We start from the raw sequence: 115,343 nt of genomic DNA on the forward strand, positions 1-115,343 counted from the left end.
GGCCGACCCATCGATGTCGATGGTAATCAATCACGCCGCAGCCGGCGAACACCGGAGTGGATCCATAGCGTGCGCCGCTAGCCTTCCGCTTTCGATTTGCGATCGCATTGCCAGGCCGTCTTGCACTGCCGAGTGAAGCTCGTCCGGGGACAAGAAAACCAAGCCGACGACGTTCTCAATCAGCGTTGCTGAAGATGACTCGTAACGGCAGGCTGTGCCCGCGCGAGGCATTCCGGAGCGAATTGCTGATGTTGCGAGGGCCTAGTCTGGCGCGCCTTCAAGGAGGCCGTCATAGACTTGCATGAGCGCGTTGGTGATAGCCTGTCCAAGAGCATTACCTGTTTCGCGGACTGCATCTTCGGTTCCATCACGCGCGGCCTTGGCCAGATCAAAACCCTGTTCACCGACAATCTGCTTGGCAACCTCAATAGCCCAGATGCCAAAGTCACCCCGGTTGTCGATCCTGATGCTTTCTTCCATTCTTCGTCCCGTCCATTTATGCAAGAGCGCTTTACGCGTCCATTCCCGAAATGGCCAGCACTGCTGACCAATCGCCATCCAGCACTATGATGATTCGAATTAAGTGCGAGCGATTTTTCTCATGTTCACAATGCAAGCGACTTCCAGTCCTGGCGCATTGAGTTCAACAAGAGTTTAAGAGTCGCGCTTATGGGATGCAACCCATTCATCGCTTGGATGCACCGCATCCAAATAATCGATTTTACGAATTGTGCGCTATGATCCATTAAAGGAACATCGCTTGATCGCTATCAAATACATTGATGGCTGTCGCAAGCGGTTCGCGAATGGACAGGTATTTGGTTGCAAAGCCCCACAGTCAGGAACCCAGCGCCACGAGCGATCCTATAGGCATGAGGGCTACAGTCGGCGGCAGACGAATGCCTTTTAGGCGTCCTCAACCCGGTGACTTTCATCGCATAGCTGCTTTTAAAAAACACTCGGAAGAGGAGATTTTTGCATGTGCTCTCAAATGCGGTGGAGACTATGCTGGGAAAGCGAGCTGGAACTCGCCGATCATGTGGAACTCGCCAACTTCTTTCGAACGACCTACGGGCCAACCGGGGCCTTTAATGCAAAACCATTCGAGGGCAGTCAAAGCTGGGCCGGAGCAAGACCCGAGCTTCGCCTCATCGGTTATGACGCTCACGGGATCGCCGCTCATCTGGGACTGCTACGTCGCTTCATTAAAGTTGATGGAATTGACCTGCCGGTAGCTGAGTTGGGATTGTACGGGATACGCACCGATCGCGAAAGACTCGGAATGAGCCATTCAATCCGAGCCATGCTTCCAACCCTTCAGGATCTCGCCGTTCCGTTTGCTTTCGGCACGGTTCGGCCAGAGTTGCAAAGGCATATCGAGAGGTTCGGCCGTTACGGTCCTGTGACGGTTTTTTCGGACGTTCGCGTGCGGTCCACCTTACAAGAGCCGCGTCTCGATAAGCCGCCCACACGCATCGATGACGCACTTGTCGTCGTTCTGCCGATTGGACGATCAATGTCCGATTGGCCTGCTGGCTCGATGATCGATCGCAATGGACCGGAGCTATGACGCACCTGGCCTGCCAATGCGCCGTATATGTCGAGTGCACCTAGGGCCGCAGCGCGCTCATGAAGTCAGAACCGATCCAGCGCTGGCTTGCTTGGGCAGCCTACTAAACAGTCACCTTTCGGCCAAGTCATCGGTCAATCCCATCAATTGAGAATTACATCAGGTCCTACCGATGCCGCGAGAATTTCGAGCCGATATCCAAGCCCTACGAGGGCTCGCTGTTTTGCTGGTTGTTCTCTATCATGCCCATATTGGGCCGTTCGCAGCTGGTTATCTTGGCGTTGATGTTTTTTTCGTAATTTCGGGCTTTCTGATCACCGATCTGATCAGTAGGCAACTGGAGCAGTCGCGGTTCAGCTTCTTGGAATTCTACTATAGACGTGCGAAGCGTCTGTTGCCGGCCGCCTACGTCGTTATTGCGCTTACGACGATCGCTGCGCCTCTTTTTCTGTCGGACGTGGGGCTGCGGGAGTTCCGCAATCAGGTGATAGGGGCCCTCACATTTTCCGCCAACATCGTTCTTTGGTTGCAGGCGGACTATTTCGGCCCTGTCGCCGAACGGATGCCCCTCCTGCATTTTTGGTCGCTCTCGATCGAAGAACAATATTACCTGCTGCTGCCTCTCTTCTTGGTTTCGGTTCCTAGGAGATGGTGGCTCGTTGGAATTGCCATGCTCCTTGTCGCCAGCCTGACCCTGTGTGTTTGTCTGGTCACCTGGAACCCCTCGGCTGTCTTTTATCTTCTGCCGACCCGATCTTGGGAAATGGCCATGGGTTCACTCGGGGCTTTGCTTCCCATCAGGCCCTTGGTGTCTGCCGCGCTTGCGAAGTTACGTTTCCCAGCACTCGCGCTTCTCCTCCTTGCCCCAATGGGTTTTGCTCATCCTGTCGTCAATGCCGCTTTGGTTTGCTTGGCCACTCTCGCTCTCCTACGCGCGCCTAACTGGGACAACGCGGTCGTGCGTGGCATGAGGAGGATCGGTGACCTCTCTTACTCGCTTTATCTCATCCATTGGCCCGTGCTCGTCTATGTGAGAGCTGTGTGGTTGGCGGAACCTCCAGCGCTTGCGATCTATGCGGCCGTTGCTTTTTCAATGGTTGGGAGCTGGGCGCTTTCCAGGTTCGTGGAGGAGCCATTCCGACGCGGATACGCCATGTCGCGCGTCCGGCTGGTCTCGGGATTGGCTGCAACGTCGGTTCTACTCGCCTCCTCGCCCTCCCTTGCCATTGCCGCGACCGAGAGCAAGTCTGATTTCGCCACCATCCGGCGGATCAACTACGGCCTGGGAAGAGCATGTGATTTCAGCCTGGGATCGCCTCCCCAGGAAATCCCCAAGAGCTGCCAGACGGCAAGCAGGCCCGAGCTATTGGTCTGGGGCGATTCTTTTGCAATGGCACTTGTTCCGGGCCTGGCCAAAACAGTTGGCGAAGGCGGCCTTGCCCAGCTCACGATGAGCGGGTGTCTCCCCGCCATTGGCGTTGCTGCTGTCTCGAGGGAATTAGCGTCACCCTTTTCCCTTGCCTTTGCCCAGGATTGCATTGCCTTCAACGACCGCGTTTTGGCCATTTTGAAAAACCGACCGGAGATAAGCACAGTTGTTATTTCAAGCCCTTTCGACACGCCTGTATCGGGTGAATTTATCCTGCTCAAGAGAAATGGTGAGACTTTCACTGAGGGCGAGCTCTCGCTCTATGCAGCCGTTGAAGGGATCAAGGCTCTCGTCGAAGCCGTTCGGGCAACGGGCAAGCGCGTCGTTGTGGTTGCTCCTCCGCCAGTCGGAAACTTCGACATCGGCGATTGCCTGGAGCGGAAGGCGAGGGGGAGCATTATGCTTGGGCGCTACAGCGACTGCAAAATAGATGTGAGTGAATATCGCCGCAGACGCGCCCGCACCCTGGAGCTGTTAAACGAAGCAGCGCTAAAGGCCGACGTAGAAGTCGTTTCCTACCACGACTTTCTCTGCGACGGCACAAAATGCAAAACCGAGATCGACGGCAAATTCCTTTACCGAGATAGTGGTCACCTTTCCTATGAAGGATCTGAGATCATTGCTCGCCAGACAAATCTTGCTGAGAGGCTGATCAGGGCCGCTCGCTAGAGCATTTTTGGCCAATGAAATCCTTCCATTTCGAGGGAGGGGACACGTTCCTGGTGCCACCTGTGCGTCGTAGGAAAAATCGAGAGGAGACAATATGGCAGATCAAATCGCAGATAACGTCATCGCCATGATCAAGAAAAACGCTGCTGCGTATGGCACCGACAGAGATCCCTCCTTGAGCGACGCCGAAATAACGACTGAGACCGAGCTGACCTCGCTCGGTATCGATTCGATAGGACTGGCGGATATCCTCTGGGATCTGGAGCAAGCCTATGACATCGGCATCGAGTTTAACACCGCAGACGCCTGGGCAAATCTTAAAACTGTCGGTGATCTCATTGAAGCCGTCCGCGCTTTGAGAGTAAGGGAGGCTTGAATGGACAGGCGCGTCGTTATCACTGGAATGGGCGGCCTATGCGGACTGGGAACCAACCACACCTCCATCTGGGAAGCAATGCGCGAAGGACGTTCCGCTATCGGCCCAATCGCCAATTCAGACCTTCACGAGTTGAAGGGCATGATCGGCGCCGAGATCAAGGCGCTACCGGAGCATGGCCTAAATTCCAAGCAAACCAATTCAATGGACCGCTTCAGCTTGCTTGCCGTGATTGCCGCACGCGAAGCTGCAAGACATGCCGAACTCTCCATTGACGAAGGAAACACCTATCGCATCGGTGCGATGGTGGGTGTTGGCGTGTGCGGCTGGGAAGCGATCGAAGGAAACTATCGCGCTCTTCTTTTAGATGGCGCTCGGCGGGCTGCCATCCTTACTGCACCCAAGGTTATGCCGAGTGCTGCCGCCGCTCAGGTCAGCATGAGCCTTGGCTTGCGCGGTCCGGTTTTCGGCGTCACATCCGCCTGTGCCTCGGCCAACCATGCCATCGCCTCGGCAGTGGATCAGATCAGGCTCGGCCGCGCCGACGTGATGCTGGCCGGCGGCAGCGAAGCCCCGCTTGTGTGGGGCGTGCTGAAGTCTTGGGAAGCGCTGCGCATACTCGCGCCCGATACCTGCCGACCCTTCTCCGCCGACAGAAAAGGCGTGGTATTAGGCGAGGGCGCGGCAATGGCGGTATTGGAAAGCTATCAGCATGCGGCACGGCGGGGTGCGACGATACTTGCCGAAATCGCCGGCGCTGGTCTTTCCGCCGACGCATTCGACATCGTTGCACCTGCCGTCGAAGGGCCGGTGGCCGCGATGCGCGCCTGCCTTTCTGATGCTGAGCTGAATGCTGAGGACGTGGATTATCTAAATGCGCATGGCACTGGTACCAGAGCCAACGATCAGATCGAAACAGCAGCGATCAAACGTGTCTTCCGACATCATGCCAACTCGATGTCCGTCTCCTCAACCAAATCCGTGCACGCGCATTGCCTCGGTGCGTCGAGCGCGCTCGAGATGATCGCCTGTGTGATGGCTCTGCGCGAAGGCGTCGTGCCGCCGACCGCCAACTACCGCGAGCCGGATCCTGCTTGCGATCTCGATTTTACTCCCAATGTGCCGCGCGAGCGGAAATTGCACGTAGCACTGAGCAACGCCTTCGCCATGGGCGGCACGAATGCCGTTGTGGCATTCAAGCGGGTATAGACCAGGCGTTTTCCTCGCCTTGCCTGTCAATGATGCCGTGCTGAATGTCGGATTTTAGTCGTCTGGCGCGAGCTGTGCCAGTGGCTATCTGACTTGGATGATGTTGTCTGCTGGCGCCCGTGAGCTTTGGCCGATCATCAGCCCGTCGATCATAAACGACGAGAGGTACTCAATGAATATAGCACCACGGAACTCCGTAGATTCGCATCGAAAAGAGGATGATCATCTTGCACGTCACCTTTCCAACCGGCATCTCCAGCTTATAGCCATCGGAGGCGCAATTGGCACCGGTCTTTTCATGGGATCCGGAAAGACCATTTCGCTCGCCGGGCCTTCGATCTTGCTCGTCTACGCGATCATTGGCTTCATGCTTTTCTTTGTCATGCGTGCGCTCGGAGAAATCCTGCTATCCAGTTTGGAATATCGTTCGTTTGCGGATTTCGCCGGGGACTATCTCGGGCCCTGGGCGCAGTTTTTCAGCGGCTGGACCTACTGGCTTTCCTGGATTGTGACCGGGGTGGCCGACGTTGTCGCCGTTTCCAGCTACGTGTCATTTTGGCTCCCAGACATTGCGCTCTGGGTCCCAGCGCTTGGTCTGATATTCACGCTTCTCGCCCTCAACCTGCCGACGGTGCGCAATTTCGGTGAAATCGAATTCTGGTTTGCGCTCATCAAGATTGTCACTATCGTGTCACTCATCCTTGCCGGTGTTTACATGCTTTCCAAAGGCTTCACACTGCCCAATGGAAGCACGGCATCGGTCTCGCATCTGTGGCTGCATGGCGGCTTCTTTCCGAATGGTTTCCACGGTTTCGTTGCCGGTTTCCAAATTGCTGTGTTTGCCTTTGCAGGTGTCGAACTCGTTGGAATGACCGCCGCAGAGACCAAAGACTCGGCCCGCAACCTGCCAAAGGCAATCAACTCGATTCCGGTGCGCGTGGCACTCTTCTATCTCGGTGCCCTGTTCGTCATCCTTACGGTCATCCCATGGAATGAAGTCGATCCGAATTCGAGCCCGTTTGTCGCTATGTTTTCGCTTGCTGGACTTGGTATTGCCGCCCATGTGGTGAATTTCGTCGTATTGACCTCGGCGACATCAAGTGCCAACTCAGGCATATATTCAACATCGCGCATGGTCTACGGACTTGCGACCCTCCGGCTGGCCCCGAGCCTGTTCGGCAAGTTGAACCGAAGGAAAGTGCCGGTAAATGCACTGTTCTTCTCGTGCGTCTTTCTGCTGGCGGGCATCGGACTGCTTTACTCCGGTGATAATATTATCGAGGCTTTCACGATCGTCACGGCGGTTTCTGCGGTGCTTATCATCTTTATTTGGTCGATCATCCTTGCATCTTACCTGCAATATCGCCGCAAGCGGCCGGACTTGCACGAAAAATCCAGCTTCAAACTGCCCGGCGGACGTGCGGCTGTCGCAATGGTCTTCGGTTTCTTCATCTTCATCCTGTGGGCCTTGGCGCAGAAGCCGGACACGGCTATCGCCTTGAAGGTTACGCCGCTGTGGTTCGTATTGCTCGCAATCGCCTATGTGGTAGTCAAAAAGGCACGACGCTCACGATTATCCGTCGAGGGTGGAAATGGTCTCGATCGAATATGACGAAGATTTTCCGTCGGATAAGATGCAGCAAGGCGTCGGTGCGCCCCGCTGGCGCTCAGTTTCTCTGCCTGGTCGCCTTTTCCGAAGACCTGCTTGATCCCTGTAACTCAAGAAAGTGGCAGATGGATCCGACATAGCGTTTCCGGTTCGAATGGCGAGTTTGTAGGAAGAACCACGGATTGTCAGAAACCCGACACGGCCGGCCGCCAATCAAGCAGCGAAGCTCTTCCTTCGCTATCGCGCCCAGAAACGCAGGAAGCGTCGCTCTGCAAACGGACGACAAGCCGGCCTAAGCAATGCGAAGTGCAGCGCGCGTTTTCAAATCCAGATGCGACGGTCGCTCCTTTTAAGCCGGGCAGCGCGGACGCACCAAAAATCTCAGGAGAAACAGGCAAGCTTCTTTAAATCATAATTTGCGTGGCGGTTGATTAAAGGCATAAAGTCCGGATGGCCGAGAATGTCTTCGCCCATCCGCTGCTCGGCAGTCCCCTGCGACTTATCCTGTCGGTTCCGCGGTCTCGGCGGTCAATCGCTTGAAGATCGGCACCAACCGCGGATGACGGCCTGCGGGTGGATGCTGAATATCAACCGTGCGCCCCACTTTCTTCTGCCGCTTAAGCCAATCGCGTAAGGTCTCTGCGCAGGTATGGTCGACATAGTGCAAATCGCTGCTGGCGATCCGGACCGTGCAACCAGCTGGAAGCGATTCCAAAGTATTAAGGAGCGCGGGAACATCCCTGCAAGTCGCAACGCCTCCAAGCGTCAGATGAACCGTCTCAGCATCTTCCATTCGATCGATAGCAAGCTTGCGCCGTAGATAAGGAAGGACCTCGAAAATCGAGAGCGTCAAACCTAGAGCCACGCCCACGAGCAAGTCCTGCAAGACGACCATGGCAACGGTCGCAACCCAGATGCCCACGGGCACCCAACCATGATGATCGAAGAGATCGCGCACGTGATGAAGGCTGATCAGCCGCCAACCCGTCACGAGCAGTATTGCGGCGAGCGCCGTCAGCGGCACCGTGGAAAGCAATTGCGGCAGCAATACCGTAAGCCCAAGAATCCAGACGCCATGCAGGACGGCCGATGCCCGTGTCTGCGCCCCGGCTTGGATATTTGCCGAGGAGCGTACGATAACACCAGTGATCGGTAGACCACCGAGCAGTCCGCAGAACCCATTGCCAATACCTTGTGCGAAAAGCTCCTTGTTGAAGCGTGTGCTGGCGCCGTCATGCATCCGGTCGACAGCCGCAGACGACAGCAATGATTCCGCACTGGCGATGACCGCAATTACGAGCGTTGTGATGACGATTCCAGGCTGAGCCATATTCGCGAAACTTTCCACTGTCGGCAATGAAATGCTGTTTGCTAGAGATGCAGGAACCTCGACCCTGGCAATCGGTAGCCGCATTGCAGCCGTTAATGTGGTTCCGGTGGCAACGCCTACCAGCGCACCCGGGACCAGCCTCAGCCGGTTCGGCCTGAATTTTTCCCAGCCGATCATCGCGAGCAAGGAAATCAGCCCTACAAGCAGGTCGACGGATTCGCTCGTCAAACCGGCCCCCCAAAGATGTCCGAATGTTCGCTCCATCGCCACGACGTTTTCAATGCCACCCGCAGCCGGTTTAGCCCCCATCAGAACGTGTATTTGTCCGAGGATGATCAGAATGCCGATACCGGCCAGCATACCGTGAACGACAGCGGGCGAGATTGCCCGAAACCATGAACCGATCTTCAGGAACGCGGCAAGGATCTGCAAAAGCCCGGCAACGATCAGGACCGGCCCGAGCATGGCCACTCCATATTGTTCGACAAAGCCGAAGACAACGACCGCCAGACCAGCGGCAGGGCCTGACACTTGCAGGGGCGAACCCGCCAGCAAGCCCACCACAATCCCGCCGACGATGCCTGATATAAGGCCCATGGCAACAGGCACGCCCGAGGCAACTGCAATTCCAAGGCAAAGCGGGATAGCAACGAAAAAGACGACAAGCGACGAGGAGAAATCGCGCGAAAAAGCGAAGTTGTTATTGGTCATGGCCCTACTCCGCTGCAACTGCGGCTGCGACTTGCGGCCGATCACGACCGGTAACGGCAACCGGTAACGGCCCGTCCTCGCGTATCTTTGTGAAGCGAGCGGCCGACCCGTCGTAAACCTCCACCTCGCCGGTTTCGATATCGAAAAACCACCCGTGCAGCGTTATGTCATTGGTCGCAAGTTTGGCTGCGACGGACGGATGTGTGCGCAGGTGGTCAAGCTGAACAATGACGTTCTCCATGGCGATAGCGCGGACCTTCTGACGTTCGGAAAGGTCGGCCGGATAGGCTTGGCAAACGATCGAATGCGCAGCGCAACCATGCTTCAGCCAAGCGGCGACGTTCGGCATGGATTTTAGCAATTCGGGACGGCAGAGGCCTTTCATCGCGCCACAATCGGAATGGCCACAAACGATGATGTCTCGAACCGCGAGAGCTACGACGGCATATTCTATTGCGGACGAAACGCCACCGTTTGCGGTGGAAAATGGTGGAACGATATTTCCGGCATTGCGGCATACGAACAGCTCGCCTGGTCCTGATTGCGTGATGGTTTCTGGCAGGACTCGACTGTCGGCGCACGAAATCATCAAGGCGTGCGGCTGCTGTCCCTCTTGCGCAAGCTTGCGGTAAAGTGCCTGGTAGTTCGGGAACACGGCACCGCGGAAATTCGAGATTCCTTTTAGTAGATCACCCATAGCAAGTCCTCATTGTGGGGGTGGATGGAAGCAGGGCGCGCGCCTGCCTCGGCGGAAATCATTTCGCAACTGCGAGATGGAAGTGTGATAAGCAAAGAGGATGCCAAGGCGTCGATCGCGTTATTCTATATTGTAATAATATGGGTGTGCTCAGTCCTTGATCACGGCTTGTCGCCATATCTGCCCGGAAAAGCCCGGTGGACGTCCGCGAGACCGCAATTGCCGGAGCAGGCATCGATTAAAGTTGGTAGTAGGTCCTCAACGGGATGCTGCGATGCGGAATTTTAAGCAACTACGAAGTTTTCCGTCCTGCTCGATGGAGGCGCAGTGCTGAGATTCGGCGCAATGGCTCCACGAACGCTCGTAAGAACCACATCGAGCAGGTGGACGCGATCACCTGCCGCAGCGCACCATCAATGCGAGCTTCTGACCGATAAGATGGCCGTGGCCAAAGCTATCGCAGCCAGGCCGGCTGCCCCGATCGGCAGCACCGACACGTCATAATTTGCAATAAGCTTGCCGCCGACTACGGCGCCGCCGGCAACGCCTATGTGCATTGCGGTGACATTCGCACCGATGATAATGTCGCTCGGGCTTCGGCCGAGATCCGCAATATAGCTTTGGACGATCGGCGAGATCGACCAGCTCGCGCATCCCCACATTGACAGGCTCGCGAAAAAAAAGATGCTGCTTTCTGACATGCATAACAGCAACGTTGTGACGAGATAGATTGCAGGGCTGGCGACCAGCGCGAGCCGACGACCTGCGACGTCAGAGAGAATACCGGCAAGCATGCCGCCCGCCATGCCCGACGACCCGAAAACCGCGTAAAGAAAGGCCTCCCAATGTGGCCCGAAGAACCCCTTGCTTGCGGCGTAAGAGGTCAAATAACTGAAGAGGGTGAAATGACCTGCAATGAACAAAATGGAAACACACTGCGCCATCATCTGATTGCGATCTCGGAAATGAGCTAGGCTGTGGTGACGATTTAACTATTTGATCCATAGCATGATGCTTGCAAGCTTGATGAAGCCGAGGAAGTGGGCGGCGAGCTTGTCGTAGCGTGTTGCGATGCGCCGCCATTGTTTGAGCTTGGAAAAGAAGCTCTCGATACCCCATCGTTGCTTGTAGGCGAGGCGATCGTAAGCATGCTGATGCTTGCGGTGACGGCGAGGTGGAATGACCGGTTCGCCGCCATGGTCGAGGATGATGTCATGCAGGCTGTCGGCGTCGTAGGCACGATCCGCAAGCACCTGCTTGGCTGGCAGCCCTCGAATGAGGTCGCAGGCGGGTGCCATGTCGTTTTGTTGTCCGGGACCGAGTCGGAAGCGAACCGGCAATCCCAGCGCATCGACTACAGCATGGATTTTGCTCCCAAATCCGCCTCGGGAACGGCCGAGAGCCTGGGTTTGCGCTCCCCCCTTTTTCGACGTCCACCAGCGGCCTGTGCCTGCGCCCGGATGACTGTGGCGTCGATGGACAGCCATTCCATGTCCGGATCGGCAGCCACAGTATCAAAGATCTGGTCGAATACGCCCTGTTCGATCCAGCGATAGTAGCGCCGCTTGACAGTCTGATAAGGACCGAAACGATCTTCGGGTAGATCGCGCCAGCGTGCACCAGAGCGGGCAAGCCACAACACCGCATCGAAGAATCGGCGACCGTCGCTACGAGGACCACGCCGGCCCTTACGGCCACCCGGTACAAACGGTTTCAGCCGCTCCCACTGATCGTCTCGAAGTGTCTCGCCATCCATCGCTAACCTCCAAAAGCTAGCGTTGAATCTGATTTGAGCCTCAGATGGAATCCAAAACGTTAATTTGTCACCACACCCTAGATACAATTTGCCAAAAAGCGAGCGCTTGCTCCTCGACCGGACATTCGGTAGTCGGACGATTACAAGCCATATAGTGACGACAGATAGCCCGATCATCGCAAGGCCTACGGCGCGCCAACCACCCAGATGTGTAATCCAAATGCCCAGAGGCACCCCCAAAAAAAGTGAGCCGCCTATTCCAAGGTACACGGCGGCTATGGCACGAGCTCGGTCTCTTTCCGAGACGATCTGAACTGCAGAACCGACGGCGCACACCGATATCTGCGCGCAAGCCATTGCCGTGATGATCCTTGGGCGCTTATCACGAGCAGCCCCGATCCACCGATCACGACCGCCACATTGCTTCCTGCAAAGATCGATATCGCTGCGACGAGCGTCGGTTGGATCGAAACGATAGGAAATCAGTGCAGCGATCGGCGCGAAGAAGGCATAGGTGATCGAGAAAACTGAAATGACGCTACTTGCTTCGGACTCGCTTACTCCAAGGCTGCCGGCCATATCCGGCAGCACCCCGATGAAAACGTTCTCGGCCAGTCCTGTGATAAACACAGCAATAGTGAGTACGAGAATTCGACTATCCATGCCGCCAACCGTGCTGGATTGGCGGCTTCTTGCGCGGTCTCTTTTCCACCAGCTCTGCCCCCATGCTCTCAGCAGTCCTCATATGCCCTGGTTTCATTTTGTGTTTTGCGAGCCGAGATGGGCTCCTGCCTCAAACCCGTTTGACGTCCCCGGGACCGTTTGCAACGAGATCGGCTGCGTAAAGTACTCGTACTTGGCCGTCAGCACGCCTTGCGTGAACTGAAGCGCATGCTTGCCAAAGAACCACTCTTCAACAGCATAGCCGCGTGTCAGTTCCGTCGGCGAGGTAAGGTTCACTCCGGGCATTTCGATCCGATTGACCGTCGTCGGTCGGACGCATAACAGGCTGACGTCCGCAACATGCATCCCGAGCGGGATCTTTTCGAACAAGTCGCAAGACAGCTCGTCGCTGTTCGACAGGTCGACTTTGGTGAATGGCAAAGGGCCGTCGGGCACTGCCTTTCTGGACACAAATTTTTCTACTGCGTGGACATGCGTCGCAATCCCGGGATGGGAATCCCATTTTGCATAGAAATCAGAGCGTAGTACCTGCCAATCTGCATATAATGATTCAAGATCGCCCCGATCGAATGAATTGGAGTGCCGGCACTCGTACGGAACGGGATACCGGGAAGTCCCGATGATTGTTGTAAAATTGTGAAATCCGCCCTCGTTGGTCCGTTGTCTCAACTCATTGACCAACGGAACCCACACATCCTTGCTCACAAAATGCAACGAAGAGTGCGCGAGAGCCAGGTCGTACCTCTGATCAGGCACGAAATCCTCAATTCTCCCTTCGATCACATTGATATTCAACGAATGCTTGGCGGTAACCGATCTCAGCTTTCTGACCGCGCTCGATGACGATTCCAATGCGGTCACCGTGTGCCCCCTGAACGCAAGGAAGAGAGCGTTCCTGCCTTCGCCGCACCCTAGGTCGACGACCGTTGCGTTTCTTGGCAGTTGCTGTTCTACCTCATAGACTTCGATGCTTGGCCCGCCCATTGTCCAGACGTTGGGATCCGAATAACCTCGTTCCCAAAACCGCTCACTGTCATTCATTTCGGGACGTACCTTTCTTCACGGATCTTCACATGGTCCGAGAAGAGGTGATGGGCTATCAGTTTGCTGTATTTGTAACCTTTCCGGGTCAGGCGGATGGCCCCATCGGACCGCAAATCGATGCAGCCTTCGACTTCCAGAGCATCTATCACTTCCAAAAAATCGGCTCGGAGATGCCGTTTGAAGCGCCGTGAATAATCCGATTCTGAAAGCTGGTTGAGGGTAAGATTGAGTAGAAAATATCTCAAACGTTCTTCGGATTCGTCTAGTATCACTCCATATTTCAGCAAATTCCGGCCAGTGAGTTCGAGGTTTACGTGATCGTCTATGACTTTGCCGACGTTCTTCAGCGCGACAGCATAGTCGAGGCTGTAGTGGTATTTCCCGTTATAACTTCGCGCGCCTGCTCCTATGCCTATCGTCGGAATGCCGAGAAAGTCAGACGTTTCCTGGCTGTAGGCGCTGGTGCCTTCGGGAAGACAGGTAAAACGGGTGAAGGATTCCTGCCGATACGCATTATCCTGCATAAAATCGACATTGCTGTCGTAGATCGCATATTTGACATGGTCTTCCACATATTCCCCAGGTTGCGATCGCTGCTGCTTTTGCACAGCAGTGAGTGGCCGGGTGACCGCCGGGTAGAGCGAAACGGTTGTTGGCCGAAAGGACAAAACCCGCTCCAGCGAGCGTTTCCAACTTTCCTGTGTTTGACGGAAGAGACCGTAGATCAAGTCGAGGTTGAAATTATCAAAACGCGTCCGAATGGCTTCGATGGCGGAAATTGACACAGAAACCGGATATGGGCGTCCGGACGCTCTCAGTTCGACGGAATCCATCGTTTGGATTCCCATGCTGATCCGGTTCACGCCCTGGTTCTTCAAAAAATCTAGCAGTTCCCCGGACAGAGTGTCGGGAGAGCCTTCCACGCACAGCTCGGTTGAACGGTCGATATTTGGGAAGCCATTTCGAATGGAGGAGAAAATTTGGGCAAGCTGATCCATGGGCAGGAGAGTCGGGGTTCCGCCGCCGATATAGAGCGATGCCACAGGTCTGTGCCCCGCAAATGTTGCATAAAGGCGTATCTGCCAGCAGATCTTTTGGACATAACGTCGAATAAGACCCTCCGTGTGCCGCGTGGTCAAAAAGAGCGTACAATAGGTGCACCTATATCGGCAAAATGGCACATGTATATATAACGATACCGGCGCCTGGTCGTTTGAATCGTATGCGTACGAGCTGAGCCGCCTGCCGTAAGGCTGTCCGATATGGCAGGCACTGTCTTTATTGACGTCAATAAGGACAGAGCGGAATGGAACGACTTGAGATCGTCGATATTGGGCGGCGACGGCGCTTCAGCAGAGAGATGAAGCTGCAGATTGTCGCGGAAAGCTACTCTGAGCCCGGTCAGTGTGCGACAACAGCGCGACGTCATGGAATATCGCGATCGCAGTTATATGAGTGGCGTCGCCTGGCGCGGGCGTGGCAACTCGATATTGCTGCTCCTTTCAGCGGCTTCGTCCCGGCCGTTGTAGCTCCTGAGCCAGGTGCGGCGGCAAGCTCAACACCAGGAGCTGGCCGGATCGAAGTTGTCGCGGCGAACGGCCGTCGTTTGATCGTGGACGGCAGCGTCGATGTTGAGGTCCTGGTTCAGATCGTGCGAGGCCTGGAGACGCTGCGATGATCACGTTGCCCTCCGGTCAGAATGTGCGGGTCTGGATAGCGACGGGCCATACGGATATGCGGTGCGGGTTCGCCGCTTTGGCGTTGCGGGTGCAGGAAGTGTTGAAGCTGAGGCCGCTGGACGGCAATCTTTTTGTGTTTCGCGGTCGCAGCGGATCACTGATAAAGGTAATCTGGAGTGACGGCCAGGGAAGCTGCCTTTTTACAAAAAGGCTCGACCGTGGGAGGTTCATCTGGCCGACTACGGAAGGCGGCGCGGTTGCGATCTCACCTGCGCAGCTCAGTTATCTTCTGTCTGGAATTGACTGGCGCAACCCGCAGGAAACCTTTCGTCCGACGCGGGTCGGATAGCATTAATTCATTGAATAAATTGAATGAATCTGATTGAATAGCTTCATGATGTCGAAGCCATCATGATCTTCCTGCGGACCTTGCGAGCGCCTATCTGGCGCTGCTTTCGCAGCACGATACGGTCGTCGCCGAACGGGACATCGCGGTGGCGCACGCTGCCAATGCGCAGGCCATGCTGTCAGATAGCGAGGCGCTGATCGCCAGACTGGAACTGGCGATCGAAAAGCTGAAGCGCGAACTCAAGGGCCAGAGATCGGAGCGCACGGCGCGTCTGATCGACCAGATGGAGTTGCAGCTCGAGGAAGTCGTGATGGCAGCGACGGAGGACGAGGTGGCGGCCCAGGCGGCTGCCGCCAGAACGTCGAGCGTGCGGTCGTTCACCCGCAAGCGACGGTCAAGCAAACCCTGGCCGGAGGATGTCGTGCGTGAGCGCGTGGTCATCGACCCTCCGACCGTCTGTGCATTCTGCGGCGGGCCGCGTCTGTCGAAGCTGGGCGAGGATGTTAACGAGACGCTCGAGGAGATACCGCGCCGCTTCAAGGTGATCGAGACGGTTCGCGAGAAATTTACCTGCCGCGATTGCGAGGCGATCAGCCAGGCTCCGGCACCATTCCATGCCACGCCGCGCGGCTTCATTGGCCCGCATCTGCTGGCGACGATCGTCTTCGACAAGTTCGGGATGCACAGCCCGCTGAACGGCAGAGCACACGATTCAAATGCGAAGGGATAGACCTGTCGACCTCGACGCTGGCCGATCAGGTCGGCTTTGGGACGGCGGCCCTCATGCCGGTCTACGACCTAATCGAGAAGCATGTCTTCGCGGCCGAACGTCTTCACGGTGACGACACCACCATTCCGATCCAGGCCAAGGGCAAATGCGTGACCGGGCGAATATGGAGCTACGTCCGGGACGACCAGCCATTCGGGGGTACGGATGCGCCGGCGGCGATCTATTATGCGTCGAGTGACCGGCGTGGTGAACATCCGCAGAAGCACCTGGCCGAGTATGGCGGCATTCTGCAGACGGATTGCTACAACGGGTTCGAGCCGGACATCGTTGCCAGGACGAAGAAGGTGCCGATCACCTTTGCATTCTGCCATGCCCATTCGCGTCGGAAATTCTTCGTACTGGCCGATATCGAGAAGAATGCCAGGGATCAGAAGCGCAATGGCAAGCCGATCTCGCCGATCGCTCTGGAGGCCGTCAGGCGTTATGACGAACTGTTCGAGATCGAGCGGCAGATCAACGGACTGAGCGCCGAAGAACGGCGGGCGGTGCGCCAGGAAAGGAGCAAGCCGCTGTTCGACGACATGCACGCGTGGCTGATAAAGGAACGCGCCACGCTCAGCAAATCGTCCGACGTCATCGAACCGATCGACTACATGCTCAAGCGCTGGGAGGGATTTGCCCTGTTCCTCGAAGACGGAAGGGTTTGTCTCACCAACAACGCCGCGGAGCGCTCGCTCAGAGGCCTTGCATTGGGCAGACGAAACTGGACCTTCGCCGGTTCCCAGCGCGGCGCCGACCGCGCTGCCGTCATACTCACCGCCATCACCACATGCCGCCTCAGCGAGGTCGATCCAAAAGCCTGGCTTGCCGACGTGTTCGCCCGCATCGCCGATCTTCCCGTCTCCCGCTTGCACGAGCTGCTCCCCTGGGAATGGAAGAGGCTGCGGGAGGCCGAGAAGGCCCCGGTTCAGCCCAACGCCTGAACATCAGCCCCATCATACGTCAGCAACCGTTCACGCGCGCGAGGAAATTCCGCGGTCCACGGCGTATGGATACTTTGAATCCCACACATTGCTCAAACTAACGTTTTCAAGCTCTTTATATGTCCGTTTTGGGGGGTAGCTATAGACATACGCCTTAAGGTCGCCTTGCCCGATTGCTTCCCGCAGGGAATTTGCAAATGATTGCATGCTCCTTTCTCCTGCGGCCGGCATTATTCGGCAATCTGCGCGAGGTCAGCGTCAAGGCGCTTGCGCACGAGGTTTGGAACGGTTGCAGTCTTAATGGCATCGAGATTGGTCGGGTGGTCGCCAACCTGAACGAGCGCCACCATGCCCATGCCGGCATGTGGCGTGCATTTCACCACATAGGCGCCGGGTATATCGAATTTTGCCCGATATTCTTCGTTTGCTTTGGATTTGAACTCCGGTGCGCCTTTTGGGATCAAACCCTTGAACGTTTCGACATTGTGTCCCTTATCAACCGGAATAAACGTGACCGTGTCGCCTGGTGCTATTTTCGTGAAACCTGGCTCGAAGACCATTGCGCCGTCCGTGCCCTTGTTCACCATCCGAATCTGGTAGTCCGCGGCCAACGGTGGCGTCGCTGATGTGGCCAGCGCCGCCGTTGCGACGATCGTATAGATTTTCAAACGCATTTCTGATCTCCTTCGCGATAGCCCGATTAACCGGCCCGAAGTTTTAGGCGCGGACCGGCCGACATTCCTTGAGATCGAGCAATCTTTGATCAAATTCTGCGAAATCATGCGTGGCTGGTGTCCATCCGCGCGCGGAGAGGTCGCTGCGGCAACCACGCGTTCCGGCTCACGTTCTCAATGAGAACACTCCCAACGCGCCTCATCCTCGGGTGATTCAAAGCGCAATGGGATGCAATCAGGTGGGTCATCAAACAAAAATCGCAGCGATCGTTGAGAGAGATCAAGGACTGAGTGCCCCTCACGTGCGAATAGTTCCCCAACTGGCGAGAAAGACGGCCGCCTGTGGCGCGGTCGTCTGCGCTTCGGGAACCATGACATGAATTACACCGCTGAAACCGTGCTGGTTGCGGTCGGGGCTTTCTTGGCACTGGTCGGCGCGGGGGCCTCTCATGATCAGCTTTTTGCAACCCAGATGGGGATCCTGTTTTTCTGTCTGCTTGCGGGCACCGTGCTGCTTTTGCGGCGGATTGATTTTTCCCCCGAGACAGTGAGCGCCAAATCCAAAAACGGAGCCTATTTTGACGAGGTCATCCGCTATGGATTGATTGCGACCGTCTTTTGGGGGGTGATTGGCTTCCTGATCGGTGTCGTGATCGCCCTCCAGCTTGCCTATCCGGATCTGAACATCGCGCCGTATTTCAACTTTGGCCGGCTCCGCCCACTTCATACCTCCGCGGTCATCTTCGCCTTCGGCGGCAACGGGTTGATAATGACCTCCTTCTACGTCGTCCAGCGCACCTGCCGAGCCCGGCTCTTCGGCGGCAATCTCGGTTGGTTCGTGTTCTGGGGATATCAACTCTTTATCGTCATGGCCGCGACCGGCTATGTTCTCGGGATCACACAGGCCCGCGAATATGCCGAGCCCGAATGGTATGTCGACATCTGGCTCACCATTGTCTGGGTCGCTTATCTTGCCACCTATCTGGGAACGATCCTGAAGCGCAAGGAGCCGCACATCTATGTGGCGAACTGGTTCTATCTGAGCTTTATCGTCACCATCGCCATGCTGCACGTCGTCAACAATCTGTCTGTGCCGGTGTCTTTCCTCGGCTCGAAGAGCTATTCGCTATTTTCGGGCGTGCAGGGTGCCCTGACACAATGGTGGTACGGCCACAACGCCGTCGGCTTTTTCCTGACGGCAGGCTTCCTTGGCATGATGTACTATTTCGTGCCGAAGCAGGCGAACCGCCCAGTCTATTCCTACCGCCTGTCGATCATCCATTTCTGGGCCCTGATCTTCATGTACATTTGGGCTGGTCCACATCACCTGCATTACACGGCATTGCCCGACTGGGCGCAGACGCTGGGCATGGTCTTCTCGGTGATGCTGTGGATGCCTTCCTGGGGCGGCATGATCAACGGCCTGATGACGCTTTCGGGCGCCTGGGACAAGATCCGCACCGACCCGATCATCCGCATGATGATCGTCGCGATCGCCTTCTATGGCATGTCGACCTTCGAAGGCCCGATGATGTCGGTCAAGACGGTCAACTCGCTCAGTCACTATACCGAATGGACCATCGGTCACGTTCATTCCGGCGCGCTCGGCTGGGTCGGCATGATCACGTTCGGCGCCATCTACTACCTGACGCCAAAGCTCTGGGGACGTGAGCGGCTTTACAGCCTCCGCATGGTCAACTGGCATTTCTGGCTCGCCACGCTGGGCATCGTTATCTACGCGGCGGTGCTGTGGGTCGCCGGCATTCAACAAGGCCTGATGTGGCGCGAATACAATAGCCAGGGCTTCCTCGTCTATTCCTTCGCAGAGACCGTGGCTGCGATGTTTCCCTACTACCTCCTGCGCGCCGTCGGCGGTGCTCTCTATCTGGCGGGGGGAGTGATCATGGCCTGGAACGTCGCAATGACCATCCGGGGGCGCCAGCGCGACGAAGCCGCGATCCCAAGCGCTTTCATCGCCAAGGCCGCCGAGTGAGATAAACATGTCAATACTCGCCAAACACCAGATCCTCGAGAAAAATGCCACCCTGCTGCTCGTCGGATCGCTATTGGTGGTCAGCATTGGCGGCATCGTCGAAATCGCGCCGCTGTTCTATCTCCAGAACACGATCGAGAAGGTGGAAGGCATGCGCCCATATACGCCTCTCGAGCTGGCAGGGCGCAATATCTACATCCGCGAAGGCTGCTACCTCTGCCATAGCCAGATGATCCGCCCGTTCCGAGACGAAGTGGAGCGTTACGGCCATTATTCGCTCGCCGCCGAGTCCATGTATGACCATCCGTTCCAGTGGGGCTCGAAGCGCACGGGACCGGATCTGGCGCGTGTCGGCGGTCGCTATTCCAACGAATGGCACGTCCAGCATCTGTCCAACCCGCGCGAGGTCGTGCCGGAGTCGATCATGCCCACTTATGCCTTCCTCAAAGAGAGGGACGTCACGGTTAAGGATATCGGCATGGATCTCAAGGCTAACGAGGATGTCGGCGTGCCCTATAGCAAAGACATGCTGGCGAATGCGGAAGCCGACATGCGGGCGCAAGCCGATCCGAACGCAAATACGACCGATCTGCTGGCGCGATATCCGAAAGCGAAGGTTGGCGATTTCGACGGCGACCCCACCAGGCTGACTGAGATGGACGCGCTCGTCGCGTATCTGCAGATGCTCGGAACACTGGTCGATTTCTCGACCTATGACGATGCCACCGGTTATCGCTGAGGTGCCACCATGGAAACATATACTGCAATGCGTCACTTCGCCGACAGTTGGGGGCTTCTCGCAATGGCCTTGTTTTTCGTAGGGGCTATCGCCTTCACGCTCCGGCCAGGTAGCCAAAAGATCGCCAACGAAGCCGCTGACATACCTCTGAAGGATGATTGAGATGTCGGACAAACATATAGACGAACTCAGCGGCGTCGAAACAACGGGCCATGAATGGGACGGCATCCGTGAACTCAACAATCCCATGCCGCGATGGTGGGTGTGGACATTCTATGCCACGATCCTCTGGGCCATCGGCTATGCCATCGCCTATCCCTCCATACCCCTGATCAGGGATACCACCAAAGGACTGCTCGGCTTTTCGAGCCGCGCGGAACTGCAGCAGCAAGTGGAAGAGGCCAAGGTCGCACAAACTCGGTTTCACGATCTCATCGCCGCGAAAACCGTCAGAGAAATCGATGCCGATCCGACGCTGCGCGAGTTTGCCATCGCTGGCGGCGCCTCTGCCTTCAAGGTCAACTGCGCGCCGTGTCATGGCTCCGGTGCCACCGGCGCTCCGGGGTTTCCCAATCTGAACGACGACGATTGGTTATGGGGCGGCAGTCTTCCCGCCATTCAACAAACCATCGCTCACGGCATCCGCTTCGAGGCAGATCCCGAGACGCACGTCTCTGAGATGCCTGCCTTCGGTGATGTGCTCGAACGCGCGCAGATACGCCAGGTAGCCGCTTACGTTTGGGGCTTGACCGACACAGCTTTCGATCCGACGGCGGCCGACGCCGGCAAGCAGGTTTTCCTCGATAATTGTGCTGCCTGCCATGGTGAAGACGACAGGGGCAAACAGGAGATTGGAGCCCCAAATCTCGCTGACGCGATCTGGCTCAAGGGGAAAGGGGAGCAGGCGATTATCCGCCAGGTGACCCTGCCGAAACACGGCGTTATGCCGGCTTGGTCGGCCCGGCTGGGCGAAACCACCGTGAAGGAGCTGACCGTATTTGTTCATTCCCTGGGCGGCGGAAAATAGAAAAGAAAAATCACGAACTCACGTGCATCACAATCCTCATGGCCGGACGGACGACACGGTCAGCAGTCGATCACAATCTTGTCCATTTAAGCAAGGCGGTTGCGTTCGGGGCAGCCAGAAAACTTGCGCGTCGAACTGAAAAAGTTGGCAGGATTTTGATTTCACTCAACGATTGCAAGCGAGCAAGCTGCTATTCTCCGGCACTGGAGGACGTCCCTTCGTGCTTCGGCTCGTAGTTCCTCCGAGCCACACCCCTCGCGGAGTGTGGCTCTCCTTTTGATTGAGCCGATGGGCTCACTTTTCTCTCCCAGACTTGTGTCAAGAACGCTTGGCTCGTCAAATGCGGGATGAGGATCATCAACAGGATGGCATGCGATGAGCCTCAACATAGCTCCAACGAGAGTTGACGATCGCATCGAACGCTCAGACGTCGACGACGTTGGTGTCCTGCGCAACCGTCAGCCACTCTATGCTGCACGAAAGAAGGTGTTTCCAAAGCGGGCGCAGGGTCGGTTCCGGCGATTCAAATGGATCGTGATGCTGATCACGCTCGGCATCTACTATCTTTCTCCCTGGATTCGCTGGGACCGAGGTCCATATGCGCCCGATCAGGCGATTCTCATCGACTTGGCCTCTCGTCGCTTCTTCTTCTTTTTCATCGAGATATGGCCCCAGGAGTTCTTCTATGTGGCCGGTCTGCTTGTCATGGCCGGCTTTGGCCTGTTTCTGGTAACCTCGGCGGTGGGACGGGCATGGTGTGGTTATGCCTGTCCACAGACGGTCTGGGTCGATCTCTTCCTTGTCGTGGAACGCGCGATCGAAGGTGATCGCAACGCGCGCATGAAACTCGATGCTGGTCCCTGGACGCCGGACAAGGTTGCAAAGCGGGTCGCCAAACACAGCATATGGGTCCTCATCGGCGTCCTCACCGGTGGCGTATGGATATTCTATTTCGCGGATGCGCCATCCCTGGCCGTTGCCTTAATCAAGGGCCAAGCGCCGGCGGTCGCCTATGCCACGGTCGCCATTCTCACCTCGACCACTTACGTTCTTGGTGGGCTGATGAGGGAACAGGTCTGCACCTACATGTGTCCGTGGCCCCGCATCCAGGGCGCTATGCTGGACGAAAATTCCCTGGTCGTCACCTATAATGACTGGCGCGGTGAGCCTCGCTCCCGCCATGCCAAAAAAGCTCAGGCAGCGGGCCAGCCGGTCGGCGATTGCGTCGATTGCAATGCCTGTGTGGCGGTCTGTCCGATGGGCATAGACATCCGCGATGGTCAGCAGATGGAGTGCATCACCTGCGCCCTATGTATCGACGCCTGCGACGGCGTGATGGACAAGCTCGATAAGCCGCGCGGCCTGATCTCCTATGCGACGCTGAGCGAGTACGCCGCCAACATGAGCCTGGCGACCAACGGCGGCACGGTCGCCGTGCAGCCGAACCTCGTGCGAAACCCTGACGGCAGCTTCATCGAGGGCATTCGGCACTTCAATTGGCGGGTGATCTTCAGGCCGCGCGTTCTTTTTTATGCCGCTGTATGGGCAGCGGTCGGGGTGGCGATGCTCGTGCATCTGGCGCTCAGGGAGCGGCTGGAGCTGAACGTGCTCCACGATCGCAATCCGCAATATGTGCTGGAATCGGATGGATCGATCCGCAACGGTTATACGCTTCGCGTTCTCAACATGGTCCCGGCGCCGAGGAAAATCGATATCCGACTGGAGGGCGCAGTAGGAGCGACGATGAAGATCCCCGAACTCTCGAAGGAGGAAGGCCGGCACTTCACTGTCGCTGCCGATCCGGACGCGGCCACCTCGCTCAAAGTGTTCGTAACGCAACAGGCCAAGGCGGAGACGATCAAGGAATTCCTGTTCGTCATAGAGGACGAAAATCACGCGGATCGGGCGACGTACCGGGCCGCCTTCAACACACCTCGGGGATATAAATGCATCGATACGGCGGAGTTTGGCCAATGACTTGCTGCACCATGGACGCCGAAAGCACATTGGCACTATCGAGCAGCCGTTCTTTCAGTGCTGAAGAGATCACTCTTGCGAGCCATCCGTTGGGGAACGGTTTGCGTCAACTGGACCTGAGCGTCCCCGATATGCACTGTGGCGCTTGCATCTCGACCATTGAGGGAGCTTTGCTGAAACTTCCCTATGTAACGCGCGCCCGGGTCAATCTGACCGCCCGGCGAGTCAGTTGCATCTATGTCGAGCGACTGGAGGACACGCCGGTCGATCCGACCGGTATTTTGTCGGCGATTATGGGCACAGGCTATCGCGTCCACGTCTTCTCGCCCAACTCGCTATCGGAACAGACGGATAGCCTGCGCAATCAATTGCTCCTGGCCGTTGGTGTCTGCGGCTTTGCCGCAGCGAATATCATGCTGCTCTCGGTATCGGTCTGGTCCGGCGCAGATGCGGCAACCCGCGACCTGTTCCATTGGATCTCCGCGATGATCGCCGCGCCGGCCCTTATCTACGGCGGCCGTTTCTTTTTTCGCTCGGCGTGGAATGCCTTGAAGCACGGGCGGACCAACATGGATGTGCCCATTTCTCTCGCTGTCACGCTCTCCTATGCCGTATCATTATGGGAGACGATCCATCACGGAGAGCACGCCTGGTTCGATGCCTCCGTTTCGCTGCTATTCTTCCTGCTGATCGGTCGCGCGCTCGACCATATCATGCGCGAGAAAGCGCGAGCCGCGGTCAATGGTCTTGCGAGGCTCGCACCCCGCGGTGCCTTGTTGATAACGGCCGACGGCAGCAGGCGATATGTTTCGGTAGAGGACATAGGCATTGGCGACCATATCTTTATCGCCGCCGGCGAGCGCGTCCCCGCCGATGGCGTCGTGATCGCCGGCACGAGCGAACTCGATCTCTCCATCGTCACAGGCGAGAGCGTGCCGGTCGCAGTCGGGAATGGCACGGAGGTTCGGTCGGGTTCGATGAACCTCATGGCCTCGTTGACCATTCGCGTCACGAAGACCGCGGAGAACTCTCTGCTCGCCGAGATTATCAGCCTCATGGAAGCTGCCGAAGGGGGCAGGGCGCGCTATCGCAGGATCGCGGACCGAGCTGCAAGCCTTTACTCACCGGCAGTCCACCTGCTTGCGCTGGTTTCGTTTCTTGCCTGGGGTTTCATCGGTGGGGATTGGAAGCATGCGATGCTGGTGGCGGTTGCCGTGCTCATCATCACCTGCCCGTGCGCGCTTGGTCTTGCCGTACCGGTCGTCCAGGTCGTCGCCGCCGGGAAACTGTTTCGCAGCGGCATCATGATCAAGGATGGTTCTGCTCTGGAACGTCTCGCCGAGGTCGATGCCGTCGTGTTCGATAAGACCGGCACTTTGACGATGGGCCAGCCATGTCTCATCGAGATGGTGGGCGCGGGGCCGGAGGAAAGGGCGATTGCGGCCGGTCTTGCCGCGCATTCCCGGCATCCACTCTCCCAGGCGTTGCTGCGGAGTGCCGGCGGCAACGGGCAACGGTTCGACAGCGTTGTCGAGATTCCGGGCGCGGGCCTGGAAGTCCAAACGAGCGACGGCCTATATCGTCTCGGCAATATGCAGTTCGCTTGTTCGAGCCCGCCCCGCGAAGAAAAAGAAGCGGGTGACTCGCTCTCCGAGGTCGTTCTGTCGAGGAACGGTATCGCACTTGCCCGATTCTATTTCGAAGACACGCTTCGTCCCGGAGTAGCCGTAGCCATTCGTCAGCTCAGTCTTGCGGGGCTGCATACAATGATCCTGTCCGGCGATCGGCGAGCAGTCGTCGAGGCGACGGCACGGGCATTGCATGTGGATCGCTGGATTGCGGAATTGGATCCGAAGCAGAAAGTCGAAGAGTGCGCACGCTTAGCCGCAGTAGGCAACAAGGTCATGATGGTTGGTGACGGTATCAACGACGCGCCGGCGCTTACGGCAGCGCATGTGTCGATGGCTCCCGCGACCGCCTCCGATATTGGCCGACAGGCGGCCGACCTCGTCTTCCTGAATGACCGCCTCGACGCGGTTCCGGAGGCCATCGGCGTCGCGCGTCGCGCGGCAGCTTTGATCCGCCAGAACTTCGCCCTTGCCATCGGTTACAATGTGCTGGCTGTTCCGATCGCCATCGCGGGCTATGCGACACCGCTTATCGCCGCTGTCGCCATGTCCACGTCTTCGCTGATCGTCGTGACGAATGCATTGCGGCTCGGGTGGAATCGACGGGAGCAACTTAGGCATGCGGGCAAATATGCAGCCTCAGTAGGGAGTTCTACCTCATGAATATGCTGATCTACCTGATCCCGCTGGCATTGTTCATGGGTACGCTCGGCCTGGGAGGCTTTCTGTGGTCGCTAAAGAGCGGACAGTATGATGATTTGGAAGGAGCTTCGTGGCGCATCTTAGTGAATGAGGATAATGCGCCCGACGGGGAGCAACAAACGACAGGCGCCGGCGCAGATGACCCGACGAAACTGCTAAATTCCCAAGTGCCTGGAAGCCACAGACGGTCTAACACGAAGAGCCTTTTCCGAAATGACGATTCGAAAGCATGTTGAATTGCGCAAGGCTTCCTGTCCAGGTAGTCGTAAGGGCCAAACGCGAATGATCCAAAGCTGCAGCAAAGGCCTTTTCCAATGATGCCGTTGTTATTCCATTTCGCTTTTGCGGCAAGCGTCATTCAAGTGCCCGAACGTTGCGAAATTGCCACACAAGGCTAGGGTTTGTCTGCGACAGGCAGTGCAATTTTCTTTAGTTGAGCCGCCTCAAATCCTGACGTGCCAGCCGATGTTATTGCTCCTCGATTGACGAATATCAGATCGAAGGAGACAAGGATGACTTCCAACGACATCGTACGGGTCATTATCGCTAGTGCAATATTGGGTACCGTGAGCACCGCGGAGGCTGCCGATCTGACGACACCACCAAGTAGGGCTCCCATTCCCGCGGCAGCGAACAGAAACCCATGGCAGATACGGCTGCGGGCGCTTGGCGTGATCACCACTGACTCTGGGCGCGTCGACGGATTGTCGGGTTCGGATCTTTCCTTCTCGGACACGGTCGTGCCGGAATTCGATATCTCGTATTTCTTCACCGAGAATATAGCCGCCGAACTCATCCTGGCCACAACCTACGCCAAGGTCCATGGCGGAGGCTCGATTTCAGCGCTCGGCGAGGTCGGCAAGACTTGGCTGCTGCCGCCAACGCTCACCCTACAATACCATTTCACCGACTTTGGCGCTTTTCGGCCTTATGTCGGCGCCGGCATCAACTATACGCTGTTCTACAACCAGTCAGGAAAAAGTGCTCGTAGCCTTGATGTCAAAAACACCTTCGGTGTCGCGCTCCAGGCGGGCTTTGACTATATGATCGACGACCACTGGGGTGTGAACTTCGATGCAAAAAAGATCTTCGTGAGGCCTGATTTCGATGCCAACGTCGGCGGCGCCGCTGTCAGCGGCAAGGCCAGGCTCGATCCGTGGCTGCTTGGCGCGGGCGTAACCTATCGTTTCTAGGCCGTAGACTCATCAAAATTCCTTGGTGTTTTAGCGAGTTGTGTCATTCAAGGCTCGAGAAGCGTTTGGATGACATTGGCAGCCAGTGATGCCGGGTACGAGCGTGCCAACTTGGTCGTCAAACTAATGAGAAGATCAAAGTCGGACTCGAAGTGGACTAGCTTGAGAAATGGAACAAAGCCGCGACAAGTCACAGCATAGTTGAGTTCGCAAAGAGTTCACTTGACCCATCGTATCCGGGTGCGGCGCGATATTCTGGTCGTACGAATATCGCACGACATTGACGCCGATGCCTAAACGGAGGGCCTGGATGCGATGGCGGCGAAATGCCGTAAGGGCGGCGATCTCTATATGCCTATGGGAGCATGACATTGCGAATTCTCGTTAAGGGCGCCGGTATTGCCGGCCTAACAGCAGCACGTGAACTTTGCGCGCGGGGGGCTCAGGTCACAGTCTTCGACCCGCATCCAGGATTCGGGCGCGCTGCGTCCTGGCTCGCCGGCGGCATGCTGGCGCCGTGGTGCGAACGGGAAAACGCCGACGAGAGAGTGATGACATTGGGGAAAATGGCCGTGGAATGGTGGGATGCGGTCGTGCCTGGCCAAGTCGTCCGCAAAGGGACACTGGTCGTCGCACCTCAAAGGGATTCGGGCGAACTCGCCCGCTTTGCGGCCCGTACGTCTGGGTATGAATGGTTGGACGAAAACGGTGTAGCCGAGCTTGATCCCGCCCTTGCGCGGCGTTTTCGCAAGGGCCTGTTCTTTCAGCGTGAAGCTCATCTGAACCCTCGTCAGGCGCTGCGCGCGTTGAAAGAGCTGCTGTCAGCAGAGGTCGCCTTTACCGACGAAGATGTGAGCGAAGACGATTTCTCCGATATCGTTGATTGCACAGGTGCTGCCCGCATTGGGCAAAGTCGCGATCTGCGGGGCGTACGTGGCGAAATGCTCTATCTTCATACGAAGGAGGTTACGCTCGCCAGACCCATCCGCCTGCTGCATCCGCGCTTTCCCGTCTATATCGTCCCTCGCGGCGAGGGCCTGTTTATGGTCGGCGCGACGATGATCGAGACCGAATTCGACGGCCCGATCACCGCGCGCTCAATGATGGAGCTGCTGAACGCAGCCTATACACTGCATCCGGCCTTTGCGGACGCCACCGTCGTCGAAACCGGGGAGGCATCCGCCCGGCCTTCGCCGACAATTTTCCGCGCGTGATGCGGGACGGCAAAGTCATCCACGTCAACGGTCTTTATCGCCACGGTTTTTTGCTGGCGCCGACAATGGCGGCCGAAGCCGCCGATCTCGTCTTTTCCGAACGGACGCAAAGGAGTTTCCAATGCACCTGATCATTAATGGCGAAGCGCAGTCGATCGCCGCTACGACGCTTTCGTAGCTTTTGGCCGCCCTCGACTACGAAGGCGACTGGCTGGCAACCGCCGTCAACGGCGAACTCGTTCATCGCGAGGATCGAGAGGGGCGGACAGTGCTGCAGTGGTGACGAATATTGTCTTGAATGCGGATGCTGAAAACCAAGGCAATGGATCGCAGCAACGAGGCCTGCCCTGAACACCATCGAGCATTTGGAGCTGAAGCGCCGCGACACTGCACCCATGCCTAAAACCAAAAAATGTTGAACCAGCAAACAAAAATGGACGCTGCGGCAAAATTCGGGATGCCTGGCTAACGACACGCCGCGGTTAATATTTTAGAAAATAAGCATAGTCGCAGTGCAGTTAAGACAGAAATGCAGGACAAAATCTACAACTAGTCAACCTTCAGAGGGACGTCTCATGGAACCTAACCGACCCACAACAATACAGATCGGCGCCCCTCAACATGACGCGAATAATCCATATCGCGTCATCGAGGGCGAGGAGGTGCTTTCCGTGGCATTCCGCGAATTCGTGCTGACGGCCGTCGCTGCCGGTTGGAAGGAGCCGGAGGTCGCTTTGACCTTGGCCGATATCGCAGATGACTACGTTATGGCGCTCGCTCGAAGAGCTGCGGCAAATTAGCATTGAGTTCCATCTGCGTTCGTCTGTGGCATGCGCAAGATGGCTGTTAACAACTCTTCATCCAGCCGGCCGGCAAGTCGCTTAAGGCGAGATGGCTTGCCGGCGGTATACCGACGTGCCGCAGGGCTCCCGTTGCTTTGTTGCAAAGAGAAACCTCAGGCCGTCTTGCTATAACGGCGCGCAGGACCCCTCACATAGGCATCGAAAGCGGCTGCAACGGCGCGGATCAAAAAGCGCCCTTCTTCTAGCAAACGAATGATGCCGCCCGCGTTTTCGATTATTCCGTCGCTCTCGAGCACCGCGAGCCTGGTGTTGCCGTCGAGAAGCGCGCGTGGCTCAAAACCGTATGTGACGGCCAACGCCGGGACGTCGACCTGAAAGTCGCACATCAGGCGCTCGATGATGCTTGCCCGCAGGCGATCCTCGGCCGACAAGCGCCAGCCTTTCGTTGTGGCCAAACGTCCGGATGCGATCCGCTTGGCGTAACGATTGGGAAGCACCTCGTTTTGAACATAGCCGCCTGGCGTGCGGCCAATCGCTGACGAACCCAAGCCGATAAGCGTCTCACAGGCATCGGTCGTGTAGCCCTGAAAGTTGCGATGCAATTGCCCGTTTGTCTGCGCGGCTGCCAAGCTGTCGTGCGGCCTCGCAAAATGATCGATCCCGATGCGGCGGTAGCCGGCCGCAACAAGGTGTTCCGAAATTGCCTTTGCCTGGGAAATACGGCTTTGCGCATTGGCGAGAGCGGCTTCGTCGATCAGCTGTTGATGCTTCTTGAAGGACGGTACATGCGCATAACCGAAGACTGCGAAACGGTCAGGCTCCATCTCGATCGCTGCCTTGGTCGTCTCGATGCAGGATTGAACCGTCTGGTTTGGCAGGCCATACATAAGATCGAAATTGATGCTGGCGATGCGCGCCCGGCGCAGCTGAAAAACCGCCTTCATTGTCTGTTCTTTGCTTTGGATGCGGTTGATCGCCCTCTGGACCGTCGCATCAAAGGTCTGTACCCCGATACTAGCGCGGTGCACCCCTGCTTCCCCGAGAACCATCGCCATCTCTTGATCTAGCGTCCTCGGATCGATCTCCAACGCGATTTGGGTCGAACCTGTGAACTCGAAGTGCTTGTGCAGAAGCTCAACAAGCTCAAACATTTTCTTCGGCCCCATGATCGTTGGCGTTCCTCCACCAAAATGCAGATGGTCGATCCTGACCGGTGCCCCGGTCTTTGCGGACACAAGGCGTACTTCCTCGCGCAGCATTCTGAGATAGTCGACGATCGGGCGGCTGCCGCGCGCGTTCGTGGTGTGACATCCGCAATACCAGCATATCGATGGACAAAACGGTATGTGCACGTAAAGCGATGCCGCTTTCTCCAGCGCGCCAGCGGTAAGCCAATTCTCATAAGTGTTATCGTCGACGTTGGTGGAGAAACACGGCGAGGTCGGATAGCTGGTGTAGCGGGGCAGGCGCTCATCGCCGTATTTTTCAACAAGTGCCGATCGCATGCGAAATCCTTCTACGGAGTGCGGCCTAGAATGCGGGCATTCTAGGCACACGCTTTGCATAGCTCTTTGATCGACAACAAAGAGCGCGTCGGATTTCTTTGAATTATTTTCAAAATCGTGGCGTCGACGCAAAAGGAGGCGCAGCATAGTCGATGACGAGAATGCAGCTTATTTTTGATCTGCCAGCGAGGGGTGCGGCATGATGACAATACCTTATCCCCTGGTAGACCACGAAATGCATTCACGAGGCGCTGGCGGGCTCGCTTGGATGTTCGTCCGGTGGCGGGGCAGACCGATCGTCGCCTATAGTATCGTTGCCGCTGCTCCATTAGGCGTTCTCGCACTGAGACTGGCCCTGTCGCAGTTCACTAGCGACGATCTTAACCTATTGCCGTTCATCCCTGCTATTCTCATAGTTGCAATCGTCGGCGGCGTAAAGCCGATTGCCCTCGCGGCCGGCATGTCGCTTGGTGCTGATGTCCTTGTTCAGCGGCTGCACGATGGGGCTGATCCGACGGTCTTTGAACTGGTTTCCTTTGGCGTCGCAGTGCTTCTGATTGCTTGTCTCGGAGAGGCGTTGCAGGCGACAAGACACGCCATCATCGAGAGGGAGATTGCCCCCACAGCCTGCACTGCGCATCTGACATCGATATTGGACAAAATGCCAGATGCGACGGTGATCACTACCCGCGATGGTGCAATTGTTTTCTTCAACACAGCCGTCTTGCGGCAGTTCGGGTATGCCGCACAAGAACTCGTTGGCGCGAACCTGCGACTGCTGATTTCTGACCCTTATCGTGCCGACCACGGTAACCATCTGCAATGGCAACTTGGAACCGGCGAAAAGTGCGTTTTCGAAGATCAAGTGGTTGTCGGACGCAGGAAGAACGGATCGACGTTTTCCCTCAAATTTACCGTGAGCCGGCTGGAATCGGGTGGTGACTTATTTTTCATCGCCTTCCTAAGAGACCTTACGGAGCGGGAAGAAGCTGCTGCTCACCAGCAGCGAATCGAGGCGGAATTGGCAAGATTGGCCCGCCTGAGCGAGATGGGCGAAATGGCATCCGCCCTTGCGCATGAGCTGAACGAACCGCTGTCGGCGATCGCAAATTATGCTTGCGGGTGTACGAAGCTCTTGAGCGACATGAACAACAGTGTCCCAACGGGCATGAGAAACGCTTTGGAGGAGATTGAAAGTCAGTCCCTTAGAGCGGCAAAAATTATCAGACATCTCAGAGAGTTCGTAACGACAGGTGAAACGGAAAAGGCCCTCGAAAACATTCGCACGCTGGTGGAGGAGGCAGGCGTTCTTGCGCTTGTCGGTTCCCGAGAAAACGGCATCAGGACTGTATTCGAATATGTGCCCGGCGCTGAGATGGTGATGGTCGATCGTGTTCAGGTCGAACAGGTCATCATCAATTTGATGCGAAACGCCATAGAAGCTATGCGCCACGTCGAGCATCGTGAGCTTACAATCCGCACGATGCCCACGCAGGAGGGTGAAGTCGCCGTTATTGTGGAAGACACCGGCGATGGCATTCCGGAGGAAATTGCCGCGGAGCTCTTCGAGCCATTCGTCACGACAAAACCAACTGGAATGGGTGTAGGCCTTGCGATCTCGAAACGTATTGTCGAGGCCCATGGAGGTGAAATGACAGTCTCGAAAAACGCGGCTGGCGGAGCTACTTTCCAGTTCACGCTTCCCGCCTATGCGGAAGGACAAACGTATGAAAACAACTGACTATACGATCCATATTGTCGATGACGAAGAGCCGGTGCGCAAATCGTTTGCCTTCATGCTGGCCACGAACGGCTATGCCGTCAAGGTGCATCAATCGGGCGCCTTATTTCTTTCCTTTGCCCCGAGCATCCACAACGGAATTCTTGTTACGGATCTCAGAATGCCTGAGATGTCGGGTATCGATCTCATCCGTCAGCTTAGTGTGAAAAAGATCTCGATTCCGTCAATCGTAATCAGCGGACATGGCAATGTGCCCATGGCAGTTGAGGCGATGAAAGCCGGTGCAGTCGACTTCATAGAGAAACCCTGCCAGGATGCCGTTATCATCGAGGCGATCGAACGAGCGTCGGACCATTTACATGTTTTTGACACTAACGCCGACGAGATCCTCGCCATTCAAGCGCGCGTCCAAACCTTGAGCGAGAGGGAGCGCCAAGTGCTTCTTGCCGTCGTGGCCGGCCTTCCGAACAAGTCGATCGCACATGATCTGAATATTAGCCGCCGCACGGTGGAGGTTCATCGCGCCCGCGTCATGGCGAAAATGAGAGCGAAAAGCCTCCCGCATCTCGTCCGTATGGCTGTTGCGGTAGCGGATGGACCCTTCTAGTTTCGTGGCGTTGATCTCGCCGTATTCGGCGTCCTGCCGGAATCCTCCGAACGGAAAAGGTCGCGTCATGGCATCCGTTTTTCCAGAAACTCTGTATTTGGTCGTCATCGCCGAGTTCCTTAGCCTTCGCGGGTTGAAGGATATGCGCCCAAGTTCCGCAATGTCTTGGGCTGAAACCAAAAAACGCTCTCTACCAGCGAAGACGGAACCACAAAAGCGGTAACTTCGGTAGCGTTTCCGCGGACTTCGCAGGGAGCGCCCTCCTGCGCGTCGAATCGAAATCTTTACCGAATAACTGGCCGTATGGTCCTTCTGACCCGGCGATACGATTCTTATGAGGACGACGAGCCGCTGCCTCTTGTGATGAATACCCGTCGAAAGGGATCGGAATAAAGCGCCGGCGAACCGTACGAGATGCCGTTTAAGTGTTTACCCTTAGTGATGAAACCGAATTTATCGCTCCCATAAGAACCGGCAATCTTGCCCTGGAACATGGGGAATACGAGATGCATCCCAAATTAATGCCTGCAGCACAGACTTCGATCACGCCGGCGAAAATTGTGGGGCCGCAAATTCCGGGAGCGCACCTCGTCGTGACATATGAGCGCGGCCAAGAGATATACGCCCAGGGCGGGAACGTCGAAAAGTGCTATCAGGTTTCTGCCGGAGCTGTTCGGATATGTCGTATCCTTCCCAACGGGGGGAGGCAGGTCGTTTCCTTCCATGTCGCGGGGGAAATGTTCGGCTTGGAAGCCGGCGCTCAGCATCGCTATTTTGCCGAAGCGCTCGCCCTGACAAGGATAGTCGCGTTTGAACAGGGCCCTGCCCAGCATCATTTGCCGGAACTCCTTGCGTTTGCTCTTGAAGCTATGGAACGCGCTCAGGAACACCTTCTGCTTATCGGACGGCAGTCTGCGATTGAACGGGTCGCAGTATTTTTGCTGGATCTCTGCGAGCGCCTGGGAGGCACACGACAGTTTAGATTGGCCATGTCGCGGCAGGACATTGCAGACTATCTCGCCTTGACCATCGAGACGGTATCGCGTGCCATGAGCGAGTTGAAGGAGCAAAGCATAATCAGCCTGCGACATGCGCGAATGGTCGACATTAGGAAGCCCGAGGCACTTCGTTCGCTCTCGGGCCATGTTGCCCGACTATCTTAGTTTGACGCGACCTGTGCAATGCAGGACGTTGCAGCCTTCGGGCTGAAAAATCGCCATTGCGCTCGCGCATCTCATTTGTGGGACATGGTGTGGCGGGCCCACGTCAGCTTGTTTCCGGTCCTTGCCTGGAACTTATGGCGCGACCGTAGGACGACGGCCACCTTCCGTGCTGTCAGCAGGAGTTTTGCGGATATCAATGCCGATGCTGTCGGCAACGATGTCGAACATTCGGGCATTCGCCTGAGGCGGCACGACCGTCCCGCATCATCATCAGGAAATCCTCCGCCACCGTGCCCGGAGCGAAGAGCCAGGTGCTGCCGCCAGCCGGAATGGAGATCAGATCGTAGCGGCTGTCGTCCACGGCGAGATCCACGTCGAGAATGGCCTTCTTCCTATTGCCTGACGGCGCCAACACGACGGCGCCGATAGTAGCCGCTGAGCGTCTCGGCATAGTCAACGCCGTGGCGCGGGGATGCCGGTCCGGCGCTCGATTGAGCCGGGTCCTAGGCCGAGCCCGATTCAATCCCGGCATTTTCCGGCACGGCATGGCCGATACCAACCAGAGAAGACGAGCGCCTCCCCCATAGCCGCCCAGCCCCAAGAAAGCCCTCAGTAAGCCTTTCGCTTTGACGCTCTGCGAGCTTTTACGATGCGCTGGCCGACCGGTTTCGTCCTTTGAAGACACGCGCTGTCCCGTCCGCTTCGCGCGAGCAAGCCGGCCATCAGAAATGGCTTGGTTTCACGCAACAACCGGAGAGGGATAATCGATAAGGCTCTCTGGGGAAAACCATCACCACGGTACCATCCTGCTTTTCCTCATAACCAAATGGGATATAAGCGGACGCGAAGATGCGTCGACCGTTGGCTCGGCCGTTCACATCGGAACCAATGACGATTGCCGCTGGTTCCATTGAGGAGCTTCAGGGTGTATTCGCGAATTTTGGCTGCATTTCAAGGTGATCGTGATGGCTTGAAGATTGTCGCAGCGAGTAATCGTTTGTCGCTGATTTGATCTGACCGCCGATCTCACAGCCGTGATTTGACTTCAGCGTGCATCGGATTATTGAAGCAAATTGGCTAAACTCTTTAAAGTTGTTATAACCTGATATCTCCTTTCGGAAGGGACAGAAGACGACCGCAAAGTGGCAAAGGCAAGCAGTTCAAGTCCGTTCAAGGTGATCCACCCTGACCGGCGATTGTTGAAAAAATAGGGACAGGCGGTGACGCAAGATCTAGAAAGTTACAAAAGTTCGAGAGGCCTGGTGGATACCACCGATCCGGAAGTCGACAAGCCGATCTACCGCAAGCCCGGTTTTGACGGGAACGTTGCGACATTAGGGAATATGGAAGAACTGATCAGCGCATTTTTAAAAAAAACGCGCGAGGCCGAAGGCCTCTCTCGCGCGGATCTTGCGCCAATGCTCGGCCTGTCGACACCCGTTTACGGACGTTACGAGCGGGCGTTTTCAAAAATGACGGTCACCCGAATGATCCATCTCTGTGAGATTCTCGGTTTCATGCCCATAGACATGCTCTATGAAGCGGCACCTCATCTTTGGGGGCGCACGCCTGAGGAAGCCGAGGATCGTCTCACTCTGGATCGAATTATCAGAACCCTTCCGAGCGACGCAACGCGCGATCTCGTTCGGCTGTTGAAGCGTATTATGCCCCAAGATAGCGGGAGCTGATGAGACATTAATCGCGGGTATGTTCGACTTGTTTAATGGGCACCCCGCCAACGGCCAGCGTCGGTCTTCACCGACGATCTCGCCGCAGATGTAGTTTCCATGATCATCTTTCTGAGGGAACCAGGCGACGTAAACATAGAAGCGTGGATCCTTCACTTACTCGTTTTCCGGTTGGACGCCGCATGCGCCGATATCGTCGATCGCTTTGATCGTGGCGCATGAACAGTGTCGACTAGAACGCTGCACCTCTTAAAAGCGTGACCCACCAGTTAAGTTTGCCCGGCGATTCGAGTGCTTTCCTCAAGGTCGCGGCGAGCCGCCAGACCGAAGACCGAGCGGGTAAGATGTAATCGGCCCGCGGCTGCGCGCTCGGCCATTGCGCGCAGATATCCCCCAGGCGAACTGACCTCCCTCCGATTTGCTTTTTCAAGAGTAACTGCCACCGCCACTGCTGCTTGTCTTTCGCCCATTGTCGCGACGGCGCCGCGACGGGCATCCTCTGAGATCCCGGCGAAACGGCACAACATCGGAGTCAGACGAACAAGCTCCTGGAAGTTTTTTGGGGTGCATCCAAGCTCCCCGAGCGCCGGTGTCGCCCGCAAGATATCCTTAAGCGCAAGTAGAGCCTGCCGCTGAGGCTCCCGCTCACTGACTGAGCCTGGTCGACGCGTCGCGGTATGTGCAAAAGCCGATCTGCTGGCGGCGTCGGCTTTTGGAAAACTGTGTTGTCCGACATGAGCCCAACCCTCTCGAACATTACTACGTTCTGATTGATAGGGAAGTGTAGTCTGTTTCTGCATGTCGTTTTCGACACGTAAGCATGTCGTTTTAACTGCCCCCAGTTGGTCTTGAGGTCGCGGGTCAAGGTGCATCAGTCGGTCCATAGACCATTCAAGAAGGAAAGTCGCACGACGCAGCATCCGGTTGGACGCTTTGGCCGCAATTCCGATATAATTACTGATGCGCTCGACGCGGTCGGCGACGCGTTGGCGCACCGTCGCACTTACATCACCGGCAACGGCGAGGGCATAACGGATATTGCGCAACGCGCCGCGATATCGTCGCAACGCGGCTTCGGTCGCCTTCTTCTCCGCTCGGATATCTTTTACGAGGCGATTAAGGTCGCCATATCGCAGGATCAGTATTCGAAGGTCGACCCCGCATCCGTCTGTTATGTCGCCATCACTGTTTCTGATAGGATATCGCTTATAGTTTCCACTGTCCTGCATCGTGATCAAACCCAGATCGAAAAGCCTGGAGAGCATTCGACTGACCCGACCGACTGAACGCCCGACCTCAAACGCCAATTGTCGGTTCGATTTGAACACTATTGGCCGCCCCGACTTTTCGAAAGCATCGGCGGGGGCGGTGTTGATCAATATCAGCAACAGATGGCTTTCCGTTCCATTTATCAGGCCTGTGCAGGTCAGGTTTTGAGCAAGCACCGCCAATTGGGCACGTGTCACCATTCCGATTTCTGCCGATTTTGCCAAGCGGCGGAATTCGGCCCTTTGAGGCGTGATCTTACGGCCGACCGGCCGCTGGCAGGTGGTTATATCTTCCATGTCCTCGTCTCCATTCGGGACCAGGCAAAGCTCCGCCGTTCACCAAATTGGTGTTTTTTGTTGACAAGGAAGGAAGGGTCTGCGAGAAAGGTTTTGGCTAATTTATTCTCTTACAGACCCGCTTCCGGATTTCTTCGGGAGCGGTTTTCTTTTTCTGGCCGGTTTTGTCTCTCCATTTCAAACCCGACCCACTCGTCGGGATGTTTGCGGTCAATACGAGAAAAAGCATATCTCAACAAATCAATTTGGCGCAAGATATGTACGAATTTGAGCTGCTACTTGAGGTCGCAGCCGGACAATCTGTAAATTAAGTATTTGATATCGATAGATATAATAAAATCAGAGCGCAATTTCGATGCAGTTTCGGCCGATCCTATTTGGTTCGCCTTGTGGACAAGAGTTCGAAAATTTGCCGGGTGCTCAGACATTGAGCCAAGACGCGTGACCGAAAACGCAATGCTGCTGCGGCACTTGCCGTTGAGGATCAGAGTGCGAAATGTGGATGGTTGGATGAATAGCGATGGCCCGCTTTCCCGACTGGTCATTATCGACCCCGGGGGCTATCAGAAGAGGCGGGACGATTGTGCCGTCCGCGGTCGACGTAAACTCCATCCCCCGTTGGGTTTTGAGATCTAATCTCCTGGAGCGATGATTACCTGAGGTGCGTGGGGTCGCGATCTCAGACCTGCGAACGGTGTGCGCGTTTTGCGGAGCCCCCTGAGATCTCTCAGCATGTTGAGCTGAAGCGCCACCGCAGCAGGTTCATCAAGGGATTGCCGCTTTGTGAGTCAGTTGAAACCGAGTACTTAAGCCTTTGCCGCCACGCCCGCGCGAACGTTCGTGAGCGTGGCGGTCGGATTTATTGTATCAAGCCGCGGTTTTCGCAAGTTGCGCTCTCTTCGAGCATAGGAGAGCGACGATCAATGCGGACTTGCAAGCTTGCCAGTGCCCCGGCAAGTATAAGGCCCTTTGGCGTCATATCGTCAGCCGTGACAAAGACTGGATCGAGCACCGGCCGGCAACATTGGAAACGTGCGGCCGCATCTGCAATCGTGATCAATGGGGAACGATAAGGCTGTCCGCCGTCGCCTCCCACAAGGACAATTTTCCCCGCCAGAGGCTTTGGATAGCCGTCAAAGATCGTAAAGGCGGTTAGCCCATCACGCAACGCTTCTTCGTCTAAGAACAGCGAGTGCATATCGTCAAAGCGGATCATCTCGATCAGCCTGCTACCAATCAAGTCATAGATCGGAGCAATGCTGCATCCGTCCTGAAGCTCAACCGCCCGAAAAAGGGCGGTGTCCGACTCTAACACGTACGCGATATTTTTCATTTGTTTGGCCTTCTATTTGAAGCGATCTCGTGCCCACAGAGATGAGCGAGAAGAGAGGGTCATTGACACCAACCCTAGATAGCGGCGACGCGGCGCAATATGCTGATTTCAAAAGGCGCTGTAAATGCCGTCTGCGCCAATTTGGCACGCGTTTCGTAATCTGGATAGCTTTCCAGGGCGGTGAGATTCGAAAGAGTTGCGGTGAAATCAGATGGCTAAGGCTGGTATTTCACAGGATTTCTGGCGCGAGAAAGCCTGAAGGCGCGCCAAATATATTTTGCGTTTTTTTAGCGAAAAGTTGAAAAGCAGTATGTTAGTCGGCGCATGCTTAAATTGAATATGCAATTTTCAGTAGTCCTGCTGGGTGGGTAGTGCTGTGTGAACTGGATCGCTTGTGCAGACTTGTGACCGGGGCGTCGCTTTCCCGTATGTCGACCATCAGACCCAAGCGGCAGAGAGCCGTTTTGGCCACGCTACAGAGTCTAGAAAATGGCATTTGGTGCGTTTCTCACGAAATTGGATCCGTCGGAAACGCCATGCAAGTCGGTCCCTTTCGGGTTATGATGATAACCCAATTTGGCGCGATGTTTGCACGCTCTGGCACCAAGAGAGGCTGGTGTCGCTTTCTTTATGGATTGAAAAATAAGGATAATATCAAGAATCAACACACGTGGCACGAACTCGCTTGATAGAAAGCTGCGCCAAAAAAGATCAAAAATGCAACGTTATAGGTTTTAACCTGAACATTTTTCCGTATAAAAGAGGTCTTGTGCGATAACCTTCAGTCTCAGCAATGACAGGTCCATCTTTGAAGCAATGGATTAAAGAACTCGGTTTACAGCAGGTCGTTGACCCACGCATAGACAAACCAGTCTATCGGAAGCCCTTTGACGGGCGAATTGCGCTTAGCGCGGAACTGGAAGAACAGATCTGCACCAGTCTTCGCGGCGCCCGCGACAGACGAAAACTGCCTCGCTCGAAACTGGCGCCCTTGCTTGGTCTCAGCGAACAGGTTTACGGTCGCTACGAAAATAAAGTCTCCCGTCTGACGGTGTGCCGGCTGATTCATCTCTGTGAGGTTCTGGACGCCACTCCGGAGGAAATTATCGCGCCAGCAGCACCCCATCTGTGGGGTGGGACCGAAGCCAAAGCGGTTCTGCTATTGGCATCAATCGAAAAATTGAGGACTTTCGACGAAGAGACTTTGCGGGATGTGTTCAGCTTGTTAGGTCGCATAGGCGAGACCTGCGGCGAAAATGATGGCCAGGCGGCGGACGACCCTGAATGCCGCAATGCTGTCGAAATCGCAATCGGAAACCAAATTAACGGCAGCAAATGACGGAAAGACGTCGCGCCGATTGGAGTAGATCCATCATGACGGTTCTTCTGGGCTTTGCGATGTTGCGCAGGAAACGGAAGGCGCCATGCGGTGAAACCGGCCGATTCAGGAGCGTTCCTACTCTCGCCGCCTTCCAAAAAAACGCGGCAGGGAAACCGCCATACTTACGCGCGTTTTCAGCCGCGTCAGCATTGATTAAAGAACGGTATCCAGCTTCTTCGGCTTCAGCCAAGAATGCTCGCCGCGCTTCGTCGGCAGAGATTTTGCCATCATGCGCATCAATGAGTGCTTGTTTGGCTTGGTCAAAGAACTTACCGGCTTGGTTTCCCGGCCACTCTTCCAACATGTATTCTGCTGCCTTGTCCGCACTGTTTATGATAAGATATTGGCCAACCCGGGGCGGTTCGATCGTCACTGGCAGCGTCCACCATTGTAGTGTCATCTTCATTTCCTCCCACTACCGAACCGCGATCGCTAAACTGGGTTCCGACGCAGCGCAGGGAGCGCTTCAATGCTGGTGGCAACTTCCCAGGGACACCGAGCTCAGGGAGAAAGTAAATGATATTCACTCAAGCCGACCTTGATATCGTGGATCGCCATATCGCAGAAAGTGAAGAACAGGTTTCACGGCAGGAGCGAAAGGTGACTGTCCTTCGTATGCAACATTTGGACACGGAATTGGCGGAAAACATTCTGACAGTTTTTTACGAAACGCTGCTGATACAGAACGTCAATCGCGATATGATTGCTGCTCACTTGAGACAGAAATGATCGCAATGCCCTCTCCAGTATGCCGAAGGATCCAACGGGCATCGGCATAATTTTCGACGACGTCCGTATACCAATTGACGGTTTTCGCATAGCTGGCAACGGAGGTGTGGGGCGCCGCACCAGAAGTGTCGCTAGGCCGTATCGGTACTTCTCAATAGGCGCGTATTCCACGCTTATTGCACCATCCAAAGCGCATATCAGCGCTAACCAGTGCTCCGCTTCAGATGGGCTCCAGCAGGCATATCCGCGCTCAATGCTCTTCGGACGGTAAGGCAAGGCGCGATGCTTCCTGCAATAAGATCCCGCGCATCCACAGGCTTGCCGGATCACTGTTTTGAAGCGCAGGCCATTGAACGGCCTCTATGAATGGGGGAAGTGGCAGTGGAAGGTCCATGATGCGAAGAGGCAGAATTCTGGCGAAATGTTGCGCCAGTCGCAACGGCACGGTCGCTATGCGATTGGTATTGGACAGAACGGGCAGGATCATGCTGAAGCCCTGCACGACGACCTCGATACGTCGCTTGAAACCGTGTTCGAGCAAATACCATTCTTCGATTGAGGGCCTTCGTGAATTCCCGAATTTGGCCGCGACATGCCCCATGGACATGTATCTATCGAATGTAAGCGGCTGTGATAGCTCTTGGTTAGTGCGACAGCCCACGCAAACGAGTGTCTCATCGAACAGTTTCGCTCGAGGATGCCCAGTTGGCATGAACACTTCCGGGAGAATGACAAAATCGACTTCGCCACGGCGCAGAAGCTCGTCATAGTCATCGGCGAGGGGCAGAAATTCGAAGCTCACGCCTGGGGCTTCCCGCGCAGCACGCTTCACGACCTTTTCCATAAACACGAGTGTGAGGAAATCGGAAAGGCTGACCTTGAAACGGCGATCCGATTGAAAAGGGTCAAACGGCTCCCAGGAAATGATGGAGAGCTGAATATACAGCAAAGCTTCACGGACGGCCGAAACGAGCCCTTCCGCACGCGGTGTCAGGACAAGTTCACGACCATTCATCGTAAACAGTTCATCCTCGAAATAGACACGTAATCGGGCAACAGCGGCACTCATCGCCGGCTGGCTGAGGTGGATGCTGCGTGCCGCGGCCGTAAGATTACGCTCCGTCATCAATGCGTCCAGCGCAACAAGAAGATTTAAGTCCAGTCCTTTAAAACGCATTTTTCCGTCATCCAAGATGTGGATGGTTGCCATCCAAACAATCAATTTTACCGATTCGGCGTGATAGTGCATGAGAAAAATGTCGATAACCTGACAAGTATGTCGATTAGCAGACGAGTACATCGGCGCAAGCTTACGAACGACTGAGGAAGGTCGGAAGTATTGGGAGAGTTGATCATCTCAGACGCGAGTGGAAGAGAAAGGCTCTACTATCACGATTGTTTGTCGCTGCGGTCGTCAATGGCGCGTATGACGTGCGGAAGACGAAGCCATTGCTGCAATCACACGGTGTTTCCCTCAGAACTACAGCAAGAAAAGGAGGTCTTTGCATGCGCTCAAAGGTGCGGTGGAGACTGTGCTGGGAAAACGAGTTGGAACTCGTCGAGCATGTCGAGCTCGCCGACTTCTTTCGGATGACCTATGGGCCAACCGGGGCCTTTAATGCAAAACCATTCGAGGGCAGTCGAAGCTGGGCGGGAGCAAGGCCCGAACTTCGCCTCATCGGCTATGATGCTAATGGTGTCGCGGCTCATATGGGCTTGCTACGCCGATTTATAAAAGTTGGCACAACCGATCAGTTAGTGGGGGAGCTCGGACTATATGGCGTACGTCGGGATCTCGAGGGGTTAGGGCTCGGGCATTCTATCCACGCCATGCTTCCGGTATTGCAGGAGCTCGCCGTCCCGTTTGCATTCGGCACGGTTCGGCCCGCCTTGCAAAAACATGTTGAGAGGTTCGGCCGACACGGTCCGCTGACGATTTTGTCGGGCATTCGCGTGCGGTCAACTCTCCCAGAGGCGCGCCTCGACAAGCCGCCCACGCGCATCGAAGACGCGCTTGTTATCGTGCTGCCGATTGGTCGGTCCATGTCCGATTGGCCTACTGGCACGACGATTGATCGGAACGGGCCAGAGCTATGACGCACCTCGATTGCTTATACGAAATGCCCGATGCGTGCGCTGAAGCTATCGATCAGCCGAGCATCTATCTGACGTTTGACGACGGACCTCATCCCTTCTGTACGCCGGAGGTCCTCGATGTGCTGGCGCAACATCAGGTGCCCGCAACCTTCTTCGTTATCGGAACTTACGCGGCCGAGCGGCCGAAACTCATCCAACGAATGATCGCAGAAGGGCACAAGGTCGCCAATCACACGATGACCCACCCGGACCTGTCCAATTGCAGCGCCAGCGAAATAGAACATGAGATATCCGAGGCGAGCAGGGCTATCAGGACTGCATGTCCGCAGGCGTCGGTGCAATACATGCGCGCTCCCTATGGGAGCTGGACCCAAGACGTTCTTTCCGTGTCGGCGAGCGCAGGGTTGGCGGCCGTCCACTGGTCGGTGGACCCCCTAGACTGGTCTCGTCCTGGCGTCGATGCGATTGTCGATGCAGTGCTCGCCTCTATTCGTCCCGGGGCAATCGTGCTCTTGCACGATGGATGCCCTCCAAGCGAGGCAGAGCCGAGCACAGATAGCAGTCTGCGCCATCATACCATCATGGCACTCTCTCGCATCATCCCAGTCGTGCGCGACCGCGGATTTGTAATCCGCTCGCTTCCTCAACATCACTGAAAGCGATATCCATGAATCTGCTCGACACAACCAGCACTGCCGCTATCTCGCTTTATGCGCTGCTCTCGACGGCTTATAAAAGCATGCAGGTCGTTTATGCTCGGCCGACCGATGAACCATCGACGTCGGCAGAGCCGATCGGCTCGGCGCATTGGCCGAGCGTCGATGTCATTATACCCTCTTTCAACGAGGATCCGGGCACTCTTTGGGATTGCCTTGAGTCCATCGCGCAGCAAGAATACGCCGGGGATCTGAATGTCTATGTGGTTGATGACGGTTCCAGCAATCGCGACGCCATCACGCCCGTTCACACGGCATTTGCACGCGATCCAAGATTCACATTCATTCTGCTCAAGGAGAATGTTGGAAAGCGCAAGGCGCAGATAGCGGCGATACGCCGTTCCTCTGGAGATTTGGTCCTCAACGTCGACTCCGACACCATTCTCGCCTCAGACGTCGTCATGAAACTTGCACTCAAGATGCAAGATCCGGCGATTGGCGCGGCTATGGGCCAGCTGGCTGCGAACAACCGCCACGAGACCTGGTTGACCCGTTTGATCGATATGGAATACTGGCTGGCCTGTAATGAGGAGCGGGCGGCACAGGCCCGTTTCGGTGCTGTCATGTGCTGCTGTGGTCCATGCGCCATGTACCGCCGGACTGCGCTCACGATGCTACTTGACCAGTACGAAACGCAAATGTTCCGGGGAAAGCGAAGCGACTTCGGCGAGGATCGTCATCTTACAATCCTCATGCTGAAAGCTGGATTTCGAACCGAATATGTTCCAACCGCCATCGCGGCAACTGTTGTTCCAAACAAGCTGCGCCCTTATCTGCGTCAGCAACTTCGCTGGGCACGCAGCACTTTCCGCGACACGTTGCTTGCAATGAACCTTCTGCCTGGTCTTGACCGTTTTCTCACTTTGGACGTGATTGGTCAGAACCTTGGACCGCTCTTGCTCGCCCTGTCGGTGCTAACCGGACTAGCGCAGTTCGCACTCACCGGCACCGTGCCCTGGTGGACATGCCTGATGATCGCATCGATGACCATGATCCGCTGCAGCGTCGCAGCGGTCCGTGCCCGCCAATTACGATTTATCGGATTCTCGCTGCATACCTTCCTCAACATCTTTTTCCTGCTGCCCTTGAAGGCCTACGCGCTCTGTACGTTGAGCAATAGCGATTGGTTGTCGCGCGGCTCTGCTGCCAAAGCACCAGACAAGAATGAAAAGCTCGATGCCATCCAAGACCCGATTGCCGGATCAAGCCCACGAGAATTACAGGAAAATGAAGCTCCGCTTCGCCGGCACAATCTTGCGAGAGATGCGACCAGATCGATGGCATATGACGGCATTTGCACCGACCAGCAATGATTGCTTTATCAAGGTAGACGGGCTTGAAAATGCACGACAATTATCAACTTTTAAATCGCGAACTGGCTGAAGACGATCCGTGGCGCCTCGACGGTAATCCGTTCGAACGCAAGCGTCACGAGCAAATGATCCTGCTGTCGCTTGCCGAAGGCCCCATCGCAAATGCACTCGAAGTCGGGTGTGCGGCCGGCGCCTTCACGGAAAAACTGGCGCCACACTGCCGGCGCCTCACAGTTGTCGACGTCGTGCCAGAAGCGATTGATCGAACGCGCCGACGGATGAACATGCCGGCACATATCAGCTGGGTTGTCTCAGACGTTAAACAGTTTTCCTCTGAAGAGCTTTTCGATCTGATCGTGGTTGCAGAAGTTCTTTATTACCTCGGAGACATTGCCGAGATGCGAATGGCAGTTGGCAACCTGCTTCGCATGCTTGCGCCTGGCGGGCATCTGGTTTTCGGCTCGGCACGCGATGCGAATTGCCGGCGCTGGGGTCATGCTGCCGGCGCTGAGACGGTCATCGCCATTCTCACCGAAATGTTGGTCGAGGTAGAGCGTCTGGAGCTACAGGGGGATCCGGACAATGAAGACTGCTTGCTCGTCCGCTTCCGCAATCCCGTTTCCTGTTCCTGATCAATCGAAGTTTCGACCCTTAGACATGGAGACACTATGCGCATCTGTGGTATAAAGCTCACCCATGACGGGGCGATCGCCCTTATCGAGGACGGACGGCTAGTCTTCTGCATTGAGCAGGAGAAGCGGGACAACAATCGCCGATATCAAACCATCGACAATCTCGACGCAATTGTTACCGCTTTGGCGGAACACGGTCTCAATCCACGCGATGTCGATCAGTTCGTCATCGACGGATGGGACGGTGAGATCGAGTCGCGTTTCCAGGTCCTCAGTGGCGCAGCTCCCGTCACTCTCACGGGGGCGCCGTACGTTGAACGGCACAGCGACGGTCTTCTCGATTCGCTCGATGGCACAGGCCTCATTCTCAACGACCGGGTTTTTTCTTATAAGAGCTATCCGCATGTGACCGGCCATGTGGCCTCCGCATACTGCACCAGTCCGTTCGCCAAGGCTGGCGAACCCGCGTTTTGCCTCGTGTGGGATGGCTGTATCTTCCCGCGTCTCTATTACGTCGATGGCCAAGGGGCCCGGTTCCTGGAATCCTTATTCCCGATGATAGGGCAAGCATACGCGGCCGCGGGCCATTACTTCGGGCCGTATAAGCAGCCAAGCCGCGCGGGCTGGGACCTCGGTGTCGCCGGCAAGCTGATGGCCTATATCGCGCTTGGGTCGATTGATGAAGACATCGTCGCGGTGTTCGAAGAGCTCTACGAGGAGCACTTTTCAGGCGATACCGAGCGAGCCTGCCGCTACCGCGCAAACATCAACGACGCTGAATCATCCCTTGTGGCCGTGCATGATTTCTTCGATGCCAGCGTGGTCCGACTGGAGGATAAGGCGCCCGAAAATGTGCTTGCATCATTCCATGCTTTCCTCGAGCTTCTCTTGGTCGGTGAAATGGCGCTTGCCATGCAGCGCCACTCTTTGCCCGGGCCGCGAAATTTATGCATAGCCGGCGGCTGTGGTCTCAACATCAAATGGAACAGTGCACTGCGTGCGACCGGCCTGTTCGATGCCGTCTGGGTTCCGCCATTTCCGAACGACAGTGGTTCTGCAATTGGTGCCGCCTGCAGCGCCATGGCGGCGCATGAAGGCTTTGTGCCGCTGGAGTGGTCGGTCTACAGCGGCCCGGCTTTGAAAAATGGCGATGCGCCGCAAGGATGGGAGGCTGCCCCGTGCAGCATATCAGAACTCGCCACGATCCTCGCCAGCAATAAGCCCGTTGTCTTTCTTGCTGGGCGCGCCGAGCTCGGACCTAGGGCGCTCGGAGGCAGAAGCATTCTCGCAGCCGCGACGTCGCCGCAAATGAAAGACTATCTCAACGAAGTCAAATTTCGCGAACACTTCCGGCCGGTGGCGCCAATATGCCTGGAGGACCGGGCGCCGGATATATTCAGTCCCGGAACGCCCGATCCTTACATGCTGTTCGACCACCAGACGCGCCCGGAGTGGAAGGACAAAATTCCAGCTGTCGTCCATCTCGACGGATCTGCACGTTTGCAAACCATTTCCAGGAGCTCTGAACACGGAGTTACCGAACTCCTCATCGAGTATGAAAAACTCACAGGCATCCCGCTGCTTTGCAATACGAGTGCAAACCTCCATGGACGTGGCTTCTTCCCGGATGCTGCCGCAGCCTGCGAATGGGGACGCATCGAACATGTATGGTGCAACGGCGTGCTCTTCACCAAGGAGCGGGTATCTGAATTGGCGCCCGTTGGCGTCGCAGCCAACATGAGATGAGCACATGTCCGCGGTAGCAATCGAACTTGCCGGCGTCACGAAGTCATACGGCGGAAGGACCGTTGTCGACGAGCTGTCGTTTTCCGTCGCAGCGGGAGAGTGCTTCGGCCTGCTCGGGCCGAACGGCGCAGGAAAAAGCACAATTGCGCGCATGGTGCTCGGGATGACCCTTCCTGACGCCGGCAAGATCAGCGTCCTTGGTGTGCCGGTGCCGGCGCGCGCGCGCTTGGCGCGCCGGCGCATCGGCGTCGTCCCTCAGTTCGACAACCTCGACGCCGAGTTCACCGTGCGCGAAAATCTTCTGGTGTTCGGACGCTATTTCGGCATGAGCACACGCGAGGTCGAAAAGGTCATTCCGTCACTGCTCGAGTTTGCGCGCCTCGAGAGCAAGGCGCATGCACGCGTTCCCGAGCTGTCCGGCGGCATGAAGCGGCGCCTGACACTGGCACGTGCGCTGATCAACGACCCGCAGCTGCTCGTCATGGACGAGCCGACGACGGGCCTTGATCCGCATGCGCGCCACCTGATCTGGGAGCGCCTGCGTGCGCTTTTGGCGCGCGGCAAGACGATCATCTTGACCACCCACTTCATGGAAGAGGCTGAGCGTTTGTGCGACCGCCTGTGCGTCATCGAGAAAGGACGCATCATCGCGGAGGGCCGCCCGCACGCGCTTGTCGACGAGCAGATCGGCTGCCAGGTGATCGAAATATACGGCGGCAATCCGCATGAACTGCATTCAGCGATCCGGCCTTATGCGCAACGGTTCGAGGTGAGCGGCGAGACGCTCTTTTGTTATGCGTCCGATCCGGAACCGGTGTTGGCGCAGCTGCGCGGGCGAACGGGCCTGCGTCTTTTGCAGCGTCCGCCGAATCTGGAGGACGTTTTTTTGCGGCTGACCGGGCGCGAGATGGAGAAATGAACGATGGGTGAAGGTTACGCGACAACGCTGCCGGCTAACGCCTGGAACTGGATTGCGGTGTGGCGCCGCAACTTTCTGGCATGGAAGAAGGTCGCGCTTGCGTCAATACTCGGCAATCTCGCCGATCCGATGATCTATCTGTTCGGTCTCGGCTTCGGCCTCGGAATAATGGTCGGTCGCGTGGACGGGGCTCCCTATATCGCGTTTCTGACGGGCGGCATGGTTGCGGCAAGTTCCATGACCTCCGCGACGTTCGAGACGATTTATGCGGCTTTCGCTCGGATGCAATCTCACCGCTGGGAAGCAATCCTATACACACAAATGACGCTCGGCGATGTCGTCCTCGGTGAATTGGCATGGGCCGCAACCAAAGCGTTTCTGGCCGGGACGGGAATTTTGATCGTCGCCACCATGCTCGGCTATGCGGCGTGGACTTCGATCCCCTGCGTGCTACCGGTTATTGCACTGACCGGGTTTGCGTTCGCGAGCGTGGCGATGGTCGTGGTGGCACTTGCACCCAGTTACGACTATTTCATTTTCTACCAGACGCTCGTCCTCACACCCATGTTGTTTCTGTGCGGCGCGGTCTTTCCGGTCGCACAACTGCCGGGTGGATTTCAGGAAATGGCGCACTTCCTGCCGCTCGCACATGCGATCGATCTCATTCGCCCGGCAATGCTTGGCCGGCCGGCTGAAAGCGTCGGCCTGCATGTCGGTGCGCTTTGCCTCTATGCGGCCTTGCCGTTCTTCCTTTCGGCAACGCTTCTGCGGCGTCGTCTGATGCCCTGAAGCCACTACCGCTTACGAAAAGGAGCTATGAAATGCAGTATCGCGAACTCGGCCGCAGCGGCCTCAAGGTAAGCGCGCTCGGCTTAGGTACGATGAGCTGGGGAGAGCAGAACACGGAAGCCGAGGCGCACGCGCAACTCGATGCGGCTCTCGATGCAGGCGTAAACTTTGTCGACACGGCGGAGATGTATCCCGTGCCACCCCGCGTCGGGACATACGGTCTTTCGGAGTCCTTTATCGGCAGTTGGCTGCGCAAAACCGGCCGCAGGCAGGATGTGGTGCTCTCGACCAAAGCGGTTGGTCCCGTTCGACCAGGCAAGGCGAACCTGCCCTATGTCCGCGACGGCCGCGTCAGCTATACGCGAGCAAATCTTTTCGAGGCGGTTGACGCCAGCCTCCAAAGGCTGCAGACGGATCATATCGATCTCTTTCAGCTGCACTGGCCGGACCGCAGCACAAACGTCTTTCAATTGCTCGACTATCAATATGAGCTCGACCACGACACGATCTCTATCCTGGAGACGCTGGAGGCCTTGGATGCGCTCGTCAAAAGCGGCCGGATTCGCCACATCGGGCTCTCCAATGAAACGCCGTGGGGGCTTGCCAGCTTTCTGCATCTTGCCGAAATGCACGGCCTGGCTCGCGTGACAAGTATTCAGAACCCCTACAACCTTATCAACCTCGATTTCGAGAACGGCCTCGCAGAAATGGCTGTGCGCGAAGGGGTAGGGCTCCTCGTATACTCGCCCCTTGCGATGGGTACCCTCACTGGTAAGTACCTGGGTGGTCAGCGGCCAAGCGGTTCGCGGCTGAACTTGTTCGGACGGTTCTTTCGCTACAGCAACGAAAGAGCGCAGCATGCAGCTCTCGCATATACAACGCTCTTTCGAGAACATGGCATCGATCCGGTGCATGGCGCCTTGTCATTCGTCATGAGCCGGCCTTTCGTTGCAAGCACGCTCGTGGGCGCGACTTCCCTGACGCAATTGACGCACAACTTCGCCGCCGCCGAAGTCACTTTATCACGCGAGATTCTGGATGGGATCCAGTCGATCTACCAGCGTTACGGATCGCCGGCACCATGATGGGCTTCATCGGTTTTTTATCCGATCGCGCGGTCTTCGGCCCTCGGGTTTGATTTTGGAGAAGGCAATGCACTTGCGCTCGTCAGCGCGACCGAGGAGTTCTTGTGCAGGCGCCATCCACACCTTTGTGATCAATATCAGTTGGGAACATGCGCAATGATCCATTCCGTACCGTCGCCTCAGCCATTTGTCATCCTTGCGATGCCGCGAACCGGGACGCACTATCTCGAAGCGTTGCTGAACGACCATGCAAATGTGTTGAGCAACGGTGAGTTGCTCAACAGCTATGATGAAAATTGGCCCGATAAGGATCGCCTCCGGCGCAGCGATCGCGAGCTTCTCGAGCTCGCCTATCTGCGCTATCCGCCAACCAAGAAGAAGGTGACGCACGTCGGTTGCAAAATCAACGAGCCTCAATTTTTTGACCGTCCGGGCTTTTTCGACGAATTGGCTCGTTGGCAAGGCCTCAGGGTCATTCTGCTTACTCGCAACACATTGGAATCCCTGCGATCGCTGGTGCAGGCAAGGCAAACGGGTCAGTGGCTGAAATTTAGCGCGGACCATAATGAGCCCCCAAGTGTCTCGCTGTCAGTGAACGAATGCGAAGCCTATTTCAAAGCTGCCGACGATTTCCATGCACGGGTCAAGAGCGCGTTCGATCCGAGCAAACTGCTGATGATCGAATACCAGGATCTTCTTCTTAAACCGAGCGCATGCCTGGCAGCCGTTTTGGCGTTCCTCGGAGCTCCCGCGCATAAGTCTTCCAATCGCGCCACCATTCAACGGCAGGAAACACGCTCGCTCGCCCAGTCGCTACAGAATTTTGAAGAGCTACGGCGGCACTTTGCAGGCGGGCCCTACGCGAAGTTCTTCGAGCTCGACGACGCATCGGCTCTGCAAGGATAAATGAGATGTCTTTCGACAATCTGCGATACCTTGAAGCCGAAGCCATCCATATCATTCGGGAAGTCGCTGCGACCTTTTCAAATCCGGTTGTGCTCTATTCCATCGGAAAGGACTCCTCCGTTTTATTGCATCTCGCGATGAAGGCGTTCTTTCCGGGAAAACCACCCTTTCCCTTTCTTCATGTGGACACCCTGTGGAAGTTTCAGGAGATGATCGCCTTCCGCGACCGGATGATGCGGGAACTGGACCTGAAATTGATTGTCCACGTCAATCAGGATGGCATCGATCAGGGCATCAGCCCCTTTCGAGACGGCTCCAACGTGCACACGCACGTGATGAAGACTCTGGCGCTGCGCCAGGCGTTGGACAAATACCGTTTTGACGCTGCGCTCGCAGGCGCGCGCCGCGACGAGGAGAAATCGCGAGCCAAAGAGCGGATATTTTCCATTCGCAACGCCCAGCATGCTTGGGATCCGAAACGCCAGCGTCCGGAGATGTGGAAAACCTACAACACGCGTGTGAGCGCAGGCGAAACGATGCGCGTCTTTCCGCTTTCCAACTGGACCGAGCTCGACGTCTGGCAGTACATCCAAAAGGAAAATATTCCCGTCGTGCCACTCTATTTCGCGGCGCCGCGGCCCGTCGTGCGCCGCGGTGCGACGATGATCATGGTCGATGACGAGCGCATGCCGCTTGAACCCGATGAAACGGTCACGCAACGGATGGTCCGTTTCCGCACGCTCGGCTGCTATCCTTTGACGGGCGCGATCGAATCCGGTGCGGCGACGGTGCCAGAAATTCTGCGCGAGATCGTGGAGGCACGCACCTCCGAGAGACAGAGCCGGCTGATCGATCTCGATGAGGCCGGCGCAATGGAGAAGAAGAAGCGCGAAGGGTACTTCTGATGTCATATCCTTTTTCCATCTTGCCGCATGACATGAAAGAGCATCTGGTCCAAGAGGACAAAGCACCGGTTCTTCGATTCATCACCTGCGGCTCGGTCGATGACGGAAAATCGACCTTAATCGGTCGACTGCTCTGCGATGCGGAATTGGTCTTCGAAGATCAATTGGCGGACCTTCGCCGCGTCGGCATCGGCGGCGGCAATGGCGATGAAATCGATTTCTCTCTGCTGCTCGACGGCCTTGAGGCGGAGCGCGAGCAGGGCATCACCATTGATGTCGCATATCGCTATTTCTCCACGTCGAAGCGCAAGTTCATTGTTGCCGATACGCCCGGCCACCACGAATATACGCGCAATATGGCAACCGGCGCATCGACAGCCGATCTTGCCGTTATCCTCGTCGACAGCCGCCAAGGCATACTCCAGCAAACACGCAGGCATTCCTATCTCGCCTCGCTTCTCGGCATTCGCCATGTCGTGCTGGCGGTGAACAAGATCGATCTCGTCGATTTCAGCGAGCCGATATTTGATGCCATCGTGGCCGAATACGAAAGCTTCTCGGCAAAGCTGGGTTTTGCCAGTGTAACGGCTATTCCGATGTCTGCCCGCTTCGGAGACAATGTTGTTTCGAAATCCGGGCAATTACCCTGGTATCAAGGTCCGACGCTTCTTGAATATCTGGAAGCGGTTGAACTCGACCCAGCTGACAAGCAAAGACCCTTTCGTTTTCCCGTTCAGCTCGTCGTGCGGCCAAATTCGGATTTTCGCGGCTATGCGGGCTGGATCGCATCCGGAAAAATTGCCGTCGGCGATCCTGTGATCGTTGCAAAATCAGGGCTGCGCTCCTCGGTCAGGGCGATCATTGCCCCTGACGGCAACCAGATATCTGCCGCAGAAGGGGAACCGGTAACTTTGGTTCTAGCCGACGAGGTAGATGTCTCCAGGGGCGACATGCTGGTTGACCCCGCCTCAAGGCCTTTTGTCTCGGACCAATTCCAGGCGCATCTTATTTGGTTCGGTGCCAATCCGATGCTCCCGGGACGAAGCTATCTCTTGCGGACGGAGACGGACAGTGTCAGCGCCACGGTGACTGCGCTCAAGCACCAACTGAATGTCGACAACTTCGTTCGCGAACCAGCCAAACTGCTTCAGATGAACGAGGTCGGCGTCTGCAACATCATGACGCAAAGACCGATCGTGTTTGACGCCTACGAGGAAAACAGGTCAACCGGCAATTTCATCATCGTCGATAGGGTAAGCAGCGCGACCGTCGGTGCCGGCATGATTGATTTCCCGCTTCGTCGTGCTGACAACGTTCATTGGCAAGCGCTCGACGTCGACAAGGCCGCGCGATCCGCGCTCAAGAACCAAGAGCCCGCCGTCCTTTGGCTCACCGGTCTGTCGGGTTCGGGCAAGTCGACGATCGCCAATGCGCTCGAAGCGCTTCTGCATACTTACGGCAAGCATACCTATCTCTTGGACGGAGATAACGTGCGCCACGGGCTTAATCGTGACCTTGGCTTTACCGCGGCCGATCGGGTCGAGAACATACGTCGCGTCGCTGAGGTCGCCAGATTGATGGCCGACGCAGGACTGATCGTGATTTGTTCCTTCATATCGCCCTTTCGGGATGAGCGGCGTATGGCGCGCGAGCTTATGGATGAAGGCGAGTTCATCGAAATCTTTGTCGATACGCCCTTGGAGGAATGCGCGCGCCGCGATCCGAAAGGGCTCTATAAAAAGGCCTTTGCCGGCAACATCGCGAACTTCACCGGCGTCTCGTCTCCATATGAGGCGCCGGACAATCCGGAACTTCATCTCAAGACCGGCGGCCAGGAGCCGGCAACGTTAGCACTTCAGATAGAAGAGTTCCTTCGAAGCCGAATGGAGGAGAAATAGCGCCTGGCCTAACGCTCGCTTTTGGCATGTGCTGGGCGTCAGCGGTCCGAGCGGCGGTTTGGTGTTACCCGCGGCTCAAGCTTTAGTTCGGTAAACTTGCGAAATTATCGGTCCTCGTTCGGCAGACAATTGATGTCGATGCATGAAAAGCTCGTTTCGGCTTATTCCAGCAAGGAGAATGATCAGATTATCTTCGATCTAGCCGCTCTGCTTCGGGCGCTCACCCGCGAGGCAGCGCGCCGGGCGAACACCCCTGTGATATGAGGCGCTGCGGGATGCTTTCCCTGTTTTGCGACAAATCACCTTAAGCGGGCCGTCCCGGCGGCGCTAGAACGCAAAGACGCTGTCCAACCGTGTTATCTGTTGCTGGCCGTGCCTGGGCCTGCTTCTTCACGGCGCTCTATCGAAAACACAGAAGCACAATGCAGCAATCGATCAACATCACCGGGATAACGTCGCCTTCAATAACCCTGCGCGATCTGAAGCTTTGTGATCCAATAGCAATGGCCCGATCCTATTCAAAAGTGGCCAGACGCTCGCGGACAATTTCTCGCATGTGCGCCGCCCGTTCAGCGCCGACTGAGCCATCTGCCAGCGGCGGTGGCAACGTAAGGGCGTCCAGGCCGTGAGCAAGCGCCGCGGCCAGCTCATCCATGGCCATATCCGCCGCCGACGCCGGAATACCTGCGGTGGCGGCAAAGCGCCTGAAGTCCGCTCTCTTGAGCCGTTCGTCCTTGCCGCTGATCTTGAGCGCCATACGGTCGCTCTGCAGGGTCGGAAATACCCGCGTTGTGACCGCATCGTAGAGCGGCGCCATTCGGACGGAGCTAAAATCTCTCCTCCGTGGCTCCGCGATTTTCAGCATGGCCATGTTCTTCAGATGCATATCGCCGTCCGCGATTAGCCAGGCGAACAGTGCCCGCCGCAAGATCAACAGCAGGTCCGCATCCGGATCAGTAGACAGCGGGCGCAGAGCGGATGCGATCCGCTCCATGGTACCCATGTATTTATCTTCCGCGGGCACGCCCAGAACCGACGCCATATCCTCGAGCACCAGACGGCGCATGTCGTCAAGGCTGGTGCGGATATCGAACCGCTCAACCACAAGGGCATGTGGCATGCCATCCGGCATGGCAACGAGCGCAATGGCGGGCACAATGAATCCGACCGCCCGACCGAGTTCCATGGACTGCCATTCTATCGCGGGCAGCGCTTCGAATCCCGACGTGCCGGCGGGCTTGAGAATATGCGTGAACGGCTTGTTCGTGCTGGGCATAAGGGTGCCGTCGGCATCGAGAAACATCGGCGCCTTGATTTGTACGCCTGACAGGCGCGGTGTCGCGCCTGTCGCGAAGATTTTTGCCAGGTTCTGTTCGAACGTATCATGGATATCGCCGCGGCCGGGACCGGCATAGATCCCTGTAAACAGGTGATTTGCCGTGAAGGTGTTCAGCCGCGTCAGTAGAATATCGGCCGGAAGCGCCGTCAGCTCGCTTGCCCGCTCTACAATTGTGATGTTCGACATGTACCGCTTACCGGTGCGCAGTTCCGCCCGCTCGTCCGGGCTGTTTAGCACCCGGTTCAGCCACCCTTCCGGGAGTAGTGATTCAATGAAGGGAGGCAATCTGCCCGGCGTAGTCTGGCGCACAAGCGGCGGGCCGTCAGGATCGGACGCCTTCCACCGCCATTCGAAGCCATCATGCGCAAGGTTGCCGATCGGCGCACCGTGCCATGCCACGGTTAGGTCGAGCGCGGCCTGGTTGGTGAGAGTTACGGCGGCCGCCGGCTTCCGTTTGAGGAAACGCTCGGCGGCGCTGCCTTCAGCAAGCCAGTCATTGTCGCGGGCAAGTTTAAACACCGCATCGGCGGCGCTCTCTGGATTCCCATATTCTTCAATCAGCCGTGCGGCGATTGCCTCTTTCATGTCTTCGTTGAACGAGGCCGCATGTTCACTACGGATGCGGAAGGCTTCCAGAAAACGCTGGCGCAGCGAAGACACGGCCACGCGGAACTCGCCCATGTTGTCGCCGACCGCCGCCTGCGCGACGGACGGGTTGTCCGGCGCTTTGTTCTGAATGATTTCGAGCGTCCTAATGCGCTGCCGCTGCACGCGGCGGCCGGTTAGAAACAGGCGGCCATCGCGCAACGGGCCGAGCAGAACGGCACTGGCGGCCGACAGGTAGGCGTTCGGGTAGAGATATTTAGCGATGCGTACAGCGTGGGTCCGCACCGTCTGATCTATGTCATCGTCGGCATCAACATAGATACCGCGCATAAGCTGGACCAGCTTGCCGGCTTCCGCCTGACGGTGGCCACGCGTTTTGTCAATGTTTTCGCCGACGAGATGAAGAGGCATATATGTAACTTTCGCGTATTTCAGATACGAGAAGGTTACAACATTCGTTTTCGGGCTGCAAGGAATTGTAACTATCACGTATTTCAGATACGCGATAGTTACAATTTTTCGATGCTGCTGAGACGATCAAAGATATAATAACGCATTGAGTTATAAGAAAAATACTTATTTCAAAATTAGTATTGTCATACTGCTATCGAATATCCAAAAGCCACTTCGACGCCGTGCAGGCCATGCTCAGAGCAAAGAACCTGAAGGGTAACGCCGCCGCGTATCGTTATCGGTCCAATCCTTCTGACGGGTATCCCCACCTGCGGCACATGCGCGCTGAAAGGCAAGGGGAGGCCTGCAAAGGGCGCTCAATCCCGATGGCCAGGCTCGACAGGCTGGTGAAGGAGCATATCGTTGATCAGCTTCTCACGGCCGAACGCGTCAGGCGCCTGCAGCTTTGCGTTGGGTCACGGGCGATGAGTGGGACATGATCGATACAATAGGCAACGGGGCTACCCCGCGGCGCAGTCCCGCTCTTACTTCGCGGGACTGGCGATCGAGCGCTGCGTTTTCAGCAGGAGCTTCGCGCGCACCCGCATCTCCTCCGCGGAGGGCTTATCGAACATGTAATTTTTCCGTATTTTCCAGAAATTTTGCGCTTTTATTGTACTTTGATTGCTTTCTGGCCTTTTTAATAGTACACTTTATATGGAGAAATTCCTCATATTACTGAAAGATTGCGCATATAATATACTATGAAAAAACCCAAACTAACTACCGTCCTTCGAGCCGCCGGCGATGTCATTCAAATCGACGATGCTGCGCGCGCACTCGCCATCTCGCGCGTCCAAGCCGCCAAGACTCTGTCGGCATGGGCGGCGCAAGGATGGCTACAGCGCGTCGGCACGGGTGTTTACGCGCCTGTTTCTCTGGATATGCGGGGTAGCGACCAGACGATAGCTGACGCGTGGCTGTTGGTCCCCGCGCTTTTCGGTCCCGCTTATATCGGTGGCCGAACAGCTGCAGAATATTGGGATCTTACCGAACAACTGTTTCGCGACATCGTCGTCTTTACGGCCCGACCTATCCGAAACCGCATCAAGGAAAGCGGTGGAGCGCAATTTACGTTGCGTCAGATCCCGGAGTCGCGCATCTTCGGCATCAAATCAGTCTGGCGCGAACACACGAAAGTCAGCGTCTCCGACATCGACCGGACTATGCTCGACATACTGGACGATCCGCCGATCGGCGGCGGCATCCAACATGTGACCGACTGCCTCGACCGCTACCTGCATAAAAATGACAGCAAGCCGGACCGGCTGATCGCCTATGCCGATCAACTCGACAACGGAGCGGTGTTCAAACGCCTTGGTTTCCTGGCAGAACGTCATCCGCTCGGAGCAGCACTCGTCACCGCGTGCAAAGCGCGGCTAACGAAAGGCTACGCCAAACTCGATCCCACACTTATGTGCGATCGCGTCGTGACACGTTGGAAACTGAAAGTCCCGGCCAGCTGGATCGCAGTATCAAGCCATGATTAGTAAGGCCGAGATCCTGGAAACAGCGGGGAAGGTTGGCCTTCGCCCCGACGTGGTCGAGAAGGATTACGCTCTGGGCTGGACGCTCGCCGGGATTTCCGCGCATGAGGATTTGCGCGAGACGTGGATCTTCAAGGGCGGAACGTGTTTGAAGAAATGCTACTTCGAGACCTACCGGTTTTCGGAGGATCTCGACTTCACTCTAATGGACGAAGCCCATCTCAATCAGGAATTCCTCAAGCGTGTCTTTGGCGAGATCGCCGATTGGATTTATGAGCGCTCAGGCCTTGAGATACCTGCTGAAGGACAGAGCTTCGACCTCTTCAATAACCCACGTGGCAATATCTCTTGCCAAGGCAAGCTGAGCTACAAAGGGCCTGTTTCGCCCAATGTCGCTCTCATTCGCCTGCCGCGCATCAAACTCGATCTCACCGCCGATGAGCGCATCGTCCTGCCGGCGGTAAGGACACCGGTTTTCCATTCTTATAGCGATGCGCAGGAGGCCAGCTTCGAAGTCCTATCCTACAGCTATGTAGAGACCTTCGGCGAAAAAGTGCGGGCGCTTGCGGAACGCACAAGACCGCGAGATCTCTACGATGTCGTCAATCTGTTTCGGAATGCCGAAGCGCGCCCGCGTGCTGCTGAGCTCCTTGATGTTCTTCGGCAGAAGTGCGATTTCAAAGGCATTGCAGTGCCGAAGCTAGAGGACCTTGCGAGCCACCGCGACGCGCTTGAAGGAAGTTGGGCGGCCATGCTGGCGCACCAGCTTCCGGCCCTGCCACCTGTAGATGATTTCTGGAGTGTGCTGCCCGAGTTCTTCGCTTGGCTTACCGGCGGTGAAATGCCTGTCGAATTGCCTGTCTTCGCGCTAGCGGCGGGTGAAACCGTTATTCACGGCCGCACGTTCAGCTTGGATATCCCGAATACGTCGCAGACGTATCTCGAAATCATCCGCTTCGCGGGTGGAAACCGGCTGTGTGTTGATCTTGATTATCAGGGCACAACAAGGCGCATCGAGCCCTACTCGCTGCGTCGCACGAGTGAAGGCAATATCGTCCTTCACGCCTTTAATCTCAACAAGAACGAACACCGCAGCTACCGGGTCGACCGCATCACCGGCGCGCGCGCGACCACCCAGACATTTGGGCCACGCTATGCTGTTGAGCTTACACCCTCGGGACCAATTACCATTCCGCATTCACGGAATGGCGGCTCATTCGGCGATATGGCGTTGAATCGCCCCCGTCTCGCGCCCGCACGATCCCGTGCATTCGGTCATCCAACCTATGTCTATCAGTGCCCGGTTTGTCAGAAAAAGTTCCGCAGGCAAACAAACGACAGCTCACTGAAACCGCACAAAACACCGCAGGGGTATCCGTGCCCGGGCCGCACAGGCTATCTCGCAGATACGCAATATTGAGGGGCGACATGAGCAAACCGGAGTTAAAGCAGGCCGATAAGGGCAACGCCCTTCCGCACGGGTTCGGCGACCCGGCAATCCCGCGCGCGGCTACGGACCAGATGCACAAACAGCGAGCATCAAATGTGGCCACTATACGGGAAAAGTTGAAAGCTGCAGTCGTGCCTCTGCCATTTGCTTGGAGAAATTGCGCGCGTCAGTGGCTTTGACATCGACGAGATAATGACGAGCCATCCCGGCTCGTAAGATCTGGAAGCGCTATAGCTCACTGTTAGCGCTCGCGTGTTTGATCGTGCGTTGGTGGACCTGCTCGCCGCTGTTGCCCGCTTTGAGGAGGCTGGCGGCCAGAATATTTTCGACAGGGTGAATGAAGCCAGACTTGAGGATATTAAGGGGCAACGTTCAGAAGGAATTGTTCGCGGCAACGAGCGCGGCACGCTCGCTCGTAGTTCATTCCAGGCGTCTCCAGAAAGAGGCTAAGTCTGATTTCCGAACGCGAAGGCTGAAGCTAATTTACCAAATTTCACAGAACGTCGATTTTAGAATCGCTTTTCATGAAAAGTTACTATTTTTCACATTTTTTCCAAATTTCTGCCGACTGAAAAGGATCGAGGAGAGAGTCGAATATTACGACGCGAGCGAGCCACCAAGCTGCTCCTGCGATTGATACCGCACATCAGCTGGACCGGTTTGTCGACCTCTGCGTGGCCGCGGCCGAGCATTTTTTGTGATGTTTTCGTCGACGAGATAAGGGACCTGATGGAACTTTCGCGTATCTCAAATATGCGAAAGTTACATCGCCCGACATCGGGGGATACGCGTAAGGGGAGTTTACTTACTGAGTATAATCGAGGTTTGAATATGCTTTAATTTACAAAGTTTCGCTTTGTAAAATCGACTGATTTCAAACCGTCAGTTTGAGAGGAAGGATGATGTCCCAGGGAGTGGTGTAGCAGGGTAGCGGTGGCCATCAGTGTTTTTCCGGTAGGGTCGGTTTGTCGAAGACCAACCTGATGGAAAGACCACCGATGACCGACGAGATGATGAACCTGCGCTCGCTTGTTGAGAAGAGCGCCGACGCCGATTTGCTTCGCGAGATGATCGGGTTTGCCGCCGAGAAGCTTATGGAGCTGGAGGTCGGTGCGAAGACCGGCGCGAGCTACGGCGAGAAGAACGCCTTTCGGCTTACCCAGCGCAACGGCTACCGCGAGCGCGACTGGGAGACACGGGCCGGGACCGTGGAGCTGCGTATCCCGAAGCTTCGTACCGGCACCTATTTCCCGAGCTTTCTCGAGCCGCGTCGCATGGCCGAGAAGGCTCTGACCGCCGTAATTCAAGAGGCTTACATCCAAGGCGTTTCGACCCGCTCCGTCGACGATCTGGTCAAGGCGATGGGCATGAGCGGCATCTCCAAAAGCCAGGTTTCCCGCCTGTGTGAGGAGATCGACGACAAGGTAAAGGCCTTCCTTGAAAGGCCCATCGAGGGCGACTGGCCCTATCTGTGGATCGACGCCACGTATCTGAAGGTCCGCCGCGGTGGCCGCATCGTCTCGGTCGCCGTCATTATCGCCGTCGGCGTCAACACCGATGGGCGGCGCGAGGTCCTGGGTATGGAGATCGGCACCTCCGAGGCCGAGCCGATCTGGACGGAGTTCCTGCGCAAGCTGACACGGCGGGGTTTGCGCGGCGTCAAGCTGGTCGTCTCCGATGCGCATGAGGGCATCAAGGCCGCCGTTTCGAAGGTTCTCTCCGCGACCTGGCAGCGATGCCGGGTCCACTTCATGCGCAATGCGCTCGCCCATGCCGGAAAGAGCGGTCGACGGGTGGTCTCCGCCTTCATCGCCACGGCCTTTGCCCAGGACACACCAGAGGCCGCCAGCCAGCAATGGCGCAATGTCGCCGATCAGATCAGGCCGAAAGTACCGAAGCTTGCCACCCTCATGGACAGTGCCGAAGAAGACGTGCTGGCCTACATGACCTTTCCCCGTCAGCACTGGACGAAGCTGCACAGCACCAACCCTATCGAGCGACTGAACGGCGAGATCAAGCGCCGAACCGAGGTTGTCGGCATATTCCCAAACGAGGACGCCATCGTCAGGCTCGTCGGCGCGTTGCTCCTCGAACAGAATGACGAATGGGCCGTACAGCGCTCCCGATACATGACCCTTGAGACCATCGCCACAATGAGCGATGATCCAATCATCAGCCTGCCTGCTGCGGCAAGCTGATCCAGTCCCGGCTCTGCCCGGAAGGCACGGCGAACGCCGAAGCTACACCACTCCCTGGGACATCATCAGAGGAAGCGCACCTCGGCCGGGGTTGCTGCCTTCCGGTCAAAGGCCGCTTGAGGTTGCTGGACATTCGCTACACACTCGCCACAGACAGAAACAGACTGGATCAGAAAATGGCGGGTTCCTGCGGGTTTCAGAGGATCGCGAATTTGTGGCAAATTTCTCGCTTTTTTCTGATTATTTCTAAATCGTTACCTTCAAACCATTGATTGCATTACTGGAGCGCCGGACGAGATTCGAACTTGCCGTCTCTTTCGAACGCAACCACATGTCCGCTTTCCTGGCCTCGCTCTCGCGAAGCGGACAGTCGGTCTTCGTGAAGAGTTTCGGGCGCCGGCAGGCGTACGAAAGTCCCCGAGGAAGGAACCCGCGGGCCACAGTTGAAGGCTATGGAGATTTCAATCTGCGGCTCATATCCGCGATCGCACGATCGCAGCCAGTGAGCGGGATTATGGACACTGACAGGCCGCTTCGTTGTACGTGTGCGTGGTTTTTCTGGCCTGTCACTACTTTCGTCACGACCCTGTCGGCGGCGATGATCACCACGGACGCATGTGGGTCGGGTGCCGGAGGCGTGATGCCTGCGGCTGAAGTCTTGACCATGCCATGCCGGGTCATGAAGCCGTCTCCCGGTTCGTCGCCGGCGCATCCGGCGGCCCGCGCGGCTGCCTCCAGCGTTCAAACACCTCGATAACGATCATTCGTCCGCCGCAGCAGGGGCATGGCGGGCGGAAGTCATCCGGTTCGCCTGGTGTGCCGTCATCGACCGGTGCGGCGACGTGCAGGAGTTCGCGCGCGAGCGCGAGGCTGGCCTTGCGGGCTGAGCCGGTGAGCAGGCCGTAATGCCCGGATGCGGTGGAAGCCGCGCGGCAAGACATGGAGCAGGAAGCGGCGGATGAACTCATCGACCGCGAGCGTCATGATCTGCTGCCGGTCGCAGCCGTCGCGGCGGTAGTCCTTATAGCGGAAGGTGACGCCAGTTTCGTCGAAGGTGATCAGGCGGCGGTTCGAGATTGCGACCCGGTGAGTATAGCGCGACAGATAGGCAAGAACGGCCTCAGGACCCGCGAACGGCGCCTTCGCATAGACCACCCAGCGTTTCTTTCGGACCGGCGATAGATGCCGCAAGAATGCCTGCCGCTCGGCGAGATGAGCAAGTGTGCCAAAGAAGCTGAGCCGCCCGGCGTCGTGCAGAGCGACCAGCCGGGTGAGGAACAGTCGTCGGAACAGTTTGCCGAGTACGCGTACGGGAAGCAGGAAGGCCGGGCGACGAGATCCAACGGCTCCCGTCCGGCGCGATGCCGCCGCCCGGAACGATCATGTGAACATGCGGATGGTGCGTCATCGCCGATCCCCAGGTGTGGAGCACGGCGGTGATGCCGATGCGCGCGCCGAGATGCTTGCGATCGGCCGCGATGGTGACCATCGTCTCCGACGCCGCCTTGAACAGCAGGTCGTAGACGAGCGCCTTGTTCTGGAACGCTATGTCGGCGACCTCGGCCGGTAGGGTGAATACGACGTGGAAGTAGCCGACCGGAAGCAGATCGGCCTCGCGTTCGGCAAGCCATGTCCGTGCCGCCGCGCCCTGGCACTTTGGGCAGTGCCGATTGCGGCAGGAGTTGTAGGCGATCCGCCACTGGCCGCAGTCCTCGCAGGCCTCGACGTGACCGCCGAGGGCCGCAGTGCGGCAGTTCTCGATCGCCGACATCACCTTCAGTTGCGGCAGGCTCATATGTTCTGCATGCGCGCGCCGGTACGCCGCACCGGCAGCACGGAAGATGTCGGCGACCTCGATCGAGGCACGCAAGGCTCAGCCGTCGGGGAAGGCTTCTTCCGGCTTGAACAGGCCGAGTTTGTCGAGCGGACTCGTAACTGTGCGGACCGTCCTAGTCGCCACCTTGGCGTAGAGGGCGGTGTTGTTGAGTTTTGCGTGCCCGAGCAGGACCTGGATGATCCGAATGTCCGTGCCGTCCTCCAGCAGGTGGGTGGCGAAGCTGTGGCGCAGCGTATGCGGCCCGACCCGCTTGGCGATGTCGGCGGCCTGGGCCGCCTCAACGACGATCCGATAGAGCTGCCGCGTGCTGATCGGCTTCATTGCGTGTTGGCCAGGGAATAACCAGCCGTCGCGATGCATCACACCCTGCTGCCGCCCCACCTTCCACCACTGGCGCAGCAGGGTGAGCAGGTCCTCCGAAAGCATGGCATTGCGATAGCGCCCGCCCTTGCCACGCTCGACGCGCAGCAGCATCCGCTCGCTGTCGACGTCGGCGACCTTCAGCATCGACACCTCCGCAACACGTAGGCCGGCGCCATAGGCGACCGACAATGCTGCCTGGTGCTTGAGGCAGGTGGTGGCATTGAGCAACCGGGCAACCTCGTCGCGGCTCAGCACCACAGGCAGGTTACGCGGATGCGCCAGCCGGACGAGCCTGCGCGCCAGGTCCGGGCGGTCGAGGGTCTGGGTGAAGAAGAAGCGTAGCGCCGACACGATGCTGTTCATCGTCGGAACGGGAACGCCATCCTCCTGCTGCTGGATCTGGAACCGGCGCAGGTCGTCGGCGGTCGCCGTGTCTGGTGAACGCCCGAGGAAGGTCGCCAGGCGTCCGATGTCGCGGAGATAGTTGCGCTGCGTTTCGCGTGAGAAACGCCGCATGTTCATGTCGTCGATCAACCGCTGGCGTAGCGGGCTGACGCGCGTGTCGAGATGGGGGTGCTGCATGGTCAGGCTCCTTTTTGAAGAAGCTCGTCATGCTCCGCCCTTGCCGGACGACGTTCAATCCAGGCGCAACCTCCAGCCTGTGCCCTCTACCTCAACCGCAGACGCCCTCCCGCGCAGCGGGTTCGTTCTCCGGGCGCAAAGCAGACCTTGGCTATTGGTGCTTTTGCTGCCGAATTCCACGTAACGTCAACAAGACTTTATGATCGTCGGTCGACATGCGATTTGCGGAGCCTGGCTCGCGCCTGCAGCTATGCCGGATCGACAAGACCGGCCGCAACTTCGTCAATCGGCAGGTCAATCAGGGTGATGGCGCATTCCGTGCAGAAGCGGCGTTCATTCTTGGTCATGGTTTCGGCATCCATCACAGCGAAGTGTGGGCCGTTGGAGCGCTTCATGATCTGGCGGGCGAAGATGCGTAACATCTGATCGTTGAAGCGGCAGCCCAGAAAGAAAAAACCGCGGTTGGTCCGCCGTTCCTTGACGATTTCGGGGATCGGCGTCTGGATATCGATCTCGGTCAAAACTTCGACATAGTCGGCATCTGACACGAGAAAATTAGCGGCGGGGCGAACGCTTCCGTGAGGCGTATAAAGAACCGTTATTGCCGTGGGGCCGGCGTCGAGTTCTTTCCCAGACAAATCGTAGGTTTTCGTCCAAATGTCCCGGTTCTCATTTGCCCGCGTGACGCCTTGCATCTCGACCACGTCTGTTCGGCCGTTCGCCACGAGAGCCGCGCGCATCGTCCCGTCGTACCAGCTATCGATGATAAGCGAGAGTGGTAGCGTTGAAAGCCAGGCGTGGAGGACAGTCGGCGGCTGGGAGGGGGCGAATATCTCCGCCATCCAGGCTTGAAGCGTCCGACGATGTCGGCGCTGCTCGATAAACTGTGCGACCGACCACATGTTGCTGCGTATCTTGGAAGGTGCTGTCGCCCGTGCGTTAAGAGCTGCTGCAACGGCTTCAGGTCCGTCCGGTACAGTCGGCGGCGCCGAACTTTGCCGGAGAAGCCCGGGACCGAGATACGGGATTATGCCGTCTGCGGCGAGCGCTTCCTTCAGCAAATGAAGCTGCTTTTTGGCGTGATTGCCCTGGCAGACCAAAAGATCATCAGATTCAAGAAGCGCGGTCATGCCGCTCTCGCCTTTTGTCGTTCGTTACCAGCGTCTAGTCCTCCTCAGATATCTTTTTTGCCTCGACCGTAATCGGCAGGCGCGTGTCCTTCGGCAGATCGGGCAGGGCAAGCCGCCACCCATTCCTAAGCAGCACGCACCCGCCCCATAGATTTTCATTCTCCATGGCAATGATCGGCTCTTCGAGATCCTTCTTGGAAACATATGCCGACAAGCCGGTTCCGGTTCTGCGGATTATCACTTTCACGGGGCTATTCCTTCTTTGGCGCTGGTAGCCGTTTCGGCAATGCTTGCCGCGGCTTTGTCGAGGCTCGTCAGTTCACGCGCGCGCATACCGACGATGGTGCCGCGATCCACCCATTCGACCGCATAGATATAGAACTGCTGGAGAAAGGTGCCGATGTCGCGCACATAACCCTCATCGCCCTTCCGTACCAGGTTTTCGCTAACGTCTTTGCCGGGATAGGTGCCGTCATTCTTTATGTGACGCGTGGCACGAACCCGCTCGCCCGGTAGAAATCGCGGTGGAGAGCCGATTTCCACCTCTTGTTCGCGTCCTGGGCCCACGGTGGTGCCTCACTTTCTTGAAACTGGTCTGCTTAGCCGCGGGTTTCAAAATGTCCTTTGGAGGAGATATTGCCTTCGGCGACCAGCGAGCAGGCGATCAAGCTGGGACGCAGGTCTTCGGTACCGGACATACCGATGCGCATTGCTGCGTCTCGAAAGCTCCCTCGCATTCTGTGCACTTTTCCGCATCGATCACGTAGTTATCGCCCTTCAGTTCTATCGCACCTGATGGACATTCGAATTCGCAGGCTCCGCACTGGGTGCATTGGGATGCGATGATCTTGAAGGCCATTATCAACTCCTGAGGCGGTTTAAAATGAACAGTTCAGGCCGTCCCTGTCAGCGGGTCAACGCCAAACTGGGCGGCATAAACCATGCTGATGGCGGTTTCGATGTACTCATACGTATAAGAGTCCATCGCTCGAATGCCGGCGTCCGCCAGTCGCTTTTTAGGGCAATCTCCGATCTTGGCGCAGAGCACGATGTCGATCCCTTCGAGCGCAACGATCACACCCTCGAGTGTAGCGTCGTCACCCCAACCGCCGCGGCAATATTGCTCGACCTTGCGATGGCCCACGAAGGTGATTCCTGCCGGAGAGACTTCATAAATCTGGAACTCTTTCGCATGGCCGAAATGTTCGTTTATACGGCCGCCGCCCTTGGTCGCTACCGCGACGTGAAGCGACCCGTCAGGGCCTACTGCTTTGACCATTTCGATCGCCTCGCTCTTGGCTGCTGCGTGGTTGCCTCTCTCCCGCGCGACTACTTCGCGGTATGCCGCGCGATTGCGGTCGTCGTAGGAGACTGCGTCGGGTATGTGGTCGAGCATGAATTCCTGGCCCCGATCCTCGCCCAGAAGGCCGACGGCATCGGCCCGGCACTGCCGACAATGGCGCATCAGCTTGGCGCCGTTTTCGAGACGACCTTGAAGCGCCTTCAATTCGATTGCCCGCGGAGCGCGTTGCCCGGTCAGACCATAGTAAGTGCCGTGCGCCGGGTCCGAAATCAGGGGCATCACGTTATGCAAGAAAGCGCCGCGCTCCTTCACCCATCTGTTCACTTCGATCAAGTGCTCGTCATTGACGCCGGGTATCATGACCGAATTGACCTTGATGAGGATGCCGCGCGCCGCCAGCATCTCCAGACCCAACATCTGGCGCTTGTGCAGGATTTCGGCCGCTTCGATGCCGGTGTATCGCCGGTGGTCGTAAAAAACCCAAGGATATATCTTTGCGCCGATTTGCGGGTCGACCATGTTGATTGTGATGGTCACGTGATCGACATTCATGCTTGCAAGCTCGTCGACATGATCTGGCAATGCTAGACCGTTAGTAGAGATGCACAGCTTGATGTCGGGAATTTCCGCGGCAATTTTTTCGAACGTCGCCTTGGTTCTCTTCCAGTCATAACACGCATCGCCCGGGCCGGCGATGCCCACGACCGAAAGCTGCGGCACTTCGTTGGCGACCGAAATGACTTTGCATAGCGCCTGCTCTGGCGTCAGCTTTTCCGAGACGACCCCGGGCCGGCTTTCGTTTGCGCAGTCATATTTGCGATTGCAGTAGTTGCACTGGATATTGCAAGCCGGTGCGACGGCGACGTGCATGCGCGCGAAATAATGGTGTGCTTCTTCTGAATAGCAGGGATGATCCTTTATCTTCTTCCAGATCGCTGCATCCATGTCATCCGGTTTTGCAGGCGAGCCGCAGGATGAGGATTTGCAGCTCTCGGACTTCGCGGTAGCCAGCCTACGGTCCGAAGTTTTGGCGCTGGCCGAGCTATCAAGCGAAATCAACGATGCGGTCATCTAGCAATTCCGTGGCTGGTGAAAATTGCAGTTCAAACTGCAAGACCTATGCCAGTGCTAGAAATTGTTTCATGTCAGGCGTTTTAGCCTTTCACGTCCGATTGAATACACTTGCTACGCACGGTTTCGTTCGTTCCTGACAATCGGCACATGGACCACGTCGCGAATTCGACGCGGCTTGTCACGCGGACGGAGGGCATCTTCGACCTGACAAACGACAGGCTTAGAACTTTTTCACCTCGATATTGTGCCGGCGCAGAGCATAGCCGACCTGACGGGGCGTGAGGCCGAGCATACGAGCCGCTTTGGCCTGAACCCATCCGACCTTCTCCATTGCCTCGATCAGCCGGTCCCGCTCTGTAAGGCGCGGTGATAGGGCTTGGCACGCCGGACCATTGGGATCGCAGGCCTTGAGGGGCGCTACCTCCGAATGCGAGACGCTGCCTGGTTGGGTAGAGAGCGGCGATACCGCCGGCATCGTTCCTCTCCGAGTGAGCTCATCGATAGCCTCACCGTCACGGCTGCCGCCATCTCCTTTCCAAAGACGCGCCGAAAGGCATTGGCTGTTCTGGCACGCAAAATCCGAGGGAACGATCGTCTTTGAGCGCGCCAAAGTCGCCGTCCGTCGCACGCAATTTTCGAGCTCGCGGACGTTTCCAGGGAAATAGCATTGCGAAATCAGGTCTAGTGCCGGCGGCGTGAAGGCGAGTTCGCGATTGTTTTCCCGGTTGAAGCGGTCGAGAAAGACTTTTGAAAGACGCGGAATGTCCCCGGGCCGGTCTCTGAGCGGTGGCAAGACGATCGGCACGACATTGATGCGATAGTAAAGGTCGGCTCTGAACTCGCCATTCGCGACAGCCGCCTCGAGGTCCTTGTTGGTTGCGCATATGAGCCTGATGTCGACTTTGAGGGTCTTGGTTCCGCCGACCCGCTCCAGCTCCCCTTCCTGCAACACGCGCAAAAGCTTGGCTTGAAAGGCAGGCGAAATTTCGCCGATTTCATCAAGGAGCAGCGTTCCGCCATTTGCCAATTCGAAACGCCCTGCGCGCTGAGAGACCGCGCCGGTGAAAGCGCCCTTTTCATGTCCGAAGAGTTCCGATTCCAGGACACCTTCAGGCAGCGCGGCGCAGTTTAGTTTGACAAAAGACTTCTTCCTGCGAGGGGAAAGCTCATGAATGGCCTGTGCGAAAAATTCCTTGCCAGTGCCGCTTTCACCCCGCAAAAGCACTGTAGTATTCGTCATCGCCACGGCAGAGACGATTTCCAACACCTGCCTGACTGCGGGGCTTTCTCCGACGATCCAGTCGACTTTGGCTCGCGAACTTTGGCTCGCATCATTCCGCCCCCCTTCGGCGGATTTCCGGTGCAGCTGGATGATCTGCGGACCCGACGTGCTCAGGGCTCGGTGGAACGAGATCGTCTGACCGATAAGATCGGCGACCATGGTGAGGAAGCGAATATCTTCGTTATGACGCAGCTCGGTGGCGCTGTCCCTGAAGCGGTCGATCCATAACGTCCCGACCAGTTTGTGCGCAGCCCTTAAAGGAACCCCGATGAATGTAATGGGGATCGTGTCACTGCTCAAAGACGGTTGAGGAGCCTGAAACAGTTCGGACTTACTTGTTTCCCTTATCACCAGCGGCTGTCCGGTCATCAAGATCTGATCCATCGCAGCCTGCGGGATGATGTGGCGAACGCCGGATTGACGAGGATCGGTCACTCCGGCCGACGCGGTAATTTCCGGCTCCCCTTCGCTCGCCAGTACAACGATTGCTCCATGACGCATCCGCAAAAAGGTGGGGAGGATATTCGCGACCTTGACAAGCGTAATCTCCAGCGGGGCAGCGGCCGTCAGGAGCTTCGATATTTCGTAGATCCCGGTGCAGGAGATTCCGACTTCAGGCGTTTTGCTGGATTGTCCACGCAAAGGTCCAACTTCATCGACGCAATCGCGTAGGATGCGGGTCATTTTCAACACCTCTAGCTGTGTAGAATGCCAGCATTCCAACCACAGTTTGTGCTTATTTGTATAAGTAGAAACTCTAATGTTAGTTTCTGAAATTGCAAGCTGGTTCCAGGCAAAATTGATGCAGCGCCTGGCTGTGACAAAATAACGTGTTTTTGAGATGTTTAATAATAAAGTCGTTCACCCGAACTTGAAGAGAACACCAAAGCCGCCTCGGGGATAGTTCCAAATAACCTCGCCGCTTGCCTCACATAGCACCCTGCATGTGCCGCACTCCATGCAGCCGTCGGCGGTAATCTCCACCTGGCCTTTGTCATTCAGCTCATAGCATTTTGCCGGGCAGATGCGTGTCAGCGCTAAAAGGTTCGCACTCGGATGCTCGTGCGGCCGCACCTTGATGTGAGGGCGTCCCGGATCAACCAGATAGCGATTCTGGAAAAGCTTGTCCTCCACACGCAACTTCGTCACTGCAACCGTCATCCTATTTCTCCCTTAGCGCCAAGCCATTGCGAGGCGCACCGCGTCGCTGACCAGTCCCCAGCGCGAGCGCGCCTTTATGAAAGCGGCCGTCGTCGCCCTTTCATTTTCGATCTTCGGCGTACCATCGACACGCATGAAATTTTTCGAAGCCTCAGACATCAACTTCGGGTATGTCATGAAGAAATTGCGGGAATTGGTATGAAGCAGGGCGGGCATGTCCTTGTATTTCTTGAGATCTTTAATGACGAAGGAATCGTCCAGCATTGTCTTGTAAAGTGCGAGGTTCCTTTTGGTCATTCGACCTCCGCGGCTCTTGACCTCGAAAATCGCCTCCCCGGCGATGCGACCTGACGTCATGGCGAGATTGGAACCCTCGCGGTGAACGGCATTGTTGAGCTGGGCCGCGTCGCCGACAACGACCCAGCCATCGCCGAAGAGCGCGGGAATTGCCTTGTACCCACCTTCGGGAATGAGATGAGCTGCATATTCCTTGACTTCCGAATCCGCGATCAGATGTTTGATCGAGGGATGGTTCTTGAACGCTTCGAGCAATTCGTAAGGGCTTTCGCACGTTGCAGCAAAGTCGGAGACGAGGCAGCCGATGCCAAGAGAGATCGACTCCTTATTGGTATAAAGGAAGGCGAGCCCGGCCATGCCGCGGGAGATGGTGCCGGCTGCCTCAATCACGCAGCCTTCGTTGCCATGAAGTCCGAACCTCTGATCGATCACGTCTTCCGGCAGAAAATGTATTTCCTTGACGGCGAGTGCCACGTTCTCCGATGTGGGCGTTCGACGCAAACCGGCCCGTGCGCCGAGCAGCCCATTGGCGCCTTCCGCGAGAACGACCGTGTCCGCAAGAATGACATCGCCGCTACGGTCGGTGCGCACACCGATCACCTTGCCGCCTTCCTGGGCAAGTTCCGTCGCAGTCGTCTCGCACAGGACTGTCGCTCCCGCCTCGCGCACCTTGCGCGAAAACCAACGGTCGAACTGGGCGCGAATGATTGTGTAGCGCTCGGGCGTCGACTCGTTGAAGTCATCCGATCGATATTGGATGCCGACATGGGACGTGTCATCCATCATCCAGAAGCGCTGCTCGACGAGATGCCGCTCAAGAGGCGCATCATCTCGAAAATTCGGGATGATTTTCTCCAGCATGTTCGCATACATGATGGCGCCCTGGACGTTCTTGGAGCCCGGATACTCGCCACGTTCCAACTGCAGGACTTTCAGGCCACGGCTTGCCATGGTGTAAGTAGCCGCATTGCCGGCCATGCCAGCGCCAATGACGATAGCGTCAAACTTTTCCCCGCTCATAGCCGTCCCCCTAATTCGCAAGCTTATCGCGACTGTGCGGCGACAGCCGATGGGTGAAAACATCAGTGAGGGCCGGCAAGAAGCGGATCGCATCCGTCACGACGCCAAGGTGGGCGAAGTCGAAAATCGGCGCGTTCGGGTCAGTGTTGATCGCGACAATGAGATCAGCCCCCCCGACGCCAACCCGGTGCTGAATGGCGCCGGAAATCCCGGCCGCTATATAGAGCTTCGGCCGGATAGTCTTGCCGGTTTGCCCGATCTGCCGATCAGCCGGCATCCAGCCTTTCTGGACCAGCGGCCGTGAGCAGCCGTATTCGGCTCCAATTACCCGCGCGAGGTTCTTTACAAGCTTCAGGTTCTCCGATGTTCCGAGACCAAGGCCCCCGCCCACCACCACATCGGCATAGGCGAGATTGGAATTTGTCGATTGCACGTCGGAAAGAAACCCGAGGACTTTGGTGACGATCTCCTCCTCGAGCATCGGGACCCCATGCTGAATGACGCAGCCAATCGGCTTGTTCATGCGCTGCGGCATCGCCATGACGCGCGGCCGCACTGTCGCCATCTGCGGTCGGCAGTTGAGCGTGTAGATTGTGCATAATAGAGAGCCGCCGAAAGTCGGCCGCGTTGCGGCAAGCGAACCGTCCGCATCCACATCGAGTTCGGTGCAGTCCGCAGTGAGCCCCGTCAACAGGGTCGTCGCCACGGAACCGGCAAGGTCGCGACCAAGCGTCGTCGCACCCAGAAGCAGGATCTCGGGTTTGTAAGTGGCAACCAGATTTGTCAGAGCTTTGGTGAAGGGCTCGTTCCTATAGTCTGCGAGCAGGGGGTGCTCCACGAGATAGGCAACGTCGGCGCCATAGGCAAACGCCTCTGCAATGGCCTGCTGCGTGGCATCCCCCGGAGGTCCGAGCACGACACCTGCGAGCTTGACGCCAAGCTTGTCCGCTAGCTTGCGGCCTTCTCCCAGCAGTTCGAAGGAGACGGGGTGGATATTTTCGCGCTCCACTTCGATGAAGACCCAAACGTGCCGGTAGTCCTTGAATTGCTCGGGCAGCTCTTTCTTCATACCCGCGCGGCCGACGGCAGGGGGCGGCGTTTCTTGATTTGCGGTCAACGTCATGGCTCCTTGCCGTTATGCGCTGGCGTCGAAGGCGAGTTCGTGTTCGAGCGCCGGCTGACGAGAGAAGATTTCGACAATCAACTCATCGGCAACATCGCTCAGCGCCTTATCGGTGGTGGTGATTTGCTCCGCCTTTTCCACCCTTGCTGTCGGGGCAAAGACGCGTTTGACGACCGTCGGCGAACCACGCAGTCCACATTTGCTGAGGTCCTCGATGCCGGCGTCGGCCGCGCTCCATTTTACGATCTGACTGCGTGCAGCGCGTAGCGCGTCATCAAGCGAGCCGCGCCGGATTTCGTTGGTGCCTTCCAGCATGGTGATGAGGCAGGGAAGCCTGCTCTGCAGCATTTGCGTCCCCCCTTCCGAACGGCGATCGACCTTAATTTCACGCGCATCGAGATCGAGGGAGCAAATCTTTGAAACGTAAGTGAGTTGCAGGAGGTCGAGGCGCTTGGCGATGCCCGGCCCGACCTGGGCAGTGTCGCCGTCGATCGTCTGCTTGCCCGTGAAGACGATGTCCGGGGCGCCGAAGGTCTCGCCGATTTTTGCGATCGCCTGCGACAAAGCAAAGGAAGTCGCCAGGGTATCGGATCCGGCAAAATAGCGGTCGGTCAACAATACCGCCCGATCCGCACCGTAAGTAAGCGCCTTGCGCAACGAATCCTCTGCCATCGGCGGGCCCATCGTGACCGCAGTGACCTCGCCGCCATGGACGTCACGCAACCGCAGTGCTTCTTCAAGGGCGAATAGATCATAAGGATTTATGATGGTCGGCACGCCCTGGCGCATGATCGTGTTCGTTACCGGATGGACGCGAATCTGTGCTGAGTCCGGCACCTGCTTGATACAGACTACGACGTGCATGTGGTCTCCTAGCTGCTGTTCGAATGGCGGGTTTCGCGCTTCATGTCCATCAAAGCACTATCTGTGCCAACGCTTTTGAATTTCACATCCATTTGAAATTCCGCCTTTTTCTTCTGACCTGCGGGCGCTGGAGCCGCTATTGTCGGCTTCTCGACATCGTTCAAGCCACAACCATGTCGCATTCATTCCTTGTCGAAATGCTTCAGGATGGAATCGAATGAAACGAAGGTGTGACCCGGTCGGGCGGGCGTGGCCGGACTGTGGTCTTTGAGTACCTTGAAGACACGGTGCGCAAGTGGCGAGGACGTCGCAAAATCCTCGTAGGCGCGTTCAAGGATGGCGCGTGCCCTGGCCGCAATCACCTGTTCCGGAAGATCGGAGAAATCCTCTTCGGCGAGGTATTGCCCCATTCGCTTCAGGATGTGAAGCCGCGAGACGTCAAGCACCTTGGGATCATAGGCGACGTCAAGCAGCGCGAAAAATTCCTCCGCCGCCGACAGATTTTTCAATCGCGCGAGGATTTGGGCCGTATCGCTGCTTGGGCTGACGTTGCAATAACTGTTCATAACATTCTCCCCGTTGGAACGATGCGCTGCGGTGCGTCCGATGCGATGAATCCGCCGTCGCGAAAACCTCGCAGGAAAAGTCCTCGCGCTTATGGCCTCAAGCGGTTTGGCAAGTCCGAACTATTCTGCGTCGCGTAAGCGACGAACATCGCCTACTGCCGCCAAGCCAAATCGTGTCGTCAGAAATACGAACCGCTTCATGAGGGGTTTCCGTCCGTCTCCGGCGGCTTCAGAAAAGCCAAAGGTCTTCGGCGCTTTGGCGGCGTCGGCCCAAACGAGGAACCATCTCGCAAAGTGCCGACGATTCCGGGTAAAACATCGAGTACACGGTCGATATCCTCCTCGCAATTGTCACGCGACAGGGAGAACCGGATGACCCCGTGGCTCGAGATATCGGGAATGTTCATCGCCGTCAGGACATGGCTCGGCTGCGGCGACTCAGAAGTGCAAGCCGAGCCGGAAGAACAGGCAATGCCATAGCGGTCAAGAAGAAGCAGCAAGCCATCACCGTCGACTTGGTCGAAGGCGATGTTGGAGGTGTTCGGCAACCGCTTTTGCTTATCGCCGGTGACGAACGCATCTGGGATGCGCTGCAGAAGCCCTTTTTCCAGGCGATCTCGCAGCGATCTTACTCGTCCGTTCTCTTTGTTCATGAAGCGCAAGGCAAGTTCAGCGGCTTTGCCGAGCCCGACGATGCCGGCGGTATTTTCCGTGCCAGCGCGCCGATCGCGCTCCTGATGTCCCCCCTTGATCATCGGATCGAAGCGTACGCCGCGCTTTACCCAAAGCGCGCCAATCCCTTTGGGTCCATGCAGCTTGTGACTTGAGAGCGACAGCATGTCGATCGCACTCGATTTCAGGTTCATCGGAAGCTTGCCGACCACCTGCACAGCGTCTGTATGGAAAAAAGCGCCGACTTCCTTGGCCAGCTTAGCGAGGTCGGCGACCGGAAAAATCGTGCCCGTTTCATTGTTCGCCCACATGATCGAGACGAGTGCAACATGTGGGGTGAGGGCTGCCCGGTATGTGCGCAGGTCGAGGCGACCATGCCGATCGACTGGAATCCTGTGCACCTTTATGCCACGCGTCTTCTCAAGGTGCGCGCAGAGCGTCAGCACGGCCGGATGCTCGACTGCGGACGTCACGATCTGCGTGCGATCGGGCATGATCTCGAGCGCCGACAGGATCGCTGCATTGTCGCTTTCCGTCCCGCCGGACGTAAAGACGATCTCATGCTCGAACTCCGCACCGATCAAAGCTTGCAATTGTTTGCGCGCGGTCATTATCGCCGCACTTGCCGAGGCGCCGAAACTGTGACTGGACGAAGGATTGGCAAATTGATCCGTAAAGAACGGCAACATCGCTTGTACGACTTCAGGATCGACTCGCGTGGTTGCATTGTTGTCGAGATAGACAGATCTCATGGAAGCGATCCTCAGTTGGCGGAGTACCTCGATAGTCTCCGTCGTTCAGCGCTGGAGCGAGAACAATCGCGGCAGCGCTCGATTGGTCGAATTCGCTGTAGCGACGTCATTTGGCAGTCTCAGATTATGGTGGGCATGTTTCAGGCGAGCCCCATGCGTCCTCGATCCTTGGCGACATCCCATCGAAAATGACCATCGGTTACAAAGATGTTTCTGTGACCTCGAGCGCGCTGCCTTCCTTTGTGCCCGCCGACAAAATCGTCTCTGACCTGATGAGGCCTTTAACGAACAACGCCGCAGGGACCGCAACAGTCGCTTCCTCGACACCTTTGACGCTTGTGACGGGATCCGGCTACGACTTTGCGCCAGATACGACGCAAGCGGTGATCGTGAGCGTCCGGACGGCGGCCGATCGACGCCATCCGCTAAGTCGCGATTGATAATTCGAAGGGCTTCATGGGCGGCTTTGCCGACGATATAATCGATCAACGCGGCCGGGCAGGTGATCGCGAAACGGCTGCGGAGCGTCTGCAATGTTGCCACACTGATTGCGTCCATCGGCCGGGCGAAGCCCATCGTCAATTCAACCAGATCCCCACGTGAGACCGCGCCGACCTCGCGTTCAGTATTGGCTGTTTGCAGACCGCGGGCGCCCTTGTGATTGCAGGACGATTTCTTGAGCTTGTCGCGATACTTCCGCATGACTTTTCACACCAATTCGGGATGATCAGGCGAAGGACTTGCCGCAAGCGCACATCTCTGCTGCGTTGGGATTGTCGAAGACAAAGCCTGAGGACTCCAGCCGTGTAACGAAGTCCACCGTCATGCCGTTGACGTGTGGCTGAGAGCTCGCGTCCACGAACAGCGTGATCCCATCTGTTTCGATGACAGCGTCGCCCTCGCGTGAGCTGCTCTCAAGCCCCATCCTGTATTTGAGCCCGGCGCAGCCACCGGTCTCGACCGCGATGCGCAGGCCCTCGGCCGGCTCGTCCGCTCGGCTGAGTGCAATCCTCATGGCGGCGACGGCGTTGTCTGTGAGCGTGATCATAAATGTCGTTCTCGTTGGTCGTCGGCAAAATTCGCAAATGACCTTGCATGTGCCATGCCAAACAGAAAAACACTTGAGGAACCTTCGGATCTTCCAGTGGCAATATGCGCATCTCCGACATCGTTGAACGTCAAACATCAAAAAAGGGCAGTCACCGGTGAATGCGAGAATCCCACCAAAGGATCACCGCGCCATTCCACGCCGCGGCCGTTATCGCAGGTGGGAGAACGTTCCTAGCAGGCGCACCGGGGAAAGGGCTGAGTACCAACGATGACTGTCGGGTTTGTCGATGAGCCGACATTTGGCGTTGGCCGCTCTGCATTTGCACGCTCATCACATCGCTCAAATAACCCCGAAAGGCCCGTGCCTACGCTGTTTGTCCGACCACGCTGGCATGGTTTTTGGAGGTTTCTCGTCATGGCCGTCAATGCTGCAGGCGACCTTGATCGATGAAAAACGAAGGAGCAAAAGCGCCGTGTCAGATCTGCATCAGTTCCAGGTTTTGAGGGGCAAGGGCATCAGTCGCGGAGCACGAATGTCTGATCGGTGGCAACACTTGCAGTCATCCAAGGCCGGGCAGTGGCTGCGAATGGACTTGGAGATGGATTTTGACGAATATGCGCTTGCCTGCGTCTTTTCGCGAGCGCTGGAGGAGATCGAAGCTGGCCAGGCGTCGGCGACAGAGGCGACCGGCCTTTCTCGCGCCGAGCTGCGGGACATCCTTACAAGGAATTTTCCTGCCAAGCTCATCGACGCTTTCTTTCCGGAAAAGGCGAGCGATCCAGAACTCGGTACGGAGGAGGGGCTCCTGCGTGACTTGCTACTTTCGCATGCCCGTCCAAACGATCCAGTCAGTGCTCGCTTTGCTAAAATCATCGCGCGACGTGCCCTGCGCGACGACCATCTTTGGCAGGACCTTGGACTCCTCGAGCCGGCCGAGCTCGGGCGGTTGTTTGCTATGCATTTCCCGACGCTGGCGGCTGGCAATACCGACAATATGAGGTGGAAGAAGTACCTTTACCGCAAGCTCTGCGAGGCCGAAGGTTTTTCGCTGTGCGCCGCTCCGAGCTGTCAGGAATGCGGTGATTACGAAACATGCTTCGGCCCCGAAACGGATGAAGGCCGTCGCTAAGTCGCTTCTGCGAGCTGTGCGAGATGGTCAGCGCTTTGGTCGGCGTCTATACAAATCCCGCCCGCATCTCGCGGCGGCGTTGAACGGAAGAGGGGATATTCATTCCTTCCCTGTATTTTGCGACCGTGCGGCGCGCTATATCGATGCCGCTTTCCCGAAGTTGGGCGACCATGTTGTCGTCGGAAAGCACGCTGTCCTCCGTTTCCGCGGCGATCATTGCCCTGATGCGATGGCGGATAGCTTCGGCCGAGTGCGCCTCGCCGCCTTCGCAGGAGGAAATCGCGACCGTAAAAAAATACTTCAGTTCGAACACCCCGCGGGGGGTGAGCATGTATTTATTCGACGTCACACGGCTCACCGTCGACTCATGCATCTCGATCGCGTCAGCGACAGTCTTAAGATTGAGAGGCCGAAGATAGGCAGTGCCGCGTTCCAGAAAGACATCCTGCTGGCGGACGATTTCGGTCGCTACCTTAAGGATCGTCTTGGCGCGCTGATCGAGACTGCGAACCAACCAGTTCGCGTTTTGGAAGCATTCGTTGAGGAATGCCTGATCTTTGGAATCATGCGCGGTCAGACGGGAGACTTCGGCAAAATAGGTTTGGTTGATGAGCACCTTGGGTAGCATGTCGGGATTGAGCTCGATCTGCCACCCGCCTGCGTTCGAAGGCAAGACCCGAACGTCCGGTATGATGGCCTCCGGTCGTCCCGATTGGAATCGGTTTCCGGGCCTGGGGTCAAGCGTACGGATCTCATGCAACATGTCGAGAAGGTCATCTTCGTCGACGCCGCAGCGCCGCTTCAATGCGCGAAAGTCGCGTTGTGCAACCAACTCAAGATTGGCGACCAGCGCTTCCATAGCAGGGTCGAACCGATCGCGCTGCCGCAACTGTATCTCGAGGCATTCGCGAAGAGTTCGTGCAAAAATTCCAGGTGGATCGAAATGCTGCAAGGTCGCGAGGACCCGCTCAACCTCAGCCTCGCGGACACCCAGACATGCTGCCAGCTCTGATAGGTCCACCTGAAGATATCCAGTGCTTTCCAGATGATTGGCAAGCGCACCGGCAATCAGCCGATCTCGAGAGGTCAATGCAGTGAGGGCGATCTGCCGGGCGACATCGTCGTGCAATGTTTCGGTAGAAGCAGCAAACTCCTCGAAGCCAGGGAGTTGCTCTGACGAAGCATTGGCTCCATTCCGAATTGATTTCCATTCTCCAAGTGGCTCTGGAGCGTCGACCCGTGTAGGAGCATCAACCTTGCCCTCCTGCGCGGCAATGTCGGGCCTATTCTCCGAGCTCGAAACGACATCGTCAGAAGCGATGCCATCGCTTGATGCCAGCTCCAGAAACGGGTTCTTCTCCAATTCCTGTTCAACGAACTGATGCAGCTCGCCGTGCGCCAGTTGCAGCAAGCGAATAGATTGGATGAGCTGAGGCGTAATAACCAGCGATTGCCTTTGGCGCTGGAGAAGGTTTGCTAAATACTGCATCCTAAGAGCGAAACCCCTATCGATCTTGGTACTTAGTCGCGCGAATTTTCATTTTATGAGGCTTTGATTCCGATGTTTATGCTGCGGCCGAGGCCTTCAGCGTTTCCAGGATGTTTTGCGGTGACGAAATGCCATAGGGATCGGTTTGACAGTTGTCAGAGAAGCCTTCTTCCTCAAACCATTGCTCCACCTCGCCGTCATCGACTACCGCCGCGTAGCGCCAAGAGCGCATTCCGAAACCGAGATTGTGCTTGGTGACGAGCATGCCCATCTTGCGGGTAAATTCTCCCGAGCCGTCAGGGATGAGCTTGACGTTCTGAAGTCCTACGGACTTGCCCCAGGCGTTCATGACGAACGCATCGTTTACGGAGAGACAGTAAATCTCATCGATGCCGTTCTTTTGAAACTCCCCATAAAGGCTTTCGAAATCAGGTAGTTGTTGGTTGGTGCAGGTGGGGGTGAAGGCGCCTGGCAGCGAAAACAAGATGACGCGTTTGCCGCTGAAATAGTCGTCGGATGTCTGGTCTTTCCAGCGATACGGATTCGGTCCGGGTAGGGACTCGTCGCGAACACGCGTGCGGAACGTGACGAAGGGAACCTTCTTTTTGCTGGTCATCCAATTGCTCCTTCATAACAGACAATTGACGCGTTGTTTTGCGATTACGGCCGCAGTATTCGATCTCAGCCGAGATACTGGTCTAGCAAGCGCCGTGCCATTGCCTTGAGGGTAGAGAGCTATTCTACTTCTGCGCCGAGCCCTGGCATGAGTAGGAGCGCCTCGAACAACGGCGCTGACCCAGATATCCGAGCCTCGAATGACGTCCGCCGCGGTGACATCGGTTGGTCGCCCGTTATCGGGAAGCGTCCGATATTCGAAAAATACAGAAACGTTCCAGAAAGTCGTGTCAGATCCTTCAACTCGCACGCCGGCAGGCTTTGATGTGGCCGCGGTACTCGCGCTTTTGGGCGCAACGATTTGCCGAGACATCTCTTCTTGCAGCGCCGACCGACGCGTCGCAGTTGTTCTCGACCATCTCCAGATTAAGACCTGTACCACTCTCCAGCTCTTCGGCAAGACGGCCGCGTGTCCGGTCCCAGTGAGATTAAAAGTTCGGGAGGGGTCATCGCGATTGGACGATTAGGTTCGCTCGCGCGTGTCCCTTCGCAACCTTCTTATGTTCGAAACGGGACAAGAATGTTGGAAGACGGACGAAGGGATCGCAGTGCCTGGGCTGCCTGCCCGGACAGGTCGTGTAGCACGGCCGTTTGCGCCCATCCGGCACGCAACTTGCGTCGTTGCTCTTTTCGCTGCGCTTGGCACCGGCAGATTTCCGAAGGAGCATGATATGGATCAAACGGTTTTCGTTCCAAAGAGCATCGGGGCGATTGAGGATCCGACGAAAACGCTCCGCGATCTGATTTCCTCGCCGAACCTCACGCACCTGATGGGGGCGTATGATGGGCTTTCTGCGCTGATCGCCACGCAGGCGGGCTTTAAGGCCATCTGGGCGTCTGGACCGTCCATTTCGAAGAGCCTCGGCTATCGCGACGTCGGGGAGGCAAGTTGGATACATCTGATGGAGGTGTTGGAACGAATGGGGGATGCCAGCGGGCTGCCGATCCTGGCCGATGGTGACTCCGGCTTCGGGAGCATGAATAGCGCGCGGTTGATGGCAGCAAAGCTTTTGCAACATGGCGCATCTGGTGTGTGCATCGATGACAAGGGCTTCCAGAAAATGAATTCCTCTGTCGGCCGTCGTCATCCGCTGGACGATATCGAAGTGTTTTGCGGCCGCCTGAAGGCGATCAAGGACACGACGGGAAACGATCTTGTGCTTGTCGCCCGCAGCGAAGCCTTGATCGCCGGTTACGGTCTCAAGGCGGCCCTGTTGCGCGCGGACGCCTATGCGAACGCCGGCGCCGATGCAATCCTGATTCATTCGCGAGAGGCGAAAATGGAGGAGGTTCTGACCTTCGCAAAGGAGTGGAAGCGGCTTCCGATCATAATTGCGCCCTCCAACTACTACCGCACAGTCATTTCAGTGCATCATGAGGCTGGGATATCCAATGTCATCTGGGTCAATCACGCGATGCGGGCCGCGGTCGCAGGCATGCGGGCCGCTTGCAACTGGATCATCGCCGAAGCAAGCGCCGGGCCGATTGGGCAGGAGGTAGCGACGGTCGACGACCATCCCGCCGCGTTATGGTGAACCGCCTTCGGCGGAAGTAGATATCTATCCTCGCAAGTAATTAGAATCGGTCCGGCTGAAGGGGCACCCAGCGCATGGAATATGATCAAGCGCTTCTGCCTGCATGGCGCTTGCCATCGCCGGCTTGGTCAAAACTTCGTCTCTTGCCGGTCGACTTGCGCCGCAGCCGGTTCTTCGCCAGTTTTCCAGCAGACAGAGCCGACGGTCTTGGCCAAAGGGACTGCACAGTGCCGAATCTGCGATCTTTGTGACTGCGAATTATCTCGATCATAGAGTGTTCAAAATCCAGATCTTCAGTAAACCGTCCAAGCATGAAGTCATGCGAGGCTTACATTGGTGCGGTCGCCCTACTTGGATCGGCGCCGGCGGATATGGAACTTATTTCCTCGTAAGATTGCTCGTGCCGCACTGGATCGTATCGCGTGGGACCACGTGTCGGCCATTGCTGCCTCGCCGACGACGGCCGCAAAAGTTCCCTTCGAAGGTAACGCATCAGCGGAACAATCTCCGCAGCGCATATGTTCCGACTTCGCTCGAGGCGTGATAGCACGTCGTAGAGGAGAATCGGATGACGACACGCAACCACGCCGCCATGCTTGAAGACGCCGCTGATCGCATCGGCGACATGTCCCGCGCCGATCTGCAGATCATGTTGCGCCGGGCCGCCCTAATGCTTCGGAATGCCGGCTCGATCCCCTTAGATGGGGAGGTTGAGGAAGCGATCGACAGCATTGCCGACGAACTCGGCAAGACCCGCAACGACATGATCCGCTACATCATCAAGGGATGGCTGGAGACGAACGCCTATCTGCCGGTACGGGAGATGGATGAAGATGGGAACGGCTGATGTACTGCCGCCGAACATAAAAAATAATGGGAGAAGGGAATGGTTGGACCCGGGGGCCGGAGCAGCGCAAAAATTGGAAGAGCAATCAAAAGTACCTAATTCCGTACTTTCTGATTAGCCTTCTTGTGATCTACATTTTTGAAAACACACCGCTCGGCAACGTCTTAGGTATTCTCTTTATTTGCGGACTCGCCTTATTCCCGATGATCGATTTAAAGGAGACTTACCAAAAGCTAGCGAAGAAAATTCGCGAATGAAACAAGCCCGAGGACACAGCCAAGTGAAATGAACTCAGTTGGCCTGGGAGTGGAGCCCCTGCGAGACAGCCTGTCGCGTCGAAACATGCTATGAAGCGATCATGGGGCTTAACGGGAGGGAGGCAGCTTAGCCATGTGCGGACGTGTCTATATCCGATCATCGTTGCGGGAATTGCTCGCCAATTTCGCCTTCGCCGGGCCGGGAGACGTCGAGCCGCTGTCTAACAGCTTCCCGCGTTACAACGGCGCACCACAGCAAGACTATCCGATTATCATCCGGGAGATTGTGCAAGAGCCGGACGTCATGGGTCCGGTGTTCGCTTCGGCGCGCTGGGGCTTCATTCCGGCTTGGGCGAAGGACGCCGGCCGGCCGGTGATCAACGCCAGGGCCGAAGGCATCTCGACCAGCGGCATGTTCAAGCATTCCTACAAGTCGAAACGCTGCCTGGTGCCGATCAATGGCTTTTTCGAGTGGAAAGACATGCACGGGACTGGCAAGAACAAGAAGCCTTATGCGATCGCGATGAAGTCGGGCGAGCCCTTTGCCCTTGCCGGCATCTGGTCCAGTCGCCGCAATCGGGATACCGGTCTCGATGAGAAGACGTTTGCGATCATCACCTGTGCACCCAACGAAATGATGGCGCAGATACACGACCGCATGCCGGTCATCCTGCATCCGGAAGACTATGAGCGCTGGCTGTCGTCGGAGCCCGATCCCTATGACCTGATGAGGCCGTTCCCGAGCGAGCTTATGACCATGTGGCCGATCGGCAAGGACGTCGGTTCGCCGAAAAATGACCGCCCCGATATCATTGAGCCTTTCGAGGATCCGGAGCCGCCGTTGCTGTGATCGATGGCGATATTGTGAAAGAACGTGCCGGAGGAAGGAACCATGATCAGGCCGTTTGACGCCGGCAATGTCGTTGACTAAGCCGAACGTGATGGGGCGCTTTCTTTGTAGCGAAATGTGGTGATGTAGGTCGCTCTCACATGCTTTCCCTCGGTCCAATCACGGAGCCGGTCTGGATGCGTGCCGTTGATAATAACCCCCGCAGCGCCTCGCAAGGACATGAAATGGGCCGCACAAGCATCGACCGGCGCATGACCAAGCTCCGCAAGATCGTGGGCATCTATCTCCTCGATGAACGCGTCCGGATTGTGAATTGCCCCATTTCGATAGACGCCGTCTACATCGGTAAGAATTGCCAATAAAGGAGCGTTGGTTACCCACGCAATCCACGCGGCCACAGCGTCGGACGTAATGTCCCAACCCCATTCAACCGAATCCGTCGTGGGGAGCATGCGCGACGGAAGCAGAACTGGAATTTTGCCAACCTTTGCCAGGCTCCGACATTCGCTCAACGTTGCAGAGGGAACAAGTTTCGAAGAGAAAGCACGATTGGCCAGCGAATTTCCTTTCTGATCTTGGACAAGAGCGCACGCGTGACGGGTCGAAACCGGTGCGAGAGCAGATAGGTCGTCAACACGCTCCATCGCCTTGTCGTGAAGGTCCCCGCCGGGAACTACTAAAATTCGATGTCCACGCTGGACCAAGCGCTCGAGTTCCGCGACAGCCGTCCTACAGGCCGACAGATCATGCATGAGGCTCCCGCCGAACTTCACAACTATGGAAAAGCCGCATGGGGGAAGACTTTCGGTGAACATGTCTGGACCTCGCCCTTCCACTGTGTAGGCCACATGAGCGTTTGCAGGGATCTTCGATGTCAGATTCCGATGCGAAACTGAGACTTTATGAAACCCCGCAGCGTACAACTGCATCCGTTCAACGCCATTTGGGGAGCAAGCTCGATTACGTTGAACCTAACGTCGAGAAGTTTCGTCGCATTCCAAACGTCGCTCTTCCACCATTTCCCAGCAATTCTTCACCGAACGATATTGGAGAAGTCTCGAACGTGCCGCGATCTTCCATCTTTGTCCGCGACGCTCAAACTGACGGGCCTCTTCATTTAGCTGCAGGCCTCCATGATCCGGCGTTCCATGCGGCGACCAACGCGAGAAATATGGGTCGGCGGCTCTTAGTGCGTCGGAACAACGTCAAAAACCGTGCCAACCTTGCAGAAGGAGCCGGCAAAAGCTTTGTCCATGTTTCTTCCCGAGGGCTGAGGACAGCGAAACGTCTCAAAGAGGCGATAAAACGCGTTATGGAGATTCAAGCGCAAACACTGTCCAATTTGTCAGATGCCCGACACAGCCTTCGTTAAGTCAATCTCGCTGCTCCCAACGTAAGCAGTTGAAATCAAGCCCCTAAGACATCTCGTCCGGCGATGCCAGTCGCGTTGGCATGAGATTTGAAAGTATTTGTCTTTGAAAGTGGTGGGGCCTGTAACGGCGATGCCGACCGGTAAATGATTATTCGGTACCGGTCGGCAGGAGGGGAGGCGGACCATATCAAATCGTCAAATGGATTTCGTCGAAGAAGAGAACAATGGAAGCCAAGAGAGCGAACGGTCTGAGGGGCCAAATCCCCGATAACTTTCAACCGCGGCCGAGCGCAGTTACGGATCTTGAGCCAAACGACGGTTTGATAGATGGGAAGCATATTGCCGGGCCACCCCGTACCAGGTGCAAAGTGCAGCATCTCCTCGATGGTCCGCCGGCTACGAACATCCTGGCGTCGTTGCCGCGTCGATCAATGCACGAATGCCTCTTCCCGACCTGGAATTAGCGACAAAGCGATGTGCCACGAACAAATTACCGAATTACTTGATCGCGAGGCGATCCGCGACTGTCTTTATCGATACTGTCGCGGGATAGATCGGGCAGACGAGGCGGCGCTGCGCAGTGCGTACTGGCCCGATGCGCATGACAATCACGGCGCTTATTCCGGCTCCGCCGAGGGGTTCATAGAGTTCGCGCTGGGTGTCTTCAAGACCGAACCGCGCAATATCCATCAGATCACGAACGTTCTGATCGAGTTCATCGATCCGGCGGAGGCTACCGTCGAGAGTTACTTCACTGCGCTGCAGCGGGGACCGGACGGCGCGAGGACGATACGTCAGGTTCTCTTGTGTGGCCGCTATTGCGATCTGTTTCAGAAAAGAGAAGGTGAGTGGCGCATTGCCGAGCGGACCGTCGTCTACGATTGGTTCGAGGAACAAACCGCGCCAGTGACCTCCGAGACGGAGCGTTTCGGTCTCCGGCAGCCGATCGGGGCATCGTATCCGGCCGATCCGGTCTACGCGCTCGTGAACCGTCGTTTTCTTCAAAAACGTGAAGAACTGATCCACATGGCGAAAACACCTCGGTGATGAGTGGTTTTAAATCTTCGTCGGTGGCCGAATGGACCTCTCAATCTACTGCCATCCCGGGGTGGTTGTCCGGAAAACATGGTCCGGGAAACGGTCAGGAGAATTCCTCATGAAACAGCAAGGACGCGTCGTCATCATTACAGGCGCTGCAGGCGGGATCGGCCGCGCACTCGTCGACGCTCATCTCGCTGTCGGGGACATAGTTGTTGCCGCAGACCTCCCGGACAGCGGCGTGCTTGAACTGGCTCGCGGTTTCGGCGCGGCGGATCTCGGGCTTGAATTCGATGTCTCGCGGGAAGAAGATATCCTTGCCCTTTATGCGCGGATCGACGCGCAGTTCGACCACATCGACGTTCTTGTCAACAATGCGGCGATGGGACCCAGCATGGCCGCGACCACTGAGACCCCCATCGATGACTTCCGACGCGCATTGGCGGTAAACCTGATCGGGCCCTTCCTCATGGCTCGCGAAGCGGCGCGGCGGATGCAGCCAGGTGCTGCGATTATCAACGTCGCCTCGATGGCGGGCATAATTGGCAATCCAAAACGCAACGCCTACGCTGCTTCGAAAGCGGGCCTTATCTCGGTTACGAAATCGCTCGCCTGCGAGTTGGCTTCGCTTGGCATCCGCGTGACGGCAGTGGCGCCAGGCTATGTGCGCACGCCGATGGTTGCGAAATTGGAACGCGCGGGCCAGACGAACTTGGCGGCGGTGCGTAGCCGTGTGCCGATGGGGCGGATGGCGCGTCCGGACGAAATTGCGCGAGCCGTGCGGTTTCTCGCCAGCCCGGATGCGCGTTACATCAACGGCACGGTGCTGACAATTGATGGGGGGTGGATGTCCTTCAACCAGCCCGGCGACGCGCACCCGCGAGTAAGCGAAATACCACTAGCCGAGCTTTCCCGCCCGCCACAATCAACCAATAAGCGGATCGTTCTCGTGACGGGCGGCGCGACCAGCATAGGCGCGGCCGTTGTTCGCCGCTTTGCAGCAAACGGCGATACCGTCGTAATTGCGGACATAAACGGCGTCGCAGCGGTGAAGCTCGCAAAATCCCTCGGCGGGGAGCACATGGGAAAATCCGTGGACATCTCAAGTGAAACGGAGGTGGTAGCACTGTTCGACGATGTGCGGGCGCGGTTCGGGCGGCTTGAGGTCCTCGTCAACAGTACCGCTTGGCCCGACAGCTGCGAGTCGGGAGTTGAGCAAACGCCTGCCGAGATCGCGCGCGTCATCGATGTCAACCTCACCGGTGCCTTCACCTGCGCGCGTGAGGCTATCAAGACGATGCGGCCCGACGGGGTAATCCTGAACGTCGGATCAATTAACCGTTCCCTGACGATTGCCCAGCGCCATGCGTATGGCGCATCAAAGGCGGGGTTGGAAATGCTGACCCGCTGCATGGCGGCCGAACTCGGGCCGGTTGGCATCCGAACTGCGACGATTGCTCTTGGCTTCATTCACACACCTGATAGTGCACGGAAAGCGAACAGCCGCCGCAACCCGGCCCGTAGCGGTGGGCAGTTCGAAGGCATGGCAAACGCCGCGTTTTTTCTAGCTTCGCCAGATGCTTCATACATCAACGGTTCGACCCTCTACGTCGGCAACGGCTGAAGGTCGGGCGATATTGGATTCTCCCACGATCAGAACATTCACGGGAGATCGAAAATGGCACCATTTGCCAGATGGGATGCGAGAGATCATCGAATTTGACAATTTGAGGGAGCACTTGCGGCCGGCGAACGGCAAGCGATCTGTCTCGAAACCTCGAATACCAAAAAAAGGCGGATCGGGACCGAGGCCACGACACGTAGCCATCGGCCATTTGCCGACGGGCCCAACGTTAATGAGGCAACGCTATGGAATTCGCGACCTTCATCCTTGCTTCCCAGCGGGGCTATCATCAATCGCCCGCCAGCATCATCCGCAACTCAATCGAACAGGCAGTCCTTTCGGAGCAAGCTGGCTTCAACACCGCGTGGTTTGCCGAACACCACTTCAACAACTATAGCCTGGTTCCATCGCCCTTGATGATGGTTGCCCATTGTGCCGGCCGGACGAACTCCATTCGCCTCGGCACTGGTGTTTGCGTATTGCCGCTTTATCAACCACAACGTCTGCTTTCCGAGATAGGTTTCGCCGATATCGTTTCGAGCGGTCGCCTGGAGCTTGGCGTCGGTTCCGGATATCAGCAGTTTGAGTTTGACCGCTTCGGTGTCGAAATCGATGAGGCGCCGTCCATTTGTTCGGAATATCTGGACGTCGTTCTCAAGGGCCTCAAGCAAAAGATTTTTGAGCACGATGGCCAATATATAAAGGTACCTCCGACGGCGATTTCGGTGCGGACTATCCAGAAGCCAACTCCACCGATCTGGATTGCTACCGCGTCCGGATACAACATGGGCCGCGCTTATCGCGAGGGACATAATCTTTTCGTCACAGCATTCCACGATGGCTTGGAAACATTGAGCAAGCTGCGCGAAAGCATCGAGAACGCAGCATTGTCAAAAGGTAAGACTGTTACGGACGCCAAGATTTCGCTGTTACGTTGTTGCTATGCCAGCGACAATGAGGCGGAGATCAACAGCTATCTCGACAACGCCCGTTTCCAGCGTCGGCTATCTGAGGCGCTTCATCAGCGCCGCCAACAAAGTGAGGACGGTTACCTGCTGCAGGAAACCCCGACCCAACAGGATCTCTCGTTTCAAACGATGCGCGACAATCTGCCAATCGGCAGTGTGAACCGGGTGATCGATCGCCTGCTGGAAGAGATTAGTGTGCTGAAACCGTCCCAGATCGCGATTCACTGCCAATTGGGCGATTTCGACCATCAGGCGATGCTGCGGCAAATCGAACTCTGGGGAGACAAGATCATCCCGGCTGTCAACAAGTCGCTCGGTCACGCGCCCGCCGTGACCGGATAACTACGTTCCGAGATCACGGAGCAATTTTTGATGATGAGCCGTTCGGATAGACCGACGTCGATCTCGCTTCATGGCGAACGGCCCTCGCTGACGATGCCGACCTCTGGCCTCAAGGACGGCGATTTAAACTTTGGCGAACTCGCAACGATCAATTGCCGTATTGACCATCATCAGCCAGCCAGATTGAGTGTTTCGAAGTGAAACGGGCCGCGCACCCCGGCGGAAAAACGCTCGGCGGCGTTGAGAGCCATCTCTAACCTTTCGCGGGGCGGAGAGCTTGATGATGCAAAGAGCGCGCCCAGTGCTATTTGCTGACCACATCCACAGGCGTCAAATCCATCGACCGGCTCAACAACCTGGTAATCATCGTCAATTCTGAAGAGCCTTCCGGCATAGCCGACGAGGAAGGTCCCGCCGCGCTCAGCTTCGTTCTGCCGTCGTGCGTAGCCGCCATCTTTCAAGCATTGGCGAAGCGCGTTGACGAAATCCGTCACCATGAAGGCATAGACATCCGTTTCGGGATCTCTTTTGGGCGGCTTAAAGGAATGTGCCAATAGCTGGCTCATTCTGAACGAAGAGGTAAACCCGAAGAGAAAGTCCTGGTTGCGGAATACTTTGCGATCGGCTCGGACGGTAAGCGAATAGCCGGCCACACCAGCGCTATCGCCCCCGATGTGAACAGATGCGTCGCTGATTAAACCGACAATGCATGTCATCCGCCGCCGCTCCTCCTGTGGGTTGATTTTATAGAATCCAATGTCGCAATAGCAGCCGACCAGCTTTGTCGCTTTGGCTGCCCCAGGCTCAGCTAGCAAACAGCGTGCCGACCAGCGCCCCGGCCACTGATCAATCGTGACAGCTTCGCCCGGTCTTACCGCTTTCTGGTTGATCGGCACGATTACCAGGTCTGGGATGAATTGGCGCTCTCTCGCCTGAAACTTCAATAAGTCTTGGCGTTGTTGTTTGATCCGGGGGAATTCTGTCGGGTTTGTTCCGTCCGCGACACGGACGTGTTCGGCTAACTGGCGCATCCATGCCTAAACCGTTGGATAGCGGGTCATTTCACGCTCTTTGCGCAGCTGGCATGGCTTTTGAAGTTCCCTTGCCAGGAGGTGACAGGAACGGCCGACCTGTGACGACATCGATCCGATAAAATGGAGGAGAAAGGTATCATGCCAAGTCTGGCGCAGATCCGCATTCAGCTCGAAAGAACCGTTGCCCGCCTGGCATCGGAACGCTCGATTGCTCGAGTTGGCGGCGATTGTCATAATTACGGCGTCGATCAATAGTCGCCAATGAAGCTTCGCTGGGATTTCAATGGACATGTGCTTACCGGACTTTCGCATTCGCCGGATAAAAGTCGCGCGGGTGCAGCGGTGATCAGCGCTTTTGGCGCCAAATTGCGGACCGCCCGTTTCTTCGCGGCGCCAGCTACGGTTTTTCCTGCGGATGTGAGTGGAGACCCAAGTTCTGTGCGAGCTTTCCGCGAGCCTAGACCGACCCATCTATGATTGCTCGGTTCGCGAGGATCATCGCCTAGCGGCCACGGAGCGGTAACGATTTCTGGCGGGGCCGAATCCATTTGGTCGGCTAAAACAGCCACTTATATGCCGCCTGTTTCCAACCTCCGAGGCTCGGCAACACCAAACCAGGGCGAAGACAATACCATCCATCTCCGGACAGATCGCCGAGCCAGGTGCCCGCCATCACAGACTTACAATTCCCCGCACCACGGAGTTTTCTCGATTAGGAGTTTTTCGCACATGACTGGTTTCGATCCTCGCCCGACACTGAATGCGCCCGATGACGACCCTTATCTCTGGCTCGAAGACATTGATGGCGAGAAAGCCTTGCATTGGGTCACTGAGCAATCGGCGCGAACGCTGGCGCGCTTTGGCGGGCCTCGGTTCGAAGGAGACCGCGACACGCTCGCAGGCATTTTCGGCCGCCCTGATAAGATTGCGTGGATCACGCGCCGGGACCGATACCTCTATAATTTCTGGCGAGATGCCGCAAACCCGAGAGGCGTGTGGCGCAGAACAACGCTCGCCGCCTATATCACGGCGGAGCCGGAGTGGGAAATCGTTCTCGACTTGGATGACCTCGCCAAGACAGAGGGAAAGGACTGGATATGGGACGGTGCCTCGATCGAACCGGGAAGATGCGAAAGAGCCGTCCTTCGCCTATCGCTAGGTGGCAGCGATGCGGTCGAGCATCGCGAGTACGATCTAACCACGCGAAGCCTCGTCGCCGACGGCTTCAATCTCCCGGAGGCCAAAGGAAATATTGCCTGGCTCAATCACGACACTCTTTTGCTTTCCATCGCTCTCGGCGATGGCATGGCCACGCGCTCCGGCTATGCGCGCACAGTGCGGTTATGGACGCGCGGCTCGGATCCGCTCGCCGCGCCGGTTATCTTCAAGGCGAGTCCCGACTCTATTCTCGTGTTCGCCTATCTGGATCGTACCGCCGCAAGCGAACGCGTTTGGTTCATCGAGCGGACCTTTTTCGACACGATCGGCTGGATCGGCGACAGGAGCGGTCCGAAGACCCAGATCGATCTTCCCCGAGATGCGAGCTGGAACGTCTTCGGGGATTGGCTGGCTGTGAAGTTGCGTAACGCATGGACGGTCGGAGGGACTACCCATGCGGCTGACGCGCTGCTCGGCATCTCCCTGTCCTCGTTCATCGCCGGCGCGCGTAGCCTTGCTACGCTATTTGAACCGGGCGAAAGGTGCGCCCTGCAGTCCTTCTTCTGGAATGACGGAAAGCTCGTGGTATCCCTCCTCGACAATCTCGTCCCGCGCTTTGCTATGTTCACGCCCGGACGAAAGGATTGGACGCACCGAACCTTGGACACCATGCCGGCTGCGACGACCGTTCGAGCCTGGCCGTTAGATGCGGAAGTTCACGAGAGCAATGGAGAAATCCTCGTCTCGGCTGAAGATCCAGTGACCCCACCGCAGCTTCTCTTGTTCAATCTCAACGGAGCGCCGCGGCTCGGCGCCCCCGTCGTCCTGAAACGCGATCCAGACAAGTTCGATGCATCCGGATTGGTGGTCACGCGTCATGAGGCGGCTTCGACGGACGGTGAAATAATCCCCTATACACAAGTTGGTCCGGAGAACGGAAACGGAAATGCGCCGGTTCACCTCACCGCCTATGGCGGCTACGGCAAATCGGTTCTGCCCCGTTACAAATCCGCGATAGGCAAGCTGTGGCTGGAACGCGGCGGCACGAGCGTGGTGGCCAACATCCGCGGCGGCGGCGAGTTCGGCACCCGCTGGCACGAGGCTGGAAGAAGGGCGGGCAGGCGTCTTGCCCATGACGATTTCGCCGCCGTGGCCGCTGACCTGGTGCAACGCGGTGTCACGCGTCCGGGACGGATCGCTGCCCAGGGCGGCTCAAATGGCGGTCTTCTGATCGCCAACATGCTAACTCGATATCCGGAGCGTTTCGGCGCGCTCTTCTGCACCGTTTCCGTTCTGGACCTGCGTCGTTACACGAAGCTCCTCGCGGGTGCGAGTTGGATTGAGGAAAAGGGTGATCCCGACAAGCCGGAAGATTGGGCCTTTCTCAGTCAAATGTCTGCCTATCACACGGCCGAAGCGGGGCAATCCTACCCGCCCATCCTGCTCGCCACCCGGAGACGCGACGACCGCGTCCATCCGGGGCACGCACGTAAGATGGCTGCAAAGCTACAGGCACTCGGCTGCCCCGCCTACTTCTACGAAGCTGAGGTCGGCGGTCATGGCGCCGGCTCGGACAATCGCGAGCAGGCGGCCTTCCTCGCCCTCGGTTACAGTTTCCTTCGCGATGCCATCGGTTTTCCGGAACGTCTATGACTTGTTGAGGAAAGCAGCCGATCGACTTGAAGCGGTGAGGCACTCCCTTCATCATCAGCGATATCATCGATCGCTAAGGCGCGCCGCGTGGCAGCAGGGGCTGGCGCCGACCGCCAGCTTGACGGTCGGAGTGTATTCCAATCGCCGAAACAGAGCTCTGTCAGTAATTGCATCGGCGCCTGAACGGCTGCCCATCTAGCGAAGAACCGGCTCTCCATGGAAACGGCGCTTTGATGGCTTTGAGACGCCAAATCCAACCTCCATCATCAGCCGCGGCCGCTGATTTGCCAAGGTACCCATATGAAAGCCGAAAGGATCTTCGACGAAACCTGAACCCGCTTTGCCGGTCAAAGTGATGGCATTTTCCTCGCCATAGAAATCCAACACCTCACGCGCCGGATGGCCGACGAGCAGAGTCAATTGATGCTTCAAGCGCCGACGATTGTGGCTGCCGCGCACGTAGACATGCGGACCGGAATTGGCATCGACGTCGGTGAGATAAAAGAAAAACTTCAACATCCGCCAATCATCGAGATCGAAGTGAAACTTGAAGGAAGCGCGGCTAAGATCAGCATCCGAGGCATTTTTTGTCGGAAAGCTCCACCACGTCCGCGTGGTGATCAATCTCGCATTGCCGCCGAGATAATGCCTTGCCACGTTAAGAAGCAGCGGGTCTTGCTGAACGGCAACGACGGCATCACATCGTAACGCCCGTTCGTAATGGTGGCCACTCAGTATCGTCCGGCCAAACCACCGCTCGGCTTCGATATGGTCGCTGGCCAAAAAGTCAAACCTTCGGTCGAAATTGCCGAAGCAAGGAGTCTCATTCCCAAAACGGGCAATTTCCTCGTGGATTGCGGTGGGAAGCGTCAATCCCGCAAATAGGCCAGTTCTTCTCAGTTCGGCGGCGATCGCCTCTGCCTTTAGGTCGCCAAACATCGAGGTCTTGCGACTTTCCTGCCGCGGCGCTTGTCTTGCGGTCAGCCAATGTGCCTTGCGGAACGGCATCGTGCGTGCCAGCAGGAACATTGGCAGCCAAGCCGGGTTCTCCCGCATATCAGTGAGATAGGTTGGAATTCGAGACACTATCCGGCGAAATACCCCTCCGTTGCGCGCGATCGTTTCGAGATTCTTCGGGTTAGAGTTTGCGGAGCTGAGCATTCGATAGCCTTTCATGGATGATAGAAGTTCCTCCTGCGGGCAAGAACCTTGCACTCAATACGGTGTAGTCTCGACTGAGCGTGTTCCTGTTGATGCTACGAAATCCAGTGACGGACCGACGCAATGTGCAAAGGCGGTATGCTCTCGCACGCCGCCTTTGCTGGTCTTATCCAGGGAGGATCCGTTCAAGGGAATGTGTCGTTGCTCCCCTAATCCAGTTTTCACATCAGGCGCGGTCGGACCTAGCCCAATGAACGGAAATCGGGCGCACCGACTTTGATTGCATGACTGAACATCAATTTCTCTAAAGTTTGTTTCGGCGAATACGATCAAAGTCGGGGACATAGGGACCTTACTCCAATGCCCCACAGGTTTGGCAAATCTATTGTTTAGATAATGCTTATTTACGAGATGGATAATTCAAGACACAGCTCCGCAATTTCAGGGACTGAGACCCGTTCATGATGCTGATCGAGACCGGCATTTCGGTACGGCATTTTCCTGTTGAAGACTCCCCACCGGATGTCGGATCGCCAAGGCGTTCAGGAGTGGGGATTGAGCGGATCCTGCACGGGAGCGTGTTCCGCAACTACACGCGTTGGCATATTCGCTAGTGTTCAAGGGATTGCTTTGCCGCGATTGCGTGAGTGGAAGCCCTTGTGCCAAGCTGCCGGGCTGGCCCGAAATTTTGTCCAATATCGTGCAGCGCCCCAAGAGGGTGCTCGGTGAGGCGGATTTGCCAAAACGCGCGGCGAGGTAGGCCGCTTAAGTAAAGTTCACCGACCGTTTTCAGGCGATCCACACGAAAATTTGCATCGATCTACTTGATTTCCGAGAATATATATTCTTTCAATGGCGCGATGATCGATGGCGTGTATGGCATATTTCCACGCCGTGGATGAAGGAAAGCATGCGTTTCAAAGGTCTTGATCTAAATCTCCTCGTCGTGCTCGACGCCCTCATGACCGAGCGCAATCTTACGGCAGCGGCACGAAGTATCAATCTCAGCCAGCCAGCCATGAGCGCGGCTGTTGCGCGGTTGCGGACGTATTTCAACGATGATCTCTTCACAATGGTTGGCCGTGAACTTGTCCCAACGCCACGTGCCGAAAGGCTCGCCGTGGCAGTCCGGGAGGCTTTGCTGTATATCCAGCTCTCCGTTATTGCCTGGGAACCGTTCGACCCCGCTCATTCGGATCGCTGCTTCAAGATCATCCTCTCCGACTACGTCACGCTCCTGTTTTTTGAAAACGTCGTGAAGCGTTTGGCGAAGGAAGCTCCTGCTGTCAGCTTCGAGTTTGTCCCTGTTTCAGACGACTTCGCTGAGCTGCTCCAGCGCGGCGATGTCGACTTTCTTATTATGCCGGAAGTGTTGATGTCGAAGCATCCTCATGTGGCATTGTTCGACGATATTTTCGTGTGCGTAGGGTGCAGTACGAACAAGCAGTTATCAGAGCCATTCACGTTCGAGCAATACATGTCGATGGGGCACGTCGCCGTCAGGTTCGGAAATACCTGCAAGCCCGCGATTGACGAGTGGTATTTGCGCGAGCGGGGTTTCAAGCGACGTATCGAGGTCGTGGTGCAATCCTTTAGCATGATCCCACCCATGCTGTCTGGTACCGACCGCATAGGGACAATGCCTCTGCGTCTGGCGCAGCACTACGCAAAAACGACACCCCTGCGCATCATGGAGCTCCCGCTTCCGATCGCGACGTTAACCGAGGCTCTCCAATGGCCCGCGCTCCATAATAGCGATGCGGCAAGCCTCTGGATGCGGGAGACACTAATTCGGGAGGCGGCTCGGATGGCTCCGCCGCCGACTGCGGAACGTCAAGATGCTCTGACAATGAAGCCCAGTCGTCCGAAAGTTTACGCCGGATGAATGCGCCGCTCGCTCGATGCGGCTGAAATGCAATTAAGCCTTCCAAGCTATGGGGCATGCGAGCCTGTCCGCGACCGGCGACCAAGAATATTGCCAACTCGCCTGGATCCCTCGCTTACCGCCGAGTCTAACAACGCATAAATTGCCAAGGCTGGTCTGATCAGTTTCGTCCGTGTCGCTCCGCACGGATATGCCTCTTTCGATCCCCGGGGCCATGATGCGGCAGAACAAACAGTTGGGTCTCAACTGGTTTGGCGTTGTTTCGAGGCAGAATTGGGTGCTTCGCTACTCGCACGATTTGATGTGGGATTGTCTCCAATTTTAAAAGTTCGTTGGACCTGCTGTTGATCGTTGCCAACCTACGACACCCAACGATCTCCAGATTCTATCCGTTTACGCGACACCTTGCGTCCGATTTGTCGGGCCCGCGACAAAGGCCTGTCCAGTTTGCGCACATGTTTGGCGCGGCTAAATAGCTGAAAAACAATCAAGAGAGTTTCCCTTCAAGTCGGTCGCCAACTTGGCATGCGTTTTGAAACGCTTCTTGGCGGGCGGCGCGAGCTGCCGACCGTACTCCGCGATGGATGGAACGAAAGAAGGAAGGCAACATGTCAGATTTGCGTCAAATCGCATTCTACGGCAAAGGGGGCATCGGCAAGTCCACTACCTCCCAAAATACGCTCGCAGCCCTTGTCGATCTGGGGCAGAAGATTCTCATCGTCGGCTGCGATCCCAAAGCCGACTCCACCCGCCTCATCTTGAACTCGAAGGCGCAGGACACCGTCCTGCATCTAGCGGCAGAGGAAGGTTCGGTGGAAGACCTCGAACTCGAGGACGTGCTCAAAATCGGATATAAGGGCATCAAATGCGTGGAGTCCGGTGGACCGGAGCCGGGTGTTGGTTGCGCCGGTCGCGGCGTCATCACCTCCATCAACTTCCTTGAGGAAAACGGCGCCTACGACAATGTCGACTATGTCTCCTATGACGTGCTTGGCGACGTCGTGTGCGGCGGCTTCGCCATGCCGATCCGCGAGAACAAGGCCCAGGAAATCTACATCGTCATGTCCGGCGAGATGATGGCGCTCTATGCGGCAAACAACATCGCCAAGGGCATCCTGAAATATGCGCATGCAGGCGGCGTGCGGCTCGGCGGTCTGATCTGCAACGAGCGCCAGACGGACCGCGAAGTCGACCTCGCCGAGGCCCTGGCCTCCAGGCTCAATTCCAAGCTCATTCATTTCGTGCCGCGCGACAACATCGTCCAGCACGCCGAGCTCAGGAAAATGACGGTCATCCAGTATGCGCCGGACTCCAAGCAGGCCGGAGAATATCGCACCCTGGCTGAGAAGATTCATGCCAATTCGGGTCAAGGGACCGTCCCGACCCCAATCACCATGGAAGAGCTCGAGGACATGCTGCTCGACTTCGGCATCATGAAGACCGACGAGCAGATGCTTGCCGAACTTCAGGCCAAGGAATCGAAGGTGGCGGCCGCCCAATAACCGCCGCTTTCGACGGACGCGCCGGCCCTTGACCCGGCGCGTCCTTCCCGAGAACGCGCCTCAGCGCGAGGCGTCATCCGAACCTTAAAAGAGGGCAGGCCCTATGAGCCTCGACTACGAGAATGACGGCACATTGCATGAAAAGCTGATTGCTGACGTGCTGTCGCAGTATCCGGACAAGGCGGCGAAGCGCCGCAACAAGCACCTCAGCGTTGCAACGGGCGGAGAGGCGACCGACCAGGAGGACGACGTCCTTTCCGAATGCAGTGTCAAATCGAATATCAAATCCATTCCAGGCGTTATGACGATCCGCGGCTGCGCCTATGCCGGCTCCAAAGGGGTCGTGTGGGGCCCGATCAAGGACATGGTCCACCTATCCCATGGACCGGTTGGGTGCGGCCATTATTCCTGGTCGCAGCGTCGCAATTATTATGTCGGCACGACAGGGATCGACACCTTCGTGACGATGCAGTTCACCTCCGACTTCCAGGAAAAAGACATCGTTTTCGGCGGCGACAAGACGCTGGACAAGATCATCGATGAGATCGAGGAATTATTCCCGCTGAACAAGGGCATCAGCATCCAATCCGAATGCCCGATCGGTCTGATTGGCGACGACATCGAGGCTGTGTCGCGCAAGAAGGCGAAGGAATACGAAAAGACGATCGTGCCGGTGCGCTGCGAGGGCTTCCGCGGCGTATCGCAGTCACTTGGCCATCATATTGCCAACGATTCCATCCGCGACTGGGTGTTCGACAAAACCGACGCCGAGTTCGAGGCGGGTCCTTACGACGTCAACGTCGTCGGCGATTACAATATCGGCGGCGACGCATGGGCCACGCGCATCCTCCTGGAGGAGATGGGGTTGCGCGTGGTCGCCAACTGGTCGGGAGACGCAACGCTTGCCGAACTGGAGCGGGCGCCTAAGGCCAAACTCAACCTCATCCACTGCTACCGGTCGATGAACTACATCTGTCGGCACATGGAGGAAAAGTACGCCATTCCGTGGATGGAATACAATTTCTTTGGTCCTTCGCAGATCGAAGCCTCTTTACGCAAGATTGCCAAGCATTTTGGGTCGGAAATCGAGGAAAAGACCGAGAAAGTCATCGCCAAGTACCGACCTCTGGTGGACGCTGTCATCGCCAAATACCGACCACGTCTCGAAGGCAAGACAGTGATGCTCTACGTCGGCGGTTTGCGTCCTCGTCACGTGGTTACGGCCTACGAGGACCTCGGCATGGAGATCGTCGGCACCGGCTACGAGTTCGCCCACAACGACGACTATCAGCGCACCGGACACTACGTGAAAAAAGGCACGCTCATCTATGACGACGTGACCGGTTATGAACTGGAAAAGTTCATCGAGGGTATCCGCCCCGATCTCGTTGGCTCCGGTATCAAGGAAAAGTACCCGGTGCAGAAGATGGGCATTCCGTTCCGCCAAATGCATTCGTGGGATTACTCCGGCCCCTATCATGGCTACGACGGCTTTGCCATCTTCGCCAAAGACATGGACCTCGCCATCAACAATCCAGTCTGGGATCTCTACGACGCCCCCTGGAAGAAAAAGGTCGCGCCGGCTGAGGCGGTTGCGGCCGAATGAGGGCCTGGCCTGTCTTGGAGCAGGGGCAGGCTAGGCTCTCGCCGCGGAGTTGATCCGCACACCTTAAACATCTCGACGTTCTTTGCCGCCACCGGTGCGGCACGATGAAAAGAAAGGCGAATACCATGCCGCAGTCGGCCGAAAAAATTCTCGACCACGCGCCCCTGTTCCGCGAGCCGGAATACAGGCGAATGCTTGCCGAAAAGAAGCTGAATTTCGAATGTCCGCACCCGGACCAGATCGTTACCGATCAAGGCGAGTTCACCAAGAGCTGGGAATACAGGGAGAAAAATCTCGCCCGCGAAGCCCTCGTGATCAATCCCGCCAAGGCCTGCCAGCCGCTCGGCGCCGTCTTTGCTGCCGCCGGCTTCGAGCGGACCATGTCCTTCGTCCATGGCAGTCAGGGCTGCGTTGCCTATTACAGGTCGCACCTTTCACGACATTTCAAGGAGCCTTCGTCGGCGGTTTCGTCCTCCATGACCGAAGACGCCGCGGTATTCGGCGGGCTGAAGAACATGGTCGATGGGCTCGCCAACACCTATGCGCTCTACGACCCGTCGATGATTGCCGTCTCGACCACCTGCATGGCGGAGGTCATCGGCGACGATTTGCACGGCTTCATCGAAAACGCCAAGAACGAAGGCTCGGTCCCCTCCGACTTCGATGTTCCTTTCGCCCACACACCCGCCTTTGTCGGCAGCCACGTCGACGGCTATGACGGCATGGTCAAGGGCATCCTGGAGCACTTCTGGAAGGGCAGGGAGCGCAAGGAACCGAACGGCACCATCAACATCATTCCCGGCTTCGACGGGTTCTGCGTCGGCAACAACCGCGAGCTCAAGCGCCTGCTCAACCTCATGGGCGTGTCATATACCCTCATCCAGGATGCATCCGACCAGTTCGATACTCCCTCGGACGGCATGTATCGCATGTATGATGGCGGCACAACGATCGGAGACGTCAAGGAAGCTCTTGGCGCCGACGCGACACTATCGCTGCAGCACTACAACACCCGCAAGACGCTGGAATATTGCAAAGAGCTCGGACAGCCGACCGCTTCCTTCCATTATCCGATTGGCGTCGCCGCGACCGACGAATTGCTGATGAAAATCTCGGTGATTTCCGGCAAGGATATTCCTTCCGCGATCGGATTGGAGCGCGGGCGGCTCGTCGACGCCATGGCGGACAGCCAAGCCTGGCTGCACGGAAAGAAATACGCGATCTACGGCGATCCAGATTTTGTCTATGCGGTGGCCCGGTTCGTGATGGAAACCGGCGGCGAGCCGATACATTGCCTTGCCACCAACGGCACATCCGCCTGGGAAGACGAAATGAAGGCATTGCTGGCATCCTCGCCTTTCGGAAAGGATGCCAAAGTCTGGGCGGGCAAGGACCTCTGGGCACTGCGCTCGCTGCTCTTCACCGAACCGGTGGACCTCTTGATCGGCAATTCCTATGGCAAGTATCTGGAGCGCGACACCGGCACGCCGCTGATCCGCCTGACCTTTCCGATTTTCGACCGGCATCATCACCATCGCTTCCCGCTGATGGGCTACCAAGGCGGGCTGCGTGTCTTAACGACAATCCTCGACACGATATTCGACAAACTTGACCGCGAGACGAGCCAAACAGGTGTCACGGATTATTCCTATGACCTCACACGCTAACGGCAAACGATCGGCTCCGCCGCCAAGCGCCTTGCGATCGGCATCCAAGACCGTCGCAAGGCGCTCGCTCGATGCCAGGATCCAGGAGGTCTTCGACGAGCCCGCTTGCGAGACGAACCGCGGCAAAGATGCCAGCGTGCGCAAGAAGGGCTGTTCCAAGCCGCTCACTCCCGGGGCAGCAGCCGGCGGCTGCGCGTTCGACGGGGCAAAGATCGTGCTGCAGCCGATCACCGACGTCGCGCATCTCATTCATGGTACGCTCGCCTGCGAAGGCAATTCCTGGGACAACCGCGGTACTGCTTCGTCCGGCCCGACGCTTTGGCGCACGAGCTTCACCACCGATCTTACCGAACTCGACGTGGTGATGGGTCACGGCGAGCGGAAGCTCTTTAAAGCGATACGCGAGATCAAGGAAACATACGCGCCCCCGGCATTCTTCGTCTATTCGACGTGCGTTACGGCGCTGATCGGTGACGACATCGAAGCCGTCTGCAAGCGTGCTGCGGAAAAATTCGGGCTGCCGGTAGTGCCTGTCAACGCGCCCGGCTTTTCCGGCTCCAAGAACCTTGGAAACAAACTCGCCGGCGAGACGCTGCTCGATCATGTCATCGGCACCGTGGAGCCCGACGATGCCGGTCCCTACGACATCAATATTCTCGGCGAATTCAACCTCTCCGGCGAGTTCTGGCTGGTAAAGCCGCTTCTCGACCGGCTCGGTATTCGCGTGCGCGCCTGCATCCCCGGTGACGCGCGTTATCGTGACATTGCCTCGGCGCATCGTGCCCGGGCAGCGATGATGGTGTGCTCGACCGCCCTCATAAATCTTGCCCGCAAGATGGAGGAACTCTGGGATATTCCGTTCTTCGAAGGTTCCTTCTACGGCATCACCGACACGTCGCAATCGCTGCGGCAGATCGCTGAGCTGATCGTCAGGAAGGGTGCCGATCCGGAAATTCTTGCGCGCACCGAGGCTCTGATCGCAGAGCAGGAGGCGATTGCATGGAAAAAGCTCGCGGCATACCGTCCGCGGCTTCAAGGCAAGCGCGTGCTCCTCAATACCGGGGGTGTGAAGGCCTGGTCGGTCGCCCATGCGCTGATGGAGATCGGCGTCGAAATTGTCGGCACCTCGACCAAGAAGTCGACGGCCGAAGACAAGGAACGCATCAAACAGATTCTGAAGGACGACAACCATATCTTCGAATCGATGCGACCGAGCGAGCTCTACGACTTTCTCGCAGAAGGCAAGGCCGACATCATGTTGTCGGGCGGGCGCACGCAATTCATCGCGCTGAAGGCCAAAACGCCTTGGCTCGATATCAACCAGGAACGCCACCACCCCTATGCCGGCTATGACGGTATGGTCGAGCTCGTTCGCCAGATCGATCTTGCCATACACAATCCGATCTGGAGTGAGGTGCGAGAGCCGGCACCCTGGGAATGCCCACCTGTGCCGGAGGCTCGAGTGCCAAGCGGGCAGGGCAAGACCGAAACTTCCTGCCCTTCAAGAACGCCGTCGCCACTCTCGCCAGTGGCTTCCGCAACTGGTGAGGAAAGCTGATGGCATGCATTCTCCCGCAGACCAAGTCGGCGGCGGTCAACCCGCTGAAGTCGTCCCAGCCCCTGGGCGCGGCCTTGGCCTATCTCGGCGTCGATGGTGCTATACCGTTGTTCCACGGCAGCCAAGGCTGCACCAGCTTCGCGCTGGTGCTCTTCGTGCGCCATTTCAAGGAAGCGATTCCCCTGCAGACAACGGCGATGGACGCAGTGGCGACGATCCTCGGCGGCGCCGGCAATCTGGAAGAGGCGCTCCTTAATCTTAAAACACGCGCCAAACCGAAGCTGATCGGAATCTGCACGACGGCGCTGGTCGAAACCCGCGGCGAGAATTTCGAGGGCGATCTTGCCAATATCAAGTCGGAGCGTGCCGAAGAGCTAGCAGGTACCGAGGTCGTGCTAGCGAGCACACCGGATTTCGACGGTGCGATCGAGGAGGGTTGGGCAAAGGCCGTCACCTCCATGATCGAAGGCATTACGGCCCCAGGCGGGCGGCCCCGCGATCTGAAGAAGATTGCGATCCTCCCAGGTTGGCACCTGACGGTCGCCGATATTGAACTGCTGCGCGAAACGGTCGAAAGCTTTGGTCTCAAGCCCGTGATCCTGCCGGACGTCTCTGGTTCCCTCGACGGTACGGTTCCTGACGACCGTTGGGTGCCGACCACCTACGGCGGTACGAAGGTCGAGGAAATCCGCGAACTCGGTACCTGCTTCCAGGCGATTGCGATCGGCGAGCACATGCGCACGGCCGCCGCGGCGCTGCAGGCAAAGACCGGCGTGCCTTATGTCCTCTTCGAGCAGCTTGTCGGCTTAAAGGCAATCGACCGTTTCATGACCATGCTGGCGATGATCGCCGGCAATCCTGTGCCGGCCACGGTGCGGCGGCGCCGCGCCCAATTGCAGGACGCACTCCTCGACGGTCATTTCCATTTCGGCGGCAAGCGTGTCGCGATTGCCGCCGAGCCGGATCATCTTTTTCAACTTGCAACGTTCTTCAAGGGTGTGGGCGCTGAAATAGTCGCCGCCGTGGCGACCACCGGCACCAGCTGCATTCTGCAGAAGATGCCGGCCGACGCTGTGCAGGTCGGTGACCTTTCCGATCTGGAGACCATGGCGCGTCACGCTGGCGGTGACTTGATCGTGACCCATTCCCATGGCCGTCAGGCGGCCGAGCGGCTTGGCGTGCCGCTGATGAGGGTCGGCTTTCCGATCTTCGATCGGCTGGGCAGCCCGCATAAGAAAACCATTCTCTACGAGGGCGCGCGCAACTTTCTGTTCGAGGCCGCCAACATTTTCCAGTCGAACTGCCGCCGGCCGAGCCCCGAAGCGCTCAATCCCTTGCAAGATATGGAGGCAAAAAATGACCGCTGTCCGACGACTTTCACTCGTCACTGACGAGGGACCGGTACCTGCCCCAGAATGCCCGAAGGGAGTTCTGCGCGTTGCGATCGCGACGCAGGACCTGAAGAGGCTCAACGCACATTTCGGATCTGCCAAGCTTTTTGCTGTCTATGACGTCACCCCAACCGGTTGGGAAATCGTCGAAGCCGTCGATTTTGGCGAAGCAACTGACGAAAGCGGCAAGCACACGAACGACGGCGGCACTGATCGCATCACGATGAGGGTCGAGGCGTTGAAGGGATGTCATCTGCTGTTCTGCCTGGCGATCGGCGGCCCCTCCGCCGCGAAGGTCGTCGCGGCAAAAATCCATCCGATCAAAGTGCCGGAGCCATCGCCCATCGAGGAGGTCCTGACGCGCACCCAGACCATGCTGAAAACTGCCCCGCCGCCATGGCTGCGCAAGGTGCTTGCAGACGCCGGGATGGGTCTCGCCAAGCCGTTCTTCGACGATGAGGATTAAAGGAGATCGGAGATGACTTCGCCTATCAGCCTCGCCAACCCAGTCGCAGATGATGATAGCGACGCAATGGCAACCCCGTTCATGAAACGCCTGGTTCGCTTGGTGAGGGCCCAGGATACTCATGGGTCGTGGGATGGAAAATCGGACACCGACCTGCTTGCCGATTTCATTGTGACGAAGGAGCAGCGCCGCCAGATGCCAATCATCGGCGACCCCGATCCGGACGTGATTTGGAGGCTTCAGATCTTTTACACCTGCGTCGGCCTTGAAATCGAGGGGCATTCCGGCCTCGTCGCCTCCTCGATCGTGACGATGAATCCCGAGGGCTTCGGGCGAGTGGTTCTCACGACAGGGCGCTTGGTCGTTTTGTCGAAGACGCTCCGAGACGTGCATCGGTTCGGCTTCGAGACGCTTCGCAAACTCGCCGAGGCCGGCACGAAATTGGTCGATGATGCGATCGTCGCCATCAAAGCCTATCCCGACGTGGCGCGGGCGCCATGAAATCGGTTTTTGAGGAAAAAGATAATGTCAGACATTGTGGAGCAGCTTAAGAAGGTCCGTAAACTCCAGTCACGAGCGGCAACTGCGAAAATGGAGTTGCACGACCTTGCCGAGGACCTCCCGGTCAACTGGCCTAAGATCAAGACGATCGCAGAAAAAACGTTCGACGCGTTCGCCGAGTTGAACACGGCGAAGAAAGAGCTTGCGGTATTGGAGGAATCCCGATGACGGGGTCTTTCGTTACCCGCGATGGATCCAACTGGATGCCGGAGTATCTGACCGGCATCGATGGTAAAACTTGCATCGGCTGCGGCCGCTGTTTCAAGGTCTGCTCGCGCGACGTCATGCACCTTTACGGCGCCAATGAAGGGGGTGAAATCCTGGGCATCTGCGATGACGAGGACGACGACTTCGATGGCGAACTCAGTCGTATGATTATGGTCGTGGACCAGGAAGGGCGCTGTATCGGCTGCGGCGCCTGCGTCCGCGTCTGCCCGAAGAACTGTCAGCTTCATATAGCGGCTGACAAGCTCGCTTCATGTGCTGGCGCATAAACCTGGAGAACGACGGTGCCTTTTGCAATTTTCTGTCGCCTCCTGCAACTAATCACGTGCGTCAGCCTTCTAGGCACTTACCTCGTTTCCCATTCCATCCTCAGAGCAATGGTCACGACGTTGGGTATTTGGCTCCTTCTTCAGGTGGTCTATTTCGCAAGCGTGCTCTTCCTGATGTGGCGAGCTAGTTGCGCTTCAAAGAGGAGCCGGCGGGTCTTGCGGTTCGATGATCGCGAGGAAATGCGCTACCGGCCAGAGCATTGCGAGAAGAAACACTGAACTACTCCGATGTCCTCCCAGCTTGGCTCGATGGTGCGGTTTGCTGCCCTTGAGGGCCGGGAATTGATCAGTTGTGAGCCTCGGGCTGCTTAGAAGGGACATTGATCATCGAGCATGACGTTATTGGAGCAACTACACGACATGACCGTCGGCGATCGCTTCCAGTGTTGCAACTGAGAGTTTATTGTTTGTTTCATCGGCATTGACGTTGAAGCTGTGAGCACCGGCCTGGATTGCGTCGTCTCGATGCCAACGAAGGCAAGGGGACAATGGGATCTTTGGAACGTGGGAGGGTGCCGTTAGTCGCTTAAGGATCGCGCATAACTGACTGGATTTAAAGCCACATTGGAAGAGATAAATGCTGAAAAATTTCGAACGATATCCGCTTACCTTCGGTCCTACGCCTATCGAAAAGCTCGATCGCCTCAGCGAGTATTTAGGAGGCAAGGTGGAGATCTATGCCAAGCGCGAGGACTGTAACTCGGGTCTGGCGTTCGGCGGCAATAAGCTCCGCAAACTTGAGTACATCATTCCAGACGCAATCGCGTCCAATGCCGATACGCTCGTCTCCATTGGTGGCGTGCAGTCCAACCATACGCGGATGGTCGCCGCGGTTGCCGCCAAGATCGGCATGAAATGCCTTCTGGTGCAAGAGGATTGGGTACCATATGAGGACGCTGTATACGATCGCGTTGGCAATATCCTTTTAAGCCGGATCATGGGAGCAGAGGTGCGGCTGGTCGATGACGGCTTCAATATCGGCATCCGCAGCAGTTGGGAACGGGCGCTCGACGACGTCAAGCAAAAAGGCGGCAGACCCTATGCGATCCCAGCGGGTGCCTCTGTCCACAAATATGGCGGTCTCGGCTATGTGGGCTTTGCCGAGGAAGTTCGCGCGCAGGAAAATCAGCTTGGTTTTGCCTTTGACTACATCGTGGTCTGCACGGTGACGGGCTCAACGCAAGCCGGCATGGTCGTCGGGTTCGCCAAGGATGGGCGACAGCGCAACGTGATCGGTATCGATGCTTCGGCAACCCCCCTCCAAGCCCAGTCGCAAGTGCTCAACATTGCCCGCCAAACTGCAAAGCTCGTCGAACTCGAAAGGGAAATCGCCAACGATGATGTGGTATTGCTCGCGGACTACGCGCACCCCCGTTACGGCATTCCTTCCGAGGAAACAACGGAAGCCATCCGCCTTTGTGCGCGGCTGGAAGGGATAATTACTGATCCCGTCTACGAGGGCAAATCAATGCAAGGCATGATAAATCTCATTCGCAAAGGCTTCTTTCCAGAGGGATCAAGGCTCCTCTTTGCGCATCTCGGCGGCGCGCCGGCGATCAATGCTTACAGCTACACGTTTCGCAACGGCTGATCCCGAACGAAATAGTCTCATGCGGGCCCTGAAAATTGAAGGTTCCATGGATGCGCCAACAAGCAATAGTACTGCGGGTGCAGCCCTTTTTCCAATCTCAGCAATATGAAAATCCGCTACTATCAGCGACATTGCCATACCGTTGGCAAGCAAAAAATCCTCCGCCGAAAACGCCAAAATCAAGCACTGTTTTAATCACAATGCCTACTCTATTGGGGTGCGCCTATTTTGACTGATCAAGACGCAGCCAAATTGGCGCCGCAGACACGGCCAGGTTCGGGCCGATCCCGCAATTACGAATCCGATTTCTCGGAAAGCGCGTAGCCAACAGATCTTACAGTCCGTATTAGATCGCGGTCGCTGTCCCTATTTAGGGCCGCGCGCAAGTTACCAATGTGAACATCGATGGTGCGAGGCCCGATATGAACGGTATGCGGCCAAGCTGCATTCTTTAGTTCATCTCGCGAGTACGCCCGGTATGGGTTTCTCATAAAGTGCTCCAGCAGGCGGAACTGGGTTGGAGCGAGATGAATCGTCCGGCCGTTTCGGCGCACACGATGCGTGGCCACATCCAATTCAATGTCCTGAAAGGCAAGCAGTTCTTGATGCCTTGGAATGGAACTCCGACACGAGCCGTCCAAGATTCTGCGGATGCTTGTGAGCGCTATCTCTCGCGATCGGCTAACATGCTCATTGTCATCGAAGGCGAGCCTGTCTTGTTGAGTTACTTCATCAGCAACCTCCGCAATCGCAATGATCGACATTGACCGCGCCCGAGAAAGACGCAGGCGAATACAGAGCGTCTGCGTCTCAACGTCAGAGAAATGCATCCCAAGAAACACCACATCTGGCGTCGCCTCTTGCAAGTGTTTGGCAAGGGCGTTCCCATGGCTGGTATTGATGTACTTACATGCGCATTCCAAGAACTGACCAGAGCAATCGTCTGGTGCATTGATCAGCACCGCCGCTGAGTGGAAATCCCGATTGGTATCGTCCTTCGACATCGCGTGAAATCCTTGAATTAAAGTTCGGCCGACCTTCAGGTTTTTTCGCCAACAGAGTTTGCACTTATCTCCAAAATCCAGTTTGTTGAATTGCGGCTTGCGCCGAAGCCTTCCATTACGGCACGTCAACGAATGGGTTTGATCCTGGAGGGAGTTCACTCATCAGTCGGCGATTTTGCAGATAACCGTGCACGCGTCGTGCCAACGAAAAGATTGTTTTGAAACAATCCCATGGCTGTAACACTGAGCGCACATGTTCGAAATCTCGGACTTGGGCGCTTTGCCACTAAAGCAAAAAATACTCAAACTGAATCTGAAGCCAGCGACTTCGCACTAATATGCGCTTTCGGTTTGGCGAAGAAATGGATGTGTCAGCGGCAGGAGAACAGCCATGCACCCTTGATGCGGACCATCTATTCGGCTTGAGGATCTATGATGCTTTCGCCGTCGCCGATGGCTGCGCACAGCGTTTGGACATGAACCTCGAAGAGGCGCTGATCCACCGCCCAGTCAACTATCTGATTAGGGAGTGGATCGAGGACGATGCAGAGTTAGTCTTATCGTATGTGCACAGTCCGAGGGCACTGCTAATGGAGAAATGTGCGATCGTTATCCCAGGCCCCCGACATATTAAATTAACTGCAAAAGAGCGCTTCTCAGCGCGCGCAGTTATGGTCGGCGGCACGTCCGTTCTGCAAGGTTTATTATCTCAATTGGCACGTGTTGGCGTGCAAAAGACGATTATCCTTGGACTAGGAGGCATGGGCGAGGTCGACCATCGTTTCTGTCACGAGCTGTATGGTATGGAACTCCGCGTACGCCCACTGCGCAGGCCATATCCGGGACGCCTTATTGACGTGGCAACGGCAGAGGAAGTTGCTGACGTCAATGGGGTCGTTCTGATATTTACCGAGGATATGACGATCAGTTTCACGATGCTGGAGCGCTTGGTGCGGTCATCATATCGCAACATTGTGGTTGTTGGCCAGGTACTCGGTAAACGATCGCTACGAGTGCTGACGGGCAAAGCGCAACGCCTTACAGCAATTATACCCGAAGGCTCCGACAGCAATGAAAGTGGGTCTGCAGATTTGAGCCTCGTCGGCGTTTATAAATTTGACGCGGCGTTAGTTCGGAGGATTGCGCGGAGGCGGCAACGTCGCTCGCATGACGATCCGGAGTTCTTTGAAGCAGCCTTTGGGTTTCACGGTCATCCAATCTATGTCATGTGTGCCGATCCGAGCGAAATGACGGTGAACAACGACATCCATACAGCCAGATTTTGAGTGCCGCATTTGAAGAACCTCGCCCAACGCTTTTCCTTCCGCGCACGCAATCTTTGATGCCCCAGATGCGGTCCCTGTTTTCGAAATGCAAAGCTTGGTGCCTGACACCAAATTGCGCGTATGCCAAACCACCGAGTTGATTCCTTCTTTCTTCGTAAGCGGTTAGCTCAGGGCGTGTGACCTGAAGTTCCATGGCATGAGGGCGTCTATTTCTGAGACGGGCCAGCCTTGAGCGATGCGAGTCAATGTCTGGGAGAGCCAGTCGAGGGGATCGACGTTGTTCATTTTGGCTGTCTGCAAGAGAGTGGCCACGGTCGCCCAGGTCCGTCCGCCCCCCTCACTTCCGGCGAATAGACTATTTTTTCTCGTAATTGTCTGGGGTCTGATCGCGCGCTCGACAATGTTGGAGTCGATTTCGATACGACCGTCCGTCAGAAAGCGCTCCAACGCCTCGCGCCGGGTGAGAGCATAGCGGATTGCTTCGGCGGTCTTGGACTTACCGGAGACTTTACCGAGCTCTCTTTCCCAAAGATCGAAGAGCCTTGCGACAATGGCTGTGGACTTTTCCTGACGAAGTGTGGAGCGGCTGTCGGCGTCCTTGCCCCGAACCTCATCCTCGATGCGCCAGAGCTCGGTCATTGCCATAACCGTGTCCGTGGCGGCCTGAGAGACACCGCTAATGTGCAGATCGTAAAACTTGCGTCGAAGATGTGCCCAACTTGCGTCAGGCAAGTCCCGGAACGGGGGATGAATACGAAAGGAGGTGAGAGCCGAACAGAAACCGTTCGCAGCGATCCAGCGGGTTCAACGCCCGTCCGGCAAAGGCGCAGCCCGCCAGCCGGAAGCGAGTCTTGCATGGATGGCGGCAACGTCATTCGTGAAGCGTAGACAGCGGATGATGAAGCGGCGGGGTAAGCCCCGATATCATGGTTTGTGACGACGCCTTCGGAGTGTTGGGACCGGGGGCAGCATCCGACTTGCCGGTATTGGCGAGGCAGGCGGGGTCGTCCGGGGTCTTGGGCCACCGCAAAGTCATGGGATGGATCGCCGGGGAACCTGAGAGATCCCACTCACGCCCAAGGAAGCAATGCCGGAAACGGGGTGCCGGCTGACATAAAAGACTCCCGGCCCTACGACAGCCCTGCATGTCGGAGGGAGCGCCTCGGCGGACACAAATATGCAGGGCCGCATGGACCCGGAAGGCGAAGCAATAAGCCGACGGGCAAGCGTGAGCGGGAAGTCGTAGCACCCTCATATTACCAATGAGCGCGGGGAACCGTGTCCGGCGGGACCCGAAGGAGGAAAGGGGGGTGTCACGGAACCAGAACCACTGACAGGAAACATCGGAGGGGACCCTGAGCCCTACAAACGTGTACACGAAACGGCAGTGGATAGCCGAACAGGCGAGGGAGCACCCGGAGAGGGTGTTCACATCCTTGCACCATCTGATTGATCTCGACTGGATGTTCGAGGCGTGGGCTCTGACGCGCAAGGATGGCGCGGCGGGCATCGACGGTCGCACGGCTGACGACTATGAGAAGGATCTCGGGGCGAGATCTTGAAAGCCTCCGGATCCGGATGATGTCGGGCAGTTACCGCGCACCCCCGGTGCGACGCCACTACATCCCCAAGGCCGATGGGTCCCGGCGACCTCTGGGCATCCCGACCGTCGAAGATAAAGTGGCGCAACGGGCAATCGTGATGCTGCTGGAGCCGATCTACGAGGAGGACTTTCTGGACTGCTCGTTCGGGTTCCGGCCGGAACGGTCGGCGCATGACGCCATCCGCACCTTGCGCGATGGCATCATGGACACCGGTCAGCGATGGGTGATCGACGCGGATATCTCGAAGTATTTCGATAGCATCGACCACGGGCATCTACGCAGCTTTCTCGACCTGAGGATCAGAGACGGCGTCATCAGACGCATGATTGACAAGTGGTTGAACGCGGGGGTGCTGGACCAGGGCACCCTGAGCCGATCGGTAGCTGGAACTCCACAAGGCGGAGTGATCAGTCCGCTTCTCGCGAACATCTTCCTCCACCATGTGCTGGACAGGTGGTTCGTGGAGGTGGCGAAGCCTCGCCTAAAACGGAGGTGCCAGATGGTGCGGTATGCTGACGACTTCGTCATGAGCTTCGAGGATTACCTGGACGGCCGGCGTATGCTGGCCGTGCTGGGCAGGCGTTTCGAGCGGTATGGGCTCCGGCTCCATCCCGACAAGACGCGCTATGTGGACTTCCGTTTCCGGCGCCCGCATGGGCGGCACCCGGCAACGAGTGCCACCAGTTTCAACTTTCTCGGCTTCACCCATGTCTGGGGGCAGTCGCGGAAGGGGAAGCCGGTGGTGCGGCAGGTCACGGCCAAGGATCGGTTTGCGCGAGCCTTACGGGCAGTCAGGGAATGGTGCCTCAAACACCTGCACCTGTCGCTCACGGTTCAGCACCGACATCTGACCCGGATGATGCGAGGCCACTACGCCTACTATGGGATCACGGGCAATGGACGGCGTCTGAGGTGGTATCACCATCAGGTCGAGCGCATCTGGAAAAGCGGGCTCTCACGCCGCAGCCGATCTGGAAAGCCGAACTGGAATCGGATGGCGCAGGTCCTTGACCGGTTTCCCTTGCCTTCAACCCGGATCGTACATCAGTGGAGCCGTCCCTGAGCGAAACTGGACTGTGAGGAACCGGATGCGGGAAATCTGCACGTCCGGATCTGTGAGGGGCGGGGCTCGGTAACGACCCCGCCTACTCGGCATCCTGCGAGCTGGATCATTTCGTTGCTGCCGATTTTCGCCCGTGTCTTGGCGAGGCTGGTATAGGCCGAGTAGCCATCCACCTGCAGGATGCCGCTAAATCCGGAGAGATGACGCATTACGCAATCTGCGCCTCTGCTGTCTTCAAAACGATAGGCCACCATCGGCGGGCTGGTTCCACCATAGGGGCGATCGTCACGCGCATAAGCCCAAAGCCAGGCCTTGGTGGTTTTACCCGAACCGGGAGCAAGAGTGGGCAGGGTCGTCTCGTCGGCAAATATCCTCTCGCCCTCCTTGACCCTCTCGAGGATATAATCGGCGAGCATCTGCAGTTCGAAGCCCAGATGCCCCATCCATTGGGCCATCAGCGACCGGCTGATCTCGACGCCGTCGCGCATGTAGATCGCTTCCTGCCGGTAAAGGGGAAGACCGTCGGCATATTTGGATACGGCGATATAGGCGAGCAGCCGTTCCGTCGGCAGGCCGCCTTCAATGATGTGTGCCGGTGCCAAAGCCTGGACGACGCCGTCGCCGCCCCGGAACGCATATTTGGGACGCCGTGTCACGACGACCCTGAACTTCGGCGGCACGACGTCCAGCCGCTCGGAGCGGTCCTCGCCGATCAGCACTTTTTCCAGCCCCTCGAACCCGGCCGGGATTTCCGGTTCGATGACCTCCTCAATGCGCTCGAGATGTGCGGCAAAACCCTTGCGTGGACGCGGCGTTCGTTTCGGCTTGTCCTTGGCCGCGCGGTCGAGTTCGCTCTGGATCGCCGAAAGGCCCGTTTCGACCTCTTCGAACGCAAACGAGACCTGCTCGTCATTGACACCAAGGCGCAGCCGTTCTGAGCGCTTGCCATTTTGCGTGCGCTGCAAAACCTTCATGATCAAGGTCAGGTTGGCAATCCGCTCGTTCGCGCTTTTCTCCACCGCCTCCAATCGGGCAATCTCAGTCTCGGCGGCCTTCAGCCGGGCTTCCTTCGCAGCCTGCTCACGCACCAACGCGAGAACCATCGCTTTCAGCGCGTCAACGTCGTCCGGAAGGTCGTTAAGGGGCAAATCCATCGGGTCAAGTAGAGCACAAAAGTAGCCACTTTCCCAATCATTACAGCAGCATGATTCATCTTGCCACAGGTCGGCTTCAGCCTGTTAGTAATGGCCGCCGGACATGGACCGGCCGGATCTTCTTCCAATCCAGACCGGCCAGAAGCGCCATCAATTGCGAATGGTCCAGGCGTATCCGTGCCGCCGATATGCCCGGCCAGCAAAAGCTCTGCTCTTCGAGCGTTTTCGAGTATAGGCAGACACCGCTACCATCCCACCAGACGATGCGAACACGGTCCGCCCGTTTCGACCGGAACACATAAAGCGCTCCGTTGAACGGGTCGAGACCACCATCTCTAACCAGAGCCATCAAGGATGCCGCACCTTTGCGAAAGTCGACAGGCTGGCACGACACGTAAACAACGACACCGGATCCGATCATGCCTTACGGACCGCCCGAAGTATCTTCGAAAGGTGATCAGGCTCTATATCGCTCGCGACGCGCACCATGACACCACCGATGACGATTTCCACCGTAGAACTTGCCACCGGCTCAACGCGCGCGAACTTGATCTCCTCCTTTGGGGCTTCCGTCACAGGCGCGACCATACCCGACGACAGTGCCTTGCGACGCCACCCGTAAAGCTGCGAGGGATCCAATCCCTCGGCACGTGCGATTGCCGACACATTGGCTCCAGGCAACAACGTTTCGGCGATCAACCGCTCTTTCTCCACGTCCGACCAGTCGCGCGGCTTGCGCCGCGTTCGCACCGGCGTCGCAGTCAAAACCTCGAATGTTCGTGGCTGATTCACACTGTCGCTCATAGGATTCCTCGCATGATTCACGCAGAAGATTCCCGATCAGCAGGCTAAATGATACGTGGGATTGCCTACTCGCTTACCTTTCTTCGAGCACTTTCATACATAGAACGTCGCGAAGTTGGGGACTCACAACAGACACTATTGTCAGGTTTGTCCGGCCAGTGTCGATACCGGATCAATACTCCCCAGAAGTGGGCTCTTCCGCAATTTCGGTGCAACTCAGGTGCCGATGATACGTGAACGCAGGAGGTCCATCCCGGCTCTTCCATACATGGATCGCTTGATGAGCTTTAGCTTGTTGATCTTGCCTTCAACTGGCCCAGTACTCCATGGCAACGTCAATGCAGCTTGCACCGCCTCGACGTCGCGACGAATCCCGCGCGCGAACGAAGACATCGGCCCAGTTGCGGCATCATGTAACCACGGCTTGAGCGCGACGGTTTCCCGATTGCAGATCATGGACTGGAAGCGTCGTGCCAGATCGGCAGCAGTGGCAACGTCAGGTGAGGCCGAGGAAATCGCGTTCACAAAAGCGCGCTCGTTCCGCGGGAGAGTATCGGCTTCGGCTGTCAGAAGACGAACGGTTAGCCGGGATGAAGGCGTGCGCCATGAAGATTTGCGCGAGGCCCGAGACAATATAGGTGCGGGGACGCCGTCGCGCAGCCTTACCTTTACCCACTGGCGAAAGGTCTTTACACTCTCACGATAACCGCGATCGCACACCTCCCTGTAAAGTCGCGTCGCATTGCGGCAGCCTTCAAACCAGCGCCTGCGGACGTAGTCTGCATGGGCATCGGCCGGATTCTCCGTGAATACCGTGCGCTCCCATGTCCCAGGTTGATTGTCTTTCAGCCATTTCCGTATGGTTTTGAGGTCGATGCCAAGCTCACGCTTGATCGCCAGTTGGCTCCAGCCCATACCATTCAGGCGGATGACCTCCTCAAAAAGAGCACGCCGATCTTGATGCCGATTGTTCTGCTGTCGTGCTGCGCGTCCTTGGAGCAGCCCTTCTTTCCCGCGCTCGCGGCGCATTTGATCATCCGTATCAATCTGCGCCATAAGCGCCTTTCCGACATCCCGAATAACGCGGTATTGTCGCTCCACAACATTCTGCAAGGCATCGGAACAGTTGCGCAGGAGATGCCAACGATCGGCGATCTGCTGCGCTTTCGGCGCTCCCTCACGGGCGCCACGCGCATAAGCACCGGCCCGGTCCCGAGCGATGACTTCAACGCCGGGATGATCGGCAAGCCATCCTGAGAGCGTGTCCTTCTCGCGGTCTGGCAACAGATCAACGACATTGTTCGTTTCGAGATCGACCAGGATCGTTCCATAGCGTTGTCCGCGACGCCAGGCCCAATCGTCTACGCCCAGGATACGCGGCGCTTCGCAATTCCCAGAGGGTTGCGTCCGCGCAATCCGCAAAATGGTGTCGGCGCTCACAGGCATGCCAAGACGAGTGACCAATCTCATGCCCGCCTCTCCTCCCAACGCCATGCCGATACTGCGATGCACGTCTCCCAGGCGTCTGGTGCGCCGGCAATAGCGCCAGGTCACATCACCAACGTTCTCGGCAAATATGCGCCTGCGGCATCTCTCGTTGCTGCAACGCAGGCGCCGGACATGCAAGATTATCGTGACCGCTCGCCCTTGCCACGGCAGGTCCGCGAGGTGTCGTTCGTAACGACTATGAACACGATGCGAGGCCTTGCGGCAATCCGGGCATTTGGCTCCTGTCGATCGGAAGCGACAATCGATCGATATAGCCCCTCTCGACTGCTGAACGTGATCGACGACCAAAGACGGCGGGATCAACGGTAGAATGCGCTTCGCCATTTCCATGCTCCTGCTGATTCGTGTGTCGAATCAACAGGATTCAGAAAGTTGCACCGAAATTGCGGAAGAGCCCACTTCTGGGGAAATTTCATCCGGCATTGACAAGCCAGAGCGCGGCGTACTCGGCTGCTTTGCTGCTGCATTTTATATAAACGGCTAAAAAAATTGGTAGAGGCTCCGTGGGGGTTCTTTTCAGCAAGATTGGCACGACTCTTGAACTACGGAATTCCGAGCCCTCGGAAAAAACGGGAGGAAAGCACGATGTCAGCTCTTCCACAGCCCGCTTTCAAAGCTTTAGCGATAACGTTCGCCGAAGGCTCGGAGAGCCGTGGCCGCTCAGGGCCAGCGACGTCACGCACTGACGACAAAATGGCGTGCCATTATTTGACCGAGAGCGAGAATCGATTGTTTAGGGACGGTTGCGGTTCCACTCAAGTGAGTAAGCAGACCGGCCAAGTTGCCGATGTGATTTCCTCGGACCTCTCGCCGCCTTCTCAAGCTATAAACAGAGGGGAATTTGCAGTCCAGTTCGGCCGATTTCTTGACCAGACACATGGCATCGCTCAGTCTAAACAGTTA

General features: G+C 57.0%; 98 protein-coding genes and 10 pseudogenes (1 of these 108 cut by a window edge). 65 read left to right on the forward strand and 43 right to left on the reverse strand.

Annotated elements, in window-relative coordinates:
• Positions 1-261: 261 nt before the first annotated feature.
• Positions 262-480 carry a hypothetical protein gene (locus QA646_RS27675; RefSeq protein WP_260305700.1) on the reverse strand — a complete coding sequence of 73 codons (219 nt, stop codon included), beginning with the start codon at positions 478-480 and terminating at the stop codon, positions 262-264.
• Positions 481-979: 499 nt separating this feature from the next.
• On the opposite strand from QA646_RS27675, the gene QA646_RS27680 reads away from it, so the two are divergent.
• The 5 genes from QA646_RS27680 (at position 980) to QA646_RS27700 (ending at position 6,865) form a co-directional block, all read left to right on the forward strand.
• Complete coding sequence (locus QA646_RS27680; protein WP_260305701.1) at positions 980-1,570, forward strand: NodA family N-acyltransferase; 591 nt, start codon at positions 980-982, stop codon at positions 1,568-1,570.
• A gap of 172 nt (positions 1,571-1,742) precedes the next feature.
• Positions 1,743-3,668, forward strand: coding sequence for an acyltransferase family protein (locus tag QA646_RS27685; protein ID WP_283060942.1), 1,926 nt, complete (start codon positions 1,743-1,745; stop codon positions 3,666-3,668).
• 94 nt (positions 3,669-3,762) lie between these two features.
• Complete coding sequence (locus QA646_RS27690) at positions 3,763-4,044, forward strand: acyl carrier protein (RefSeq protein WP_260305703.1); 282 nt, start codon at positions 3,763-3,765, stop codon at positions 4,042-4,044.
• Positions 4,045-5,253 carry a beta-ketoacyl-[acyl-carrier-protein] synthase family protein gene (locus QA646_RS27695; RefSeq protein ID WP_260305705.1) on the forward strand — a complete coding sequence of 403 codons (1,209 nt, stop codon included), beginning with the start codon at positions 4,045-4,047 and terminating at the stop codon, positions 5,251-5,253.
• 172 nt (positions 5,254-5,425) lie between these two features.
• A complete protein-coding gene (locus tag QA646_RS27700) occupies positions 5,426-6,865 on the forward strand; it encodes an amino acid permease (RefSeq protein ID WP_283060943.1) in 1,440 nt (479 codons plus the stop codon).
• Between the two features lie 496 nt (positions 6,866-7,361).
• Here the strand turns inward: QA646_RS27700 and QA646_RS27705 are convergent, their stop codons facing one another.
• The 7 genes and pseudogenes from QA646_RS27705 to QA646_RS27735 form a co-directional block, all read right to left on the reverse strand.
• On the reverse strand, positions 7,362-8,903 hold the full coding sequence (locus QA646_RS27705) for a SulP family inorganic anion transporter (protein ID WP_283060944.1): 1,542 nt from the start codon (positions 8,901-8,903) through the stop codon (positions 7,362-7,364).
• Positions 8,904-8,907: 4 nt separating this feature from the next.
• The gene (locus QA646_RS27710; RefSeq protein WP_260305708.1) at positions 8,908-9,600 is read right to left on the reverse strand and encodes a carbonic anhydrase; all 693 of its coding nucleotides are present in this window, start codon (positions 9,598-9,600) and stop codon (positions 8,908-8,910) included.
• Between the two features lie 413 nt (positions 9,601-10,013).
• Entirely contained in the window at positions 10,014-10,394 is a 381-nt protein-coding gene (locus QA646_RS27715) for a hypothetical protein (RefSeq protein WP_283060945.1), read from the reverse strand.
• 198 nt (positions 10,395-10,592) lie between these two features.
• A protein-coding gene (locus QA646_RS27720; protein ID WP_283061019.1) for an IS5 family transposase occupies positions 10,593-11,356 on the reverse strand; the annotation gives its coding sequence in 2 pieces (ribosomal slippage) (positions 10,593-11,029 and positions 11,029-11,356; 765 coding nt in all).
• 75 nt (positions 11,357-11,431) lie between these two features.
• A pseudogene (locus QA646_RS27725) lies at positions 11,432-12,019 on the reverse strand (MFS transporter); the annotation flags it as partial.
• Between the two features lie 93 nt (positions 12,020-12,112).
• Positions 12,113-13,081: a methyltransferase domain-containing protein gene (locus tag QA646_RS27730; RefSeq protein ID WP_283060946.1), complete on the reverse strand. Its 969-nt coding sequence runs from the start codon at positions 13,079-13,081 to the stop codon at positions 12,113-12,115.
• Positions 13,078-14,376: an STM4012 family radical SAM protein gene (locus QA646_RS27735; RefSeq protein ID WP_349254282.1), complete on the reverse strand. Its 1,299-nt coding sequence runs from the start codon at positions 14,374-14,376 to the stop codon at positions 13,078-13,080. The genes QA646_RS27730 and QA646_RS27735 overlap by 4 nt, the downstream gene beginning before the upstream one ends.
• 14 nt (positions 14,377-14,390) lie before the next feature.
• Between QA646_RS27735 and QA646_RS27740 the strand changes: the two genes are divergently transcribed.
• The 3 genes and pseudogenes from QA646_RS27740 to QA646_RS27750 all read left to right on the forward strand — a co-directional run bounded on the left by QA646_RS27740 (position 14,391) and on the right by QA646_RS27750 (position 16,825).
• Positions 14,391-14,762 (forward strand): transposase, encoded by a 372-nt coding sequence (locus QA646_RS27740; RefSeq protein WP_283060947.1) that lies wholly within the window; start codon positions 14,391-14,393, stop codon positions 14,760-14,762.
• Complete coding sequence (gene tnpB / locus QA646_RS27745) at positions 14,759-15,112, forward strand: IS66 family insertion sequence element accessory protein TnpB (protein ID WP_283060948.1); 354 nt, start codon at positions 14,759-14,761, stop codon at positions 15,110-15,112. The genes QA646_RS27740 and tnpB (QA646_RS27745) overlap by 4 nt, the downstream gene beginning before the upstream one ends.
• Before the next feature lie 45 nt (positions 15,113-15,157).
• Positions 15,158-16,825 (forward strand): annotated as a pseudogene (locus tag QA646_RS27750) (IS66 family transposase).
• A 230-nt stretch (positions 16,826-17,055) separates the two neighbouring features.
• Here the strand turns inward: QA646_RS27750 and QA646_RS27755 are convergent.
• Positions 17,056-17,499: a pseudoazurin gene (locus tag QA646_RS27755; protein ID WP_260305712.1), complete on the reverse strand. Its 444-nt coding sequence runs from the start codon at positions 17,497-17,499 to the stop codon at positions 17,056-17,058.
• Between the two features lie 376 nt (positions 17,500-17,875).
• On the opposite strand from QA646_RS27755, the gene ccoN reads away from it, so the two are divergent.
• The 11 genes and pseudogenes from ccoN to QA646_RS27810 all read left to right on the forward strand — a co-directional run bounded on the left by ccoN (position 17,876) and on the right by QA646_RS27810 (position 28,772).
• Entirely contained in the window at positions 17,876-19,492 is a 1,617-nt protein-coding gene (ccoN, locus tag QA646_RS27760) for a cytochrome-c oxidase, cbb3-type subunit I (protein WP_283060949.1), read from the forward strand.
• A gap of 7 nt (positions 19,493-19,499) precedes the next feature.
• Positions 19,500-20,231 carry a cytochrome-c oxidase, cbb3-type subunit II gene (ccoO, locus tag QA646_RS27765; RefSeq protein WP_283060950.1) on the forward strand — a complete coding sequence of 244 codons (732 nt, stop codon included), beginning with the start codon at positions 19,500-19,502 and terminating at the stop codon, positions 20,229-20,231.
• Positions 20,232-20,240: 9 nt separating this feature from the next.
• Positions 20,241-20,393 carry a cbb3-type cytochrome c oxidase subunit 3 gene (locus QA646_RS27770; protein ID WP_104825658.1) on the forward strand — a complete coding sequence of 51 codons (153 nt, stop codon included), beginning with the start codon at positions 20,241-20,243 and terminating at the stop codon, positions 20,391-20,393.
• A 1-nt stretch (position 20,394) separates the two neighbouring features.
• Entirely contained in the window at positions 20,395-21,258 is an 864-nt protein-coding gene (ccoP, locus tag QA646_RS27775) for a cytochrome-c oxidase, cbb3-type subunit III (protein ID WP_283060951.1), read from the forward strand.
• A gap of 375 nt (positions 21,259-21,633) precedes the next feature.
• Positions 21,634-23,235 carry a cytochrome c oxidase accessory protein CcoG gene (gene ccoG / locus QA646_RS27780; RefSeq protein WP_283060952.1) on the forward strand — a complete coding sequence of 534 codons (1,602 nt, stop codon included), beginning with the start codon at positions 21,634-21,636 and terminating at the stop codon, positions 23,233-23,235.
• Positions 23,232-25,526 carry a cation-translocating P-type ATPase gene (locus QA646_RS27785; RefSeq protein ID WP_283060953.1) on the forward strand — a complete coding sequence of 765 codons (2,295 nt, stop codon included), beginning with the start codon at positions 23,232-23,234 and terminating at the stop codon, positions 25,524-25,526. The genes ccoG and QA646_RS27785 overlap by 4 nt, the downstream gene beginning before the upstream one ends.
• Positions 25,523-25,669 (forward strand): annotated as a pseudogene (ccoS, locus tag QA646_RS27790) (cbb3-type cytochrome oxidase assembly protein CcoS); the annotation flags it as partial. The gene QA646_RS27785 and the pseudogene ccoS, both read left to right, overlap by 4 nt.
• A gap of 408 nt (positions 25,670-26,077) precedes the next feature.
• A complete protein-coding gene (locus QA646_RS27795; protein ID WP_283060954.1) occupies positions 26,078-26,758 on the forward strand; it encodes an OmpW family protein in 681 nt (226 codons plus the stop codon).
• Positions 26,759-27,129: 371 nt separating this feature from the next.
• Positions 27,130-28,103: pseudogene (gene thiO, locus QA646_RS27800) on the forward strand (glycine oxidase ThiO).
• Positions 28,094-28,255: pseudogene (gene thiS / locus QA646_RS27805) on the forward strand (sulfur carrier protein ThiS). Before thiO ends, thiS begins: the two co-directional pseudogenes overlap by 10 nt.
• 292 nt (positions 28,256-28,547) lie before the next feature.
• Positions 28,548-28,772 (forward strand): hypothetical protein, encoded by a 225-nt coding sequence (locus QA646_RS27810; protein ID WP_283054684.1) that lies wholly within the window; start codon positions 28,548-28,550, stop codon positions 28,770-28,772.
• 155 nt (positions 28,773-28,927) lie between these two features.
• On the opposite strand, the gene hemN is transcribed toward QA646_RS27810, so the two are convergent.
• Positions 28,928-30,280: an oxygen-independent coproporphyrinogen III oxidase gene (gene hemN / locus QA646_RS27815; protein WP_283061021.1), complete on the reverse strand. Its 1,353-nt coding sequence runs from the start codon at positions 30,278-30,280 to the stop codon at positions 28,928-28,930.
• Positions 30,281-30,515: 235 nt separating this feature from the next.
• On the opposite strand from hemN, the gene QA646_RS27820 reads away from it, so the two are divergent.
• The 3 genes from QA646_RS27820 to QA646_RS27830 all read left to right on the forward strand — a co-directional run bounded on the left by QA646_RS27820 (position 30,516) and on the right by QA646_RS27830 (position 33,791).
• Positions 30,516-32,021, forward strand: coding sequence for an ATP-binding protein (locus QA646_RS27820; protein ID WP_283061022.1), 1,506 nt, complete (start codon positions 30,516-30,518; stop codon positions 32,019-32,021).
• On the forward strand, positions 32,008-32,628 hold the full coding sequence (gene fixJ, locus QA646_RS27825; RefSeq protein WP_283061023.1) for a response regulator FixJ: 621 nt from the start codon (positions 32,008-32,010) through the stop codon (positions 32,626-32,628). Before QA646_RS27820 ends, fixJ begins: the two co-directional genes overlap by 14 nt.
• Positions 32,629-33,134: 506 nt before the next feature.
• The gene (locus QA646_RS27830; protein WP_283061024.1) at positions 33,135-33,791 is read left to right on the forward strand and encodes a helix-turn-helix domain-containing protein; all 657 of its coding nucleotides are present in this window, start codon (positions 33,135-33,137) and stop codon (positions 33,789-33,791) included.
• Positions 33,792-33,984: 193 nt separating this feature from the next.
• Here the strand turns inward: QA646_RS27830 and QA646_RS27835 are convergent, their stop codons facing one another.
• Positions 33,985-34,242: a hypothetical protein gene (locus QA646_RS27835; protein ID WP_283060955.1), complete on the reverse strand. Its 258-nt coding sequence runs from the start codon at positions 34,240-34,242 to the stop codon at positions 33,985-33,987.
• Between the two features lie 769 nt (positions 34,243-35,011).
• Between QA646_RS27835 and QA646_RS27840 the strand changes: the two genes are divergently transcribed.
• Positions 35,012-35,479, forward strand: a complete 468-nt coding sequence (locus tag QA646_RS27840; RefSeq protein WP_283060956.1) for a helix-turn-helix domain-containing protein — start codon at positions 35,012-35,014, stop codon at positions 35,477-35,479.
• Positions 35,480-35,748: 269 nt separating this feature from the next.
• Here QA646_RS27840 and repC read toward each other — a convergent pair whose 3' ends face one another.
• Both repC and QA646_RS27850 read right to left on the reverse strand, forming a co-directional pair.
• Complete coding sequence (gene repC / locus QA646_RS27845) at positions 35,749-37,044, reverse strand: plasmid replication protein RepC (RefSeq protein ID WP_283060957.1); 1,296 nt, start codon at positions 37,042-37,044, stop codon at positions 35,749-35,751.
• Positions 37,045-37,903: 859 nt separating this feature from the next.
• Entirely contained in the window at positions 37,904-38,377 is a 474-nt protein-coding gene (locus QA646_RS27850; protein WP_283060958.1) for a protein psiB, read from the reverse strand.
• Between the two features lie 793 nt (positions 38,378-39,170).
• Between QA646_RS27850 and QA646_RS27855 the strand changes: the two genes are divergently transcribed.
• Positions 39,171-39,716: a helix-turn-helix transcriptional regulator gene (locus QA646_RS27855; RefSeq protein ID WP_349254279.1), complete on the forward strand. Its 546-nt coding sequence runs from the start codon at positions 39,171-39,173 to the stop codon at positions 39,714-39,716.
• On the opposite strand, the gene QA646_RS27860 is transcribed toward QA646_RS27855, so the two are convergent.
• Positions 39,700-40,158, reverse strand: coding sequence for a DUF982 domain-containing protein (locus tag QA646_RS27860; RefSeq protein WP_283060960.1), 459 nt, complete (start codon positions 40,156-40,158; stop codon positions 39,700-39,702). The genes QA646_RS27855 and QA646_RS27860 overlap by 17 nt on opposite strands.
• Before the next feature lie 116 nt (positions 40,159-40,274).
• On the opposite strand from QA646_RS27860, the gene QA646_RS27865 reads away from it, so the two are divergent.
• Positions 40,275-40,487 carry a hypothetical protein gene (locus QA646_RS27865; protein WP_283060961.1) on the forward strand — a complete coding sequence of 71 codons (213 nt, stop codon included), beginning with the start codon at positions 40,275-40,277 and terminating at the stop codon, positions 40,485-40,487.
• A gap of 250 nt (positions 40,488-40,737) precedes the next feature.
• Here the strand turns inward: QA646_RS27865 and QA646_RS27870 are convergent, their stop codons facing one another.
• Positions 40,738-41,664 carry a LysR family transcriptional regulator gene (locus QA646_RS27870; RefSeq protein ID WP_283061025.1) on the reverse strand — a complete coding sequence of 309 codons (927 nt, stop codon included), beginning with the start codon at positions 41,662-41,664 and terminating at the stop codon, positions 40,738-40,740.
• Between the two features lie 329 nt (positions 41,665-41,993).
• Between QA646_RS27870 and QA646_RS27875 the strand changes: the two genes are divergently transcribed.
• The 11 genes and pseudogenes from QA646_RS27875 (at position 41,994) to cysN (ending at position 53,493) form a co-directional block, all read left to right on the forward strand.
• Positions 41,994-42,584, forward strand: a complete 591-nt coding sequence (locus QA646_RS27875; protein WP_283060962.1) for a NodA family N-acyltransferase — start codon at positions 41,994-41,996, stop codon at positions 42,582-42,584.
• Positions 42,581-43,240: a chitooligosaccharide deacetylase NodB gene (gene nodB, locus QA646_RS27880; protein WP_283060963.1), complete on the forward strand. Its 660-nt coding sequence runs from the start codon at positions 42,581-42,583 to the stop codon at positions 43,238-43,240. Before QA646_RS27875 ends, nodB begins: the two co-directional genes overlap by 4 nt.
• An 11-nt stretch (positions 43,241-43,251) precedes the next feature.
• Positions 43,252-44,613, forward strand: coding sequence for a chitooligosaccharide synthase NodC (gene nodC / locus QA646_RS27885; protein ID WP_283060964.1), 1,362 nt, complete (start codon positions 43,252-43,254; stop codon positions 44,611-44,613).
• Positions 44,528-45,245, forward strand: a pseudogene (gene nodS / locus QA646_RS27890) (nodulation methyltransferase NodS). The gene nodC and the pseudogene nodS overlap by 86 nt, the downstream one beginning before the upstream one ends.
• 36 nt (positions 45,246-45,281) lie before the next feature.
• Positions 45,282-47,008 (forward strand): annotated as a pseudogene (nodU, locus tag QA646_RS27895) (nodulation protein NodU).
• Positions 46,996-47,910 carry a nodulation factor ABC transporter ATP-binding protein NodI gene (nodI, locus tag QA646_RS27900; RefSeq protein ID WP_283060966.1) on the forward strand — a complete coding sequence of 305 codons (915 nt, stop codon included), beginning with the start codon at positions 46,996-46,998 and terminating at the stop codon, positions 47,908-47,910. The pseudogene nodU and the gene nodI overlap by 13 nt, the downstream one beginning before the upstream one ends.
• A gap of 3 nt (positions 47,911-47,913) precedes the next feature.
• On the forward strand, positions 47,914-48,699 hold the full coding sequence (locus tag QA646_RS27905) for an ABC transporter permease (RefSeq protein WP_283060967.1): 786 nt from the start codon (positions 47,914-47,916) through the stop codon (positions 48,697-48,699).
• A 32-nt stretch (positions 48,700-48,731) separates the two neighbouring features.
• The gene (locus QA646_RS27910) at positions 48,732-49,784 is read left to right on the forward strand and encodes an NADP(H)-dependent aldo-keto reductase (RefSeq protein ID WP_283060968.1); all 1,053 of its coding nucleotides are present in this window, start codon (positions 48,732-48,734) and stop codon (positions 49,782-49,784) included.
• A gap of 156 nt (positions 49,785-49,940) precedes the next feature.
• The gene (locus tag QA646_RS27915; RefSeq protein WP_283060969.1) at positions 49,941-50,690 is read left to right on the forward strand and encodes a sulfotransferase; all 750 of its coding nucleotides are present in this window, start codon (positions 49,941-49,943) and stop codon (positions 50,688-50,690) included.
• Positions 50,691-50,695: 5 nt separating this feature from the next.
• The gene (gene cysD / locus QA646_RS27920) at positions 50,696-51,595 is read left to right on the forward strand and encodes a sulfate adenylyltransferase subunit CysD (protein ID WP_283060970.1); all 900 of its coding nucleotides are present in this window, start codon (positions 50,696-50,698) and stop codon (positions 51,593-51,595) included.
• Positions 51,595-53,493, forward strand: a complete 1,899-nt coding sequence (gene cysN / locus QA646_RS27925) for a sulfate adenylyltransferase subunit CysN (protein WP_283060971.1) — start codon at positions 51,595-51,597, stop codon at positions 53,491-53,493. The genes cysD and cysN overlap by 1 nt, the downstream gene beginning before the upstream one ends.
• 514 nt (positions 53,494-54,007) lie before the next feature.
• Here the strand turns inward: cysN and QA646_RS27930 are convergent.
• Entirely contained in the window at positions 54,008-55,849 is a 1,842-nt protein-coding gene (locus QA646_RS27930; protein WP_283060972.1) for a type II toxin-antitoxin system HipA family toxin, read from the reverse strand.
• 746 nt (positions 55,850-56,595) lie between these two features.
• Here QA646_RS27930 and QA646_RS27935 point away from each other — a divergent pair.
• The 3 genes from QA646_RS27935 to QA646_RS27945 all read left to right on the forward strand — a co-directional run bounded on the left by QA646_RS27935 (position 56,596) and on the right by QA646_RS27945 (position 61,026).
• The gene (locus tag QA646_RS27935) at positions 56,596-57,381 is read left to right on the forward strand and encodes a type IV toxin-antitoxin system AbiEi family antitoxin (RefSeq protein ID WP_283060973.1); all 786 of its coding nucleotides are present in this window, start codon (positions 56,596-56,598) and stop codon (positions 57,379-57,381) included.
• Positions 57,374-58,798, forward strand: a complete 1,425-nt coding sequence (locus tag QA646_RS27940; protein ID WP_283060974.1) for a nucleotidyl transferase AbiEii/AbiGii toxin family protein — start codon at positions 57,374-57,376, stop codon at positions 58,796-58,798. Before QA646_RS27935 ends, QA646_RS27940 begins: the two co-directional genes overlap by 8 nt.
• Positions 58,799-59,826: 1,028 nt before the next feature.
• The gene (locus QA646_RS27945) at positions 59,827-61,026 is read left to right on the forward strand and encodes an IS256 family transposase (RefSeq protein ID WP_283061027.1); all 1,200 of its coding nucleotides are present in this window, start codon (positions 59,827-59,829) and stop codon (positions 61,024-61,026) included.
• 677 nt (positions 61,027-61,703) lie between these two features.
• On the opposite strand, the pseudogene QA646_RS27950 reads toward QA646_RS27945, so the two are convergent.
• The 16 genes and pseudogenes from QA646_RS27950 to QA646_RS28025 all read right to left on the reverse strand — a co-directional run bounded on the left by QA646_RS27950 (position 61,704) and on the right by QA646_RS28025 (position 76,100).
• Positions 61,704-62,896, reverse strand: a pseudogene (locus tag QA646_RS27950) (IS91 family transposase).
• A gap of 3 nt (positions 62,897-62,899) precedes the next feature.
• Complete coding sequence (locus tag QA646_RS27955) at positions 62,900-63,808, reverse strand: tyrosine-type recombinase/integrase (protein ID WP_283060975.1); 909 nt, start codon at positions 63,806-63,808, stop codon at positions 62,900-62,902.
• Between the two features lie 248 nt (positions 63,809-64,056).
• Positions 64,057-64,938 (reverse strand): SIR2 family protein, encoded by an 882-nt coding sequence (locus QA646_RS27960; RefSeq protein ID WP_283060976.1) that lies wholly within the window; start codon positions 64,936-64,938, stop codon positions 64,057-64,059.
• A gap of 34 nt (positions 64,939-64,972) precedes the next feature.
• Positions 64,973-65,185: a putative nitrogen fixation protein NifT gene (gene nifT, locus QA646_RS27965; protein ID WP_283060977.1), complete on the reverse strand. Its 213-nt coding sequence runs from the start codon at positions 65,183-65,185 to the stop codon at positions 64,973-64,975.
• Positions 65,182-65,505: a nitrogen fixation protein NifZ gene (locus QA646_RS27970; RefSeq protein WP_283060978.1), complete on the reverse strand. Its 324-nt coding sequence runs from the start codon at positions 65,503-65,505 to the stop codon at positions 65,182-65,184. Before QA646_RS27970 ends, nifT begins: the two co-directional genes overlap by 4 nt.
• Positions 65,506-65,602: 97 nt before the next feature.
• Positions 65,603-65,797 carry a 4Fe-4S binding protein gene (locus tag QA646_RS27975; protein ID WP_283060979.1) on the reverse strand — a complete coding sequence of 65 codons (195 nt, stop codon included), beginning with the start codon at positions 65,795-65,797 and terminating at the stop codon, positions 65,603-65,605.
• 33 nt (positions 65,798-65,830) lie between these two features.
• Complete coding sequence (gene nifB, locus QA646_RS27980; RefSeq protein WP_283060980.1) at positions 65,831-67,312, reverse strand: nitrogenase cofactor biosynthesis protein NifB; 1,482 nt, start codon at positions 67,310-67,312, stop codon at positions 65,831-65,833.
• Between the two features lie 223 nt (positions 67,313-67,535).
• Positions 67,536-69,281 carry a nif-specific transcriptional activator NifA gene (gene nifA, locus QA646_RS27985; RefSeq protein ID WP_283060981.1) on the reverse strand — a complete coding sequence of 582 codons (1,746 nt, stop codon included), beginning with the start codon at positions 69,279-69,281 and terminating at the stop codon, positions 67,536-67,538.
• A gap of 177 nt (positions 69,282-69,458) precedes the next feature.
• Positions 69,459-69,758 carry a ferredoxin family protein gene (locus QA646_RS27990; RefSeq protein ID WP_283060982.1) on the reverse strand — a complete coding sequence of 100 codons (300 nt, stop codon included), beginning with the start codon at positions 69,756-69,758 and terminating at the stop codon, positions 69,459-69,461.
• Between the two features lie 12 nt (positions 69,759-69,770).
• The gene (locus tag QA646_RS27995) at positions 69,771-71,075 is read right to left on the reverse strand and encodes an FAD-binding protein (RefSeq protein WP_283060983.1); all 1,305 of its coding nucleotides are present in this window, start codon (positions 71,073-71,075) and stop codon (positions 69,771-69,773) included.
• A gap of 10 nt (positions 71,076-71,085) precedes the next feature.
• Complete coding sequence (locus QA646_RS28000) at positions 71,086-72,198, reverse strand: electron transfer flavoprotein subunit alpha/FixB family protein (protein WP_283060984.1); 1,113 nt, start codon at positions 72,196-72,198, stop codon at positions 71,086-71,088.
• Between the two features lie 12 nt (positions 72,199-72,210).
• Entirely contained in the window at positions 72,211-73,062 is an 852-nt protein-coding gene (locus tag QA646_RS28005) for an electron transfer flavoprotein subunit beta/FixA family protein (protein ID WP_283060985.1), read from the reverse strand.
• Positions 73,063-73,244: 182 nt separating this feature from the next.
• Complete coding sequence (gene nifW / locus QA646_RS28010; protein ID WP_283060986.1) at positions 73,245-73,628, reverse strand: nitrogenase stabilizing/protective protein NifW; 384 nt, start codon at positions 73,626-73,628, stop codon at positions 73,245-73,247.
• 197 nt (positions 73,629-73,825) lie between these two features.
• The gene (gene nifS, locus QA646_RS28015; protein WP_283060987.1) at positions 73,826-75,052 is read right to left on the reverse strand and encodes a cysteine desulfurase NifS; all 1,227 of its coding nucleotides are present in this window, start codon (positions 75,050-75,052) and stop codon (positions 73,826-73,828) included.
• A 45-nt stretch (positions 75,053-75,097) separates the two neighbouring features.
• Positions 75,098-75,754: an iron-sulfur cluster assembly scaffold protein gene (locus QA646_RS28020; RefSeq protein ID WP_283060988.1), complete on the reverse strand. Its 657-nt coding sequence runs from the start codon at positions 75,752-75,754 to the stop codon at positions 75,098-75,100.
• 25 nt (positions 75,755-75,779) lie between these two features.
• Entirely contained in the window at positions 75,780-76,100 is a 321-nt protein-coding gene (locus QA646_RS28025) for an iron-sulfur cluster assembly accessory protein (protein ID WP_283060989.1), read from the reverse strand.
• A 475-nt stretch (positions 76,101-76,575) separates the two neighbouring features.
• Between QA646_RS28025 and QA646_RS28030 the strand changes: the two genes are divergently transcribed.
• Positions 76,576-77,232: a nitrogen fixation protein NifQ gene (locus QA646_RS28030; protein WP_283061028.1), complete on the forward strand. Its 657-nt coding sequence runs from the start codon at positions 76,576-76,578 to the stop codon at positions 77,230-77,232.
• A gap of 46 nt (positions 77,233-77,278) precedes the next feature.
• Here the strand turns inward: QA646_RS28030 and rpoN are convergent, their stop codons facing one another.
• Complete coding sequence (rpoN, locus tag QA646_RS28035) at positions 77,279-78,721, reverse strand: RNA polymerase factor sigma-54 (protein WP_283060990.1); 1,443 nt, start codon at positions 78,719-78,721, stop codon at positions 77,279-77,281.
• A 76-nt stretch (positions 78,722-78,797) separates the two neighbouring features.
• The gene (locus QA646_RS28040) at positions 78,798-79,337 is read right to left on the reverse strand and encodes a peroxiredoxin (protein ID WP_283060991.1); all 540 of its coding nucleotides are present in this window, start codon (positions 79,335-79,337) and stop codon (positions 78,798-78,800) included.
• Positions 79,338-80,067: 730 nt separating this feature from the next.
• Here QA646_RS28040 and QA646_RS28045 point away from each other — a divergent pair.
• From QA646_RS28045 to QA646_RS28055, 3 genes are all read left to right on the forward strand, one after another.
• Positions 80,068-80,931: an isocitrate lyase/phosphoenolpyruvate mutase family protein gene (locus QA646_RS28045; RefSeq protein WP_283060992.1), complete on the forward strand. Its 864-nt coding sequence runs from the start codon at positions 80,068-80,070 to the stop codon at positions 80,929-80,931.
• Between the two features lie 568 nt (positions 80,932-81,499).
• Complete coding sequence (locus QA646_RS28050) at positions 81,500-81,778, forward strand: CopG family transcriptional regulator (protein WP_283060993.1); 279 nt, start codon at positions 81,500-81,502, stop codon at positions 81,776-81,778.
• Between the two features lie 390 nt (positions 81,779-82,168).
• Positions 82,169-82,885, forward strand: coding sequence for an SOS response-associated peptidase (locus QA646_RS28055; protein WP_283060994.1), 717 nt, complete (start codon positions 82,169-82,171; stop codon positions 82,883-82,885).
• 77 nt (positions 82,886-82,962) lie between these two features.
• Here the strand turns inward: QA646_RS28055 and QA646_RS28060 are convergent, their stop codons facing one another.
• Positions 82,963-83,700, reverse strand: a complete 738-nt coding sequence (locus QA646_RS28060) for an aspartate kinase (protein ID WP_283060995.1) — start codon at positions 83,698-83,700, stop codon at positions 82,963-82,965.
• A gap of 56 nt (positions 83,701-83,756) precedes the next feature.
• On the opposite strand from QA646_RS28060, the gene QA646_RS28065 reads away from it, so the two are divergent.
• The 4 genes from QA646_RS28065 to QA646_RS28080 all read left to right on the forward strand — a co-directional run bounded on the left by QA646_RS28065 (position 83,757) and on the right by QA646_RS28080 (position 88,229).
• Complete coding sequence (locus QA646_RS28065; RefSeq protein WP_283060996.1) at positions 83,757-84,257, forward strand: hypothetical protein; 501 nt, start codon at positions 83,757-83,759, stop codon at positions 84,255-84,257.
• 474 nt (positions 84,258-84,731) lie between these two features.
• Entirely contained in the window at positions 84,732-85,304 is a 573-nt protein-coding gene (locus QA646_RS28070; protein WP_283060997.1) for a nuclear transport factor 2 family protein, read from the forward strand.
• Positions 85,305-85,413: 109 nt separating this feature from the next.
• Positions 85,414-86,919 (forward strand): SDR family oxidoreductase, encoded by a 1,506-nt coding sequence (locus QA646_RS28075; protein ID WP_283060998.1) that lies wholly within the window; start codon positions 85,414-85,416, stop codon positions 86,917-86,919.
• 245 nt (positions 86,920-87,164) lie between these two features.
• Entirely contained in the window at positions 87,165-88,229 is a 1,065-nt protein-coding gene (locus tag QA646_RS28080) for an LLM class flavin-dependent oxidoreductase (protein ID WP_283060999.1), read from the forward strand.
• Between the two features lie 170 nt (positions 88,230-88,399).
• On the opposite strand, the gene QA646_RS28085 is transcribed toward QA646_RS28080, so the two are convergent.
• Complete coding sequence (locus tag QA646_RS28085; protein WP_283061029.1) at positions 88,400-88,945, reverse strand: hypothetical protein; 546 nt, start codon at positions 88,943-88,945, stop codon at positions 88,400-88,402.
• Between the two features lie 1,047 nt (positions 88,946-89,992).
• On the opposite strand from QA646_RS28085, the gene QA646_RS28090 reads away from it, so the two are divergent.
• The gene (locus tag QA646_RS28090; RefSeq protein ID WP_283061000.1) at positions 89,993-92,074 is read left to right on the forward strand and encodes a prolyl oligopeptidase family serine peptidase; all 2,082 of its coding nucleotides are present in this window, start codon (positions 89,993-89,995) and stop codon (positions 92,072-92,074) included.
• Between the two features lie 195 nt (positions 92,075-92,269).
• On the opposite strand, the gene QA646_RS28095 is transcribed toward QA646_RS28090, so the two are convergent.
• Positions 92,270-93,235: a hypothetical protein gene (locus QA646_RS28095; protein ID WP_283061001.1), complete on the reverse strand. Its 966-nt coding sequence runs from the start codon at positions 93,233-93,235 to the stop codon at positions 92,270-92,272.
• Between the two features lie 910 nt (positions 93,236-94,145).
• On the opposite strand from QA646_RS28095, the gene QA646_RS28100 reads away from it, so the two are divergent.
• The 12 genes from QA646_RS28100 to QA646_RS28155 all read left to right on the forward strand — a co-directional run bounded on the left by QA646_RS28100 (position 94,146) and on the right by QA646_RS28155 (position 106,016).
• The gene (locus tag QA646_RS28100; RefSeq protein ID WP_283061002.1) at positions 94,146-95,120 is read left to right on the forward strand and encodes a LysR family transcriptional regulator; all 975 of its coding nucleotides are present in this window, start codon (positions 94,146-94,148) and stop codon (positions 95,118-95,120) included.
• Positions 95,121-95,728: 608 nt separating this feature from the next.
• Positions 95,729-96,622, forward strand: a complete 894-nt coding sequence (nifH, locus tag QA646_RS28105; protein WP_283054731.1) for a nitrogenase iron protein — start codon at positions 95,729-95,731, stop codon at positions 96,620-96,622.
• A 103-nt stretch (positions 96,623-96,725) separates the two neighbouring features.
• Complete coding sequence (gene nifD, locus QA646_RS28110; protein WP_283061003.1) at positions 96,726-98,228, forward strand: nitrogenase molybdenum-iron protein alpha chain; 1,503 nt, start codon at positions 96,726-96,728, stop codon at positions 98,226-98,228.
• A 125-nt stretch (positions 98,229-98,353) separates the two neighbouring features.
• Positions 98,354-99,895: a nitrogenase molybdenum-iron protein subunit beta gene (gene nifK / locus QA646_RS28115; protein WP_283061004.1), complete on the forward strand. Its 1,542-nt coding sequence runs from the start codon at positions 98,354-98,356 to the stop codon at positions 99,893-99,895.
• Positions 99,879-101,453 (forward strand): nitrogenase iron-molybdenum cofactor biosynthesis protein NifE, encoded by a 1,575-nt coding sequence (gene nifE / locus QA646_RS28120; RefSeq protein WP_283061005.1) that lies wholly within the window; start codon positions 99,879-99,881, stop codon positions 101,451-101,453. Before nifK ends, nifE begins: the two co-directional genes overlap by 17 nt.
• Positions 101,453-102,844 (forward strand): nitrogenase iron-molybdenum cofactor biosynthesis protein NifN, encoded by a 1,392-nt coding sequence (nifN, locus tag QA646_RS28125; protein ID WP_283061006.1) that lies wholly within the window; start codon positions 101,453-101,455, stop codon positions 102,842-102,844. The genes nifE and nifN overlap by 1 nt, the downstream gene beginning before the upstream one ends.
• Positions 102,810-103,310, forward strand: a complete 501-nt coding sequence (gene nifX / locus QA646_RS28130) for a nitrogen fixation protein NifX (RefSeq protein WP_283061007.1) — start codon at positions 102,810-102,812, stop codon at positions 103,308-103,310. Before nifN ends, nifX begins: the two co-directional genes overlap by 35 nt.
• Before the next feature lie 12 nt (positions 103,311-103,322).
• Positions 103,323-103,811 (forward strand): NifX-associated nitrogen fixation protein, encoded by a 489-nt coding sequence (locus QA646_RS28135; protein WP_283061008.1) that lies wholly within the window; start codon positions 103,323-103,325, stop codon positions 103,809-103,811.
• Positions 103,812-103,835: 24 nt separating this feature from the next.
• Positions 103,836-104,039: a CCE_0567 family metalloprotein gene (locus QA646_RS28140; RefSeq protein ID WP_260305790.1), complete on the forward strand. Its 204-nt coding sequence runs from the start codon at positions 103,836-103,838 to the stop codon at positions 104,037-104,039.
• Complete coding sequence (fdxB, locus tag QA646_RS28145; RefSeq protein ID WP_283061009.1) at positions 104,036-104,365, forward strand: ferredoxin III, nif-specific; 330 nt, start codon at positions 104,036-104,038, stop codon at positions 104,363-104,365. The genes QA646_RS28140 and fdxB overlap by 4 nt, the downstream gene beginning before the upstream one ends.
• A gap of 15 nt (positions 104,366-104,380) precedes the next feature.
• Positions 104,381-104,644, forward strand: a complete 264-nt coding sequence (locus tag QA646_RS28150) for an exopolysaccharide production repressor protein (RefSeq protein WP_283061010.1) — start codon at positions 104,381-104,383, stop codon at positions 104,642-104,644.
• A gap of 358 nt (positions 104,645-105,002) precedes the next feature.
• Positions 105,003-106,016, forward strand: a complete 1,014-nt coding sequence (locus tag QA646_RS28155; RefSeq protein ID WP_283061011.1) for a 1-aminocyclopropane-1-carboxylate deaminase — start codon at positions 105,003-105,005, stop codon at positions 106,014-106,016.
• A gap of 293 nt (positions 106,017-106,309) precedes the next feature.
• Here the strand turns inward: QA646_RS28155 and QA646_RS28160 are convergent, their stop codons facing one another.
• Positions 106,310-107,020, reverse strand: coding sequence for a winged-helix domain-containing protein (locus QA646_RS28160; protein WP_283061012.1), 711 nt, complete (start codon positions 107,018-107,020; stop codon positions 106,310-106,312).
• A 362-nt stretch (positions 107,021-107,382) separates the two neighbouring features.
• Between QA646_RS28160 and QA646_RS28165 the strand changes: the two genes are divergently transcribed.
• Positions 107,383-108,306, forward strand: coding sequence for a hypothetical protein (locus QA646_RS28165; RefSeq protein ID WP_283061013.1), 924 nt, complete (start codon positions 107,383-107,385; stop codon positions 108,304-108,306).
• Positions 108,307-108,468: 162 nt separating this feature from the next.
• Here the strand turns inward: QA646_RS28165 and QA646_RS28170 are convergent.
• A pseudogene (locus tag QA646_RS28170) lies at positions 108,469-109,023 on the reverse strand (transposase); the annotation flags it as partial.
• Positions 109,024-109,742: 719 nt separating this feature from the next.
• On the opposite strand from QA646_RS28170, the gene QA646_RS28175 reads away from it, so the two are divergent.
• Both QA646_RS28175 and ltrA read left to right on the forward strand, forming a co-directional pair.
• Positions 109,743-109,868, forward strand: a complete 126-nt coding sequence (locus QA646_RS28175) for a hypothetical protein (protein ID WP_283060575.1) — start codon at positions 109,743-109,745, stop codon at positions 109,866-109,868.
• A 19-nt stretch (positions 109,869-109,887) separates the two neighbouring features.
• On the forward strand, positions 109,888-110,973 hold the full coding sequence (gene ltrA, locus QA646_RS28180; protein ID WP_283060576.1) for a group II intron reverse transcriptase/maturase: 1,086 nt from the start codon (positions 109,888-109,890) through the stop codon (positions 110,971-110,973).
• Between the two features lie 89 nt (positions 110,974-111,062).
• Here the strand turns inward: ltrA and QA646_RS28185 are convergent.
• The 4 genes and pseudogenes from QA646_RS28185 to QA646_RS28200 form a co-directional block, all read right to left on the reverse strand.
• Positions 111,063-112,127: pseudogene (locus QA646_RS28185) on the reverse strand (IS66 family transposase); the annotation flags it as partial.
• A 76-nt stretch (positions 112,128-112,203) separates the two neighbouring features.
• Positions 112,204-112,476 (reverse strand): IS66 family insertion sequence element accessory protein TnpB, encoded by a 273-nt coding sequence (gene tnpB, locus QA646_RS28190; protein ID WP_283060577.1) that lies wholly within the window; start codon positions 112,474-112,476, stop codon positions 112,204-112,206.
• Between the two features lie 68 nt (positions 112,477-112,544).
• On the reverse strand, positions 112,545-112,931 hold the full coding sequence (locus QA646_RS28195) for a transposase (protein WP_283060578.1): 387 nt from the start codon (positions 112,929-112,931) through the stop codon (positions 112,545-112,547).
• Between the two features lie 216 nt (positions 112,932-113,147).
• Complete coding sequence (locus QA646_RS28200; protein ID WP_349254275.1) at positions 113,148-114,770, reverse strand: ISL3 family transposase; 1,623 nt, start codon at positions 114,768-114,770, stop codon at positions 113,148-113,150.
• Here QA646_RS28200 and QA646_RS28205 point away from each other — a divergent pair.
• Positions 114,751-114,924, forward strand: a complete 174-nt coding sequence (locus QA646_RS28205; RefSeq protein WP_283060580.1) for a hypothetical protein — start codon at positions 114,751-114,753, stop codon at positions 114,922-114,924. The genes QA646_RS28200 and QA646_RS28205 overlap by 20 nt on opposite strands.
• Positions 114,925-115,025: 101 nt before the next feature.
• Positions 115,026-115,343 carry the start of a LuxR family transcriptional regulator gene (locus QA646_RS28210; RefSeq protein ID WP_283060581.1) on the forward strand. 669 nt of this gene lie beyond the right edge of the window, so the window shows 318 of its 987 coding nt (coding positions 1-318); the start codon lies at positions 115,026-115,028; its stop codon lies beyond the right edge, outside the window.

The organism is Rhizobium sp. CB3090 (genome assembly GCF_029714285.1).
Taxonomy (GTDB): Bacteria; Pseudomonadota; Alphaproteobacteria; order Rhizobiales; family Rhizobiaceae; genus Rhizobium.

Bases quoted from the DNA above. Each gene is read 5' to 3' on its own strand.
- QA646_RS27675 (WP_260305700.1), bottom strand. From the start codon at position 480: ATGGAAGAAAGCATCAGGATCGACAACCGGGGTGACTTTGGCATCTGG.
- QA646_RS27680 (WP_260305701.1), top strand. From the start codon at position 980: ATGTGCTCTCAAATGCGGTGGAGACTATGCTGGGAAAGCGAGCTGGAA.
- QA646_RS27685 (WP_283060942.1), top strand. From the start codon at position 1,743: ATGCCGCGAGAATTTCGAGCCGATATCCAAGCCCTACGAGGGCTCGCT.
- QA646_RS27690 (WP_260305703.1), top strand. From the start codon at position 3,763: ATGGCAGATCAAATCGCAGATAACGTCATCGCCATGATCAAGAAAAAC.
- QA646_RS27695 (WP_260305705.1), top strand. From the start codon at position 4,045: ATGGACAGGCGCGTCGTTATCACTGGAATGGGCGGCCTATGCGGACTG.
- QA646_RS27700 (WP_283060943.1), top strand. From the start codon at position 5,426: ATGAATATAGCACCACGGAACTCCGTAGATTCGCATCGAAAAGAGGAT.
- QA646_RS27705 (WP_283060944.1), bottom strand. From the start codon at position 8,903: ATGACCAATAACAACTTCGCTTTTTCGCGCGATTTCTCCTCGTCGCTT.
- QA646_RS27710 (WP_260305708.1), bottom strand. From the start codon at position 9,600: ATGGGTGATCTACTAAAAGGAATCTCGAATTTCCGCGGTGCCGTGTTC.
- QA646_RS27715 (WP_283060945.1), bottom strand. From the start codon at position 10,394: ATGCTTGCCGGTATTCTCTCTGACGTCGCAGGTCGTCGGCTCGCGCTG.
- QA646_RS27730 (WP_283060946.1), bottom strand. From the start codon at position 13,081: ATGAATGACAGTGAGCGGTTTTGGGAACGAGGTTATTCGGATCCCAAC.
- QA646_RS27740 (WP_283060947.1), top strand. From the start codon at position 14,391: ATGGAACGACTTGAGATCGTCGATATTGGGCGGCGACGGCGCTTCAGC.
- tnpB (WP_283060948.1), top strand. From the start codon at position 14,759: ATGATCACGTTGCCCTCCGGTCAGAATGTGCGGGTCTGGATAGCGACG.
- QA646_RS27755 (WP_260305712.1), bottom strand. From the start codon at position 17,499: ATGCGTTTGAAAATCTATACGATCGTCGCAACGGCGGCGCTGGCCACA.
- ccoN (WP_283060949.1), top strand. From the start codon at position 17,876: ATGAATTACACCGCTGAAACCGTGCTGGTTGCGGTCGGGGCTTTCTTG.
- ccoO (WP_283060950.1), top strand. From the start codon at position 19,500: ATGTCAATACTCGCCAAACACCAGATCCTCGAGAAAAATGCCACCCTG.
- QA646_RS27770 (WP_104825658.1), top strand. From the start codon at position 20,241: ATGGAAACATATACTGCAATGCGTCACTTCGCCGACAGTTGGGGGCTT.
- ccoP (WP_283060951.1), top strand. From the start codon at position 20,395: ATGTCGGACAAACATATAGACGAACTCAGCGGCGTCGAAACAACGGGC.
- ccoG (WP_283060952.1), top strand. From the start codon at position 21,634: ATGAGCCTCAACATAGCTCCAACGAGAGTTGACGATCGCATCGAACGC.
- QA646_RS27785 (WP_283060953.1), top strand. From the start codon at position 23,232: ATGACTTGCTGCACCATGGACGCCGAAAGCACATTGGCACTATCGAGC.
- QA646_RS27795 (WP_283060954.1), top strand. From the start codon at position 26,078: ATGACTTCCAACGACATCGTACGGGTCATTATCGCTAGTGCAATATTG.
- QA646_RS27810 (WP_283054684.1), top strand. From the start codon at position 28,548: ATGGAACCTAACCGACCCACAACAATACAGATCGGCGCCCCTCAACAT.
- hemN (WP_283061021.1), bottom strand. From the start codon at position 30,280: ATGCGATCGGCACTTGTTGAAAAATACGGCGATGAGCGCCTGCCCCGC.
- QA646_RS27820 (WP_283061022.1), top strand. From the start codon at position 30,516: ATGCATTCACGAGGCGCTGGCGGGCTCGCTTGGATGTTCGTCCGGTGG.
- fixJ (WP_283061023.1), top strand. From the start codon at position 32,008: ATGAAAACAACTGACTATACGATCCATATTGTCGATGACGAAGAGCCG.
- QA646_RS27830 (WP_283061024.1), top strand. From the start codon at position 33,135: ATGCATCCCAAATTAATGCCTGCAGCACAGACTTCGATCACGCCGGCG.
- QA646_RS27835 (WP_283060955.1), bottom strand. From the start codon at position 34,242: ATGCCGAGACGCTCAGCGGCTACTATCGGCGCCGTCGTGTTGGCGCCG.
- repC (WP_283060957.1), bottom strand. From the start codon at position 37,044: ATGGAAGATATAACCACCTGCCAGCGGCCGGTCGGCCGTAAGATCACG.
- QA646_RS27850 (WP_283060958.1), bottom strand. From the start codon at position 38,377: ATGAAAAATATCGCGTACGTGTTAGAGTCGGACACCGCCCTTTTTCGG.
- QA646_RS27855 (WP_349254279.1), top strand. From the start codon at position 39,171: ATGACAGGTCCATCTTTGAAGCAATGGATTAAAGAACTCGGTTTACAG.
- QA646_RS27860 (WP_283060960.1), bottom strand. From the start codon at position 40,158: ATGACACTACAATGGTGGACGCTGCCAGTGACGATCGAACCGCCCCGG.
- QA646_RS27865 (WP_283060961.1), top strand. From the start codon at position 40,275: ATGATATTCACTCAAGCCGACCTTGATATCGTGGATCGCCATATCGCA.
- QA646_RS27870 (WP_283061025.1), bottom strand. From the start codon at position 41,664: ATGCGTTTTAAAGGACTGGACTTAAATCTTCTTGTTGCGCTGGACGCA.
- QA646_RS27875 (WP_283060962.1), top strand. From the start codon at position 41,994: ATGCGCTCAAAGGTGCGGTGGAGACTGTGCTGGGAAAACGAGTTGGAA.
- nodB (WP_283060963.1), top strand. From the start codon at position 42,581: ATGACGCACCTCGATTGCTTATACGAAATGCCCGATGCGTGCGCTGAA.
- nodC (WP_283060964.1), top strand. From the start codon at position 43,252: ATGAATCTGCTCGACACAACCAGCACTGCCGCTATCTCGCTTTATGCG.
- nodI (WP_283060966.1), top strand. From the start codon at position 46,996: ATGTCCGCGGTAGCAATCGAACTTGCCGGCGTCACGAAGTCATACGGC.
- QA646_RS27905 (WP_283060967.1), top strand. From the start codon at position 47,914: ATGGGTGAAGGTTACGCGACAACGCTGCCGGCTAACGCCTGGAACTGG.
- QA646_RS27910 (WP_283060968.1), top strand. From the start codon at position 48,732: ATGCAGTATCGCGAACTCGGCCGCAGCGGCCTCAAGGTAAGCGCGCTC.
- QA646_RS27915 (WP_283060969.1), top strand. From the start codon at position 49,941: ATGATCCATTCCGTACCGTCGCCTCAGCCATTTGTCATCCTTGCGATG.
- cysD (WP_283060970.1), top strand. From the start codon at position 50,696: ATGTCTTTCGACAATCTGCGATACCTTGAAGCCGAAGCCATCCATATC.
- cysN (WP_283060971.1), top strand. From the start codon at position 51,595: ATGTCATATCCTTTTTCCATCTTGCCGCATGACATGAAAGAGCATCTG.
- QA646_RS27930 (WP_283060972.1), bottom strand. From the start codon at position 55,849: ATGCCTCTTCATCTCGTCGGCGAAAACATTGACAAAACGCGTGGCCAC.
- QA646_RS27935 (WP_283060973.1), top strand. From the start codon at position 56,596: ATGAAAAAACCCAAACTAACTACCGTCCTTCGAGCCGCCGGCGATGTC.
- QA646_RS27940 (WP_283060974.1), top strand. From the start codon at position 57,374: ATGATTAGTAAGGCCGAGATCCTGGAAACAGCGGGGAAGGTTGGCCTT.
- QA646_RS27945 (WP_283061027.1), top strand. From the start codon at position 59,827: ATGACCGACGAGATGATGAACCTGCGCTCGCTTGTTGAGAAGAGCGCC.
- QA646_RS27955 (WP_283060975.1), bottom strand. From the start codon at position 63,808: ATGCAGCACCCCCATCTCGACACGCGCGTCAGCCCGCTACGCCAGCGG.
- QA646_RS27960 (WP_283060976.1), bottom strand. From the start codon at position 64,938: ATGACCGCGCTTCTTGAATCTGATGATCTTTTGGTCTGCCAGGGCAAT.
- QA646_RS27975 (WP_283060979.1), bottom strand. From the start codon at position 65,797: ATGGCCTTCAAGATCATCGCATCCCAATGCACCCAGTGCGGAGCCTGC.
- nifB (WP_283060980.1), bottom strand. From the start codon at position 67,312: ATGACCGCATCGTTGATTTCGCTTGATAGCTCGGCCAGCGCCAAAACT.
- nifA (WP_283060981.1), bottom strand. From the start codon at position 69,281: ATGACCCGCATCCTACGCGATTGCGTCGATGAAGTTGGACCTTTGCGT.
- QA646_RS27990 (WP_283060982.1), bottom strand. From the start codon at position 69,758: ATGACGGTTGCAGTGACGAAGTTGCGTGTGGAGGACAAGCTTTTCCAG.
- QA646_RS27995 (WP_283060983.1), bottom strand. From the start codon at position 71,075: ATGAGCGGGGAAAAGTTTGACGCTATCGTCATTGGCGCTGGCATGGCC.
- QA646_RS28000 (WP_283060984.1), bottom strand. From the start codon at position 72,198: ATGACGTTGACCGCAAATCAAGAAACGCCGCCCCCTGCCGTCGGCCGC.
- QA646_RS28005 (WP_283060985.1), bottom strand. From the start codon at position 73,062: ATGCACGTCGTAGTCTGTATCAAGCAGGTGCCGGACTCAGCACAGATT.
- nifW (WP_283060986.1), bottom strand. From the start codon at position 73,628: ATGAACAGTTATTGCAACGTCAGCCCAAGCAGCGATACGGCCCAAATC.
- nifS (WP_283060987.1), bottom strand. From the start codon at position 75,052: ATGAGATCTGTCTATCTCGACAACAATGCAACCACGCGAGTCGATCCT.
- QA646_RS28020 (WP_283060988.1), bottom strand. From the start codon at position 75,754: ATGCGGAAGTATCGCGACAAGCTCAAGAAATCGTCCTGCAATCACAAG.
- QA646_RS28025 (WP_283060989.1), bottom strand. From the start codon at position 76,100: ATGATCACGCTCACAGACAACGCCGTCGCCGCCATGAGGATTGCACTC.
- rpoN (WP_283060990.1), bottom strand. From the start codon at position 78,721: ATGCAGTATTTAGCAAACCTTCTCCAGCGCCAAAGGCAATCGCTGGTT.
- QA646_RS28040 (WP_283060991.1), bottom strand. From the start codon at position 79,337: ATGACCAGCAAAAAGAAGGTTCCCTTCGTCACGTTCCGCACGCGTGTT.
- QA646_RS28045 (WP_283060992.1), top strand. From the start codon at position 80,068: ATGGATCAAACGGTTTTCGTTCCAAAGAGCATCGGGGCGATTGAGGAT.
- QA646_RS28050 (WP_283060993.1), top strand. From the start codon at position 81,500: ATGACGACACGCAACCACGCCGCCATGCTTGAAGACGCCGCTGATCGC.
- QA646_RS28055 (WP_283060994.1), top strand. From the start codon at position 82,169: ATGTGCGGACGTGTCTATATCCGATCATCGTTGCGGGAATTGCTCGCC.
- QA646_RS28060 (WP_283060995.1), bottom strand. From the start codon at position 83,700: ATGTTCACCGAAAGTCTTCCCCCATGCGGCTTTTCCATAGTTGTGAAG.
- QA646_RS28065 (WP_283060996.1), top strand. From the start codon at position 83,757: ATGTCAGATTCCGATGCGAAACTGAGACTTTATGAAACCCCGCAGCGT.
- QA646_RS28070 (WP_283060997.1), top strand. From the start codon at position 84,732: ATGTGCCACGAACAAATTACCGAATTACTTGATCGCGAGGCGATCCGC.
- QA646_RS28075 (WP_283060998.1), top strand. From the start codon at position 85,414: ATGAAACAGCAAGGACGCGTCGTCATCATTACAGGCGCTGCAGGCGGG.
- QA646_RS28080 (WP_283060999.1), top strand. From the start codon at position 87,165: ATGGAATTCGCGACCTTCATCCTTGCTTCCCAGCGGGGCTATCATCAA.
- QA646_RS28085 (WP_283061029.1), bottom strand. From the start codon at position 88,945: ATGACATGCATTGTCGGTTTAATCAGCGACGCATCTGTTCACATCGGG.
- QA646_RS28090 (WP_283061000.1), top strand. From the start codon at position 89,993: ATGACTGGTTTCGATCCTCGCCCGACACTGAATGCGCCCGATGACGAC.
- QA646_RS28095 (WP_283061001.1), bottom strand. From the start codon at position 93,235: ATGCTCAGCTCCGCAAACTCTAACCCGAAGAATCTCGAAACGATCGCG.
- QA646_RS28100 (WP_283061002.1), top strand. From the start codon at position 94,146: ATGCGTTTCAAAGGTCTTGATCTAAATCTCCTCGTCGTGCTCGACGCC.
- nifH (WP_283054731.1), top strand. From the start codon at position 95,729: ATGTCAGATTTGCGTCAAATCGCATTCTACGGCAAAGGGGGCATCGGC.
- nifD (WP_283061003.1), top strand. From the start codon at position 96,726: ATGAGCCTCGACTACGAGAATGACGGCACATTGCATGAAAAGCTGATT.
- nifK (WP_283061004.1), top strand. From the start codon at position 98,354: ATGCCGCAGTCGGCCGAAAAAATTCTCGACCACGCGCCCCTGTTCCGC.
- nifE (WP_283061005.1), top strand. From the start codon at position 99,879: ATGACCTCACACGCTAACGGCAAACGATCGGCTCCGCCGCCAAGCGCC.
- nifN (WP_283061006.1), top strand. From the start codon at position 101,453: ATGGCATGCATTCTCCCGCAGACCAAGTCGGCGGCGGTCAACCCGCTG.
- nifX (WP_283061007.1), top strand. From the start codon at position 102,810: ATGACCGCTGTCCGACGACTTTCACTCGTCACTGACGAGGGACCGGTA.
- QA646_RS28135 (WP_283061008.1), top strand. From the start codon at position 103,323: ATGACTTCGCCTATCAGCCTCGCCAACCCAGTCGCAGATGATGATAGC.
- QA646_RS28140 (WP_260305790.1), top strand. From the start codon at position 103,836: ATGTCAGACATTGTGGAGCAGCTTAAGAAGGTCCGTAAACTCCAGTCA.
- fdxB (WP_283061009.1), top strand. From the start codon at position 104,036: ATGACGGGGTCTTTCGTTACCCGCGATGGATCCAACTGGATGCCGGAG.
- QA646_RS28155 (WP_283061011.1), top strand. From the start codon at position 105,003: ATGCTGAAAAATTTCGAACGATATCCGCTTACCTTCGGTCCTACGCCT.
- QA646_RS28160 (WP_283061012.1), bottom strand. From the start codon at position 107,020: ATGTCGAAGGACGATACCAATCGGGATTTCCACTCAGCGGCGGTGCTG.
- QA646_RS28165 (WP_283061013.1), top strand. From the start codon at position 107,383: ATGGATGTGTCAGCGGCAGGAGAACAGCCATGCACCCTTGATGCGGAC.
- ltrA (WP_283060576.1), top strand. From the start codon at position 109,888: ATGTCGGGCAGTTACCGCGCACCCCCGGTGCGACGCCACTACATCCCC.
- tnpB (WP_283060577.1), bottom strand. From the start codon at position 112,476: ATGGCTCTGGTTAGAGATGGTGGTCTCGACCCGTTCAACGGAGCGCTT.
- QA646_RS28195 (WP_283060578.1), bottom strand. From the start codon at position 112,931: ATGAGCGACAGTGTGAATCAGCCACGAACATTCGAGGTTTTGACTGCG.
- QA646_RS28205 (WP_283060580.1), top strand. From the start codon at position 114,751: ATGCGCTTCGCCATTTCCATGCTCCTGCTGATTCGTGTGTCGAATCAA.
- QA646_RS28200 (WP_349254275.1), bottom strand. From the start codon at position 114,770: ATGGAAATGGCGAAGCGCATTCTACCGTTGATCCCGCCGTCTTTGGTC.